This is a genomic window from Streptomyces sp. NPDC090022 (assembly GCF_044748145.1).
Taxonomy (GTDB): Bacteria; Actinomycetota; Actinomycetes; order Streptomycetales; family Streptomycetaceae; genus Streptomyces.
Map to the genome: position 1 here is coordinate 57,672 of NZ_JBIVFN010000010.1, position 110,033 is coordinate 167,704.

Consider the following 110,033-nt stretch of genomic DNA (forward strand, 5'->3'; position numbering starts at 1 on the left):
CAGGGCGTCGACCTTCGCCAGCAGGTCGCAGGTGTGCCACAGGCGGTCGGTGCGCTCGATGCCGTCGGGCATGCGGGGGCGCAGGCCGGTGCCGATGACGAGGTTGCGGGCGCGGTGGAGGCCGAGTCCCTCCCCCGAGCGGACCGTCACGTCCAGGTGCTCCACTGTTCCGTGGCGGACGACGGGCGCGACCCCGACGACCTCGTGGCCGTAGGAGACCGCGTCGTCGACCTGGCCGGCGGCCCACTCGAAGTAGTCGTGGAACTCGACCCGCAGCGGGAAGAAGTTTTTGTGGTTGATGAAGTCGATCAGCCGGCCCCGGCTCTTGAGGTAGCACAGGAAGCTGTACTCGCTGGCCGGGTTCCGCAGCGTCACCAGGTCCTTCAGGAAGGACACCTGCATGGTCGCGTCGTCGATGAGCATGCCCCGGTGCCAGCCGAAGCGCGGCTGCTGTTCGAAGAAGTGGGCGGTGACCGTTTCCGGACGGCCGACGCGCGCGTTGTGCTCGCCGACCGCTATCGCCATGGCCACGTTGGACGGCCCGAAGCCGATGCCAAGGAGGTCGTGAGTCAACGGGGCGTCGCCAGGACGAGCCTGTGCCATGTCACTCCCATCGTGCGAGGGCAGCCGCCACGCCCGGCGGGCAGGCGGCCGTCGATCGGGATCGGGAAGCACGGAAGCCGGGCACACCGGCAGAGCCGCGACCCAAAACTTAGGCAAGGCTAAGCTGATTTCAAGCGGGCTGTCGATAGGCACACCGGTGCGGTCGTACCCGGTGGAGCCGTCAACTGAAGTCCTCACGCGCCCGGTTGTCGGCTTAGGCAAGCCTTGCTTTACTCGACCGTGGTCACTCCCCCCTGCTCCGAGGAGGAACTCCATGCGGGTCGTCATGTTCGGTTACCAGACCTGGGGGCACCGCACCCTGCGAGCCCTGCTGGACTCCGAGCACGACGTGGTGCTGGTCGTGACGCACCCCAGGAGCGACCACGCCTACGAGAAGATCTGGAGCGACTCCGTCGCCGGCCTCGCCGAGGAGCACGGCGTCCCGGTGCTGCTGCGCAGCCGCCCCGACGACGACGAACTGTACGAACGCCTGAAGGCGGCCGACCCGGACATCATCGTGGCCAACAACTGGCGCACCTGGCTCCCCCCGCGCGTCTTCGGCCTCCCCCGCCACGGCACGCTGAACATCCACGACGCGCTGCTGCCGCAGTACGCCGGCTTCTCGCCGCTGATCTGGGCCCTGATCAACGGCGAGACGGAAGTGGGCGTGACCGCGCACATGATGAACGAGGAACTCGACGCCGGCGACATCGTGCGCCAGGAGGCCGTGCCCGTCGGCCCCCGCGACACCGCCACCGACCTCTTCCACCGGACCGTCGACCTCATCGCCCCCGTCGTCGTCGGCGCGCTCGACGCGATCGCCTCCGGGCAGCGGGACTTCGTACCCCAGGACCGGTCGCGGGCGAGCTTCTTCCACAAGCGGTCCGTCGAGGACAGCAGGATCGACTGGAACTGGCCCGCGCAGGACCTGGACCGCCTGGTGCGCGCCCAGTCCGAGCCGTACCCCAGCGCCTTCACCTTCCACCGGGGCAGGCGGCTGGAGGTCCTGTCGGCCTGTGTGTCCCAGGGCCGCTACGGCGGTACGCCCGGCCGGATCTTCTACCGCGAGGGCGACGGCGTGGTGATCGTCGCGGGGGCCGACGCCCGCACGGGCCGCAACCACGGGCTGGCCATCACCCGCGTACGGACCGAGGACGGCCGGGAGCTGCCCGCGGCCGAGTACTTCCCCTCCATGGGCGGCTACCTCACCCACCGGCCCTGAGGAGCCGTCGGCCCCGCGGACGGCGGGCGGCCGGGAGGAACCCCGGAGCCGTTCGGGCGTAGGCTTGGCCCGGCACGGACGGGCGGGGCGGGGGCGGCGCATGACGGCGGGACGAGCAGACGGATGGCGGTCGGACCTCGACGCGGTGGTGGTGTACGCGCAGGGCGCGGTCTGCCGCCGGCTGGCGCGGGGCACGGTGCCGCCGGACGGGCGGGTGCGGGTGACGGGACTGCCGCGCTCGCTGGAGCCGGGCTCCCTGCGGGCCCGGGTCCTGGGTGTGCCCGGGGCGCGCGTCACCGAGGCCCGGGTGGAGATCGAGGCCGAGCCGGTCGCCGGTGAGGCGCCCGACACGCTGCGGCGCGAGGTCGAGCGGCTGCGGGAAGCCTGTGCGGCGGCCCAGGGGCGCCGGGACCGGCAGCGGGCCCTGATCGAGGAGGTCGCGGCGCTGCGTCCGGTGCCGCCGACCCCCGCGGACGGCGATCCGCACCGGCGCACCCCGGTCGACGCCTGGCTGGATCTCGCCGACTTCGTCGACGCACGGCTGACGGCGCTGCACGCCCGGCTCGTCGAGCTGGAGGACGCGACGCGCCGGGCCGAGCACGAACTCGGCGTCGCCGCCGACCGGCTCGCCCGCGCCTCCACCGCCGCGCCGCCGGCGCACGTGGCGACCACGGTCTGCGCGGCCCTGACCCTCGACGGCACGGGCACGGGTGACGCCGAGGTGGAGGTGGAGCTGGAGTACGGGGTGCCGGGGGCCGTCTGGGTGCCGGCGTACCGGCTCGCGCACCGTCAGGGCGAGGACACCGGCACCCTGGTGCTGCGCGCCTCCGTCGCCCAGCGCACCGGCGAGGACTGGACCGGCGTACGCGTCGCGCTGGCCACCGCCGACCTGCGGCGCCGTACCGGCCTGCCCCGGCTCGGGTCGGTCCGGATCGGGCGCCGCCAGCCCGACCTCCCGCCGTCCGGCTGGCGCGAGCCGCCGGCGGGACTCGCCGACCTGTTCACCGGGTACCGGGCGGCCGGCCCGCGGCCGGGCCCGCCCACGCCCGTGGCCGCTCCCCCGCCGCCACCGCCCCCGCCGGTGCCGATGCCGCCGCCGTCGGCCACGCTGGGGTACGGCGCTCCGGCCGGTTCGCTCCCGGTGCCCGGTGGCGGCGCGTACGGCGCCGTGCCGCCCGCGGCCCCGCAGGCGGCCCCCGGCCGGCCGGGCGGCCGGGCCCGGGCCGGCGGCGCCGCCGGAGCCCCCGTCGGAGCCCCCGCCCCCATGGCTCCCCCGGCTCCCGCAGCTCCTGCGGCCGCCATGGCTCCCCCGGCTCAGGCGGCCGGGATGGTTCCGGCGGCCCCCGGCCACACCGTGCCGCCGGCGCCCGCGCTGCCGCCCGCCGGTCCGCCGCGGCCGAGCGGCGCCGAACTCGACTACGCCGGGCTCGTCCTGTCCGGCCCGGACGAGGACGGCGACCGCCGGGGCCGGCTGTTCCCCGGCGCCGGCGCCGACCCGGTGGCGGACGGCCACCGCCGCCGCGCCGAGAGCGTGGCCGCGCTGCCGCTGCCCGGGCACGCCGTACGGCCCCGTGCGTCGGCGGGTTCCTTCGACCACCGCTACGACGCCGCCGCCCGCGCCGACATCCCCTCCGACGGCACCTGGCACACCGTCACCGTCACCGGGATCCCGGTGGGGCTGCGCACCGAGTACCTGTGCGTACCGTCGGTGGAACCGACCGTGTACGCCACGCTGGTGCTCTCCAACGCCACCGACCAGGCCCTGCTGGCCGGGCCGGTGGAGGTCACCGTCGACGACGAGTTCCTGCTGACGGCCGCGCTGCCCACGCTCGCCCCCGGCGGCGTACGCCGGGTCGGGCTCGGGCCGGCCGAGGGCATCCGGGTCACCCGGCGCACCAACCTGCACGAGTCGACCGCGGGCCTGCGCAACCACATCACCGTGCTCGACCACCGCGTGCACGTGGAACTGGCCAACCGCCTCGCGCGGGCCGTGACCGTCGAGGTCCGCGAGCGCGTGCCCGTCACATCCGAACCGGACGTCCGGATCGAGGAACGGGCCGACTGGACGGCCCCCGAAGCCGGCACCGGGCCGGAGCGGCACGCCCCGGGCACCCGGGTGTGGCGTGTGGAGCTGCCCGCCGGCGGCGACGCCGCCCTCGACGGCCGCTACGAGATCCGGATCCCGGCCGGCAAGTCCCTGGTCGACGGCAACCGCAGGAGCTGACGCACACCATGTCCCCGGACCAGAAGCCGTTTCCCCTGCCCGTCACGGCCGTCACCTGCCTGGAGGACCGCGCCCATGTCGAGCGCACCGCCGTGCTCGACCTCGCGGCCGGGGTCCAGCGGCTGCGGCTCGGGCCGGTCAGCGCGCTGGCCGTCGACCGTACGCTCCACGCCGAGCTGACCGGCGACCAGGCGCGCGTGCTCGACGTACGGATCGTCCGCGCGTGGACGCCGCGCGGACCGCTGCCGCCCACCGAGGACGACTCCGCCCTGCGCCACCGCGTCCACCTCCTGGAGGAGGAGCGGCGCGACCTCGAGCAGCGGCGCGACCGGCTGCGGGCCCGCCTCGACCTGCTCGGGCGGCTCGCCGCCGATCTGCTGCGGGAGATCGCCGAGGGCGCCGGCTCCGGGGAGACCGAAGGGCCGCGCTGGGCCCGCGAACTGGACCGGGTGGACGCCGAGCGCGACCGGTACGGCGAGGAACTGCGCGCCTGCGAGGCCCGGTCGGCCGCCGTCGCGGTCGAACTCGGCGAGAACCGGCGGGCCATGGGCCTCGCCGAGCAGGAACCCGCCGAACTGGTCGGCCACATCGAGCTGACCGTGGACAGCGCGGCGGCCGGACCGGCCCGGCTGCGCCTGAGCCACCTCACCGCCTGCGCCCTGTGGCGGCCCGCCTACCGGGCCGTGTTCGACGGGGACCGCCTGACACTGGAGACCGACGCGATGGTCTGGCAGCGCACCGGCGAGGACTGGTCCGGCGTACGGCTGACGCTGTCCACGGCCCGGTCGGCGCTGGCCACCGATCCCCCGCGGCTGCGCGAGGACCGGCTGACCCTGAGGGACCGGTCCGCCGCCGAGCGCCGTACGGTCGACGTCGAGCTGCGCGAGGAGGAGATCGGGGACCTCGGGCCGGCGGCGGCCGTGGTGCCGGGCCTGCCGGGGGTCGACGACGGGGGCGAGGCGCGGGTGCTCGAAGCCCCGGCGCCGGTGTCCGTCCCCGGGGACGGCCGCGCCCACCGGGTGCCGCTCTCGGCGTTCACGACGTCCGCGCGCAGCGAGTACGCCTGCTCCCCCGAGTTGTCCCCGCTGGTCACCGAGGTGGTGCGGGGCGACAACCGGTCCGGGCACGCGCTGCTCGCCGGCCCCGTCGACCTGGTCCGCGGCAGCGGGTTCGTCGGTCGCGGCACGCTGGACTTCACCGCGCCCGGCGCTCCGTTCGAGCTGGCGTTCGGCAGCCGTGACGACCACCGGGTGGTCCGTGACACCGAGGAGTCCCGCGAGAGTGCCGCGCTCACCCAGCGGACGGTGGTCACCCGCACGGTCCGGCTGCACCTGTCGCGGTTCTCCGCCCCCGGGGAGCGGGGCGAACGGGTGGTCGTCGTCCGGGAGCGGATCCCGGTCTCCGAGGTGTCTGCGGTGACGGTACGGGTGCGCGAGGACGCCTGCTCCCCGGCGCCCGGCGGGGTCGACGCCGACGGGATCGTCCGCTGGGAGGTCACGCTCCCGCCGGGCGGCCGCCGTACGGTCACGCTGGTCTACGAGCTGTCGGCGAGCGCCAGGGTCGTCGGGCTCTGAGCCGTACGGCACCGCATTTCGGCGCATTCCTCGGATCATCATGGCACTCCGGGGAATTCGCCTTTCCTTCCCTGTCGCGAGCCCTGCGTGTTCTCTTAGCGGTGCGGTCCGTGGTGCGCGACCATACGGACGCCAGCACAAGGAACGACCCAGACAGGAAGTAGGGCGGACGTGTCCGGAAGCGAAAGCGAGAACCCCGCAATCCCCTCCCCGGTCCCCACCGCGACTCGCCCCAGGACGAATCGGGACTGGTGGCCCAATCAGCTGGACCTTCAGGTCCTCCACCAGCAGTCGCCCCTGGCCGATCCGATGGGCGAGGATTTCGACTACGCGGCGGAATTCGCGGCCCTCGACGTCGACGCGCTGAAGCGGGACGTGTTCGAGGTGATGACGGCTTCGCAGGACTGGTGGCCCGCGGACTACGGTCACTACGGACCGCTGTTCATCCGGATGAGCTGGCACGCGGCGGGCACGTACCGCATCGCGGACGGCCGGGGCGGCGGCGGCAGCGGCGCGCAGCGCTTCGCCCCGCTCAACAGCTGGCCGGACAACGCGAGCCTGGACAAGGCGCGCCGTCTGCTGTGGCCGGTCAAGCAGAAGTACGGACGGCGGATCTCCTGGGCCGATCTGCTGGTCTTCGCCGGCAACTGCGCGATGGAATCGATGGGGTTCAAGACATTCGGTTTCGGATTCGGGCGGGAGGACATCTGGGAGCCCGACGAGGTCTACTGGGGACCGGAGGACACCTGGCTCGGGGATGAGCGCTACCAGGGCGACAGAGAACTCACCGGTCCTTTCGGTGCCGTCCAGATGGGACTGATCTACGTCAATCCGGAGGGGCCGAACGGAAATCCGGACCCGGTCGCCGCCGCCAAGGACATTCGCGAGACGTTCGGGCGCATGGCGATGAACGACGAGGAGACGGTCGCGCTCATCGTCGGCGGCCACACCTTCGGCAAGTGCCACGGCGCGGTGGACCCCTCGTACATCGGCCCGGAACCGGAGGCGGCCCCCCTGGAGCAGCAGGGCATCGGCTGGCACAACACGCACGGCAGTGGCGTGGGCGCCGACGCGCTCACCAGTGGGCTCGAGGGCGCGTGGACGACCGCGCCGACGACGTGGGACAACGGGTACCTGGACAACCTGCTGGGGTACGAGTGGGAGCTGACGACCAGCCCCGCCGGCGCCCGGCAGTGGACCCCCACGGATCCGTCGGCCCGGGACACCGTGCCCGACGCGCACGATCCGGCGAAGCGGCACGCGCCGATGATGCTGACGACGGACCTCTCCCTGAAGGTGGATCCGGTCTACGCGCCGATCGTCAAGCGCTTCCACGAGAACCCGGACGAGCTCGCGATGGCGTTCGCCAAGGCCTGGTACAAGCTGCTGCACCGTGACATGGGTCCGCTCTCGCGCTACCTCGGTCCGTGGATCCCCGAGCCCCAGCTGTGGCAGGACCCGGTCCCCGCGGTGGACCACGCGCTGGTCGGGGACGCGGATGTCGCGGCCCTCAAGAGCCGGATCCTCGCCTCGGGACTGTCCGTCCCCCAGCTGGTCACCACCGCGTGGGCGGCGGCCGCGAGCTTCCGCGGCACCGACAAGCGGGGCGGGGCCAACGGGGCGCGGCTGCGGCTGGCACCGCAGCGGGACTGGGAGGTCAACGACCTGCCCGAGGTGGCCGAGGCGCTGCGGACCCTGGAGGAGATCCAGCAGGAGTTCAACGGCTCGGACGGTGCGGTGAAGGTGTCGCTCGCCGACCTGATCGTGCTGGGCGGGTGCGCGGCCGTCGAACGGGCGGCGAAGAACGCCGGGTACGAGATCACGGTCCCGTTCGCGCCGGGGCGTACGGACGCCTCGCAGGAGCAGACCGACGTGGAGGCGTTCGCCGTACTCGAACCGCGGGCGGACGGGTTCCGCAACTACCTCCAGGCCGGCGAGAAGCTGTCGCCGGAGACCCTCCTGCTGGACCGCGCCAACCTGCTGACGCTGACCGCCCCGGAGATGACGGTCCTGGTCGGCGGCATGCGGGCGCTGAACACCGGCTTCAAGGGCGCCCGGCACGGGGTGTTCACGGAGCGGCCGGAGGCGCTGACCACCGACTTCTTCGTGAACCTGCTCGACATGGGTACGGAGTGGAAGGCGTCGGCCACGGCCGAGAACGTGTTCGAGGGCAGGGACCGGGTCACGGGCGAGGCGAAGTGGACCGCCACGGCCGTGGACCTCGTCTTCGGCTCGCACTCCCAGCTGCGCGCGCTGTCGGAGGTCTACGCGTCGAAGGACGCGGGCGAGAAGTTCGTCCGTGACTTCGTGGCGGCGTGGGACAAGGTGATGAACCTGGACCGGTTCGACCTGCGCTGAACCCGCCCTCCGGCCCGGTCCGCCGGACGGCGGACCGGGCCGGGTCGGCCGCGGGCGAGGGGAGGCTCCGGCGCGCAATCCGCTGGCCCCGGGCGGCGGGGGCCGCGCAGGATGGGGGCATGACCCCGCCGAACAGCCCGTACCCGTACGACACCGTCCTCCACCCCGGCCCGCACCAGGTGGAGTTCCTCCGCCACCCGGGCCCCGAGGGGACCGGACCGCCCGTGTGGGGGATCCGGGTCGACGGCACCGATCTGCGCGTCCTCGTCGCCCGGGCGACGCGCGAGCTGTGGGCGCTCGAGCTCGACCCGGACGACGACACCGCGCGGGAGCGCGAGGAGTTCCTCCTGCGCCAGCACGCGCCGCTGGACCTGGACGAGGACCGGGCCCGGGCGCATTTCCTGGGGGACGCGGAACCGGAGCTGCGGCACGCGCCGAGCGGCGCGGTCGCGCTCCTGGGCTGCACGTGCGGGATCGCGGCCTGCTGGCCGCTGCTCGCCACCGTCACCGCCACGGCCCGGACGGTGACCTGGTCGGGGTTCCATCAGCCGCACCGGCCCGAGTGGGGCGAACTGCCCCTCGGGACCCTCGTCTTCGACCGCGGAGGCTACGAGGCGGCCCTGGCGGCGCCGCTGCCGCTCGCCGAGGACCCCCTCGCCCCGTTCCTGGGGACGGACTGACCCGCCACCGTCCAGCCGGCCGGGCGGCGCAGGTCCTCGACGGTCCGGCCGTCCCCCAGCTCGCGGCGCAGGACGTCGAGCGCGGCGTCCGCCTGCCGCTCGAACCGTGCCCTGTGGTCCCGCCGGGCCGGGCCACGAGGGAGTCGCTGACGCCGGCTTCGAAGAAGCGCCGCGGACGCCGTAGGCTCGGCGGAGATCGTCGGCCGCGCGGGTGTTCCCGCCGGCCCGTCCACGCATGTCTACGGGGGACGCATCATGCGCGCAGGGGTCTATCTCGCACATCCGCGGCGGGGCAGTTTCAACCACGCCGTGTTCGACGCGGTGGTGGCCGAACTGCGCGACCGCGGCTGCCACGTACTCGCCCACGACCTGTACGCCGAGGGCTTCGACCCCGCGCTGGCCGCCGGGGAGACGGGGACGGTCGAGGGGGCGGAGCGGGCATCCGACGCGCAGGTGGCCCTGCACCGGGCGGAAGTGGCGACGCTCGACGCCCTGGTGTTCGTCCACCCCAACTGGTGGGGCATGCCGCCCGCGGTACTCACCGGCTGGGTGCAGCGGGTCCTGGCGCCCGGCGTGGCGTACAAGCTCGGCAGCGCGGCGGGCGAGCCCGCCGGGCTGTTGCGGGCCGGCCGGGCACTGGTCCTGAACACCTCGGACACGCCGGCGGAGCGCGAGGAGAGCGAGTTCGGGGATCCGCTGGAGCGGATCTGGTCGGCGTGCGTGCTGCCGTACGTGGGAGTGGACGACGTACGGCGGGTCGTGTTCCGTACGGTCGGCGACTCCACCGACGAAACGCGTGCGTCATGGCTGCGGCAGGCCCGTGACCAGGCCGCGGACCTGCTGGCCCCCGTCGGCGCAGCCCCGGCCTGACGGTTCTCCCGCATGGCCCGGGCCGGCCCCGCCCGCCACGCCGGTGGGCCGCCGGGGTGGCGGAAGTTGTCGGCGTGTCGGGGGCGGGTCGGCGTCCGGGGCGGTGCGGGGGGTCATGATGAGGCTGCTGACGTCCCGTCCGCGGGCGGCGGGCGCGCGTTTCGGGCGCGTGCCGGTCGCCCGGAACCCGTGGAGGCCCTGGATGATCCGTGTGCGCAGGCCCGGCCTGCCCGTCGTCGCCCTGGTGGCGGTCCTCGCCCTCGGCGCCGCGGGCTGTTCGGGCGAATCCACGCCGGGGGGCGTCGCCTCGAAGGCGGCGTCCGCCGTGGCGTCGGTGGGTGCCGAGCTGGACGCCGCGGCGGCCGACGCGAAGAAGAAGCTCGCCAGCGTCAAGGACGGCGTGAACGCGCAGTCCGACGTGAAGCTCGGGGCCGTGGCGCAGGACGCCGACGGGCGCACCACCGTGCCGGTCACGGTGTCCAACACCGCCCCGGACCAGAAGTCGTTCGCGGTCCAGGTCAACTTCCGCGACACCGCCGGGAACCTCCTCGACACGGTGGTGCTGACCGTGGCGGACGTCGCCGCCGGTGCCACCGGGCAGGGCACGGCGCGCAGCACCCGCAGCCTGTCGGGGGAGGTCAAGGCCGAGACGGGCACCGCCCTGCGCTACTGAGCGGCGGCCGGGGCAGGCCGGGTGGCGTTGTCAGTGGCACCGTCTAGCCTGCTCCACATGATCGAGGGGGAATTCGCCGCACCGTCACCCGGTGCGCTCGCCGACGAGGTCGCGGCCGTGCTGATCGGCCGCCGGGACCCCGGCGTGGAGACGTTCGAGCGCCTGCTGGGCGCCCTGGTCGTGCACGGCCACCGGGACAGGGCGGCGCTCATGGCCGCGCTGGAGTCCGTACCGCGTGCGTTCGCGGCACGGCCGGACCTGCCGGTACGGCGCCTCGCGGGCGTCGTCGCCGCCGCGCGGGAGCCGATACCGGCCGGGGAGCCCCGGGAGAAGCCCGGGGTGGGCTGGCTGGAAGTGTGCCAGCACATGGCCCTGGACTACGTCGCGGGCACGCGCACGGCCGAGGTCGCCGCACGGCTGCGGTCGGGCGATCCGGTCCCGTTCCTGCTGTCCGTGCCGAGCGGGCCGGGCGGTCTGGTGGAGCCGCAGGCTCTGGTCGAGCGGCTCGCGGCGTACGGGCGGCTGGGCGTCCGGCCCGGTCCGGCCGACCTGGGGCAGGCGCTGCTGCGCTGCGGCGGGCCGGTCGATCCGGATGTGCTGCGCGCGGCGGAGCGGCTGGACCTGCCCGAGGGGCAGCGGGTGGCCGACTGGCTGCGGCAGGGCGGCCTGCCCGCGCCGCAGGGGTGGCGGGAGCGGGAGCGCGGCGTGCCCGAGCGTCCGAGCAGGCGCCGGGGCGCGCGGATCGGCCGCCGGATCCTGGTCGGGCACGAGGCGATCGAGGGGCGCGGCGCGTTCCCGCGGCCGTTCTGGTCGCTGTTCCGGAAGTTCGAGCCGGGCATCCCCTGTCCGCACTACAGCCTGGTGGACGGCCGGGACGCGCACATGGTCGCCGTCCTGCCCCGGCACCCGGAGGTCGCCGCGGCCCGGATGCTGACGGGTGTCGCGTCGGCGGCGGACCAGAACGGCCCGGGCGCCCCCGCCTTCCTGGATGCGCTGGCCGCGGCCGACGGCCCGGCGGGGCCCGCCGTGCATCTGGCCGTCGCGTACGGGCTCGCCGCGATACCGCAGGGCGAGCGGGAGGCCGCCGTACGGGCCCTGGTCCTGCTGACGGCGCGCGGCCGGCTCGACGGGGAACTGCTGGGCCGGGAGCTCACCGAACTCGTGGGGCTGGGCACGCTGAAGGTGCCGCTGCTGACGGAATCGCTGCGGGCGGCGGCCGCCGCGCCGCAGGGCGCCGCGGGGGTCTGGGCGGTCCTGGCCGACGCGCTCCCGGGACTGCTGGCGCACACCCGGCCGCAGGCGCACGGTGCGCTGCTGGCGGTCGCGGCGGACGCCGCGCGGTGCTCGGGTGCCCGCGGCGAGCTGCCGGAGGTGACCGCGCTCGCCGGCCGGGCGGGGTCGTCGATGCTGCTCAAGGAGGCCCGGCGGCTGCGCGACGTCCTGGCCGGGCACTGACCGGCGGCGGGTGCGGCGGGCGGCGGCGGTCAGCCGTGCGTGGCGCCGTGCTGGTGCTGTTCGGGCAGGTGGCTGTCCGGGTGCACCCACAGCAGGACGTTGGCGGGCCGTTCGCGCGCGTCGCCGAAGAAGGCGAGGACGTCGGTGTCGGAGTGGCGCAGGCTGAAATGGGTGAGGACGAAGAGGGTGTCGGGGTGTGCCTCGACGACGGGCTTCAGCCGGCTCCAGACGGTGTGGCCGACCCGGTCGGCCCGCTCCAGCTCGGCGTCGTCCAGGTAGGTGCACTCCGTGATGATCACCGGGTACTCGAAGAGCCAGGGGTGGTCCTCGAAGACGCTCACGTGGGTGTCGCCGAGGAAGGCGAACAGCGGCCGGCGCACCTCTTCCTCGACCTCGGCGCCCTCGGCGCGGCGCTGCGCCACGATCCGGCCGAATGCGGCGCCGCGGCCCTCGGCGGCCAGGGTGCGCCGCAGTTCCTCGTACACGGGCAGCAGTGCCTTGCGGCGTTCCGAGAAGGCGTAGCCCACGCACGGCACCTTGTGCGCGCAGTCCACCACGCGCACGTGGTGCCCGCGCCGGCCGAAGGTGAACTCGTCGCCGCCGCGCACCCCGTGCAGCCGGCAGCCCGCGGCGAGGTCGGGGTCGTAGGCGGAGCCGTGGTTCAGTTCGGTGGAGGCCCGCAGGAAGGTCTCCACGTACGGCAGGGCGGCGGCGGGGAGGTGGATGTCGACACCGCCGGGGCGCGCGGCGAGGTAGTCGAGGTCCTTGGAGTGGTCGTGGTGGGTGTGGGTGAGGAAGACGGTCTCCGGCTGCCGGCCTTCCGCCAGTCCGGCGTCGAGGGCGCAGCGCAGTTCGGGGATGTGGAAGAAGGTCTTGTCGTTGGCGCGCGAGTAGCCGGTGAGCGTGAACTCGGTGCCGGGTATGCGCCAGGTCTTCCACTGGCGGAACGGGTGGCCCCGCTCCAGCCGTTCCGGGTGGGCGGGGGTCGGCGCGGGGGCCGGGAGAGCCTGGGAGGGCTGGACGGCCTGGGAGGGCTGGACGGCCTGGGTCATCGGTGCCTCCGTCGGACCGCCGGGATCGGGTGAGGGCCCGATCGTAGCGGGCGGTGTCGCGGGCGGGCCCCGGGTTTTCCGCGCCGGAAGGGGGCGTGAGCTGCGCCGTCCGGTGCGGCATCCGGTGCGGTGGCGTCAGTCGTCGAGCAGCCGCCAGGCGGTCAGGGCGAGCCGGGCCCGGGTCAGGCCGGTGGGTCCGGCGGGTCCGGTGAGGTCGATGTCCAGGACCTTCGCGATCTGTTCGATGCGGCGGGAGATGCTGCTGTGGTGCAGGTGGAGCAGGTCGGCGGCCCGGCGCAGGGAGCCCGTGGCGCAGTAGGCGTCCAGCGTCCGCAGGTCCTCCGGGTCGGCTGCCAGCCGGGCGACGGCGGCCACGTCGGCGTTGTCGCGGGCGGCGTCCTGGGGGATCTCCGCCAGGAGGGCGAGTGCTCCCAGGTCGGCGTGGCGGACGACGGGTTCGCGCGGGGTGGTGAAGCGCAGGGCGGTACGGGCCTGCCGCCACGACCGGTCGGCGCTGCCGGCGGCGCCGATGCCCGCGCGGACGTCCGCCGGGAACCGGGCCGGGTCCACGGCGCCGGCCAGGAGGACGCCGATGCCGGCCAGGGGCGCCGCCTTCACGGGGCGCGCGGGACAGACCAGGGCGCCGATCCGGTCGAGCGGGAGCCGCGTGCGGACGGCGACGACGTGGACCGGCTGGGCGGCGGCGAACCCCAGCAGCCGCAACGCCCGGGCGCGGGCGGCCTCGTCGCCGTCGGAGCTGATCGCCAGCTCGACGAGGGCGGGGTCGGCCATGGTGGTGCGGGCCGGGCCGTACCGCTCGACGGCCGCCGCGACGGCGAGGGCGAGCCGTTCGAGGAGGACGTCGTCGAGCGGGTGGGGCGGGCCGGGACGTTCGAGCCACACGGTGCCGATCTCCTCCTCGTCGAGGGTGATCGGCGCGGTGGTGGACGCCGTGTTGGACGCCGTGGTGGACGCGCTCGCGGACGCCGTGGCGGACGCGGGCTCCGGGGCCGGGCGGCCGTCCGGGGCGACGCGGGTGGCCCGGCCCGTGCCGTGGAGCCGGATCCCGGCGGCGCACTCCGCCAGGCCCGCCGACGCCCGGGCGAGCGCCGGAAGGTCCACCCGGCGTCGCATGAGGGTGTCGTAGAAGGTGACGATGCGGAGCGCGCCGTCCACGTGCGGATCCAGTCCTGACAGCCGAACGGCCAGTGCCTCCATGGCAGAAGGATAGGAGGTACCGAGCGCGCCGAGCGGTGCGCGATCAACCCGGGACGCGCGACGGACGGCGGGTGACCGCCCGGTGCGGTGGCCGTGAGGATGTTGGCCATGGATCCCGAACTCGAAGCATTCATCCCCCTGTTGCCCCGGGCCGACCTGAACGATCCGGCCGCCGCCCGCAAGGACCTGGCCGCGCTGGCCGCCGCGTCGCCGCCGCCCGACACCGCGCACCTGACGGTCGAGGACCGTACGGTGCCCGGTTCCCCGGACGTGGCGCTGCGGATCTACCGCCCGCGAGCGGCCCACCCGGCGCAGGGCGCCGTCGTCTGGCTGCACGGCGGCGGGTTCGTCATGGGCGACCTGGACACCGAGCACCCGTGGGCCACCCGGGTCGCGGAGGGCTCCGGCGCCGTCGTGGTCTCGGTGGGCTACCGGCTGGCTCCCGAACACCCCTTCCCCGCCGCCCTGGACGACGCGTACACCGCCTTGACGTGGGCTGCCGAGAACGCGGCCGGCCTCGGCATCGACCCGGCGCGGATCGCGGTCGGCGGGCACAGCGCCGGCGCGGCGCTCGCGGCGGCCGTGTCGCTGCGGGCGCGTGACGAGCGGGGGCCGGCGATCCGCTTCCAGCTGCTCAACCAGCCGGGAGTGGACGACCGGCAGGAGACGTGGTCGGCGCGGAACTTCACCGACACGCCCTGGTTCACCCGCGACAAGGTGACCGCGTCCTGGCGGCACTACCTGGGCGGCGCCGCGGCCACCGCGTACGCCGCGCCGGCGCGCGCCGCCGACCTGTCCGGCCTGCCCCCGGCGTACGTCGCCACCGCCGAGTTCGACCCGAACCGCGACGAGGGCATCGGGTACGCGCTGCGCCTGCTCCAGGCGGGCGTGCCGGTCGAACTGCACCAGTGGCCGGGCACCTTCCACGGCTCGCAGGCGATCCTGTCCGCCGCCGTGTCGCAGCGGCAGATCGCCGAGCTCGGGGACGCGCTGCGCCGGGGGCTGGCCGAGTGAACGCGCCTGCCCTCCCCTCGTACCCATGGACCGGGAAAGGACGGACGTCATGAAGATCCGCATGGTGGTGTGCGCGTGCGTGGCCGCGCTGAGCGTGGGTGCGGGCACCGCGGCCGCGGTGCCCGCACCCGGCGCGGCCCGGGACGCCGTGGCCGCGGGCGGCACGGGACCGGCGACGCCGGACGGCGACGGCGGCGCTCCGGGCTCCGCCGTCGCCGGGGCCGCGTTGCGCTCCGCGATGGACGAGGTCCACCGCGCCGGAATGCCGGGGGTGTTCGGGGAGGTGCGCGATTCCGGGTGGACCTGGCGCGGCGCCTCGGGCGTCGCCGACCTGCGGACCGGCCGGCCCGTCACCCCGGGCATGCGCCAGCGCGTCGGCAGCGTCACCAAGACGTTCACGGCCGCGGCCGTGATGCAGCAGGTGGAGCGGGGCCGGATCCGGCTCGACGGGCCGATCGGTGACTATCTGCCGGAGCTGGTGCCGGGCGAGCGCGGCCGGAAGATCACGGTCCGGATGCTGCTCAACCACACCAGCGGGCTCCCGGACTACCTCCTGTACGCCTTCCCCTCCCTCCAGGGGTTCCCCTCGCTGCCGGACATGTCGGCCGACAGCCTGGACGACAACCGGTTCCGGGAGTTCCGCCCGGAGGAGCTGATCGGGATGGGGCTCGCGGCGCCCGCCGCCGGCGAGCCCGGCGACCCCACGGGGGTGTACTCCAACACCAACTACCTGCTCCTGGGGCAGCTCCTGGAGCGGGTGACGGGCCGCACGGCCGAGGAGTACATCACCCGCGAGGTCATCCGGCGCGCGGGGCTGCGGCACACCGCCTTCCCGACCGGGCCGCGCATCGAGGGCCCGCATCCGCGCATGTACGAGGCGTTCTTCGGCCTGCTGGACCCGCCGCGCGACTACAGCGTCTACAGCACGTCCTGGACGGGGACGGGGGCCGCGCTGGTGTCGACCATGGAGGATCTCAACCGCTTCTACGCCCGGCTGCTGGACGGGACGATCGTCAGCCGGGCGTCGCTGGCGCAGATGCAGCGGACGATCCCGGTGCGCGCCCTGGACGGCACGATGGTCCAGTACGGGCTCGGTCTGCACCGGGTCGACGTGCCGGGGTGCGGCACGTTCTGGGGCCACGACGGGACGGTCTGGGGCGCCGGGACGCTGTCCCTGACCCGGGCGGACGGCCGGCGCCAGATGTCCTTCGCGGTGAACCTGACGCGGTGGAACACCCTCGACGCGTCGGGGCGGCCCCGGCCCCACCCCCTGGACGGCGCGCTGGCGGAGCTGCACCGGCAGGCGATGTGCGGCGCCGGTGCCGCCCCGGTTCCGGCCGCCTCCGTCGGCCCCGCCCGCGGATCACTTCCGTAGGGCGGCGACGATGTCCTCCACCGCGGGGCGGGCCCGCTCGGCGTCCTCGGGGACGAAGCCGATGCGGGTGCGCCGGTGGAGGACGTCGTCGGCATCGAGGGCGCCCTCGTGCGTGATCGCGTACTCGATCTCGGCCCGCGTGATGTTGATGGTCTCGGCGACGCGCCCCGTCGCACCGGGCAGGGTGGCGGACGCGAGGACGGCGTGGGCCTCGCCGCCGTAGCGGGCGATGAGCGGGGCCGGGGCCGTGGCCCGGGTGGCGGGCCGGCTCGCGGGGTGGCCGGGGGCGCCCACGAGCGGCAGGTCCGCGGTGCGGCAGGGGGCGGTGGTCAGGCCGCGGGCGCGGCAGGCCAGGTCGACGGTGTCCTGCGCCATCCTGCGGTACGTGGTCAGCTTGCCGCCGACCACGGTGATCACGCCGGTCGGGGATTCCCGTACGGCGTGGCGGCGCGAGAGGTCGGCGGTCTGGCCGCCGCCGGCGTCGATGAGCGGCCGCAGCCCGGCGAACGAGCCGCGGATGTCGGCGCGGGTCAGGTCGCGGGCGAGCGCGGTGTTCACGGTCTCCAGCAGGAAGTCGATCTCCGCCTCGGTGGGCCGGGGTTCGTCGGGGATCGGACCGGGCGCGTCCTCGTCGGTCAGGCCCACCATGACGCGCCCCAGCTGCTGCGGCAGCGCGAACACGAACCGGCTGGTCGAACCGGGCACGGGCACGGTGAGGGCGGCCTGCGGCCGGCCGAACAGCGCGGAGTCGAAGACCAGGTGCGTACCCCGGCTGGGCCGCAGCCGGATCGACGCGTCGACCTCCCCGGCCCAGACCCCGGTGGCGTTCACGACCGCGCGGGCGCGCACCGTGCAGGCGCTGCCGGTGAGCGCGTCGGTCAGCAGGGCCGACTCTCCCGTGACCTCGCTCGCGCGGACCCGGGTGAGGATCCGGGCCCCGTGTCCGGCGGCGGTGCGCGCGAGGGCCACGACCAGGCGCGCGTCGTCGACGAGTTGCCCGTCGTGCGCGACCAGGGCACCGCGCAGGCCCTCGGTGCGTACGGCGGGCACGAGGCCGACGGTGGTCCGCGGGCCGACCCGGCGGGCCCGGGGCAGGACGGCCGCGGGCGTGCGGGCTCCCACGCGCAGGGCGTCGCCGGCGAGGAACCCGGTGCGCACCAGGGCCGCGGTGCTCCGGGAGACCGACGGCAGCAGCGGCACCGCCTGGGGCAGGGCGCGGATCAGGTGCGGGGCGGTACGGGTCATCAGCACGCCCCGCTCGACGGCGCTCTCGTGGGCGACGCCGACGCGGCCGGAGGCCAGGTACCGCAGGCCGCCGTGGACGAGCTTGGAACTCCAGCGGCTGGTGCCGAAGGCGAGGTCGCGCGCCTCGACGAGGACCGTGCTCAGTCCGCGGGAGGCGGCGTCGAGCGCGATCCCGGCGCCGGTCACCCCGCCGCCGATGACAAGGAGGTCGACGGGGGCGCCGGCGGCGAGCGTGTCGAGGTCGTCGGCACGGCGCGCCGCGTCGAGGGCGGTCGGGGCGGTTCGGTTCATGGCCTCAGGTATCCGTTCAGTGCGATCGCCAGCTCTCGGCGCCACGCGGCCTCGGGCAACAGCTCGGCGACCATGCGGTGCGATTGAACTGTGGACTGGGTGATCAGCAACACCATGGCGGCGATCTCGGTCGGTTCCCCGGCGCGGATCGTCCCGCCCCGCTGACCCGCCACGAGGGCCTCGCGCAGCCGGTCGAGCAGGCCCCGCTGACTCGTACCCAGCCGCTGGGTGACGTACTCGACGAGGAGGTCCGCCTCGCTGTGCAGCAGGCCGCCGAGGACCGGGTGGTCCCTGATCAGTACGGCGATCTCGACGATCCACTCCACCAGGGCCGCCCGGTCGTCGCCGCGGCGCGGGTTGGTCTCGACCGTGGTGAGGATCTCCCTGGTCAGGAGCGCTCCGACCAGGGCCCGGACGTCGGGCCAGCGGCGGTACACGGTGGGGCGGCTGACGCCGGCGCGGCGCGCGATCTCGGCCAGCTGGACGCGCTTGCCGAGCACGGCCACCAGTTCGGCCGCCGCGTCGAGGATCTGGTCGTCGATGCTGCGGGACTCTTCGCCGGCGGGGGCGGCGGCCGGACCGCCGTCCGGATCATCCGTCGAGGGAGTGTTACTGATTGACATGATGTGGAAAACTGTAACGCATGTCTACCGAACCGCACCTCTCGGCGGACCGCGCCGCGGCCCTGCCCCTGCCCCCCATGGCCTGGAACGCGTGGGGCGACCCGGCCCTGGCCGTCTCGCTCTCCGACGACGTCTCGTCCCTGCTGCGCACCCTCCTGGAGATCACCCCCGGCGAGACCGGTGAACCCGGTGAGCCGCGGGTGGGCGGCGCCCCGGCGCGCGCCGAGGACGCCGTGCTGGTCCCCTCCCGGCTCAGCGGGGTGCACCTCAAGGCCCTCTCCGCGATCGTCGGCGAGGAGTACGTCAGCGTGCGCGACGGCGACCGGCTGCCGCGGGCCGGCGGCAAGTCCACGCTGGACCTGCTGCGGCGGCGCAGCGCCGAACCGCAGGACGCGCCCGACGGCGTCGTCGTACCGGGCACCGAGGAGGAGATCGCGGCCGTCCTCGAGCTCTGCGCGCAGCAGCGGATAGCCGTGGTCCCGTTCGGCGGCGGGACCAGCGTGGTCGGTGGACTGGACCCGGTGCGCGGCGCGTTCGCCGCCGTCCTCAGCCTGGACCTGCGCCGCTTCGACGCGCTGCTCTCGCTCGACGAGGTCTCCGGCGAGGCCGTGCTCGGTGCGGGGCTGACCGGTCCGCGCGCCGAGGAACTGCTCGCGGAGCGCGGTTTCGAACTGGGCCACTACCCGCAGAGCTTCCGCTTCGCCACCATCGGCGGGTTCGCCGCCACCCGTTCCTCGGGGCAGGACTCGGCCGGCTTCGGGCGGTTCGACGACATGGTCCGCGGGCTGCGCGTGATCACCCCGGCCGGTGTGCTCGACCTCGGCCGCGGCCCGGCCTCGGCGGCCGGCCCGGACCTGCGCCAGCTGTTCCTCGGCTCCGAGGGCGTCCTCGGCATCATCACCGCCGTCCGGCTGCGCGTGCACCCGGTGCCCGCGGTCAAGCGGTACGAGGCCTGGACCTTCCCCGACTTCGAGACCGGGGCCGCCGCGCTGCGGGCCGCGGAGCAGCAGGGGACGGGCCCGACGGTCCTGCGGCTGTCGGACGAGACCGAGACGGCCGTCAACCTTGCGATGACGGCGAAGATCGGCGCCCCGCAGGAGGTCAGCGGCTGCCTGGCCGTGACCGTGTTCGAGGGCGCCGAGGAGACGACCACCGCGCGGCACGAGCTGACGCGCGCGGTGCTCCTGGCGCACGGCGGCACCTCGCTCGGCGAGGACCCCGCCCGCGGCTGGGAGCACGGCCGGTTCGGCGCTCCGTACCTGAGGGACGCGCTGCTGGACCACGGCGCGCTGTGCGAGACCCTGGAGACCGCCACCGGCTGGTCGAACCTGGCGCGGCTGAAGTCCGCGGTGACCACGGCCCTCCAGGGCGCCCTGCAGGCCACGGGCAGCACCTCGCTGGTGATGTGTCACATCTCGCACGTGTACGAGACGGGCGCCTCCCTGTACTTCACCGTGGTGGCCGCGCAGCGTGGCGACGCGATCGAGCAGTGGCAGGCCGCGAAGCGAGCGGCGAGCGACGCCATCATGGCCAACGGCGGCACCATCACCCACCATCACGCGGTCGGCACCGACCACCGCCCGTGGATGGAGCAGGAGATCGGCGAGCTGGGCGCGGCGGTCCTGCGGGCCGTCAAGGGCGCGGTGGACCCGGTGGGCATCCTCAACCCCGGAAAGCTCATCCCGTGAGACCGGGTCCGGGGCCGGAGCCGGAGCCGCGGGAGCCGGAGCGAGAGCCGGAGCGGGAGCGAGAGCGGGAGCGAGAGCGGCGGACGCTGGGCACGGTGCTGCTGCTGACGAACCCGCAGGCCGGCGCCGGCAAGGCCGCGCAGGCGGCCGGCGTGGCGGCGGGCCGACTGCGGGAGCGCGGCATCGAGGTCCGCACCGCGGCCGGGACGGACCCCGCCGACGCGGTGCGCATCGCCCGGGAGGCCGTCGCCGAAGGCGTCGACGCCGTGGTGGTCGCGGGCGGGGACGGCATGATCGCGCTGGCGGTCCAGGCCCTGGCGCGCACCGGCGTACCGCTGGGCGTGGTGCCCAGCGGTACGGGCAACGACCTGGCTCGGGCGTTCGGGCTCCCGCTGGGCGACCCACGGGCGGCCGCCGACGTGATCGCCGCCGGGCTGGTGCGCCAGGTCGACACCGGACGGATCGTCACCGCCGACGGCGCGGGACGGTACTTCGCCTCCGTCCTCGCGATCGGCTTCGACTCCCTGGTCAGCGACCGGGCGAACCGGATGTCCTGGCCGCGCGGGCGGATGAAGTACAACCTGGCGATGCTGCGCGAGCTGGCCGGCCTGCGGCCGCTGCCGTTCCGCCTGGTGCTCGACGGCCGGGAGACGGTGGAGCGGCGGCTGACCCTGGCCTCGGTGGGCAACACCCGCAGCTACGGCGGCGGGATGCTGATCTGCCCGGACGCCGACCCCGGCGACGGCCGGCTCGACGTGACCCTGGTGGACGCGATGCCGCGGGCGAAGCTGGTGCGGTTCTTCCCGACCGTCTTCAAGGGCACGCACGTCCGCCACAGCGCGGTGGCCACGCACCGGGTGACCGCGCTGCGCATCGAGTCGCCGGGCATCAACGCGTACGCGGACGGGGACCTGGCGGGCCCCCTGCCCGCCGACATCGCGGTGGTCCCCCGTTCCCTGTCGCTGCTGGTCCCGTCATAGGACCGGCCGCGCCCATGGGCGGCGCTCCGCCCCGGGCGGGGGTCGGGACCGGGCTCCAGTCCCCGGTCCCGGCAGCTGACCCCGGCCGGGGACCCCGGCCCCGGCCGTGGCTCCGGACCCCTGTCCCGGCAGCGGCCGCGACCCCAGCCGCGGCCGGGTACTGACCGCGGCCGGGCCGGGACCGCCGGGCCAGGGCCTGCCGGGAGCCAGGGCCTGCCGGGAGCCAGGGCCTGCCGGGGGTCGCGGCTTTTGTCACGGCCGGGACCGCTGGGCGAGGGCCTCGCCCGGCGCCCGCACCTGGCCCGGAGCGAGGGCCTCGCCCGGAGCCAGGACCCTGTCCGGGGCCAGGGCCTTGCCCGGGGCACGGCTTCCGTCATGGCCGGGGCGCGGGCTCGGGGACGGTTGCCGTCATCGACGCGCCGCGTCCACGAGCACTCCGGGGTTGAGGATGCCGGCCGGGTCGAGCGCGTCCTTCGCGGCGCGCAGCGCCAGGGCGAACGGTTCCGGGCGCTGCGCGTCGTAGCCGGGGCGGTGGTCGCGGCCGACGGCGTGGTGGTGGGTGACGGTCCCCCCGTGTTCGCCGAGTATCCGCATCGCCTCGGCCTTGATCTCGTCCCACATCGCGACCTCCGAGCCGCGCCGCGCCGGGGCGATGACGGTGAAGTAGGGGGCCGGGCCGTCGGGGTAGACGTGGGTGAAGCGGCAGTTGATCATCCCCGGGGCGCCCGTGACCCGGCGCACCACCGCGCCCAGGTCGCGGTGCACGGCCTCGTACAGGGCGGGGAAGCGGTCCCAGGTGCAGGCCGTCTCGAAGGTCTCGCTGATCACGCTCATCCGCGCGAGCCCGTCCCGCAGATAGGGCATGCGCAGGAACGCCGAACGCCAGGCAGCGGCGGCGGCATCGCTGGACGCGCTATCGGCGGACGCGGCCGCGGCCGGGCGGTCCTCGCCCTGCGGCCCCTCGGCCGGGCGGCCGCCGTGGTCGCGCGCCAGCCCGGCCAGTTCGGCGAGCCGCGCGGCGACGGGCAGGTGGGCCGACTCCACGCCGAGCACGAGCACGCTCCGCCCGCCGCCGGCCACCCCCGCCAGCGCCGCCTCGCCCGGGTCGAGCAGCCGGCAGTTGGCCGGGTGCAGGCCCGACTGCGCGATGACGCGCACGGCCTCGGCCGCCACCGTGAAGTCCTCGAAGACGACCGAGGCGGAGGCCCGGTGGCGGGGCCGGTCCTGGAGCCGCATCCAGGCCTCGGTGATCACTCCGAGCGTGCCCTCCGACCCCAGGAACAGCCGGTCGGGCGACGGCCCCGCGCCCGAGCCGGGCACGCGCAGCGACTCGTCGACCCCGGCCGGGGTGACCACGCGCAGGGACTGGGTCAGGTCGTCGATGTGCGTCAGCAGCGTGGCGTAGTGGCCGCCGGCCCGGGTGGCCAGCCAGCCGCCGAGGGTGGAGAACTCGAAGCTCTGCGGGAAGTGCCGCAAGGTCAGCCCGTGCGGCCGCAACTGGGCCTCGAGGTCCGGTCCGAGGGCGCCCGCCTGGATCCGGGCCGCCCGGCTCGTGGTGTCGATGTCGAGCACCCGGTCGAGGGCGGAGAGGTCCAGGGACACCACCCCGCCCCGCCGGTCCCCCCGGTACTCGACGCCGCCGACCACCGAACTGCCCGCGCCGTAGGGGACGACGGCGACGTCCGCGCCCGCGGCCCAGTCCAGGACGTCCACCACGTCCTGTTCGGTGCGGGGGAAGGCGACCTGGTCCGGAGCGGCCGCGAGGTCGCCGTGCAGGGCGCGTACGACGTCGCGGTAGGCCTTTCCGTACGTGTGGGAGGCCCGGTCCCGTGGGGCGTCGGACATCAGCGGGGCGAGCGAGGCGGGCGGGGCGACCCGGGCCCCGGGCAGGTCCAGTGCGCCGATGCCGGGCACCGGCAGCGGGGTGCCGGCCGCCCCGGGGACCAGCGCCCCGAGGGCGGCGCACTCGCCGTCGGACAGGGCCCGGTCCTCGGTGCCCCAGCCCCACCAGGAGCGGCGCGGTGCGGAGGAGCGGGGCGTGCGATCGGTCATGACGATATAACCTCTCGGTAATTTACCGCCTGGTAATTTACTCCACCGTATAGTTCTCGCCATGGACCCCACAAGCGCCGAGCACGCACCAGCCGCCACCACCCCCACCACCCCGGGGAGGCGGCGGGGCAGGCCGGCGGGGACGAAGGGCGTGCCGCGCGCCGTACGCGAGGAACAGATCCTCGCCGCCGCGATGGAGGAGTTCGGCCGGCACGGCCACGCCGCCGCGTCGATGGCCTCCATCGCCCGGCGGGTGGGTGTGACGAAGCCGATGCTCTACGCCTACTTCGACTCCAAGGACGGCCTCTACCTGGCCTGCCTCGAGGACGTCGCGGCCCGGGTCCGCACGGCGGTCGAGGCGGCCATGTCCGCAGGCCCGCCGGACTCCCCCGGCGCACGGCTGCCCCACGCCGTGCTCACGGGCCTCTTCACCGCGCTCGAGGAACAGCGGTACGCCTGGTTCGTCCTGTACGACCGGTCCCTGCCGCCCGGCTCCGCCGTGCGCGCCGCCGCCCAGCGGCACCGCGAGGCCGTCGACACACTCGCCGCGTCGGGCACCGCGGCGCTGCTCCACGACCGCGGCAACGCGGACCCGCTCGACGCCGACGCCCTCAAACACGTGTGGACGGGCACCGTCAGCGCCCTGATGGGCTGGTGGATCGCCCACCCCGACCAGTCGGCCCGGGACATGAGCGCCCGCTGCGCCCGCCTCCTGACGGCGATCCGGACCACGCCGTCCTAGACCCCGTCGCCGAAGTCCCGCCGGAACCGCCGCCCGGAGACGGTCGGCCCCCGCACGGGTTCGCCCGGTGATCCACATCACACCCGGGAAGTGTCACGGTACGGCGGGCCGGCGTGTCTCGATGGGCGTCCCAGGGAGAGGAGACCGGGCCGTGGCCGAGGACGCGTTCACCGAACACCGTGCGCTGCTGTTCACCATCGCCTACGAGATGCTGGGCAGCGCCACCGACGCCGAGGACGTGCTGCAGGAGAGCTACCTGCGATGGCGCGCGGTCGACCCGGCCACGGTCGCGCATCCGCGCGCCTATCTGGTCCGCACGGTCACCCGGCAGGCCCTCAACCACCTGCGGGCCGCGAAGGCCCGGCGCGAGGAGTACGTGGGCGCCTGGCTGCCGGAGCCGATCCGCACGGCGCCGGAGGTGAGCGACGACGTGATCCTCGCCGAGTCGGTGTCGATGGCCATGCTCCTCGTCCTGGAGACGCTGAGCCCGACCGAGCGCGCGGTGTTCGTGCTGCACGACGTGTTCGGCTACACGCACCCCGAGATCGCCGCCTCGGTCGGCAAGACCGAGGGCACGGTCCGGCAGATCGCCCACCGCGCCCGCCGGCACGTGCACGCGCGCCGGCGCCGCTTCGACGCGGACAGCGACGCGGCGCGCGAGATCGTCCGGCGCTTCCTGGCCGCGGCGGCGACGGGCGAGGTGCAGACGCTGATGGACCTGCTGGCGCCCGACGTCGTGCAGGTCTCCGACGGCGGCGGAAAGGTCGTCGCCGCCCGCCGCCCCCTCACCGGCCGCGCCGAGGTCGCCCGCTTCGTGGCCGGCGTGCTGCGCACCGCCGGCCCGGCGACCCGCTTCGAGGCCGCCACGTACAACGGCATGCCGGCGGCGCGGTTCGTCACCGACGGCGCACTGGACTGGCTGGTCGCGTTCGAGATCCGCGACGGACGCGTCAGCACCCTGTACGGCATCCGCAACCCGGACAAACTGCACCGCGCCGAGGCGGTGCTCCCGCTCGACCGAGGAGGTCACCAGCCGTGGAAACCATGACCGTCGAACGTGTCGTCGCCGCGCCCGTCGAGGAGGTGTTCGCCTGGCTCACCACGACCACGAACTACACCGCCTCCCCCCTGATCCTGCGCTGCCGCCTGACCCGGCGGGGCCAGGGCGCGCCGTACGGGGTCGGGGCCGTCCGCAGCCACCTCTGGCTGATCGGATGGTTCCGCGAACGCATCACCCACTACGACGCGCCGCACGCCACCGAGTACGTCGTCGAGCGCAGCCTGCCGCCGGCGCGGCACGAACTCGGCCGCATGACGTTCACGGAGGTCGACGGCGGTACGCACGTGCGCTGGACCACCCGGGCCCAGATCAGCGTCCCGCTGGTCGGCGCCTTCCTCACCCGGCACCTGGCCCGGCCGCTCATCACCCGGACGTTCCGCGGGATCCTCGACGCGGCCGACACCGAGCTGGCCCGGCGCCCCGGTCACGGCCGGGGCTGACGGCAGGGGGCCGGGGCGGCGCCGTCCGCCACGGAGGCGGCGCCTAGCATGGGGGGATGAGCAATCAGCGCGCGGAGAGCCTCAGTCGTACGGCCCTGATCGAGGACCTGATGGGACGTTTCCCCCAGGTGCCCCGGGAAGCCGTCATCAAGGAGGACCTCCTGCGGGGCGGCATGGCCTTCCACGAGTCCGCGCTCAGCGGCGGTGCCGACGGGGCGTCGGGCGACGTGAAGCCGAAGTCGTACTTCATCTTCTCCTTCGACCACCGCACGCTGCCGGAGCTCGGCGCCGCCGCGCTCAACCGGCCCCCGGAGGAGATCGTGCTCACCGGCGGCCCGTACGACCTGCGCCGGACCGTCGTGTCCGTACGGGTCAACCCGGACTCCCCCTACGTGGTGCGCGGCGACGAGGACGGTGTGCTCGGCCTGTACCTGGACGGTGCGCGGATCGCGGACGTCGGCCTGCCGCCGATGCCGGAGTACTACCGGCACACGCTCGCGAACGGCAAGTCGGTGATGGAGGTCGCGCCGACCATCCAGTGGGGCTACCTCGTCTACCTGACGGTCTTCCGGGTGTGCCAGTACTTCGGGGCCAAGGAGGAGTGCCAGTTCTGCGACATCAACCACAACTGGCGCCAGCACAAGGCCGCGGGCCGGCCCTACACCGGGGTGAAGCCGGTCGAGGAGGTACTGGAGGCGCTGGAGATCATCGACCGGTACGACACCGCCGGGACCTCCCGGGCCTACACCCTCACGGGCGGCTCGATCACCTCGCAGGTCGGCGGCCGTGACGAGGCCGATTTCTACGGGCACTACGCCAAGGCCATCGAGGAGCGCTTCCCCGGCCGCTGGATCGGCAAGGTCGTCGCCCAGGCGCTGCCGCGCGACGCCGTGCAGCGGTTCCACGACTACGGCATCCGCATCTACCACCCCAACTTCGAGGTGTGGGACCGGCGGCTGTTCCAGCTCCACTGCCCGGGCAAGGAGCGGTACGTGGGCCGCGACGAGTGGCACCGCCGGATCCTGGACTCCACCGAGGTGTTCGGCCCGCGCAATGTGATCCCCAACTTCGTGGCGGGCATCGAGATGGCCGAGCCCTTCGGCTTCACGAAGGTCGGCGAGGCGATCGAATCGACCGCCGAGGGGCTGCGGTTCTTCATGTCGAACGGGGTCGTGCCGCGCTTCACCACCTGGTGCCCGGAGCCGACGACGCCGCTGGGCAAGGCCAACCCGCTCGGGGCTCCGCTGGAGTACCACATCCGGCTGCTGGAGACGTACCGGGCGACGCTGGAGGAGTTCGGCCTGAAGTCCCCGCCCGGCTACGGCCCGGCCGGTCCGGGCCGCGCGGTGTTCTCCGTCAGCTCGTTCATGGACAGCCTGGAGGGGCTGGACGGGCAGGAGGAGCCCGAGGGCGCGGCTTCCTGAGGCACACGCATACCGGTCCCGACGCGCACGGCGCCCGGCACGGTGCCAGGCTGGAAGGGCAGGTACGTCTCCCCGTGGGAGCAGACCATGACCCCAGCACATCAGCGTGGCCCGGCGCGGTGCCGTGCGCTCGTGGCGGCGGCAGCCCTGGCCGGCGGTCTGCTGGCCGGGGCCGGGGCGGGACAGGCCGGCGCCTCCCCCGCCTCCGCCACTGCGACAGCGACAGCGACTGCCGGCTCCGGCGCCCTCGACCGGGCGCCCGCGCCCCCGTGCCGCAGCAGCCGGCTCGTGGCGAACAGCGCCGAGCGGCTGGGCCCGGCCGGGATACGGATCACCGTCCTCAACGAGGGGCCCCGGCCCTGCGTCCTGAAGGGCCACCCGACGATCGCCCTCGCGGGCCAGGGCTCGCCCGACCGGAACAAACCCCTGCGCGTCAACCGTCAGGGCACCGCGCGTGCGGTGCAGCTGCCCGTCGGCGGCGCCGCGCAGACCGTCGTCACGTTCGCCCCGGTCCTCGGTGAGGCCGACGGCTACTGCGCCGCCGGGGGCGACCCGTTCGTCGCTCCCTCGATGGTGGTGGGCGTCGCCGGCGGCATGCTCCAGCTGGCGCCCGACGACGGCGGCGAGTTCGCGCTGTGCGGCGACAGCGTGCGCGCCACCGCGTTCCGCGCGGTCTCCTGAACCGGTCGCGGGCACGAGCCCGACCGCGAGCCCGACCGCGAGCCCGACCGCCCGTACCCGGCTCAGTGCCAGGTGAACTTGTCGCCGCCCTCCCAGCGGATGACGGCCGGGTCGTCGAGGTCGGGGTGGTCGATGCCGGCGGCCCTGACGAGGCGGTACACGTCGATCAGGTCGTGCGCGCGCCCCACCATCTCCCCGCCGATCAGGACGATCCGGAAGGGCGGGCTGCCCCGGTGCACCGGTGACACCACCACGTGCGACATGGTTCCTCCGGCGTTGGCTTCGGTCATAGTGCAGCAGCTTCGCCACTGGGCCCACGTCTCGTCCACCCACCGCGCCGTGCGCGCGTGACGGTGTCCGCCGGTCGTGTCGGGTCAGCCCTGCCCGGCTCGGCGCTCCCCGGCGGGCTGCCCGGGGTCCGGCAGGGGCTCGCCGGTCTGTCGAAGGTGACCGTCGAGCGGCGTTCGGCCGCGAGCCGCGCCCGCACGTCCTCGTCGACGCCGACCGCCCCGGCCCATTCCTCGGTGAAGGTGTGCCAGGTGTACGAGAGCCGGCGGTACGGGTCGCAGACGAGGACGACCTGCTCGGGGTGGGCGATGGTGACTCCGCCCTGCTTCCAGACGAGCGGGGAGCCCTTCGCCCAGTCGTTCTCGAAGGTGACGCCCCAGTAGCGGTCGGTGAAGGCCGGGTCGGTCAGGGCCTGCCAGAGCCGCTCGGGGGTGGTGCGGATGTACGTCGTGGAGAGAAACGTGGTGCTGTCCATGGGGGTTGCTCCAGAGCTCGCTCGAGGTCCGCGAGGGCGTTCACGCGGCCACGGTCGAACCGGCTGATCCATCGTTCGGCGATGGCGTTGATCGGGGCGGCGTCGAGGTGGTGCAGCTCCTCCCGCCCCTGCCGGACCGTGGTGACCAGCCCGGCCGGGACCGGGCGCCGGCCGGACATGCCTCAGGCCGCCGGGAGCCGGACCTCGGCTGCGGCTCAGCGGTGGCTCGGGGCGCCGTTCAGGGCCTCCAGGCGCTGCTGGGTCAGACGGAGCAGCCGGGGCTCGAGGGAGGGCAGGGCGCGCAGCAGCCGGACGAGCTCGGGGCCGGCCTCACGGGCGGCGGCCGCGTCCTTGAGCTGGGTCCAGCAGTACAGGGCGCCGGCCGCGGCGGCCAGCACCTCCGGCGCGTCCGGGTGCTGGAGCGTCAGACGGGTCCGTCCGGCGCCGATCCACAGCTGGGTCGCGAGCACGTAGTTGCCGGCCATCCGGGCCAGATCGGCGCGGATCTCGGCCCAGTGGGTGGCCTCCGGCGAGGTGGCGCCGTGCGTCTGCAGGACGTGCTGCTCCCAGGCCTGCGCGAGCGTGGCCGCCTCCAGGTGCCGGCCGCGGGAGGCCAGGGCGTGGATGTACGGCCGCGGGTCCTCCCCCGGCCTGCCCGGCGGCACGGGCGGTCCCGCGGGCGGCGCGGCGGGCTCGGCCGGGGAGGCGGTGGGGTGCGCGGCGCGTACCGGTTGCTCGGCCGCCTGGGCGGGCTGGTGCGCGTACGGGTGGGGGTGCTGCGGGGCGTGTCGACGGGCGTCGGCAGCGGCCGGGGCGCTCAGTTCGCGGGTGGCGGGGAGGGTCAGGGTGCCCGGCGGCAGCGCGGCCGCCGCGGCCGAGAAGGCGTGCAGCTGCACGTTGGTGGGACGGCTGGGGCTGCGGTGCAGCTGGTCGATCCAGTGCCGGGTGTACGAGCTGACCAGCTCCGCACCGCCGGTGAACGCCGGCGGCACGACGACCCCGTACACGTCGGCGGGCGGCAACGGCGGCAGGCCGCCGCGTTCCTGGAGCACCGGCCACGCCGCCTTGTCGGCGACGAGGTCGAGGACCACCGTCGTCAGCCCGGCGGGGCGGTGGCGCAGTTCGGTCTCCAGCCACTCCCAGGGCAGCGCCGTGTAGCGGACCGTGGACGCCGTCGTGCCCGTGAGCGCCAGGTGGAGGTCGCGCCCGCGCCGGTCGAGGGTGAGCCGGCCCGTCAGGTACACCAGCAGCGGGCCGGACGTCGCGGCGGCGGCACGCAGCCGCATCAGCACCGTGTTCGGGTCGCGCGCCCCGTCGAGGTAGGTGGTGTCGCTCGGGACCTGGCTGCCCAGGAGCACCCACGCCGGTACGACGCCGATCGCGGCCAGGTTCGCGCTCGGCGCGACCTGAACGGCGCGGCGCCGTACGGCGGCATCACCCGCTATGAGAAGAACGTGCCCCCGCTGCTCCGGGCCGGTCCAGTTGATGTGCATGTGCAGAAGGTACTCACCCGATGGACGGGTTGCCGCCTCGCGGCGGTCACTCCCCCTTCCCGGCCGCGGTGATGGGGGTGCGCAGGGGCCGGATCACCACGCCCACGAGCCGGTCGCGGGGGACGAATCCGAAGTGGCGTGAGTCCAGACTGCGGGCCGGGTTGTCGCCCAGGACCAGGAACCGGCCCGCCGGCACGGTGGGCCCCAGGCGGGCGGCCAGCGGCGCCGGAACGGGGTCGCCGGGGGCGGCCGCGATCCGCTTGACGACCAGCCCCCCGGGCCCGGGCGGCGGCTGACGCAGCACCAGTACCCCGCCGTCCCGGTACGGCCGCACCGGCGGCGGGCCGGGCGAGCGGCCGGCCGCGACGGCGGCGGCCGGGGGCGGCGGCCGCAGGACGACGACCTGCCCCCGCGTCAGGCGCCGGAACCGGCGGCGCACGACGAGGACGCGGTCGCCGTCGTGCAGGGCCGGCTCCATGCTGGCGCCGGTCACGGTGACGGCGAGCACGCGGTCGCGCAGCAGACGGCGTACGAAGGCGGCGCTCATATGGCCCTCCCCCGGACCGCGTCCGGCCCGGCGGCGGCGTCGCCCGTACCGGCCCGCCCGGCGGCGGCGTCGCCCGCACCGGCCCCGTCGGACGTCTCGTAGCCGCGCGCCTGGAGGCGGAAGAGACGGGCGTAGGCCCCGTCGTGGGCCAGGAGGTCCTGGTGGCGGCCCGTCTCGGTGATCCGGCCGCCCTCCAGCACGGCGACCGTGTCCGCGTCGCGCAGGGCGCCGAGGCGGTGCGAGATGAGCAGCCCGGTGCGTCCGGCGCGGTGCCCGCGCAGCCGTTGGTGCACGGCGTGCTCCGCCTCCGGGTCCAGGCCGGAGCTGGGTTCGTCGAGGACGAGCAGGTCGGCGTCGTCGCGTACGAGCGAACGGGCCAGCGCCAGGCGCTGCCACTGGCCGCCCGACAGCACCAGGCCGGTGGTCGCGTCCTCCTTGTCCCGCTCGCTGAAGAAGATCCGGCTGAGCAGCGTGTCGTACCCGTGCGGCAGCGCGGTGAGCGCGCCGTGCGCCCCGGCGAGGCGCGCCGCGCGTTCGACGCGGGGGCCGTCGTCGAGCGCGGACAGATCGCCCAGCGCGATGTTCTCGCGGGCCGTGAGGTCGTACTCCATGTAGTCCTGGAAGGTCGCGCCGATCCGCCGGCGCAGCTCCTGCGGCGACAGCTCGCGCAGGTCCACGCCGTCCCAGAGGATCCGGCCGCGGGTCGGGTCGTAGAACCGGCAGAGCAGTTTCACCAGGGTGGACTTCCCGGCCCCGTTGAGGCCGACCAGGCCGACGGCCCGGCCCGCCGGGATGACCAGGTCGACGCCGCGCAGCACCCAGGGGTGGCCGGCGCCGTAGCGGAACCACACGTCGCGGAACTCCACGGCGTGCCGCAGCGGCGGTACGAGGCGGGGCCGCGCCGGCACGGGCAGGTCGGGCGGTGCCTGGGTGACGGCGGTGAAGTGGCGGAACATCAAGGTGGCCTGGTGGGCGCGGGCCAGTTCGAGGGCGAGGTTGGCGAGGGCGGCCTGTACGGCGGGCAGGGCGGCGACGAGGATGGTGACGTCGCCGACGGTGACACGGCCGGAACGGGCGGACGCCACGGCCCACAGCAGGCCCGCTCCGGCCACCAGGGCGGAGAGCAGGGCCAGGCCGGCCTGGACGAGGAGTTCCTGCCGGTCGAGGCGCTGCTTGGCGGTGTCGGACGTACGGCGCTCCGCGATCATCCGCTCGCGCAGGAAGCTGCCCACGCCGAAGAGCCGTATCTCCTTGGCGGCCCGGAGGTTGGTGAGCAGGGCGCTGTAGAAGAGCTCGCGGCGCTCCGCGGGACCGACGTCCCAGGTCATGGCGGCCCGGCGGCGGCTGAGCACAAGTTCGGCGCACAGCACCGGAACGCCGGAGGCCAGGACGGCCGCCGCCATCCAGGGCCCGAGGAGGGCCAGCGCGCCCAGGAACCCGGTGAGGGTCACCAGGGCGCCGGTGATCCCTATGGCGCTGTCGGCCGCGTCGAGGGGGGCGGTGCCGCCGGACTGCTGGGCGAGGCGCAGCCGGTCCAGGAAGCGGGGGTCCTCGAAGCGGGGCAGGCCGACGAACCGGTCGACGGCGGTGTGCAGTTCACGCTGGGACGTCAGGCCCACCGCGCGGCGCAGCTGCGCCCGCACGTACTGCAGGAGCTGCGGGACGACCGCGACCGAGACGACGCAGACGACCAGCAGCAGGGCCAGGGGGGCGAGGTCGGCGAGATCGGAGGGGGCGGCCGGGGCGGAGACCGGGCCGTGGCCGGGTCCGGTACCGGTGGCCGTCTCCGCGCCTGCGCCGGCACCGGCACCTGCGCCCGCGCCCTCTACGAGGCGGTCGAGGACCGTCTTGAGCAGCCAGGCGGCGGCCACGGGGGCCGCGGCGCCGGCGACCGTGAGCAGGGCGCAGACGGCGAGTCCGGCGGGGGCGGCCCGGTGCACCAGGCGGATCGCGGCGGCCAGGACGCGTGCGGAGCCGGCCGTACCGCTCGCGTCGTGAGCGGGAGGCCGCGCATCCGGTCCGCGGTCCGCGCCGTCCACGGGGGCCCCGCCGGATACGGGGGCCCTGCCGGATACGCCGGCTTCCCCGGCGCCGCCCGTGTCGCGCCGCCCGTCCGGCATCGTCGGACTCATGCCGCGGCGGGGAGGGCGGAACGCGGCCAGGTGTCGGCCTCCGTCACCACCAGCCTGCCGTCGGCCCCCCGGCCGACGCGCGCGCACGTGGGGAAGGCGCGGACGGCGAAGGCGGTGGCCACGGGGCCGTCCTCGTCCTCGCGGACGGCCGGCACCACGCTCGCCAGCGAGGCGAGCATCGGCGCACAGGCGCGGGCCTCGCCCACGACGACGGCCAGGACCCGGCCCCGCTCCGCCCGCGGGCGGTCGGCGAGTCCCGCCACGAATCCGGGGAGCTTCTCCTGACAGGGCTTGCAGGTGGGCGAGAAGAACGCGACGAGGGTGTCGTCGGCCAGGTCCTCCTCGGTGAGCGGACCGCGGCCCGTCGCCTCCGTACGGAACGACCCGACCATCGCACCGGCCGGGAGGACGGCGTGGTCCGGTGAACCGGACCCGGTCCGGTCCAGCCGTGCGAGCCGTGCGAGCTGTTCGGAGTGTTCGCGCAGCCGCCGGATGACACCCAGCGCGAAGACCAGGTTGAGCAGGCACAGGACGCCGACTGCGGCGACGCCCGCGGCGAGGTAGCTCACGGTGGGAATTCCCTTCAGGACAGCGGCCGGAAAAGGCCGACGAGATCGTCGAGTACGGCGGCCGGCAGGCCCAGGACCGCGCCCGCGCCCAGGGCCGGCACGACGGCGGCGGCCGGGGCCCCGGTCCCCGGCCCGGCGAGGACCGTGGCGGCGAGGCCGTATCCGGCGACGGCGAACAGGACAGCGTTGCGCACGAGGTGGACGCGGCTCAGCGGCGTCGAGGACCGGCCGAAACAGCGGCAGGCCGCGCCGGTTCCGGCCCGCAGCGCGGCGGCGACGACCACGGTGAACGCGGCGAGGAGTACGGCACCGAGGGCGAGCCCGAGGGCACCGGACCCGGGTACCGCGAGTGCGGTCGCGGCCACCGCCTCGGCGGCGACGACGAGGGCGGCGGCCGGCCGGGCACGGCCGGCGAAGGCCGGGGCGAGGGTGCGCACCGAGTCGGTGAACTCCTCGAACGCCCGGCGGCTGCGCACCTTTCCGTGGACGGACAGCGCGAACACGAGCAGCAGGCAGCCGCGGCTGCCCCACGCGGTGGTCTCCCAGGCGGTCGCGGCATCCATGGTGTGCGCTCTCCTCGGGTGTTGCGGGTGGCGGCGTGCGGCGGGAACAGCGGGGCGGCGGAGATCGCGGGACAGCGGGAACGGGGCGCCGGGGGGGGAGGGGTGAGCGGAGGGAGCGGCGTACGGCGCCTGCGGCGCGTACGGGACGGCACGGGGCACGGCAGCGGGGTGCGGTGGCCCGCACCCCGCCGGATTCCCCCGTGCTCCCCCGATGTCCCCCGTGTTCCCCGTGTCCCCCGTACGTCCGGAGTCCGGCCCGTGGTTCCCGTGCTCAGCCCGCCGGTTCAGTGCTTCCGGTCAGCGGCAGTCGGCACAGCTGTGGAAGCGGTAGGCGGTGCAGCTGCCGTCGGAGCAGCACGTGCGTACCTGCCACCACTCGTAACCGGTGGAGGCGCAGCCGCCGCCGGCGCTGCCGCGCACGCAGCGGTATTCCGGCCAGCAGGAGGCCGCGGCGGCCTCCGCCCTCGGGACCAGGCGGTCGACCAGGGTGTCGGACATGTTCTGGAGCCACTGTCGCATGAGGTGTCCTTCCGTTCGCCGTGACAAGTGCCGTGAGGCATCGCCATCGTGGGCGGCCGGGTATGGACGAACCTTGGCCGGATCTTGAATTGGCTGGTGGTGGCGTATGCGCCAAGACTGGGACCCGGCGGACGAAAGGGGTGCGGTGGCGATCGGGTTCGGTGTCCTCGGCGAGGTCCGGGCGGACAGGGACGGCGCTGCCGTGGACCTGGGCCCGGCCCGGCAGCGCTCCGTGCTCGCGGCGCTGCTCGTGGACCTGGGCCACCCGGTGGCGGTGGACGCGCTCATCGACCGGGTGTGGGGCGCGCGGACGCCGCAGCGCGTGCGGCCGACGCTGTACAGCTACGTGTCGCGGCTGAGGCAGGTCCTGGCCGTGGACACGGCGCCCCCGCCCGCCGGGACCGGCCCGGACACCGACGCCGACTCCGACTCCGACTCCGACGGTGCCCCTGCGGTGCTGGAGCGCCGCCCCGGCGGATACGTCCTGCTCGCGGGCCCCGACGCGGTGGACGTCCACCGGTTCCGCCGGCTGGTCGCACGGGCGCGCGACGCGGACGACGACCGGGCCGCCGGGCTGTACGGGAGTGCCCTCGGCCTGTGGCGCGGCGAGCCGTTCGCGGGCGCGGACACCCCGTGGTTCAACTCGCTGCGCGAGTCGCTCCTCGGGGAGCTGCACGCCTGCCGGCTCGAGCGCGCCGATGTGGAGCTGCGCCTCGGGCACCATGCCGCGCTCGTGACCGAGCTGGCCGCCGGGCACGAGGCGCATCCGCTGGACGAGCGCCTGGCCGCCCAGTACGTACTGGCGCTGTACCGCAGCGGGCGGGCCGCCGACGCGCTGCGCTGTTTCGAGCGGGTACGGCGGGCGCTGGCCGAGGAGTTGGGCAGCGACCCGGGACCCGCGCTGCGCCGCCTGCACCGGCAGGTCCTCGCCAACGACCCGGCGATCGGCGCGCCGGGCGAATCGACCACGCTGCCCGGCACCGGCACGCCTGACACAGGCACCGGCGCGCCCGACGCCGCCGACCCGGGAGCGGCGGGGGCCGTGCTCCCCGCCCCCCGCTCCCCCGCGTCCCCGGAGCACACCGTGCCGCGGCAACTTCCCGCCGCACCACGGTGGTTCACCGGACGTGAGCGCGCCCTGGCCGAGCTCGACAAGACCGTGGCCGGAGCCGCGCGGCCCGGCGCGGCGGTACCGGTGTGCGTCGTCAGCGGCAGCGGCGGCATCGGGAAGACCTCGCTCGCCGTGCACTGGGCGCACCGGAACACGGACCGGTTCCCCGACGGGCAGCTCTACGTCGACCTGCGCGGCTTCTCACCGTCGGAGGAACCGCTGGCGCCCGCCGCGGCCGTCCGGGTCCTCCTCGACGCGCTCGGCCTGGACCCGGGTTCGGTGCCGGCGGACCAGCAGGCGCTGGCCGGCCTGTACCGCAGTCTGGTCGCCGGCCGGCGGATGCTGATCGTGCTGGACAACGCCGCGGACGCCGAGCAGGTGACCCCGCTGCTGCCCGGCAGCGCCGACTGCGCGGTCCTGGTCACCAGCCGGCACCGGCTGACCGGGCTCGCCGCCACCCAGGGGGCGCACCTGATTCCGCTGGATGTGCTGACCTCGTCCGAGGCGCGGGACCTGCTGGGCCGGCACCTGGGCGACGAGCGGCTGGCCGCCGAGCCCGAGGCCGTCGCCACCGTGCTGGAGCACTGCGCGGGGCTGCCGCTGGCCATCAGCGTCGTGGGGGCCCGTGCGGCTGCCGGGGACGGCTTCCCGCTCGCGGCGCTCGCCGAGGAACTCCAGGACCGGTCGGCCCGGTTGGACGCGCTCGACGCCGGTGACCTGTCGGCGAACGTACGGGCGATCTGCCGGGTGTCGTACCGCGCGCTGTCCGCCGTGGCCGCGGAGGTCTTCCGGCTCCTCGGGGCGGCGGTGCCCGGCCCGGAGATCGGGCTGGCGGCCGCCGGGAGCCTGCTGGGGCGTACGCCGGCCGCGACCCGGGCGGCGCTGCGCGAGCTGGAGATGGTGCACCTGGTGCAGCAGCCCGTGCCGGGCCGGTACCGGATGCACGACCTGATCCGGCTGTACGCCGCCGAGCGCGCCGACGAGGACCAGGCCCGGGTGTCGCGCGAGCGGGCGCTGCGCCGCGTCCTGGACTTCTACCTGCACACCGCCTACGCCGGTGACCTGATCCTCGGTCCGTTCCAGCACCACAGGCTGGAGCTGCCGGCGCCCGCGGAGGGGGCCGAGCCCCAGCCGGTGGGCGACCAGGACGCCGTCATGGCCTGGTTCCGCGCCGAGCACGCGTGCGTGCACGGGGCGCAGCGGCTGGCCGAGCGGCAGGGGTGGGACACCCTGGTGTGGCAGCTGGCCCGGGTCCTGGACGGGTTCCTGTGGCGGCAGGGGCGGCTCCACGACCACATGGCCCTGTGGCGCACGGGGCTGGCGGCGGCCGAGCGGCTCGGCGACGCCTTCGTACGCGCCTGGGCGCACCGGCGGCTGGCGCACGCCTGTGCCCGCTCCGGCGACCACGACGGCGCCGTCGACCACGCCGGGCTGGCCCTGGCGGCCGCGGAGGAGGCCGGCGACACCGGCGAGCAGGCACGCATCCACGACGTGATCGCCTGGTCGTGGGGCCGCCGGGGCGACGACCGGCAGGCCCTGACGCACGTCCGGCACGTCCTGCGGCTCCAGCGCCTGGGCGACGATCCGCTGGCGCTGGCGAACGCGCTCAACGCCGTGGGCTGGTACGAGGCCCGGCTCGGCGACCACGAGGAGGCGCTGGCCCGCTGCGAGGAAGGCCTGGAGATCCACCGGCGGCAGGGCTTCCGCGACGGGGAGGCCTGCACGCTCGACAGCCTGGGGTTCATCGCGCACGCGGCGGGGCGGGACGACGAGGCTCTGGCGTACTACGGGCGGGCCCTGGCCCTCTTCCACGACCTCGGCAACCTCTACGAGGAGGCCAACACCCTCGACAACCTCGGCGACGTCCACTTGGCCCTGGACCGGCCCGAGGAGGCCCGTCGCAACTGGCGCCGGGCCGCCGACCTGTACCGGGCGCAGCACCGCGCCGAGGATGCCCGCCGCCTCCAGGACAAGGCGACCCGCACGTCCTCCTGACCCCGCGTCCTCCTGACCCCGCGCCAGGAGGCTTCGGGAGATCCCCCGTCAGAGGATCTCCCGTCAGAGGATCTCCCGTCAGAGGATCTCCCGTCAGAACAGCCCCGTCAGGACAGCCCCGTCAGACGGACGGACGCGATACGCCCCAGGGAGTCGAAGTCGACCTCGGCCGCGTTGCCGTCGGGGAGGGCGGCCGTGACGCGGTGCTCGTCCTCGCGCTGCGGGAGGCCGTGGTGGTCGAAGTAGCCCGTCACGACGCGCCGGGGCGAGCGGCCGATCAGGCCGGCGGCGGTGATGAGGGTGCGCGGGAGCGCGACCGGGTCGAGGGCGGCGCGGGGCACCTGCGGATCGTCGGGCAGGAAGTAGACCTGGGTGGCCGGGCCCGCCGGAACGCCGATGTAGCCCGGGGCGCCGGTCACGCCCATCCCCGTGAAGGCCAGCGTCTCCGCCGCCCGGCGCGGGTCGTCGAAGCCGGACAGGTCGAGCACCTCCTCGGTGAGCTCGACGATCCCGTGCGCCCGTCCGTACCGCTCGGCCCGCTCCGCCAGGGCGACGACCTCGGTGCCGCGCAGGCCGGGATTGGCCCAGCCCCACATCCAGGACCGCTCGTCCATGTCGTACGTGCCCAGGACGGCGACCCGCAGTTCCAGGTCCCCCTGCCGGTAGACGCAGGACGGCAGGTCCGCGGTCCAGGGGCCCTCGGGGAGGAAGCCGGTCAGGGTCTCGAGCTGCGCGGCGCCCCACGCCGCATGCCGCTCCGCCTCGAGCAGGAACGATTCACTGAAGTGCGTCACCATGGTCCCCGACTCTACGCCGCGACCGGCCGGCCGTGATCATGGGGCCCCTCCGGCCGTACGGGCACCGGTCGTTCGTGCGTATGCTGGCGGCCATGGTGGAGCTGGAGCGGCTGCGGGCCGACCACGCGCAGGCGCTGCTGGCGTTCGAGCGGGAGAACCGGGCGTACTTCGCACGGTCCGTACCGGACCGCGGGGACGCGTACTTCGCCGACTTCGCCGCCCGCCACCGGGCTCTGCTCGACGAACAGGACGCCGGGCTCTGCCACTTCCATCTCGTCCTGGACGCCGACGGGGACGTGATCGGCCGGATCAACCTCGTCGACGTCGACCCGGAGGAGGGCGTCGCCGAACTCGGGTACCGGGTCGGCGAGCGCGCCGCGGGCCGGGGCGTGGCGAGGTCGGCCGTCGCGCAGGTGTGCCGGCTGGCGGCCGACGACTACGGGCTCGTACGGCTCGCCGCGATGACCACCCTCGACAACCACGCGTCCATGGCGGTGCTGCGCCGCTCCGGGTTCACGGTGGTGGGCGAGACCGTCGTCGACGGCCGCCCCGGCGTGCGGTACGCGCGCCCGCTCGCCGGGACGGCGCAGGCGGGCGGGGTCAGCGCACCGGGCAGGCCTTCCACGAGAAGTGGTACTTCGTGCTGATGCTGCCGTCGGTCGAGTCCATCGCCATGAAGCTGTTGGTGGTGGCGGGGTCCGAGGTTCCGGCGCTCGTGAGCAGCTCGGTGTTGATGTTGAAGTTCCGCTGCTCGCCGCAGGGCGCGTAGACGAGGGCCTCGAGGCCCGCCGTGTCGGACACCTGCCAGTTGCCCTGCTGCGGCCCCTGGAAGCTGTGACTGCGGTACTGCGTCTGGGACATGCCCTGGAAGTAGTAGCTGGCCTTCTGCCGGCCGCTGGCGCCCTGCGCCAGGCTCAGGAAGCCGCGGTAGTCGGCCTGGGCGATGGCGTAGGTGAAGCCCTGCGGGATGTTCACGCGGAGGCCGAGCTGGCAGTTCTTGCGGAAGTCGATCGGCTGGGCGCCCACACCGACCTGGGCCAGGTACTCGCTGTACGTCACGGTGAAGGCCGTGTTGTCCGGCGAGACGGCGACGGAGGCGGTCCCCGGCCGGCAGCCCGAGCCGTTGACCTGGACGAGGTCGATGGTGACCGGCTCGGCCGGTCCGGGGAGGGGAGCCCGGGGCGGCGCCGCGGCGGCGGACGGTACGAGGGCGGCGGCCGCGAGTACCGCGGCCGTGGCGGCGGTGAACACGGTTCTGAGCATGAGAGGTCCTTTCCGAACCTGGTCCGGGTGAAGTCTCGGAGGTCACCGCGGCTGCCATGGCCGCCACAGCCTGCGCAGTCGCCACAGCCGCCGCGGCCACCTCGTTCACACGCCACACACCATCGGGCACCTCGGGCCGAGAGAGGCGGAATCACACGTTCCACGGCGCGCCGTACGACCATTCGACATCCGTACGCATTTTCGACACGGGGGCGTGCCGGCCCACCCGTTCCCGGCCGCTCACTTGCCCGGACCGATGACAAGGGCGTGCGGGGCCCGGCCGGGGTGCGGTGGCAGCCGGAGGGGGCGGCGGCCCGGGGTGAGGGAACCGAGGATGCGCGCTCCCCGGGCCCCGGTGCACTCGGGTGCCGTACCGGGCAGGCCGTGCAGGCTCAGGTGGCCGAGGACGGCGAAGGCGTACGCCTCCTTCGCGGCCCCGGGCAGCCCGAGCGCGTCGGAGGTGAGCAGCGCGGTGGTACCGGGCAGCTCCGCGCGGAGCATGGCCATCAGGACCGGGTTGCGGGTGCCGCCGCCGGAGGCGATGACCTCGGTGGGGCCGAGCGGCCGCAGGGCGTCGGCGACGGTCCGGGCCGTCAGCCGGGTGAGCGTGGCGACGAGGTCCGACGGCGCGAGTCCGGGGAAGTCCGTGAGCGCCGTGTGCAGATAGCCGCGGTGGAAGAGTTCCTTGCCGGTGGTCCTCGGCACGGGCAGGCCGTAGTACGGCTCCGCCAGCAGCCGCTCCAGCAGCGGTTCGTGGACCCGGCCGGCCCCGGCGAGGACCCCGTCGGCGTCGTGGTCGAGCCGCCCGCCCGTCAGCTCGTGGACGGCCGCGTCCATGAGGGCGTTGCCCGGCCCGGTGTCGAAGGCCACGGCCGCGCCCGTGGGCCGCAGGACGGTGACGTTGGCGATCCCGCCGATGTTCAGCGCGGCCGGGACGCCGGGGCGCCCGCGCAGCCACATCAGGTCGAACAGGCCGACCAGCGGGGCGCCCTGGCCGCCGGCCGCGATGTCGCGGGCGCGGAAGTCGGAGACGACCGGACAGCCGCTGGCCTCGGCGATCCAGGCGGGCTGGCCGAGCTGGAGGCTGCCGTGCACCCGGCCGTCGGCCGCCCAGTGGTAGACGGTCTGCCCGTGCGAGGCGATCAGTTCGGCCCGGCCCTCGCACAGTTCGCGGTCCGCGCGCACGGCGAGGTCCGCGAACGCCTGTCCGATCCGGACGTGGAGGCGGCACACGTCGGCCAGGGTGGTGGTCCCCGGGGGCAGGGCCGCCGCCAGGGCGGCGCGCAGCTCGTCGTCGTACGGCGCGCTGACCATGCCGAGCGGGGTCAGCCGCACCGTGTCGGCGGGGGATCCGGCCTCGTCGACGAGGTCGAGATCGGCGGCCGCGGCGTCGATCGCGTCGCAGGAGGTGCCCGACATCAGTCCGACGACTCTCATCGCAGGGGCCTTCGGTGGTCGTCGCCGCGCAGCGTGGACAGGGCCAGGGCGCTGAGGGCGCAGGCTCCGGCGGCGTAGTGGGCGGGGATGTCGGCGTTGCCCGTGCGAGCGGTCACGGCGGTGATGACCAGGCCGGCGCAGCCGGAGAAGACGGCGTTGGCGAGGGCATAGGCGACACCGAGTCCGGTGCAGCGCACCCGGGCGGGGAACATCTCGGCGAGCATGGCGGGGCCCGCTCCCGCCATCAGGCCGACCACGGCGCCGGCGGCGAGCAGGGCGGCCGCCCGGGCCGGCACGGAGGAGCCGGGGTCCTGGAGCAGCCCCAGCAGCGGGAAGGAGAGGACGACGACGAGGAGGGCGCCCGCGAGCATGACCGGGCGCCGGCCGACGCGGTCGCTGAGGTGTCCGGCGGGCAGCACGGCGGCGGCGAAGCCGAGGTTGGTGAGGACCCCTGCGATCAGGGCCGCCCGGAAGGAGGTGTGGAGGGTTGACTGCAGGTACGCGGGCAGGACGACGAGGAAGGTGTAGCCGGCCGCCGACCAGCCCATGATCCGGCCGGCGCCCAGCACGACGGCGCGCGGCAGTTCCCCGCGGCGCGCCGGCGCGGCCGCCGCCCCGGCCGGTTCCGTGCCGCCGTCCCGCGCGTCGGGCGGGGGCGGTTCCACCAGCCCGGCCCGCAGCCGGAGCCCGGCCAGGCCGAGCGGCAGGGCCAGCAGGAACGGGACGCGCCAGCCCCAGTCGGCCAGGTCCTCACCGGACAGGAAGGTCGCGGTGAGGGCGGCCGCGCCGACGCCGCCGAGCAGGCCGAGCGCGACGGTGAAGGACTGCAGCGCGCCGTACAGACCGCGGCGGCCCGGGGGTGCGAGTTCCGTCATCAGGGCCACGGCCCCGCCGAACTCTCCCCCGGCGCAGAGGCCTTGCAGCACGCGCAGCAGGGTGAGCAGCACGGGGGCGGCCGGTCCGGCGGCGGCGTACGTGGGCAGGAGCCCGATGAGGGTGGTGGCGAGCGTCATGAGGCCGATGACCAGGAGCAGCGTGGGGCGGCGGCCGATCCGGTCGCCGATCCTGCCGAACAGCAGGGCGCCCAGGGGACGGAAGAAGAAGGCGAGCGCGAACGAGGCGTACGTCGCGACCAGCGCGCCGGAACCGCCGCCCGGCCAGAAGGTGGCCGCGATGACGGTGGCGAAGCAGCCGTACACACTGAACTCGTACCACTCGACGAAGTTGCCGGCCGCGCCGGCGAGCAGGGCGCGGCGCGAGCGGACGGCGGCGGGCGGGGGCGCGGGACGCAGGCCGGAAGGGGTCACGCGACCTGCGTGCCCGCCGGGCGGCTCCGGGATACGTCACGGCAGGGCGTTTCAGCAGAACGGCCCCCGCCCCCGCCCGTCCACGGCGCTCGTCATCATGATCGGATGAATGCGATACCGCCGATACCGCCCGTGGTCCCGGCCGGCAGCATGGCCGGGACCGAACAGCCGACGTTCCGCCTCGGCAGCGGCTTCCAGCTGCGGCCCTGGCGGCCCCAGGACGCCGAGGTGCTGGTGGCCGCCTGCCACGACCCGGAGATCCAGCAGTGGAACCGGCCCGGCCACCTCTCGCCGGACGGGGCCCGCGAGAAGATCGCCCGGTGGGCGCGGCGCTGGGACGACGAAGAGGCGGCGGTCTGGGCCATCGCCCCGTCCGCCGGTGCCGGCTCCCGGCCCGTGGGGCTGATCGGGCTCGCCGACATCGACCTCCACGGGGGCAGCGCGGAGTTCCTGTACTGGCTCCTGCCCGCGGGGCGCGGCCACGGGGCCGTGGTCGACTCGACGGTCCGCGTCAGCCGGTGGGCCCTGGACGAACTCGGCCTGCACCGGCTCCGGATCACGCACTCGGTCGGGAACCCGGCGTCCTGCCGGGTCGCGCGGCAGGCCGGCTTCCCCCTCGAGGGCACGATGCGCAGCGCCCTGCTGCACGCCGACGGCTGGCACGACGAACACCTGCACGCCCGTGTCCAGGGCGACCCGTGGCCCGGGCCGGCGCGGGACGGTGCCCCGGTCGACAGGTGATGCGGGACAGGGGAGGATGAAACGGACGATCGTCCGGACATGCCGTTGCCTTCCTGCACTCCGGAAGGAAGAACCATGAAGCGACGTACCCGTCTGTCCGTGTTCGCCCCGCTGCTGGCCGGGTCCCTTGCCCTGGGGCCCGCCGCCATCGCCCGGGGCGCCGCACCCGAGGTCGTCCCGTCGGCCACCTGCACCCTGTCGGACGTGCAGTCCGACGGAACGGTGACCATCACCGGCACGGGCTTCACGCCGGGACAGGCCTTCTTGTCCTCGCCGACCGCGGCGGGCGGTTCGTTCACCGTCGGCGAGGGCGGCAGCTTCACGATCCCCAAGCGCGAGAAGGCCCAGTACACCATCTCGCAGGGCAACGACCGCACCCCGTGCGGTGGTGGCGGCGCCGCCGTCGGTACGACGCTCAAGGCTGGCATCGTGGCGGGCTGGGAGGCCGTGGAGGACGACTGCGACGCGACCAAGCCGGCCTCGGCGAACGAGCAGTTCTCGAAGGGCTGGGACAAGGGCGCGGCAGTGGCCCGCGAAGCGTTCTGCTGAGCGGACCGGACCGTCTGGGGCGCGCGGGCGCGTGAAGGCCTTCCAGTACGCCCCGCTCGGGGGTTCGGGGCGTCCCGGAAGGCTTCCTTCTCAGGGTGCCCTGCCGGCGCGGTGGGCGCTGGCCGGGCGGTGCAGTTGGCCGAATAGCAGAGGTCCCTGTCGCACAAGTGCCCTCTGCGGCGGACGGCGTGCCGGCCGGGTCAGGTGTTCAGACGGCTGTTGGCACCCTCGTGGCCGTCGGCGGCCTCCTCGTTGAACCAGTAGTCACCCGCCGCCAGGTAGCGGAAGTAGTGGACCTGGCCGGCGGGGAACCTGACCGACACCGCCCTGCGGCCGTCCGGGCGCGGGGCCAGGGTGTGGGTTCCGGGTCGCCAGTCGTTGAAGTCGCCCACGACGCTGACCTCGCCGGGCGGCTGGTCGGCGGGCAGGACGAAGGTGACATCCGTGCGGTCCTTGCGGGTCTTACGTTCCAGCATCAACGATCCCTTTCTGACGGGACACCGGGCCGGGGGCCAGCCTGCCCCCTCACGGTGACGCGCGGGGACCGCGACCCGCCCGACGGCACCCGCCTGGCCGCCCCCTGCCACACCCGCGCCACGCCGGACGCCACGCCGGACGCGGCGACCGGCGGTCGGATCAGGGGTGCGACCAGCCGCTGGTCACCCGGCTCCACGGGGTCCGGGTGGCGCCGAAGGCGCTCTCGTGCGCCCACACGTGGGTGCACGAGGGGCACTGCAGGTGGAGCAGGCTGCCGGAGTGGGAGAGCAGGTAGCGCCAGTGGTCGGAGCAGGTACGGCGCTGCTCGCACGGCGCGCATCCCTGGGCGTCGTCGCACCGCGGGCAGGCCACCCAGGCGCGGCGGCCGATGTCCGCCTGCGGGTCAAGCGGCAGCACGGCCGCCCCCGCGCCGGGGCAGTACGCCGGCCGCGACCAGGTCGTCGTACAGGCGCTGCTGGTCCGCGTCGAGGCCGGAGTACAGCAGGTCGTACGCCGCCTCCTCGCCGCGCAGCACTTCGATGGGGTCCCAGGCGGGGCCCAGGGCGTCCAGGACGTGGGCCTGGCGGAGCGTTTCCTGCGCGGTGAGGTCGACGGCGAAGTCGACCAGCGCGGGGGTGCCGTCCGGGCCGGTGGGGGATGTGGGGTGCGATGGCGCCATGAAACGAACTTAGGTAACCCTTCTTTCCGCTGGCAAGAGGGGGTGGGGGGTGCGTGGGCGATGTCACAGCGGGGCGGGGAGAGGGGGCGGGAGCAGGGCCGCGCCTCCGGCGGCGGGCGCCGCCGCAGGGCCGGTTGTTGTTGGTGCTGCACGCGAAGGCGTACGTACCGGACGCCACCGACGAGACGTAGACCCGCTCGATGTCCGAGCCGCTGGACACCACGCCCTGCAGGCGTCCGTCGGCCAGCTCGACGAACGGGACCTTGGTGAGCTTGCGCGGCCGTGCGGGTGGGACCACCCGTGCCGTGCTCGACCTCTCCCGATCTGACAACGCGCCATCTCCTCTGCGCCCCGGGAACGTTCACGCCGGTGCGGCGGAACACGGATCAACCTGGGGGCGGCCACTGACAACGCCGATCATGAGCCGGGGGCCGGGGCCTCCCGGGAGCGGAGCAGGAGGAGGGCGATGTCGTCGGTGCGGGGCGCGCCGTGGCGGGCGTCCCGGACCAGGTCGTCCGCGAGGTCGCCCAGGCTCTGGAGCCGCGGGGCGCGGCCGATGCGGGCCGCGACCGTGCCGATGGCGTCCTCGATGTCCTCGCCGGGGGTTTCGACGAGGCCGTCGGTGTAGAGGGCGAGGAGGGTGTCGGGGGCGAAGGGGATCTCGACGGCGCTGTACGAGGCGTCGGGGTCGATGCCCAGCAGGAGCCCGGAGGGCAGGTGCAGGACCTCGGTGGGGCCGTGGGCGTGGCGCAGCACGGGGGGCGGGTGTCCGGCGCCCGCCAGGTGGGCGGTGCCGCGGGCGAGGTCGAGGTGGGCGTACAGGCAGCTGGTGAACAGGCCCGGTTCGAGGTCGGTCAGGAGCCGGTTGGTGCGGGCGAGGACCTCGGCCGGCGGTGCGCCGGCGGTGGCGTGGACGGCGGTGCGGACCTGGCCCATGAGGGCGGCGGCGTTGACGTTGTGGCCCTGGACGTCGCCGATGGCGGCGGCGACGGTGGTGTCGTCGATGCGGATGACGTCGTAGAAGTCGCCGCCGATGTCCAGGCCGTGGGCGGCCGGCTGGTAGCGGGCGGCCAGGTCCAGGTGGGGGATGACCGGCAGGGCGTGGGGCAGGAGGCCGGTCTGCAGGCTGCGGGCGAGCTGGTGCGTGGAGTCGTAGAGGCGGGCGCGGTCCAGGGCCTGGGCGATGAGTCCGGCGATGGAGGTCAGGACGGCGCGTTCGCCGGGGGCGAAGGGGTGCGGGCGGGTGTAGGCGAGGACGAGGGAGCCGATGGGGCGCCGGGAGGCGATCAGGGGCAGGAAGGCCCAGGCCGCCATGACCGGCTCGTACCCGGTGTCGTGGAAGTCGTCGAAGAGCTCCTCCGCGCTGCTGTAGAACAGCGCGGTGCCGGTGCGCAGGACGCGGTTGGTGGGGAGGTCCTCGGTGACGGGGAGGCCGTCGAAGCGGGCGACGACCGCGGCCGGGTAGCCGCGGTGGCCCACGATGCGCTGCCGCTGGCCCTCCTCGACGAGCAGGGCCAGCGCCTGCGCTCCGAGGGCGGGAACCAGCTGGTCCGCGGCCTTCTCCACGACGTCCTGGGCGTGGGCGGCCTCGGTGAGGGTGGCCGCCAGGTGCATGAGCTGGTAGAGGGCGGTGGCGCGGCTGGGCGACGGCTCCCTGGCGGGGGCGGCGGGCCGGGCCCGGGGCGGCGGGGCCGGCTGCTCGGCCGCCGGCGTGATGCGGACGCTGATGCCGGTGTCGTCGGGGTACAGGTCGAAGCGCAGGTGGCGGCCGCTGGGGTGCATGGTGGTGAAGGTCTGCGGCACCCGGCTGATCACGGCGGCGCGGTAGTGGTCCTCGACGGCGGGGGTGTCCATCCAGGGCAGCGCCTCCCACGGCAGGGCGCCCAGCAGTGCGGCGCGGTCCACACCCAGGAGGGCGGCCGCCTCCGGGGTGAGGAAGACGATCTGCCCGTTCATGTCGAGGGCGCAGCTGCCGCCGGGCAGCCGGCGGGCGAAGGCCAGGGCGGCCCCGGCCTCGACCGGTCCGGGCGTGGGGGGCAGCGCCGGCTGGAGGATGACGGGATGGTCGGCGGGCGGGACGGGGTGCCCCTCGTCGGCCGCTCCCCGCAGGACGCGGGCGAGCCGGTGGCAGCCCGCTTCCACGGCCCGGCGCTCCCGGTCGCTGAGGCGGGACGCGTGGGAGCCGGGCCAGAGCAGGACCGCACCGGCTCCGGCCGCGGGGTCGCGGGAGGCGTCGGCGTCCGCGGTGGCCCCGCCGCCGTGCGCGGCGGCCCGGTCCGTGCCGTCGGGGGCCTCGGCGCCCCTGCCGCCGGTGTCCCCGCCACCGCTGTCCCGGCCGCCGGCGTCCCGGTCCCCCGTGTCCTGGTCCCCCGTGGCCGTGGTCAGCGGGGCGGCGGCGAGGGCGAAGTCGTACGGCAGGACCAGGCCCAGCCGGGGGTAGCGGCGGGCCGTCTCCTGCTGGTCGCCCAGCCAGACGAACCGTCTCTCGCGGACGGCGTCGGCCACCGGGATGGGGTCGTCCAGGCCGATCCGGGACCAGGGGGCCGCGAACTCCCGCGCCACCCCGGTGACCATCGCCAGATGCAGGACGCGGCGGGTGGCACCGGGCAGGTAGAGCATGCCGATGGAGGCCCCGGCGTCCATGCAGGTCTGGACCAATTCATCGCCCAGCGCGCGCTGACCGGCCCCCTGGCCGCGCCGCACTGCCTCGTCCACCCGACCATCGTCTCTCCGCCGCCCGGTGCCCGCGCTCGGGGATCGGCGGCCTCGCGCGGGTGCGGATGACGCACAGCTCGCCCGGCTCACGCCGGGTGACCGGCTCGGGCCGGCCTCAGCTGCGCCTGAGTAGCGCGGCCGCGACCGCCACGCCCTCGCGCGTGCCGATGACGACGAGCGTGTCCCCGCCCGCGAGCCGGAAGTCCGGCGAAGGCGACGGCCAGGCGACCGCCCGCCGCAGGACGGCCACGATCGACACTCCGGTCTCGGTGCGCATCCGGGTGTCCCCCACCACCCGGCCGTCCCAGAACGAGCCCGCGGGCAGCTCGACCCGTTCGGCGACCAGGCCCGGATCGGTGGTGTGCAGCACGCCCTGGGTGTGGCGGGCATCACGCCCGGTCTGCCCCCGCTCGACGCGGCCACCGAACTCGTCCTGTACCGGGTCGCCCAGGAGGGGCTGACCGACGCCGCCCGGCACGCCGGGCGGCCCTGCGGGACGAACCGTTCATCCACCCCGGTGCCGAGACCACCCTCGTACGCACCTATCTGGACCGCGCCCGCCAGGGCAACCCGCTGCCGGACCGCCCCATAACGGAGCGCGAGGAGGAGATCCTCAAGCTGGTCGCCGAGGGGCACACGTCCAAGGAGATCCGCGACATCCTCGTGATCAGCGCGAAGACCGTCGAACGGCACCGCGCCAACCTGCTGCAGAAACTGGGCCTGCGCGACCGCCGCGAACTGACCCGCTACGCCATCCGCGTCGGCCTGATCGAGCCCTGACACCCGCCGGACACCCCCTCGGGAACGCCTCGCTGGAACGACCCGGGGGAACGACCGGCGGGAACTGAGCGTCCTTCAAGAAGCAGACGCTAGGCGTCGGGCCGTTCGGCGGGGGTGCGGCCCGGGTGGGGGCGGCTCGCGGCGATCAGCGTGCTGAGGGCCAGGGCGAGCGCGCCCCACAGGGCGGGGGTCCAGGGGGAGGTCTCCTCCCCCGCCACCGCCGGGGCCGTGCGGCGCAGCGGGTCGTACGCGACACGCACCTGCCCGCCCACCGGGGCGAGCGACCGGTCGTCCTTGAGCTCGGCGGGGTGGCCACCGGGGCAGTCCAGCGCGAAGCGGTACACCGTCTTCGGTGGCGGTCCGCCCTCCCCGAAGGAGCCCTCGGACCGGGTGTGGACCTCGCGTACGACACAGGTGGCGACCTCCTCGCGCGCCGCCGTCCGGTCCGCGGCCGCCACGGTCAGCAGCAGGCCCACGGCGAGCAGGAGCGTACCGAAGACGGCCCCGTTGCCGCCGACGAGCAGGAAGTACGCGACCAGGGCGCCGGCCCCCAGGATCCCGGCGCCCGCCACCGCGACCGCGGCCGGTGGCGGGGACGCGGCGCCGAAGTACCACGCGGCCCAGCCGTGGAGCAGCACCGCGGCGACCGCGGGCAGCGCCGCGGAGAGCCACCGTGCCCCCTGCGGCGGTATCACCGGCATGCACATCACCCCCCGTCACAGGGACGCCCGTCCTGCCGCCCGCGGTTTCCGCCTTCCGTGCCCCGTCGCGTCAAGTGCGCAGGACGGCGCAGGTGGTCGTGCCGTGGGCGTAGAGCTTGCCGTCGTGCGTGCCGATGATCCTCGCCTCGGCGGTGGCGGTGGTGCGGCCCACGTGCAGGGCCGTGCCCTCGCACCGCAGCGCCGGGGTGTCGGAGAGGACCGGGCGGATCATGTGGACGCCCAGCTGGACGGTGGTGTACATGGCGCCGGCCGGGAGGCGCGTCATCACGGCCGAGCCGAGGGCCGAGTCCAGGAGGGTGGCGAGGAACCCGCCGTGCACCGTGCCCATCGGGTTGAGCAGGTGGTCGCCCGGGTCCCCCTCGAAGACGGTGAAACCCTCGCCGACCTCGGTGAGCCGGAAGCCGAGCGTGCTCATCATCGAGGCGGCGGGGAGGGCGCCCTCGAGGGCGGCCCGGAGGATCTCCAGCCCGCTCATGCCGAGGAGCTCGGGGGTCATGTCGGGGCGCGGCTGCCAGGTGTGGGTACGGGAGCGGGCCGCGGCGGGAAGGTGGTCCGGCACCTGGTGCGTGGTGGTCTCGTGCGTGGTGGTCTCGTGCGTGGTCATGGCTCGACCCTAGGAGGGCCGGGGCCCGGCCCGGGAGTGTCGGATCCGGCAGCTTGTGCAGCGAATCCGACACCGGCCAGGTGCGCCGGCCGGGCTAGGGTGAACGGGTGAAAGCAGCCGTGCTCGTCCTCGACGGGGTGTTCGACTCGGGGGTCTCCGCCACTCTCGACGTGCTCCACACCGCCAACGCCCTGCGCGGGCAGCTCACCGGAGCGCCGCCGCCGGCGTTCGACATCCGTACGGTCGGAGTGCGGCGGCGGGTGCGGACCGGGCTCGGGCACCGGATCGACACCGAGAGCGTGACGGTGGCCGAGGACGCCGACCTGCTGGTGCTGCCCGCGCTGATGGAGCGCCGGCCCGAGCGCCTGGTCGAGACCGTGGCCGGGGCGGCGCACCGCGACGCCCGCCGGGTGCTCACCGAGGCCCGGGAGCGGCGTACTCCGCTCGCCTCGTCCTGTACGGGGACGTTTCTGCTCGCCGAGTCCGGAGTCCTCGACGGACTGCGCGCGACGACCAGCTGGTGGCTGGCCCCGGTCTTCCGCGAGCGCTACCGCCATGTCGCCGTCGACGAGAGCAGGATGGTGACGACCTGCGACGGGATCACCACGGCCGGCGCCGCGTTCGGCCACCTGGACCTGGCGCTGGCGATCGTACGGATGCGCAGTCCCGCCCTCGCCGACCTGGTACGGCGCTATCTCGTGGTCGACGACCGCGCCTCCCAGGCGGCGTACACGATCCCCAGCGCGCTGGCCCGGCACGAGCCGCTGGTCTCGGCGTTCGAGGCCTGGGTGCGGGCCCGGATGGACGGGCCGCTCTCGATCGCGGAGGCGGCGCGCGACCTCGGGGTCAGCGAGCGCACCCTGCAGCGCACGGTGACCCGCACCCTGGGCTGCTCACCCATCCGCCTGGTGCAGAACCTCCGGGTCGAGCAGGCCGAACACCTGCTGCGCACCACGGCGCTCCCGCTGGCGGCGGTGGCCCGCCGGGTCGGCTACGAGGGCCCGGGTCCCCTGCGGACCCTGCTGCGCGACCGCCTCGGCCAGAGCGCGCGCAGCCTGCGCGGCTAGGCCGGGCCTGTCCGGCGGATCAGCGTCGGATGGGCCGGACAGGCCCTCGGGCCCAGCAGTCCCCCACGGCGAGGGCTTCGCGCATCGCCTCCCGGATGCCGTCGACCGGTTCGCGGGCGGCGGCGCGCGCCAGGGTGTCGCGCAGCTCCGGCGGGACCGTGCCGGGCGGCCAGGCTCTCAGGGCGTACGCCGCCATCCGGCGGTTGCGGGAGCAGCGCGTGGACAGCGCCGTCCGCAACAGCCGGACCCCGTGGCCGGGATGGCCCCCAGCCGGCAGACGATCGTGTCCAGGATCCGGTCGGCCTCGTACTCCTCGCCGTAGGCGATGCCCGGTTCGGGATCCGCGAGGAGTCCGTCGAGCGGGAGCAGGCGCTCGGCGGCGGCGACTGCGCGGCCGATCTCGTCGGCCGGGCAGTCCGCGAACAGCAGGTACCAGGCGGTGGAGTCCAGCGGTGTCCGCGCGACCCGGCGCAGCACGGCGTCCCGGTAGGGCAGGCCGAGGCCGCGGGCGGCCCAGACCGCGCTGAGCGGACCGTCGTCGTCGGCCAGGGCCTCCCCGTACCCCGCGGGCCGGCCCCGCTCACCGCGGGTCGGCCGTCCCGCTCACCGCGGGTCGACCGGGGTCAGGACGCCCAGCCGGTCCTCCACGGTCTGGGCCGCGGCCAGGCAGAGGTCCTCCCGGAAGGCGCGCCCCACGATCTGCACCCCGACCGGGAGACCGTCGGCCACCCCGGTCGGCACGGCCACACCGGGTACGCCCACGAAGCTGGTCGCGGTGCACAGCCGCATGCCCGATCCGACCCGGTCCCGGCCCTCCCGGTCGCGCGACTCCAGTCCCGGCTCGACCGGCGGCTCGGTGAACACCGGGCCGAGCAGCAGCGGGTGGTCGTCGAGGAACTCGGCCCAGGAGCGGCGGATGTTCAGCCAGGTGCCCATCAGCTGCATGAGCTCCGCCGCGCTCACGGGCGGGGTCCGCTCCATCGCCATCGCGATGTAGCGGTCGCCGCCGTCGCCGAGCAGCGTGCGCACCGCCGGCCAGGCCGGGGCGAATTCCGTCATGGTGATCCGGTGGTAGGCGTCCAGGGCCTCGTCCAGCCGCGGTACGTCGGCCACTTCGCGTACGTCGTACCCCGCGTCGCGCAGTGCCGCGGCCGCCGTCGCCACGGCCGCGGCGACCGTGGGGTGCACGCCGTGCCCGCCGGGGTCCGTCACGACCGCGACCTTCACGGGTCCGGGCAGAGGCGGCCCGTAGGCGGGCACGGGTACGGCGCGCGGATCGCGCGGGTCGGTGCCGGCCAGCACCTCGTACGCCAGCCTCAGGTCGCCCACGGTCCGCGCCAGGGGGCCGTCGGTGACGAGCATCTGGGAGGCCGGGCCGGGGTCGTCGGGGCCGAGGACACGGTGGTCGGCGGGGAACCGGCCGGCGGACGGCTTCAGTCCGGCCACCCCGCAGAACTGGGCCGGGATGCGCACGGATCCGCCGGAGTCGTTGCCCAGGCCGAGCGCCGCCATGCCCGTGGCGACGGCCACCGCGTCGCCGCCGCTGCTGCCGCCCGGGGTGCGGCCCCGGTCCCAGGGGTTGGCCGTGTCGCCGTACAGCTCGCTGCGCGTGTGCATCCCGGCCAGGATCAGCGTGGGCAGGTTGCTGTGCCCGATCGGGATGGCGCCGGCCGCGCGCAGCCGGGCCACCGGGGGCGCGTCGGCCGGCGCCACGAGGTCGCGGAAGCGCGGCACGCCGTAGGTGGTGGGCACCCCCTCGACGGGCGTGCTCTCCTTCACCGTGAACGGCACGCCCGCGAGCGGCCCCAGCTCCTCCCCCGCCGCGCGCCGCCGGTCCGTGCGCGCCGCGGCCTCGCGGGCGCGTTCCGCGAGGAGCTGCGTGACCGCGTTCACCCGCGGGTTGACCTCCGCGATGCGCTCCAGGTGACTGTCGACCAGTTCGGCGGCGGAGACGTCCGCCCGGCGCACCGCCTCCGCCTGCGCGGCGGCCGGCATCCTCCACAGGGCTTCCCGCATGACTGACTGCACCTCTCCTCGTTCCCCGTACCAATGCGCTTGCATCGGAACACTAACCCGGTATCGATGCGAGCGCATCGAATAAACTGCGGGGGACGGACACCGGGAGGAGACGGGGCATGCCCAGGCAGGTGGATCACGAGGGCCGGCGGGAGATGATCGCGGAGGCCGTCTGCGCACTCGTCGACGAGCACGGGCTGGAGGGCGTGACCCTGCGGGACGTGGCCGCCCGGGCGCAGGTGTCGATGGGCGCCGTGCAGCGGTGCTTCCGCACGAAGGAGGAGATGCTCCTCTTCGCGCTCGGCCACATCGGCGAGCGGATCGGGGCGCGCGTACGGGCCCGCCTGGTCAGCAGCCCGGCCCAGTCGGCCGGCACCGCGCTGAGCCACGCGGCCACCGAGGTCGCGCTGTTGCGCGAGGAGCACCGGGCCGAGGCCAGGATCTGGCTCGCCTTCGTCGCGCAGGCGGCGGTGAGCCCGGCGCTGGCCGGGACGCTACGGACGAACTACGCGGACCTGGAGGCGAGGTTCACCCGGCTCATCGCGGAGGCGGCCGAGGGGGCCGAGGGGGCCGAGGGGGCCGAGGGGGCGGCGCGGCTCGATCCGCGGCGCGAGGCGCGGGCCCTGCTGGCCCTCGCGGACGGGCTCACCGTGCAGCGGCTCATCGGCCACCTGTCCGCGCAGGAGGCGCAGGACGTCCTGCACGCGCATCTGGCCGCCCTGTGGGAGGGCCGTTCCGGGCTCCTGGCGTCCGGCTGACCGGATCCACGGACGGCGAACCGGTCACGCGGGTCCGCTCACGCCGGTCGGGTCCGGGTCAGGCGCGGGCCAGGCCGGGGTCAGGCCCGGCCGAAGCGGTCCTCGTCCACCCGTTCCCAGCCGGACGGCACCGTGGGCCGCGGCACCGTACGGCCCTGGCGCCGCCATTCGAGTTCGAGCCGGTCGTAGATCGGTGAGTCCGACACCGGCCGGGGCGCCGGGCGCACGTCCCACGGCACGGGCATCGCCGCCAATGCGGCAGTTGTGCTCTGCATGCCGGGCCAACGACGTGACGGATCCCGCGTGGCGGGACGTGACCGTTTCGTCATCAATGCGCCCGCTCCCGTGTGCCGATGGAGTGACGTTCCCTCTGTGTTCGGCCGGGGACCACAGATCGCGCGCCCGGCCGGCCCGGGGAACGGGCCCGCCTGTGATGATCACCGCATGGTGACGGGAACGGAGCGGCTCCACGTGTTCGGGGCGGCGGCCGGAGAGTTCAGTGGTTCGACGGCGCCGGGGCCGACGACGGACGGGTCGGCGGCGGAACTCGTCGTGGCCGACTCCTGGCTCGTCGAGTACGGGTGCGTACGGGACGTCGACGGGCACCGGCGCCGGTTCGCGGCAGCGGGTGCGCGAGGCGGGCGGGCCCGGCGTCGAGGCCTTCTGGGAGGCCGTCGTACGGCGGCTGCCGGCGGACGGGAGCTGGTTCCCGCGCGCGGAGTACGACGGGGACCGGCTGTGGCTGCGGCTGCGGACCGCGCCGCCGCGCACCCGGCCCGCTCTTGCCGCGGCCGACCGAACCCCAGAGGTAGACGCCGCGCGGCGGGGCGGGGCGGGAGAAGAGGCCGCGGCGGCGCGAGACGTCGGCGCCGAGCCGGGCCAGGAGCGTGCCGCCGCAGGGCGTGGGTGCTGCGGAGGGTGAAGCTCGGGATCAGCAGCCGGCGCTGCCGGTTGTGCTCGGGGTCGTCGACGCCGAGCAGCGGCGTCCGGCGGCGCAGCAGTCCCACGTAGCGTTCGGAGGGGACCGGGAAGGCCTCGTTCTGGCTGTCGGAGGACAGCCGCGCGTCGGCGAGCAGGGTCCGGGCGGCCGCGTGGCCGGTGACCGCCCACACGGAGCGGCCGTCGAAGAAGGTGACGCGCTTGAGCGGCGCGCCGCCGCGCAGCGGATCGTAGGCGGCGGGCGGCCGGTAGGGGCAGGTGCGGTCCTGGGGGAAGGCAACGGACTCGGTCATCGCGACGGCCTCGCAGGTGCGGTTACGGGGCTTCCTGCCGGGCGTACGGAGGTCGCGGACCCTCCCCGTACGGTGCCGTGGAGCCCGTGACGTCCCCGGCCATCGCCGGGGGCGGCGGCCGGCGCCGCCGCGCTCCAGGGTCGGCCCCGGCCGTTGCGCCCCGCTGAAGGACCCCTTGCGTCCACTTGGTCCCCACGGTCCGCCGGTCCGGCCGGCCTCGCCGTGCGCGGGGTCAGGGCTGGGCGGGGCCGCTCGCCGTGACCAGCCGCCACCACTGGTCGGCGAAGTGCTCACCGCAGGAGATCTGCACCGCGGGCCCGGCCACTGCCCCGCGCTGCGCCACCAGGCACTTGGCGTTGCCGGTGCTGCGCAGCATGAACTGCCCGGCCCGGTCGCCGTCCCCCCGCAGCAGCTCCCAGCGCTGCCCCGGCTGTCCGGCGGCGCAGGCGAGCTGGCGCGCGGGGGCGAGGCTCTCCGTGCCCGCCAGGGCCAGGCAGTGGCCGCTGTGCGCGTTGCGGAGCGTTCGGGTGGCGCCGCCGTCCCGCGATTCCAGCGCCCAGGTCCGCTCGGCGCCGTCGGTGCAGGTGTCCTGCACCGGGACCAGGCCCTCCTCCGTCCCGGGCGCCCGCAGGCACAGTCCGCCGTCGCCGTTGACCAGCCGCCCGGTGAGCACAGGGGGATCCGCGCCGGGCGTGCCCGGTGGTGTGGGGGCGGGCGTGCGCGTAGCGGGCGGGATGCCGGGGGACGCGGCCCCGGCACCGGCGCCCGGGTCGTCACCGCCCACCCGGACGGCGATCACGGTGGCCACGCACACCAGGGCGACCGCGCAGGCCGAGAGGAGGCCGGTGCGGTGTTCGTGCAGGTTGATCTGGAGGTTCCCGCTCCCGCGCTGCACCCCGGCCGGCCCCCGGAAGGCGTCCCCGCCCCTGCCGTCCCCTCCCCGGCCCTCATCGCCCCCGTGGGGCCCGGTCCCGCTCACGGGCGGGCGTCGAACCGGTTCACCTGGACGTTGCCGTCCCCGGACTGGACCGCCGCCGGGCCGTGGAACACGTTCCCCACGACTCCCCCGGCGGCCGGCCGGGCCGCCCGCGCCGTCTCGTCGAGCAGCGCCCGCAGCTCCGCCACGACCTCGGCCCGCTGGTGCGGTTCCAGCGCCTCCAGCAGGTCCTCGGTACGGGTCCGCCAGGCCGCGCCGTGCCGGGTCCGCACCTCGTCACGGTCATCGCCGTCGGGCCCGATGTCCGCCGGCCCGCCGCCCTCCTGTCCCGCCGTCAGTTCGGCAGCCGTCCGGTCCAGCCGTTCCAGCTGGACGCTCTCCTGGCGCCGGTCGCCCCGGCCCAGCACCCGCGCCAGCCGGCCGCGCAGCGCCTGCCAGGCGTCCGTACCGGCCGCCTGTACGACGCCCGAGCCCACCGCGGCCGCCAGCGCGACCAGTGCCTCGTCCAGCATGGCGCTCCCCCTTCACCGTCCCCGCCCGCGCGGTCCCGCAACGGTAGCCCCGCCCGCCACCGCCGCGACAGCCGTACGGCCGTACGGCCGCCGGATCAGGCCGGGTTGACCGTGCCGGCGGGCGGGAGCCGCTCAGCGGGCGGTGGTGCGCACGGTGGCGAAGAGCCCCCGGGCGCGGCTGCCGTCCGGCTGCCGCCAGGCGCCGGCGACATGGCCGGCCGTCCCCGGCGCGGACATCGCCGCGCCGTCCGGGACGGGGCGCAGCACCCGGTGCAGACGGAGGGTCAGACCGGCGGGCGCGGGGAGCTCGGTGCCCTCGTCGTCGTCACCGCCGGTGCCGGAGAAATCGGTGGGGACCGCATCGGTGGCGATGGAGTCCTCGACCGCGCAGGAACGGGTGACCTCCCGGTCCACGGCGTCGCTGGTGTTCTGGTCCTGGGCCTGCACCCGCCCCGCGATCAGGGCACGCAACTGGGCGGCCGCCACCGGGTCCTGGCAGCCGTCGTAGGCCCAGCGCCGCCCCAGCACCTCGTGCTCCATGGTGCCGACGAGCGCGTGCTCGGCCCCGGCGAGCGGGGCGCCGCGATAGGTGAGCGGCACCAGGTAGGCGACCGGGAGCGGGCCGGAGGCATCGGTGACCACCATGAACTCGATCCCGACCTCGCCCCGCGGGTCGTCCAGCCGGAAGCCACCGGCCTTGGCCGGCCGCGGCGCGCCCGCCCCGCCGCGGTACCACGGCCGGGTGGGCAGCCAGTCGGTGAGCAGTTCCAGCTTGGTCGGCCGGAGCTCGACGTTGTGGATGACGGCCATACCGGGGGCTCTCCTCCGTCGGACGGGTACGTACGAACCCCCTCACCCTCTCATCCGCGCGACAGCGGAGGACCGCGGAGGACCGCTTGTCCAACGGTCAGGGATCCGAACGGAGTTCCCGGCCCTGGACCGCCGCTCCGTCACCGCCACCGCCACCATCCCCGTCCCCGTCCCCGGGCGAACCGGGTGCCGTGAGCAGGTCCGCGAGGACCGCGAGCCACACGGCGGCGCCGTATCCGTCCGGCGGCTCCGTCTCCATGCCGAGGTCCGCCGGCACCGCGTCGTAGCGGGATCCGCAGAGGTTCGCTGTCCATGCGCTCAGCTTGTCGATCAGGGGCCGTCGGGCCGAATCAAGAGTTCGGCACGGCGAAGGCCCGCGCTCCTACGACTGGACGCCTGCCCGGACGGGCCTGCCCGGCCAGACCTACGCCGACGGCGGAGTGGCGGCCGGGGCGGCGGGGGCCGCCGGGGCCGGGGCCGCCGTCCCGCCGGCCGGCGGGATCTCCGGGCCGGCCGGCAGGAGCTCGGTGGTGGCGAAGGCGACGACCGCCGCGAGGATCGCCACCGCGACCATGTCCGCGTTGCCGAGGATCAGGACGACGAGCACCACGCTGCTGACCGGCAGCCGCAGCGCGGCCGTCGCGGCGGCGGCCATGCCGGCCGCGAGTCCCGCGCCGACGCCCATTCCGGGCAGCGGCGCGACCAGGACCCCCGCGGCGGCGCCGAGGAAGAGCGCCGGGAAGATCGGGCCGCCGCGCAGGCTGCCCAGGCACACGGCGTACGCGGCGCCCTTGAAGAGGAGGACGGCGATCAGCGCGCCCACCCCCCAGGCATGCGGATCGGCGGCGAGTTCACCCAGCGTGGACTGCCCGGACGAGGCCACATCCACCGGGTTGCGGCCGGTGACCAGCGCGTAGCAGGCCGCCAGAACACCGGCCAGGAGCCCGCACACGGCGGTGACGGGCACCGTGCGTCCGGCGACCCGGACGGCGACCAGCCGGCCGACGTACTGGATGTAGTGCACGAAGGCGCCGAGTGCGGCGGCCAGCAGGATGGACCAGAGCACGTCCCCGGTGTCCAGCCGGTACGACGGCGCGGCGTGCACCGGTTCCAGGGCGCCGGTCCCCAGACCGGTCCAGCGGCCGAAGCCGGTGAAGACGAGGGACCCTATCCCGCTCGACAGCAGGGCGGGCAGCATGATGGCGAACAGCTGCGGTCCGCCCACCCCGACGACCTCCATCAGCAGCACGGCGGCGATCAGCGGATTGCCGAAGATCGCGGCGATGCCCGCGGCGGCTCCGGCGGCGCCCAGCAGAGCGGTGCCCTGGGGTGTCGCGGGGGCGCGGGAGAGGTTGCGGAAGGCGAGGGCGAGTCCGCCGCCCAGCGCGATGAGCGGGGACTCGGGGCCGAGGACGGCGCCCAGCGGGAGGCTGAACAGCGCGGCGAGGACCACGCCCGGCACGGCCGCCGCGCCGGCGCCGGTCGCCTGGAGCCCGGCGGCCGGGATGTGCCCTCCGGCGCCGGGGAAGTGGGTGACGATCAGTCCCACGCAGACGCCCGACAGGAGCAGCAGCGGAAGCGGCCACCACCAGGGCGGGCCGTCCCAGCCCAGGGCCTTCGGGGCGTCCGTCCACACCAGGCGCTGCAGTCCGTGCAGGGCGGCGAGGAACCAGAACGCCGCGAGCGAGACGGGTACGCCGATGAGCGCACTGAACACCAGCGTCTTGCGGTATCCCGGCGTACGCAGCAGCCGGCGCAGTGCCTCGGTCTCCCCCGACCCCCCGCCCGCCTGCCCCGGCTGCGGCTGCGGCCGGGGTTGCGGCTGCGGTTGCGGCTGCGATCGCGGCTGCGTCATGGAGCCGTCCTTTCGCATCCCCGCCGGTAGGTCCGTACCGCCCGGTCAGCCGAGGAGCCGGCGCTTCTGCTCGGCGAACTCCTCGTCGGTCAGCACGCCCTGCTCGTGGAGGGCGCCGAGTTCCTTGAGCTGGTCGATCTTGCTCGTCATGTCGTCGGCCGGAGCGGCCGGGGCGGCCGGCGCGGCGGGCGCGGCGGGCGGCGGAGCGGCCGGGGCCGGCGCCTCCTGCTGCGCCCAGCGGCCGGCCTGCCGGCGGGAGACCCGGTTGGACACCGCGGTGGCGGTTCCGGCGACAACGGCGGTGCGGGCGACGCCGCGAAGGAGTCCGGGCACGGCACTCACCTCCAGGCTGGGGGATCTGATCGGTTCGGTGAAACGAACGACGCATGAGGAACGACGAAGGGGACCCGGGTGGCGGGCCGGCGGAACGTGCGGGCGGTACGCACGCCGCCGGCGCTCACTCACCCTCGCCCGGGTCCTCCATGGCTTCCAGCGACGCCAGCAGCGCCTGGACGGGGATCCGGCCCGAGGCCACGAGCTGGGCTCCGGCGCGCCGCAGGGCGCGGGCGAACGGCGCCGCCCACGTGTTCTCGTACACGAGGACCCCGGCGGAGTTCCCGGGTTCCAGGGCGGTGGCGGCGTCGTCGATGTCGCTCTGGTCCAGCAGGCCCGAGGAAGCGCCCTCGAAGACGGTGAGGTCGACCTCGCCGTCGAGGTCGCGCAGCTCCAGCGCCGTGACCGTACCGTCCTCGTCCTTGCGGATGAAGGAGAGGTCGAGGATGCGGATGATGCCGCGGTCGACGAGATCGACCAGCAGGGTAAGGCCCTCGCCTGTCATACGGTTGCCCGGGAACTCGACCACCAGGTAGTCGACGGGCCCCATGTCCTCGACGCCCCCGGGGTCACTGCGGTACTCGGCCTCGCTGCTCATCGCGGCTCCTGTCGGACGTCGGACGGTGGGCGGAAGCGGACGCCCCTCGCGTCCATTCCAGCACCGGGTCCGCCGCTCCGCATGTGCGGACGCCGGACGGCGGACGGCCCCGCGCGCCGTTCGAGATGCCGCGCCCACCCCGGTCCGCCAACCTGGACGCACACGAAGGAGGCCGCCATGACCCGGACCTCGACCGCGTGGTGGCGGGCCCGTTCGCGGCGGATGGCGGCGGCCGGGCTGCGGGTGCGTCGCGAGGCCGAGGCCCGGTTTCCGGTGATCACCCACTTGGCCGAGCGCATGGTCACGGTGAACATCTTCGACTCCGCGACGCGCGTGGCCGCACAGGTCTTCCTCACGGCGGTGCCGCTGCTCTTCCTCCTCGCCTCCTTCGCCCCGACGGCGGTACGGGAGCAGTTGTCCTCCTCCATCCAGGCGGTGTTCGGGCTCAGTGGCGAAGCCGAGAAACAGCTGAACGACCTGTTCGGCACGTCCGACGAGGACCTCCAGGAGGCGGTGGGGCTGGTGGGGGGCCTGATGGTGCTGCTGTCGGCGACGGCGGTGAGCCGTGCCGTGCAGCGGCTGTGCAAGCGGGCGTGGGAGCTGCCGCGGAACGTGGCCCGGGTCGCGGCCTGGCGGTGGGTGGTGTGGGTCGCCGTCTGGACCTCCCTGCTGGCCGTCCAGGGCCCGGTGCGCGACGGGTTCGGCGTGGGGATGTGGCTGGGGGTCCCGCTCACGTTCCTCTTCCAGACGGGGATCTGGTGGTGGACCCAGCACCTGCTGCTGGGCGGTGCGGTCGGCTGGCTCGCCCTGCTGCCCGGCGCCCTGCTCACCGGCGGCGCGGTCACCGCGCTGTCGGTCACCGCGCGCTACTACATGCCGGTCGCCCTCGACCGGGCGCTCGGCGAGTACGGCGCGGCCGGCACGGTCTTCGTCCTGCTGTCGTGGCTGATCGTGCTGTGCGTGGCCGTCGCGATCGGCATCAGCGCGGGGGCCGTACTGGCGCAGGAGCCGTTCCTGGCCCGCCGGCTGGGCAGCCCGGCCCCGCGCTGGGGCGCACCGGACGGCGCCGGCGGGGACCGGCAGCCCCGTCCCCCGGGGGCCGGGCGGGTGTCGTAGCAGCGTCGGCGCCCGGGTGCCATCCTGGAAGGCGCAGAACCGGCGGTCAGGAGGCTCCCGATGACGGCGATCTACGCGGCGACCGCGGCGGGCGGCGGACCATGGCTCTCCCCCGCGGACCGGGCGGCGCGCGGCCGGGCCGCGCGCAAGCGGGCGCCCCGGTCCGGTCACGGTGACTTCGAGCCGGCCGCGAACCGGCCGGATCCGGTGGACGTGATCGAGGGGCAGTCGGCCACCCGGCTGCCGGACCTCGTGCCGATCCGGTACGGGCGGATGACGCAGTCACCGTTCCGCTTCTACCGGGGCGCCGCCGCGATCATGGCCGGCGACCTGGCCGGCACCCAGGACTCCGACCTGCGGGTCCAGTTGTGCGGCGATGCGCACATGCTGAACTTCCGGCTGCTGGGATCCCCGGAACGCAACCTGCTATTCGACATCAACGACTTCGACGAGACGCTGCCCGGCCCGTGGGAGTGGGACGTCAAACGGCTGGCGACGAGCCTGGTCATCGCCGGGCGGGAGAACGGCTACAGCGACGCCGAGCGGGCGACGGTCGTCCGCCGCGCGGTGCGGTCCTACCGCGAGCAGATCCGCCGCTTCGCGGCCATGCGCAACCTCGACGTCTGGTACGCGCGCCTCGACGCCGACCGGCTCCAGGAGCTGGCGGCCGAGTCGCTGCGCACGCGCGGGCGCAGGATCCTGTCCGAGACCCTGTCGAAGGCCCGCGGCCGCGACAGCCTGCAGGCGTTCGAGAAGCTCACCGAGGAGGTGGGCGGCGAGCGCCGGTTCGTGACCGTGCCGCACCTGATCACGCCGCTCGCGGAGCTGATGCCGGACAAGGAGCGTGCGGTGCTGGAGGAGCAGATCCGCGACCTGATCGAACGGTACGGGCACACCCTCCCGCCGGACCGGCAGCACCTGCTGCGGCAGTACACCGTGGTCGACATGGCGCGCAAAGTGGTGGGCGTCGGCAGTGTCGGCACCCGCTGCTGGGTCGTGCTGCTGCTGGGCCGGGACGGGGCGGACCCGCTGATCCTCCAGGCGAAGGAGGCCGGCGAGTCGGTGCTCGCCGCGCACGCCGGCGCGAGCGAGTACGCCTCGCAGGGCGAGCGGGTGGTGGCCGGGCAGCGGCTCATGCAGGCGGCCAGTGACATCTTCCTCGGCTGGAACCGGGTGCACGGCATCGACGGCCGCGAACGGGATTTCTACCTGCGGCAGCTGCGCGACTGGAAGGCGATCGCCGAACCCTCCCGGATGGAGCCGCGCGGGATGGGGCTCTTCGCCGAGGTGTGCGGGTACACCCTGGCCCGGGGGCACGCCCGGTCCGGGGACCGGATCGCCATCGCCGCGTACCTGGGCCGCCGGGACGTCTTCGACCACGCGCTGGTGGAGTTCGCGGAGGGGTACGCCGACCTGAACGAACGCGACCACCGGGCCCTGGTGGACGCGGTGGCCGCGGGCCGGGTGGCCGCCGTCGCGGCCTGAACCCCGCCTATCCGGTGGGCGGTGTCCCCGCCGTGCCCGCCCCGCCCCCCGCGTCCGTCGGAGCCGGCGTCGGCTCCGGCTCCGGCTCCGGCTCCGGCTCTGCGGCGAGGAAGTCCACGATGGCCAGCGCGAACAGCAGCCCGAGCGCGAGACCCACGACCACCCAGCCGGTGGGGTCGGGCCACAGGATGTACGTGAGGGCGGCCGCCGCCACCAGGATCCAGATGATCCAGCCCCGCCGCCGCTGGACGAACGGGCCGACGGGGCCGGTGCGCATCCCCAGCCGGTCGGCCGTGGCACGGGTGGCGCGGATGCCGGAGTACCACACCTCGCGCACCGCACGGGCGTACCGGCCGGGCCCGGAGAGCCAGGCGGCGAGGGCGAGGACCACGCCGAGCAGGACGACCGAACGGGCGCTGAGCCGCAGGAGGCTGACCATGGCGTCGTAGACGGAGCCGGCGGCCGCCTGCGAGACGGTGTCGGGCAGGGCGTTCAGATAGACCGTGCGGAAGACCGCCAGGGCGATGCCGAGGACCAGGGCCGCGGCGGCGAAGCCGAGCGCCGCGGCGACGAAGGTCCGGCGCCGGTGGGTGGAGAGGAGGACGCCGGCGGCGGCGAGGAGCACGGCGAGGACGGGCAGCCACAGACCCAGGATCTCCAGGAGCCGGAAGCCGGTCTTGACCCTCCCGATGTCCTGCGACTGCACGACGGTGAAGTCGGTGTGGATCTCCGGGATCTTGTTCGCGACACCCAGCCCGGCCTTCACGAGCCGCTGTTTGACCTCTTCGATCACGGGCGCGAGGTCGATGGTCACGGAATCGTTCTTGATCTGTACGGCGCCGTCGCCGCCGCCGGTCAGGGCGCGGACGAACGCGGTGTGGATCGTCCGGTTGGCGTTGGTCCAGATCTTCGCGAAGGCGTCCGAGGAGACGACCTCCTGCGTCTTGTCCCGTACGAAACTGCTCAGCGCGCTCTCCAGCCCGCTGCCCACCTTGCCCAGCGCCTTCTGCAGCAGGGGCCCTTGGTCGGGGGCCACGTCCTCCAGCAGCGCGGGGAGGTCGACGTGTTCCATGACCACACCCGTGACCCGGTTCGCGACGGCCTCCTGCACGTCGGGGTCCGAGGCGAGCGGGGCAACGGTGGTGACGTACCGGTCGGTGTCGCCGACGATGTCGGAGGTCCAGGCCGCCACGATGCCCAGGGGTGCCAGGAGGCAGCCGAGGACGATCAGGACGGCGGCCAGGAACGAGCGCATGCGGTGCCCCCGCGGCGGCCGCGCGGCGGCCTCCGACTCCAGTGCGGCGACCCGCGCCCGCAGCGCTGCCAGTTCGCCCTGTGTGTTCTCCTGCGCCATCGCCGGCCTCCTCCGGGTCGGCCTCCATCGCAACCCGCCCGGGGCGGACGCGCGCGGCGGGGCGGACCGACCGGGTGAAGGGGGCCGTCCCCGGGCGGACCCTCCGGGATGCGGATGACGCGGAGCGGACGAATACTGCCGATCAGGGGCACTCGGCCCCTGCAACGGAGGCTTCGATGGACGACTACCCCGCGATGAGCGTCTTCTGGACCATGCTGTGGTTCTTCCTGTGGATCATGTGGCTGTTCCTGCTCTTCAAGGTCGTCATGGACATCTTCCGCGACCACGAGATGAGCGGCTGGGGCAAGGCGGGCTGGCTGATCTTCTGCATCGTGCTGCCCTTCCTCGGCGTCCTGGTCTACGTCATCGTCCGCGGCAGGGGCATGACCCAGCGGGACATGAGGCAGGCCAAGGAGTCCGAGGCGGCCTTCCAGGACTACATCCGCAAGGCCGCCGGGAGCTCGTCCGGCGGATCCAGCGTGGACGAACTGGCCCGGCTCGCCGAGCTGAAGGACAAGGGCGCGCTCAGCGAGGCCGAGTTCCAGCAGGCCAAGGCGAAGCTCCTGTCCTGACGAGCGCCGCCCGTGCCCCCTGCCTAGCGCCCCGCCGGCCCATGGCGCCACGGGGCGAAGGCGTTCGTCACCCCGGCGAGGGCGGGCGCGAGTTCGGGATGGTGCCGCAGCAGGACGCTGACCATGCCGTTGCGGTCCACCCACTCCAGGCCCTCGGCGGTGTAGACCTCCGGCCGGTAGTCGCGGGTGAAGAACCGGTCGCTCTTCAGCCGCCGGCTGGCCATCAGGATGAAGATGCGGAACAGCGAGTCGCTGAACCCGAAGCCGGCCGGGCGGGGTTCGGCGAGGTTGCCGACGAGCGTGTCCACGCGGTCGAGCCGGCCCTCGTACAGGTCCTCCAGCAGCCGGCTGTCGGCGCGGTGGCCGCCGGTGAGCTCGTCGAAGGAGGTGACGGGCCGCTTGCGCAGCATCGCCCGGTAGGCGTTGTAACGGGGGACGCCGCGCTCGCGGTCGCGCAGGATGTCGACGGTGCCGAGGTCGACGTGTTCCCCGTTGATGCGCAGGAAGTCGCGCAGGGCGTCGGGGTGGTTGTGCAGGACCAGGGCGCCGGGGTGTGCGGTGCCCAGGGAGTACAGGAGGTCGCTCATCCCGTACTCGTCGACGGCCGTGCGGGTGGTGCGGCCCTGCATGTCGTCGAAGCCGATGGTGGCGCGCAGGGATCCGCCGCAGTGGTCGCGCACGGCGAGCTCGTCCGGGATCAGCGGGTGCATCCGGTACGCCGAGACGAACTCCTCCGTCATGGAGTACGGCGCCGCGTGGTGGTCGGTCGGGGAGCCGAGGATGCCGCTGAGCAGCTCGCCGTCGCCGAACCGCCCGAACCGCCGGCCGACCCAGCGGGGCAGCATGCCGTACCAGTTGGCGTTCATCGCGATGCGCAGCACCGGGGTGTCGAGGATGCCCGGGGTCCACTCCACGGTGTGGATCTTCGCCAGGAGGGCGGTGTTGACGAGCCGGGCGGTGTGGAACAGGCGCTCGTCGTCCCAGGTCGGGCGGTGGGAGCGCAGGTAGTCGCAGATCGCGTTGTGTTCCTTGGCGAACAGCGTGTGCAGCAGGGACAGGCCCGCCCAGTAGTCGCTGTTCATGCCCGTCGCGTCCAGGCACTCCAGGCCCGGGCGCGGGTCCGCGGGCAGCCGCCCGTCGGGGGTGAGACGGAGTTTGCCGTGCTCGCCGGTGCGCAGGGAGCGGCAGCGTTCCTCGGTCGACCCGTACAGCTGCGAGCCGTCCCACCAGTGCGTGACGGTGTTCTCGTAGGTGGGCGGGGCGTCGGGGGTGGTGTGGGCGACCGGGTCGGGGCGGGTGCGGTTGATGCGCATCGGGCAGCTGCCGCCGTGCGACTCCTCCCACTCGTCGTCGGGTGCGAGCGGGACGGTGAACGGTTCGGCGGTCTCGTTGTCGCCGTGGTTGGCCCAGCCGTGCATCTGGAACTGGATCCAGGCGGCGGCCAGCAGGTTCAGCGAGGTCGCGGGGACGAAGGAGCGCCGGGCGAGCAGCTGCCGGCTGACCTCGCGGGGGCTCGGGGAGAGCCGGTCCTCGTCGGATTCGGGGAAGGTGAGGTCCAGCGGGGCGTTGCGGTCCAGGCGGGTGCCGACCCGGCCCATGTCGGCGTCGTAGGGGTCGTAGCCGGAGCCGTCGTACGAGCGGTACGGCAGCAGTTCCCCGGTGGCGCGGCGGGGCCGTTCCCCGCCGGCCCGGTAGGTGTCGTACAGGTTCTTGCGGCGCAGGTCGTCGCGGAGCACGTGCAGGTTGAGCAGGGCGAGCGGCAGCGGGAGCTCGTGCCATTCGCGGCGGGTGTTGATCTGCGCGAAGAGGGCCGATCCGGCCCGTTCGAGCAGTCCGGGCGGCCCGTACGGGGCGGTGATGTGGGTACGGGGCCGCTGGCCGTGAGCGGGGCCCGCGGTCGGTCGGTCGGTGGGGGCGGTGCCGGTCATCGGGGCCTCGCTGTCGGGTGCGGTGTGCATGCCGCTCGGCGGTGCGGCAGGGGCGTGGCGTGGGTGCGGGCGGGGTGGGGAGGGGGTCAGCGCGGGACGACGCCGATGCGGATCCCGGCGGTGTCCACGGTGCCGGGCAGGGGCCGCTCGGCCGGCAGCGCGGGCAGGGCCCGGGCGAGGCGGTGGGTGCGCAGGATCTCGGCGCAGAAGGCGGTGGTGACGAGCAGTCCGAGGTTCTCGCCCGGGCAGCGGCCGCCGCCGTGGCTGAACGGTGCCAGCCGGTTGTTCCCGGTGGCGTCCCCCGTGAGCCAGCGGCCGGGTACGAACCGGTCGGCGGCGGTGACGTGTTCGGGGTCGCGCTGGTGGAACTGGGCGGGCACCAGGACGGCCGTTCCGGGCGGGAAGGTCACGCCGCGCCAGGTGGTCTCGGCGCGGGTGACGCGCAGCAGGTCCGGTACGAGCGGGTACAGCCGCAGCGATTCCCGTACGCAGGCCCGCAGCTGGGGCAGTGCGGTGCCGCCCGCGGCGGCGTCGGCGGCGGCCCGGTCCTGCTCGGCGGGGTGGGAGGCGAGCAGCAGCAGGGTGCGGGCGGCGACGCCGGAGAGCCCGTCGAGGGCGAGCAGCCAGTGGTGGGCCTGGCCGACCGGGTCGAGGTCGCCGGCCGGGTCGGGGTGGGTCCGGGCGCGGGCGGCCAGGGTGTGGGCGGGGGCGGTCGCGGCGTAGTGCTCGATCCGGGCGGTGGCCTTGTCGTAGACGGCGCGGGCGGCCACGGTCCGCTTCTTGCGCCGGCCCATCCAGTTGGCCTCGTCGCGCAGCACGTAGAGCCAGTCGGTGAGCTGTTCGTCGTCGGCGGCCGCGTCGCCGAGGACGACGCGGCGGCTGATGCGGTGCAGGGCGCCGCGGAGCGCGGGGGTGTCGAGGACGGCGCGGGAGGTGCGCGGCCGGATCCGCTCGGCCTCCTCGGCGACGACGGCGAGGTAGGGCTCGCAGGAGGGGTGCACCGGACGTTCGGCCGCGAGGCTGGCGTCGTTGATCCGGCGGCGGTCCTCGCGCAGTTCGCCGTGGGAGCAGATGACCCCGGTGGGTTCCAGGATCGACAGGCCGTTGTTCTTGTCGGGCGGGTCCATGGCCAGGGCCCGGACCGGCTCGCGGTAGAACTGCCGCAGGTCCTGGACGTCGAGCAGCACCAGCATGGGTCCTGAGATGCCGCGCAGCAGGACGGGCGCCCCGCCGTGCCGGGCGCGCAGTGCGCGCAGGGTGGCCGCCGACCAGGCGGGCTGGTCCAGGGCGGCGTACGCCTTGACCACGGCGGGCCGGGGGTTGACGAACCCGCGGACGAAGGCGGGCAGCGTGTGGGTGAGGAGGAAGCGCAGGTTCTCGGCGGTGCCGGCGGGGGCCGGGGCCGGGCCGGCGTCGAGGACCTCGGTGTGCTGCGGCGCGAGGTGCATGGCGGCCTTCCAGGGGCGTGACGGAGAACTGACGGAAGGTTGCTGTCGGTGACGGAATCACGACGCTACGCCATCCCGGCGAGCGGGCCCCCGGAGCGCCACGCACGGAATCGATTCTTCCGGGGGCGTCCGGCCGGACGTGCGCGGCGCGTCGTCACCCGCTCGGCCCGCCGCGGAGTTGACCCGGCGCCGACAGGGCCCGAAGGCGGCGTCGCCGCGCATGCCAAGAGCCTCCGGTGCCGGGCGGCACCGGAGGCGTGGGGCGGGCGGTTCTCAGTGGAAGAGCATGGAGGCGTCACCGGCGGGGGTGGTGACCGAGCCGGGGCACAGGAAGCTGCCGGAGGTCCTGGTCGCCGTGAAGGCCTGGTTGACGTACTTGCGGGTCGATCCGTCGCGGTTCCAGACGATGCCGGTCGCCTTGTAGCGGCAGGTGATGAAGCTCATCCTGCCGCTGATGTCGATGACGTCGGTACGGGCGAGCCCGGCGGCGTCGTCGAAGGTGAACGCGGGGTTGTTGTTGAGCGTGGCGGTGATGCCGCCGCCGCAGGCGAGGTTGCCGCCCGGGGTGTTGACCGAGCCGCGGTCGACGGTGAGGGCGGCGGGCGGGTTCGCGCTGGTCTTCGCGTTGGTCCAGGAACAGCTGTTGCCCGCGACCAGCATCACGCCGTCGAGCCGCTGGTCGGCGGCGGGGGCGGCGGCCGTCGCCGCGGCGGCCGTACCGACGGTGAGCGCGGCGGCCAGGATGCCCGCGCCGGTCAGGTGCGCCAACTTTCGCATGTCGCTTCTCCTGCCACTTCCGTGTGGGGGTGGGGCGGGGCCGGCGGGCCCCGCCCGGAGTGCGCCGGACGCCGCGCGGGCAGGGGTGTCCCGCGCGGGTCCGGGAGAGAGCTTGGTGCGCGACCGGAGATTCCCACACCCGCGTCGAGATGTCATGTACAGAACATGCATTGGCCGAAAGGAGCCGCCGCCCGGCGCGGCGCACGTCAGGTCGGCGTCTTGCGCAGGAAGCGGCGCAGCCGCGCCAGGGGCCAGGTGTTGATGACGTCGTCCGCCGTCAGCCAGCCGCGCTGGGCGGTACCGACGCCGTAGCGCATGTACGGCAGGTGGGTCGTGGAGTGGGCGTCGGAGTCGATCGCGAACTTCACGCCGTACCGCTTCGCCCGCAGGATGTCCTCGTCGCGCAGGTCGAGCCGTTCCGGGTGGGCGTTGATCTCCAGTGCGGTGCCGGTACGGGCGCAGGCCTCGAAGACGGCGTCGAAGTCGGCGTCGATGCCCGGGCGTTTGCCGATGCGCCGGGTGGTGGGGTGGCCGATGATGTTGACGTGCGGGTTCTCGCAGGCGCGCAGCAGTCGCCGGGTCAGCGCCGGGCGGCTCTGGTCGAACTGCGAGTGCACCGACGCCACGCACAGGTCGAAGCCGGCCAGGAAGTCGTCGGGCCAGTCGAGGTCGCCCTCGGGTCCGATGTTCAGCTCGGTGCCGTGCAGCAGCCGCATCCTCCGGTGGGTGCGGTCCAGGGCCCGCACCCGTTCGCGCTGCGCGAGGGCCTTCTCGTCGGTCATGCGCTGCATGAACAGGTTCGGGGCGTGGTCGGTGACGGCGTAGTAGGCGTACCCGCGGGCGGCCGCGGCGGCGACCATGTCCTCCAGCGAGGCGAGGCCGTCGGTGAGGTCGGTGTGGGTGTGCAGGTCACCGCGGATGTCCTGGTCGGTGAGCAGATCGGGGAGTTCGCCGCGCAGCGCCGCCGCGATCTCGCCCCGGTCCTCGCGCAGGGGCGGCGGAATCCAGGGCAGGCCGAGCCGTTCGTAGACGGCCTCCTCGGTCTCGGAGGCGATCACCTCGCCGGTCTCGGCGTCGAACAGGCCGTACTCGGAGAGCTTGAGGCCGTGGCGGACGGCGAGTTCGCGGGTGCGGATGTTGTGCGCCTTGGACCCGGTGAAGTACTGCTGTCCCGCGCCCCAGGAGGCGGCGGGCAGCACGCGCAGGTCGACCTGGAGGCCGGTGGTGGTGCGGATGGAGGTCTTCTTCCGGCCCCCGACGATGACCTCGGAGGTCAGCGGCAGGTCGGTCAGGGCTTGCATGAACGGCTCCGGCCGGTCCGCCGCGACGAGGATGTCGAGGTCGCCGATGGTCTCGCGCATCCGGCGCAGCGAGCCGGCGTGGGCGCAGCGCACGCATCCGGGGACGGCGGCCAGCTCGGCGACGATCTGTTCGGCGAGGTCCATGGCCGCGCCGAGCAGCATCCGGCCCTCGCCGGCCTGCTGCAGCAGCGCGATGCCGTGCAGGATGTTCTCCTCGGTCCGCTCGCCGAACCCCTTCAGGTCGCGCAGGCGCTCCTGGTGGACGGCGTCGAGGAGCTGGTCCACCGAGGTGATGCCGAGCTCCTGGTAGAGGACCATGGCCTTGCGGGGGCCCAGCCCGGGGATCGCGATCAGCTCGCGTACGCCCGCGGGCACCGACGCCCGCGCCTCGTCCACGACGGACATGTGGCCCGTGCGGACGTACTCGACGATCTTGCCGGCCAGGGACGCGCCGATGTTCGGTATCTCCCGCAGGCCCTTGGCGTCCAGGGTGGAGACGTCGCCGGGATGGCCGCCGACCGCCCGGGCCGCCTTCTCGTAGGCCCGCACCTTGAAGGCGTCCCCGCCCCTGATCGCGATCAGGTCGGCGTACTCCTGGAGCAGGGCCTCGACCTCGTCATTGGCTCGGGGCATACCTCCAGGGTGCCCCGGCCGGGCCGCGGCGGCACGCCCGGGGAACGGGGCCCGGGACTAGGGTCGGGGCCCGGGCCGGTCCGGGGCCGGGGCCGGGGCCGGGGCCGGGGGCCCGGGGGCCGGTCAGGCGCGGTCGGTCAGGCGCAGGCGTGCCTCCAGCTCGTGCTCGCCGGACACGGTGCCCCGGTCCTCCACGTCGAAGGCCGTCGCGAGTACCTCGCGGACCCGGCGCACCGGGTCCGCCGCCCCGTACAGGTCGGCGGTGGCCGGCGCGCCCAGCGCGCCGGCCGCGGCGGCACCACGCGCGGTGCGGTCCTTGACGTCGACGGCCATCGACCACACGGTGGCGGTGTCCGCGAGCGTCACCGGCCCGCCGGGCGTCACGGCCTCGGGGTCCGGGAACGCGGCCTCCAGGACGCCGAACACCGCGGTCGCAGCCTCCCGGGTGCAGTCGGACAGGTGCACGCTGACCTGGTCAGCGCTCTCAACAGCGGTCATCGCGCGCCGTTCCTTCCCCTTCGTACGGACAGCCGGTGTCAGGTGGTCTGGGGCTTGGGGCGGGTGGTGCCGGGGAGGCAGGCGACCGCCGGGTTGTAGGTCTCGTACGTGCCCTTGGGGTTCTTCTTCCACAGCCACATGTGCAGGGCGTAGTGGACCGGCTGGCCGGGGAAGTTGCCGCGGCTGGGCCCCTTGAAGGCCTTGCCGAACAGCGACGGCCGGTCGTCGTCGGTCGCCAGGTTCTGGTCACGGTCGTAGACCAGCCACTGCACGCCGACCAGCCGCTTGCCGCCGCGTCCGTCGTCCTCGTAGAACAGCGCCGCCGGCTTCGCCGGGTCCACGGAGTTGTCGTACGCGTGGTTGAAGTGCGGGTAGCCGAGGGCGCCGCCGGAACCCGCCCGGTCCACGACGCAGTAGGTGTCCGGCTTGTAGCCGGCCTTCACACCGTTGGCGTGCAGCAGGTACGGGGCGGTCACCCGGTACACGGTCGCACGGTCGGCGGCGGCCTTGGCCGCGTCGGCGCCGGACACGGCGCTCGCCGCGGACGCGGCGCCGGGTACGGCGGCGGCCGCCAGGGCGAGCGCGGCGGCCGTCGAGACGATCAGGGCGGAACTGCGGCGGGCCATGCGCGGACTCCTGTCGTGGCGGACTGGTCGTACGAGGTCGTGGCGGACCGGTTGCACGAGCAGCCTTTCCCCCGGTCCCGCCGCCCCGCCACACGGCCGCGGCGGACGGCCGACGGCCGGACGGCCGACCCCCGGTCGGCTGACGACCGCCCGCCGGCCGCCCGGGACCGGTGCCGCACGGCCCGGCCCGCCCGGTACCGGTCGTACTCGAACGAGCCACGGGCCGTTTGGTGATCGCCCGCTCCCGGGAACCGGTGTGTCCGAATCAGGCGAACGTCACGGAGGGTGCGGAAGATGACGCAGGAGAAGGCGGCACCGGGCGGCGGAGCGCCGCATGACGTCGTGTCGGCCGTGTCCCGGGGCGCGCCGGAGTACCGCGTCTGCCCCCACCCGATGTACGCCGCGCTGCGCGAGCGGGACCCGGTGTGCCTGCTGACCCCGCCGCACGGCGTCGCCACGTACCTCATCACCCGCTACGACGACGCCCGCGACGCGCTGTCGGACCCGCGCTTCAGCAAGGACATGCGCGGGGCCCTGGACACCTATCACGCCGTGTACGGCAGCTTCTTCGACGCCCTCGACGACAACGTGCTCTTCTCCGACCCGCCCCGCCACACCCGGCTGCGCCGCGTCCTGCGGGGCGGTTTCACGCCCCGGCGCGTGGAGGAGATGCGCCCACGCGTCACCGAGATCACCGAGCGGCTGCTGCGGGAGTGCCGGACGGACGAGCCGGTGGACCTGATGTCCGCGTTCGCGTTCCCGCTGCCCATCGCCGTCCTGTGCGACCTGATGGGCATCGCGGAGGCCGACCGCCCCGAGATCCTGGAACAGTTCGCGGTCGTCACGCGCGCCCGCTTCAACCCCGGGATGAAGGCGGAGCTGAAGGCGGCCGAGGAGTGGCTGCAGAACCGGCTGGCACAGCTGATCGCGCACACGCGCGCCCACCCCTCGGACTGCTTCCTCGGCGACCTCGTCACGGCGGAGGACGGCCTGGACGACGCGGAACTCGTGGCGTCGCTGTGGGTCCTGTTCTTCGCCGGCCACAAGACCACCGCGTACCAGATCGGGAACTGCGTCCTCGACCTGCTCCTGCGCCCCGACCAGCTGGAGCTGCTCCGGCGGGACCCGGCCCTGATCCCGCGGGCCGTCGAGGAGATGGTCCGCTTCGAGGGGTCGGTGGAGACCTCGACGTTCCGGTACGCCGCCGAGGACGCCGAGATCCGCGGGACGCTCGTCCCCAAGGGCTCGCTCGTCCAGATCGCCATCTCCTCGGCGAACCGGGACCCGGAGAAGTTCGACTCCCCCGACGTCCTGGACGTGACGCGCGAGGGAATCCAGGGGACGCACCTGGGCTTCGGCCACGGCACCCACTACTGCCTGGGGGCCCCGCTGGCGCGGCTCGAACTCGAGATCGCGCTGGCCTGCCTGCTGCGGGAGTTCCCGCGGATGCGGCTCGCGGACGAGGAGGAGAGCACGGGGGCGTGGCTCAAGGGGCCGGTGGCGGCGTTCCGGGGCCTGGAACGGCTCCTGCTCGTCCTGGATCCGGCGGGCGTCCCCGGGAAGGCGGGCCCCGCGTCCCCCCTCGCGTCCGTGGCCGCCTCCGTGGCCTCCGGAAAGTGACCGAGAACGAAGGCGGGCGGTCGATCGGCATGCAGAACTCCCTGAGCAGCTCGGGCATGGACCTCGCGGGAGCTCCCCCGGCGGCCGCCGCCGTCGCGGGCGTGAGCACCGGTCCGGGCAGGGGCGCGCAGGCGCCCGTCCACGCCCCGCTGGGCGACGCCGCGCGCCCGTCGGCCGAGGCGCACGGCGGCCATCCCAAAATCGACATGCACCAGCACTACTGCGCGCCGGAATGGCGCGAGTGGGCCGAGCACCACGACCTGATCACACCGCAGCAACTGCCTCCGTGGGCGCGGCTCGGGCCTGAGGACGCGATCGCCTTCATGGACCGCGCGGGGGTCGCCACCGCCGTCCTCAAGCCCATGCTGCCGGCGCGCTACCGTTCGTCGGCGCAGCTGCGCGAGGCCGTCGCCATCACGCTGCGCTCGATGATCGACGTGGTGAACGCGTACCCGGGCCGGTTCTCGTTCTACGCGCCGCTGTTCCTGGACGACCTCGACGCGTCCTCGTGGGCCGTACGCCGGGGACTGGGGCAGCTCGGTGCCGTGGGCGTGAACGTGACGGCCAACTACGGCGGCGTGTACCTCGGCGACCCGTCCTACGACCGGGTGTTCGCCGAGCTGAACGATTTCTCCGCCGTGGTGGACACCCATCCGCACCACCTTCCGGGCGGCGGCGGCCCGCCCGGGGCGCCGACGGTTCCGGGGATCCCGAACTTCATGTGCGACTTCCTGCTGGACACCACGCGGGCGGCCGTGAACATGATCAGCAAGCGGACCCTGGACCGCTTCCCCGACATCTCGGTGATCCTGCCGCACGCGGGCGGCTTCCTGCCGTACATCGCGACGCGCATGCAGGCCCTGGGGCGGTTCTGCGACCCGCCCGTGGACCCGGCGGCGGTCCGCGACCACCTGCGCCGCTTCTACTACGACACGGCGGGCCCCATGGCTCCGGCGGCCACGCTGCTCGCCCAGGTGCCCGCCGACCACATCCTCTTCGGTACGGACTGGCCCGCCGCGCCCGCCGACACGGTGACGGACCTGGCCCTCCCGGCCCTCGACGCGGACCCGTCCTTCACGCCGGAGCAGCTCCAGGGCGTCCTCCACGACAACGCCCTGCGCCTGATCCCGCAACTGGCCACCGTCTGAGGCAACAGGCTGAAGCCACCGTCCAAGGCCGCCCTCCGGCGGCGTACGCCGGAACCCAGTGGGGCCCCGCCATCGGCGGGGCCCCACTCGTCGTGGCCGGTGAGGGCGTGCCGGCGGAACCGGGCCGATCACGGTTTTGCCATGGCCTCATCACAACTCCGCATCTCATCTCCGCATCCGCCCCACAGTCCGGTTTGCCACTTACGTGCTCTGTAGCGTTCGGGCGTTCGATGACCCTCCCCCGGAAGGACCCCTTGATGTCGACCCCGCCCTCGCCGCAGGACGAGAACGCCACGCCGCAGGCTCCCGTCACGCCCGCCCCCGAGGCCCCGAAGCCCAAGGGCGGCAAGGCGCGGAAGGCCCTCAGCGTCCTCGCGCTCATCGTGGCCGCCGTCGTCGTGAAGGTGGGCGTCTCGTACTTCTTCAACGCCCCGGTGCGCGCCGAGGCCGGCGACTGCGTCAAGGTGACCGGCAGCGACACCAACCCGGACGTCGAGACGAAGGGCTGCGACGACAAGGACGCCAACTACAAGGTCCTCAAGGTCGTCGAGAACACCTTCGACACCAACGCCTGCACCGTGGGCGAGGCCGCGCTGGCGCAGCAGTGGGAGCAGGAGAAGTTCGTCCTGTGCCTGGAGCCCGTCAAGAAGTAGTACGGCGCGCAGTGATCGCCCCGCCGCCCTCCGCGCGGCAGCCGCCCCCCGCGGCGGTCGTCCACCGACGCCGCCGCGGGGGGCAGGGGCTGTCCGGCGGATCATGGCCGTACCCCGGCGCCGGCCCGCCCCGGCGCCGGCCCGCCCCGGCCCCGCTGCACCTCATGAACTCCGGTCGCACTCGAGCCCGTTGACCGCTCGCACCCTTGACGCCCCCAGGGGCCGGGAGGACAGTGTCAGCGGCGCGTGTTGAGAGCGCTCTCAATACGTGCCGCCCCCCACTCCCCCCACCGCGCCGTCCGGCGCCTGAGAGAGGGCACCATGCGTGAGACTTCCGGCAGCAGACGACGACCGGCCGCCGCCGTCCGGCGCGCCGCCATCGCCGCGTTCGGCGCCCTGGCCGTGGCCGCGGCGGCCGCCGTGGTCGCCGTCATGCCCGCGAACGCCGCCGCTCCCCCGGTCCCGCCGGGCTGGACGCAGGTGTTCCTGGACGATTTCGACGGACCCGCCGGCTCCGGCGTGAACCCCACGAACTGGCAGTACACCACCGGTACGAGCTATCCCGGAGGCCCCGCCAACTTCGGCACCGGCGAGATCGAGACCATGACCTCCGACCCCGCGAACGTCTCGCTCGACGGCGCCGGGAACCTGCGCATCACGCCCCGCCGCGACACCGCCGGCAACTGGACCTCCGGCCGCATCGAGACCCGGCGCACCGACTTCGAACCCCCGGCGGGCGGCACGCTGCGCGCCGAGGCCCGCATCCAGATGCCGAACGTCACCGGCCCGGCGGCCAAGGGCTACTGGCCGGCCTTCTGGATGCTCGGCGCCCCGTACCGGGGCAACTGGTGGAACTGGCCCGGCATCGGCGAGATCGACATCATGGAGAACGTGCAGGGCCTCAACAACGTCTGGTCGACCCTGCACTGCGGCACCAGCCCCGGCGGCCCCTGCAACGAGACGTCCGGCATCGGCGGCCAGCGCCCCTGCCCGGGCGCGAGCTGCCAGGCCGGCTTCCACACGTACGCGGCGGAGTGGGACCGGTCCACCGCCGTCGAGGAGATACGTTTCTCCGTCGACGGGATCACGTACCACACCGTGCGGGCCGACCAGGTCGACCCGGTCACCTGGGCCAACGCCACGAACCACGGGTACTTCATCATCCTGAACGTCGCCATGGGCGGCGGCTTCCCCGACGCCTTCGGCGGCGGACCCGACGCCGGCACCCAGCCCGGCCACCCGATGACCGTCGACTACGTGTCCGTCCTGCGCACGGCGGGCACCACCACGCCGCCCACCACCCCGCCCACCACACCCCCGACGACCCCACCCACCACGCCGCCCGCCGGCAACCGCGACGCGTACGCCGCCATCCAGGCCGAGTCCTACGACGGCCAGGCGGGGACCGGCCGCGAGACCACCACCGACAGCGGCGGCGGCCAGAACCTCAGCATGCTGGGACACGGCGACTGGGCCCTCTACCGGGGCGTCGACTTCGGGTCCGCCGCGGCGCGGCAGTTCTACGGGCGCGTCGCCAGCGGCGCCGCCGGCGGTGTCAGCGGCCTCGTCGAGGTCCGGCTGGACAGCCCCGGCAACCCTCCCGTCGGCAGCTTCTCCCTCGCGAACACCGGCGGCTGGCAGAACTGGCGGACGGTCCCGGCCAATATCACCGGCGTCACGGGCAGGCACGACGTGTACCTGACCTTCACCAGCGGCCAGGGCGCCGACTTCGTGAACGTCAACTGGTTCCACTTCGGGCGCTGACCGGGCCGGACCCGCCGGACGCGCCGGCCGCCGCTCGGCCGGATCCATGCCCCCGGTGGCCGGCCCGCCGGGAAACGGGAGCGCTCCCGGCGGTACGCCGATAACCTGCTGACCGGCCAGGCAACCCCCGCCGGACACGCATGAGGAGCCTTCCGTGCCCGAACCGCTTCCCGCGCCGCCCCGGCACCGCCGCCCCACCCTCGAAGCGGTGGCCGCGCGCGCCGGGGTGTCCCGGGCCACCGCCTCGCGCGTCGTCAACGGCGGGGCGGGGGTCCGCGCCCACGTCGTGGACAGGGTACGGGAGGCCATCCGGGAGCTCGGTTACGTGCCCAACCAGGCCGCCCGGACCCTGGTGACCCGGCGCAGCGGCGCGGTGGCGGTCATCATCGCCGAGCCGGAGGCCCGGATCTTCTCCGATCCCTTCTTCTCCCGGCAGGTGCGCGGCATCAGCAAGGAGCTGACCGCGCACGACACCCAGCTCGTCCTGCTGCTGGTCGAGGACCCCGGCGACTACGACCGCATCGAGCGCTACCTGGTCGGCGGTCACGTGGACGGCACGCTGGCCTTCTCCCTCCACACCGACGACCCGCTGCCCGCCCTCACCCGCCGCATCGGCATGCCCACGGTCTACGGCGGCCGCCCGGGCTGGACCGCCGGGCCCGGCGCGGCGGGCGGGGTCACCTACGTCGACGCGGACAACCGGGGCGGCGCGCGGGAGGCCGTACGGTACCTGAAGTCCCTGGGCAGGCGGCGCATCGCGCACATCGCCGGCCCGCTCGACCAGACCTCGGCGACCGACCGGCTGGACGGGTACCGGGACGTGCTGCCCGGCGGCGATCCGGCGCTGGTCGCCGAGGGCGACTTCACCGCGGCGGGCGGGGCCCGCGCGATGGCGGAGCTGCTGGAGCGGCAGCCGCCGGACGCGGTGTTCGCCGGGAACGACCTGATGGCGACGGGCGCGCTGCGGGTGCTGCGCGAGCGGGGGCTGAGTGTTCCCGGTGACGTGGCGCTGGTCGGATTCGACGACGCCGAACTGGTGGCGGAATCGACCGATCCGCCGTTGACGACCGTACGTCAGGACATCGAGGGCATGGGCCGCCTGATGGCGCGCCTGCTGCTGCACACCCTGGACGGGCCCGACGCGGGCGGCCCGCCGGCTCCCGTGATCACCGCCACCACGCTCGTACGCCGCGCCTCGGCCTGAGCCCGCCGAACCGGCGGGCGCGCCGCACGTCGTCGAGGATCCGGGCCAGGACCGCGAGACAGCCGACCCGTACGCCCCGCTCCCGCAAGGTGTACTCCTCCACCGCCTCGTAGACGAGCGGAAGGGACACCAGGGAGAGCCCTGCCGCGAGGAAGGCGAGGAGGGAGTACCGCCCGCGCAGACCGAGGGCCAGTACGCCGAACGCGCCGACGAAGCCGAGCGTTCCCCACAGGGCGCCCCAGCGCACGTTCGCCCCGAGCCACGCGCCCGCCAGGGCGAGGCCCGCCGACAGTACGGGGGCGCCGGCCGCCCCGATCACGGCGGCCGCCACCGCGCCACGCCCGTGTCCCGCCCGCTCCCCGTCCGCCCCCATACCTCCAGGAATACCCGGCGGGGCCGGGCCGTGAAGACCGCCCGCGGCCTACGGCATCGCGGGGATCAGCGGGGATCAGTGACGCGGGTCCTGCGCCGCCGTGGCCGGGCACATGGCCTGGCCGCCGATGCCGGGGGCGCCGCCGAGCTGGTCCTGCCACCAGGCGTGCGCGTCGCCGGGCCGCATCGTGGACCAGGGCGGGGTCCGTTCCACCTGGGCGCGGCCGAGGCGGCGGGCCAGGGCGACCAGTTCGCGGCCCGCCGCGCCCCGGGCCGACCGGTACCCGTGCAGCACCTCGTCCCAGGTGGCGGCGGAGCGCCAGGCGGCCTCGAAGGCGGTGGCGTCCTGCAGGGCCTTGGCCGCGCCGCTGGTGTTGTGGGGGCGTACGACGGTCGCGGCGTCGCCCGCGAGCAGCAGGCGCCCCGCGGTGATGGGGGCGGTCTCCAGGTCGTAGATGGGCTGGACGAAGGTGTCCTCGGGGTCCGTCAGCGCCAGGACGCGGGCCCAGTACGGCGGGAACGCGTGGTCCAGCAACGCGGTGAGGCCGACGGCGAGTTCGGCGGTCACCCGGCCCGGCGGGAAGCTGGTCGGGTCGTCGAGGCGCAGCCCCGCGGCGGGCGGGGGCACGGCGTACAGGACCCAGTTCACGCGCAGGCCGTCCGGGCCCGGGATGCGGTAGACGACGCAGCTGCCGCCCTCGAAGCAGACGGTCGTGACCGCCTCGGAGGGCCAGTGCTCCTCGCCGACGGCCGCCAGCCGCCGGGCGTCGAAGTTGCCGCGCCAGCAGATGTAGCCGGCGTAGTCCGGCCGGGAGTCGGGGCTGACGGCCCGCCGTACGACCGAGCGGTAGCCGTCCGCACCGACGACCAGGTCGCCCGCCTCGACGCCCCCGTCCGCCAGGTGCACCTCGGCACGGTCGCCGCCGTCGGCGGCGGCCACGCCGGTGACCGTCACGCCGTGCCGGTAGTCGACCGAGGCCGGGGTCGCCTCGCGCATGCCCTGCCACAACAGGCCCCAGTGGTAGGAGTGGAAGGGGAACGGCTGGTCCCAGAAGACCCGCCCGGCCGGGCCGGCCGGGTCCCGCACGACCCAGCGCCGGCGGGCCAGCCGGTGCGCGGCGATCCCCGGGGGCAGCGTGCCGGCGGCCGTGAGCTCGGCGGCCCGGTCGTCGTGGACGCACAGCCCCAGGCCCCGGTCCGCCAGCCGCCCCTCGGAGCGCTCCAGCACCGTGACCGCGTCCGCGCCGGCGCGCGCGGCCGCCGAGGCGAACGCGCAGCCCGCGATGGATCCGCCGACCACCGTGACCGTACCGCCGCGCATATCCGCTCCCTGTCTGCCGCCGTCTGCGACTGTCTCCCACCGTCTGCCGCTGTCCACCGTTGTCTGCTGTTGTCGGCCGTTGCCCCGCTCTGCCCGACGCCACGCGCCATGGTCCCGCACACGGCTGCGGTCCCGGCCGCCGAACGGCGCGAACCGGCCGGCCGGGTCGGGCTAATGGCGGAGGCGGGCGCCGATCAGGTACTCGGCCTCCTCGGCCAGCCGGGCGCGCCGCTCGGAGCCCTCGGCGCACTGGAGTTCGCCGCGCAGCGCCCGTTCGGTCCGCAGCACCGTCGCCCGGGGAACCGGGACCCGCTGGCCCGGCCGTTCCGTGAACGGCCGCAGCTCCGCCGCCAGGGCCTGCGCGTCGTCCGAGGAACCGCGCCGGAGCGAAAGGAACACCCGGGCCAGCCAGTCGGCCGGGATCTTCACCATGAGATCGGTCATGCAGGGGCAACGAGACTCCGCCCGTGCCGTAACACCGCCCCCGTCCCCGTCAGCCATGTGGCCCATCGCACGGCTCGGTACGATCGGCGCGAAAGATCGCGTCACCGGGCACGAAGGAGCCAACGCACCATGACGATTCACCGGCCGGGACGGCCCGGGGACCTGCCGGCGGCCGAGGTGCTGTGGGCGCGCTGGGCGCTCGTCGCCGTCTGGGAGGCGACCGCCGAGGCGGAGGGCCAGGGCGTCCACCGCACCGGGCACTGGATCGACGACGAGGGTCTCCACCTCGACGACTGCGGCTGTACCTGGTGGACGATGTCCGCGATGGGCGAGGGCCGGTACGTGCTCTACGGCGAGGACGAGTCGAGCGGCGTCAAGTGGCACGAGCCCGCCGTCGACATGCTGGCGCAGGGCCCGGACTGGCTCCCGTACGAGGAGCTGCGCCACCGGCTCGACGGCGGGGAGCTGGGCTGCGTCTACTGGTACGAGAACGGCGCCTGGGCGCGTGCGCCGTACCCCGAGGACCTCGGCGACGACGGGCTGGACTGCGGCATGCGCCGCTTCGTGGACCGCCCGGAGGTGCTCGCCGTGCTGACCAGCACCGACCAGGAACGCGGACGGCTGGACGCCGACGCGGCGGCGGAGCTCCTGGAAGCCGCCGAGGCCGGCCGGCTGGACCCGCGGGTCCTGGAGTCGCTGTTCACGGCCGCCGGTGCAGCGGGCGGTTCCGAGCCCGCGGACCCGGACCCGGACCTGCCCGCGATGCGCCGCGCGCTGGACCGGGCCGGTCTCACGTCCGGGGCCGCGCACGCCCCGTAGCGGGACGGGCGCTCAGGGCACGGCGGCGCGGCGGGAGGTGTTCTTCGGCGTTCCCGGGGAAGGGGGGCGCATATGCCGAACGCCGTGATCCCCGATTCCGTCCGTGATCTCGGGCGCCTGGTGCGTCACCGCCGGGAGCCCCTGGTGGTGCAGGCGGTGCGCTCGACCGCCGCCGCCGTCGTCAGTTACGTCGTCGCGCTGGCGCTCAGCAGCGAGCCGGTGCCCCTGACCGCGCCGCTCACCGCGCTCCTCGTGGTCCAGGTGACCCTTTACACGACGCTGACCACGGGCATCCGGCGGGTGAACTCGGTGGTCGCCGGGGTCCTGGTCGCCGTGCTGTTCAGTACGCTGGTCGGGCTGACCTGGTGGAGCCTCGGGCTGGTCATCCTCGCCTCGCTGGCGGTCGGGCACCTCGTGCGCGTCGACGAGTTCGTGCCCGAGGTCGCCATCAGCGCCATGCTGGTGCTCGGCGTGGCGCAGGTGGGCGCGACGGCCTGGGACCGGGTCCTGGAGACCCTGATCGGGGCGGCCGTCGGACTGCTGTTCAACCTGCTCCTGGCCCCGCCCGTGTGGACCGAGCCGGCGGGGGCCGCCATCACCGGGCTCGCCGCCCGGATGGGCGAGCTGCTGGGGCACATGCGGGACGGGCTCACCGGCCGCCCGGGGAGCGCCGCGTTCCGGGAGGCCGCCGAACGGCTCCACGAGGCACGCCGTCTCGACCACGACATCGTGCGCGTGGACGCGGCGCTGCGGCAGGCCGAGGACAGCCTGCGGATGAACCCCCGGGTGAAGGAGAGCCTCATGCAGCGGGTGGTGCTGCGCACCGGCCTGGACACGCTGGAGATCTGCGCGGTGGTGCTCCGGGTGTCCTGCCGCACCCTGACCGACCTGGCGAAGGCGCGCCCCGACGGGGCCCTGTACCCGGAGCACATCGGTGTCGCGCTGCGTGAGCTGTTCGGGTACCTGGCGGCGGCCGTGGCGAGCTTCGCCTCGCTGGTCACCGCGCAGATCAGCGCCAACGCCGAACAGGCCGAGAAGGACCTCGACCGCGCGCTGACGGCGGCCCGCGGCGCCCGCGACCGCCTGGCGCGGCTGCTGCTCGACGAGGTGGCGGCCGACCCGGCGCAGTGGCAGCTGCACGGGGCGCTGCTCGCCGAGGTGGACCGGGTCCTGGACGAGCTGGGGGTCCGCAAGCGGACCGAACGCCTGGTGGAGGAGCTGGACCGGGCCGGACCCCGGCCCGCCACGGGCCTGGCCCGGCTGTACCGGCGTCATGCCTGACGGGCATCCGGCGCCGGGCGCGGCACGGCGGGCGGGGCGGGGGGCGGCGGCCGCGCCCCGCGCGCATGATGGTGGTGGGGGCCGGTGTCGCCGGGCAGAGGAGGGCGTGCATGAGTACCCAGCGGTACGAGCTGGTGTTTTCCGAGGACCCCGAAGCGGGCGAGGACGTCGTGGTGGTGGCGGCCGCCGGTGGGACGGGGCCGGGCGGGCACCCGGTCTACGAGGACGCGTCCGGCATCGTCCGGGCGGAGATCAGCGACCAGGGCGAGGTGCGGATACTCCCCTCGGGCGGCGGCCAGGCCCCGGCCCGCGTGGTCCGCGTCCGCCCTGTGCCGTAACGGCAGGGCGGGACGAAACCGGCCGGCACGGGACAGCCGGAGGCAGCACGGGCGGCACGGGCAGCACGGGCAGCACGGCGGCCGCTCGCCGATCGGCGGTGGGAGTCATCCCGGTGCGGTACCGGCCGGACAGGATGGTGGGCAGCTGTGGGGAACGGGTCGGAGCGACGGGAGACCGCCTGGTCCGGGCAGGCCGGGGCGCGGGCCTTCGCGGCGGTGGAGGCGGCCACGGACTGGCTGCTCGGCTACCCGTTCGTGTTCGAGGCCCTGTCCCGCCGGATGGCCGGCGGCCCGGTGGCGGACGCGGTGCTCGTGGACTACGGCTGCGGGCCGGGGCAGGTGGCCGGCCAGGCCGCCCGCCGGCTCGGCGTACGGGTCCTGGGCGTGGACTCCTCCCCCGAGATGCTGGCGCTGGCCCGGCGCACGGGGACGGCCGTGGCGGAGTACCACCTGGTCGAGCGCGGACGCGTCGGCTGCCTGCCGGACGGCTGTGCCGACGCCGCGATGTGCAATCACGTCCTCGCCTCGCTGCCCACCGAGGAGGCGGTGGGAGCCGTGCTCGCCGAGATCCGCCGACTGCTGCGCCCCGCGGCGCCGCTCGTGCTGCTGACCACCGATCCCGCCTGCGGCGGCGTGGAGTACGCCTCCTTGCGGGTCGCCGGGGCGCAGGCGCCGTACCGCCCCGGGGAGGAGATGACCGTACGGCTGCGCCGCACCGACGGTTCCTGGCAGGAGGTGCGCAACCACGCCTGGCCCGTCGACGTGCTGCCGGCCCTGCTGGAGCGGGCCGGTTTCCGGGACGTCGTCCTGCACCGCCCGACCGTGACCGAGGCGCTCGACGTCGCCGACGCGGAGCTCGTGCGGAGCCGGCTCTGGACCGGGGAACGGGCGCGCCCGCCGCTGGTGGTCACCTCCGCCGTGGCGGCGTGAGCCGGGCGCCGTGCCGGGAACGAGGGGGGCGGGACGTTGCTACGCTGCGCCCACCGCATCTTCATGATCACAACCAGGGGGGCCTGTGCGACAGCGGAAGAAGCACGAGACGGAGCACGCAACCGGTCACGCGACGGACGGCGCGACGACGCACGGGGCGACGCACGGGGCGGTCCACGGACAGGGCGGCGCGGAGGTCCCGGGCGTCCGGACCGGCCGCCGGACCCTGCTGACCGGGCTGGTCGCCGCCGCCGCGGGCGCGCCGCTGCTGTCGGCGCTGTCCGCCGGGACGGCGCGGGCCTCGTCCGCGGACGAACTGTACACCTCCAACACCGAGCTCTACCGGCACTTCGCCGCGTCGGCCGACCCCGCCGACGGCGAGGGCAAGGACTTCGCACGGCGCTTCAAGCGCCACGAGGTGAGGGATTTCGACAAGGCCGGGCAGTCCGCGTACGCGCTGACGACGGTCCTGGCCATCCACGGCGGCGGGATCGAGGTCGGCACGAGCGAACTGTGCCTGGGCATCGCCGGATACGACCCGGAGCCGTACCCCGAGCCGGAGCGGGCCGGAGCGGTCTACCCCGGGCTGGCGGAGGGCGAACCGCTCTACGACTTCTGGATGTTCGAGGGGATGCGCAGCGGCACCGCCAAGGACGCGGACGGCAACCTGCTGACCAACAAGCAGTTGCACGTCACCGCGGTCCACTGCGACGACCACGTGGCCGTGTCGATGACGGCCGGCAGCCTCAACACCCTGAGCGTGCACGGCCTGCGGTGGGAGCAGGCGCACCCGCGGTACAAGGACCACCCGGAGCAGCTCCCGGACAAGAAGGGCGTGGTCGTGGGCGGGCTCGACGACGTCTTCCGCGCGATCCTGACCAAGCACCTGAGGAACGCCGGTTTCCAGATCTTCCCCGGCAGCGGGGCGGTCAACGGGGACGAGGAGCGCAACATCTGCAACCGCACCATGACCGGCAAGGGCGCACAGCTGGAGCTCACGCGTGAACTGCGCGACAGCTTCTTCTCCGCGACCGCCGACTCGCCGGGAGAGCGCGGGAAGTCGTGCAAGTCCAACGCCCAGTACCGGAAGTTCGTGCAGGCGTGCCGTGCGGCCATCGTCGAGCGCGAGGCACCGCAGCGGGCGCAGGCCGGCCTCGGCGGCTGAACGGCCCGGTGGACGGGGCCGATCCGGCGCATGCCACCTGAGGGATCCCGCCCGCCCGCGCGCCTCTAGCATGGCGCCATGAGCGGCATCGGGGAGTGCTTCCGCCCGCCGGCGGGGCAGCTGGGGAAGGCCGGGCGGGACCCGGGGTGGGCATCGGACCTCGACCGGTTCCGGCGGGTCCGCCCGGTCCGTTTCGCGGCCGCGGCACCGGGCCCGGGGAGGCGCACGTGACGCTGGCGGAGAGCGATCCGCGTACCGTCGGCGGGTACCGGCTGGAGGGCAGGCTCGGCGCCGGCGGGATGGGCGTGGTCTACCGCGCCCGGTCGGTGTCCGGGCGGCAGGTCGCCATCAAGGTCATCCGGCCCGACCTGGCGGGGGACGGCGCCTTCCGTGCCCGCTTCCGCCAGGAGGTCGCCGCCGCGCGCCTGGTCAGCGGCGCGTTCACCGCGCCCGTGGTGGACGCCGACCCCGACGCCGACGAGCCCTGGCTGGCCACGCTGTTCGTCCCGGGCCCCTCGCTGGCCGACGCCGTCGCGACGTACGGTCCACTGGACGCGCCGGGGGTGCGGCGGCTGGCGGCGGGGCTGGTGGAGGCGCTGCGCGACATCCACCGGGCGGGGCTGATCCACCGCGATCTGAAGCCCGGCAACGTGCTGCTCGCCGAGGACGGGCCGCGCGTCATCGACTTCGGCATCGCCCGCGTCTCCGACGCCGCGCCGTTGACCAGCACCGGACTGGTCGTGGGCACACCGCCGTTCATGGCCCCCGAGCAGTTCCGCAACGAGCCCCTCACCCCGGCCGCGGACGTCTTCGCGCTGGGGTCGGTCCTGGTGTACGCCGCCACCGGGCACGGGCCGTTCGACGCCGAGAGCACGCACGCCGTGGGGTTCCGGGTGGTCTACGAGGAGCCGGACCTGGCCGGGGTCGCGCCGGAGCTGCGGCCGTTGGTCGACTCCTGCCTGGTCAAGGACCCGGCCGGCCGGGCGACGGTGGACCGGTTGCTGTCCACGCTCGCCGGACCGGCCGTACCACCCCCGCCCGCCGCGACGCCCACGCCACCGCCGGCGACCGTGGTGGACCCGCCCGCCCCGGGCGTCGCGGACCGCTTCCCCGTGACCGGGGCACGACCGGCCGGCGCCCCGGATCCCCGCGTCGCGCGGGTGCCCGCAGCGGACACGCCGCCGGAATCACCCGCGCCGCCGCAGTCGCCCACGCGGCCCGCGTCGCCGCCCGGCGACCCACGACCGTCGCCGGTCGGCCACCGGGGCCGCCGGCGCGCGCTGTTCGCGGCGGCAGCGGTCGCCCTCGCCGCGGCGGCGACGGCGGTGGCCGTACCGCTGCTGGCCAACGGCGACGGGAAGGCGGGCGACGGCAAGGGCGCGGACCGGGCCGCGAGCCCGGCCGCGGACCTCGCCCCGGCGCCCTGCGGGCCCGCCGGAGCACTGAGGGGCGCCGGTTCCTCCGTACAGAAGCCCGCCCTGGACCGCTGGGCCGCCGACCACGCGCGGCGGTGCCAGGGCAGCGAGGTGTCCTACCAGCCCATCGGATCGGGCGCGGGCCTGACGCAGTTCCTGTCGGGGCAGACGGACTTCGCGGTCGTCGACACGCCCCTGACGGCCGCTCACTCCACCGAGTCCGCCGCGCGCTGCGGCGGCAGGCCCGCGCTCCAGCTGCCGCTGGACGCCGTGCCGATCGCCGTGGTGTACCGGCTGGAGGGGGTGGACTCCCTGACGCTGGACGCGCAGACGCTCGCCGGGATCTTCGACCGCAAGATCCTGCGGTGGAACGATTCGGCGATCGCCCGCCTCAACCCGGGCGTGATGCTGCCGGACACGGAGCTGACGACGGTGGTCCCGGCGGCCGCGAGCTCGATCACGCTCGGTTTCACGCAGTACCTCGCCGGGGCCGCGCCCGCGGCCTGGCCCCACCAGCCGGCCACGACCCTGCTCACGGGGTCGGTGACGGCGGCGAAGGACCAGGTCGCGGAGGTCGCCCAGACCCAGGGGTCGATCTCCTTCACGGCGCTGAGCGGCACGCAGGGCCGCCGTACGGCCGCGCTCATGACCGCGGCGGGCGCTCCGGTGCCCGTGGGGCCGGACTCCGCCGCCCTGGCGCTGGCGGCGGCCGCGCCGGTGGCGAAGACGGGCGGGGCCCCGCTCAGCCTCGACCCGGCGACGAGGACACCCGGCGCCTACCCGGTGGTGCAGGTGGCGTACACGGTGGTGTGCGAGGAGGGGAACCGGGCCGAGTCACTGCCGCGGCTGCGGGCCTTCCTGGACGACACGGTGAACGTGGCGGGCCGGAAGGCGGTGATCGAGACGGGCTACGCCGCCCTCCCGGAACCACTGGCCCTCCAGGTCCGCCGCACGGCCCAGGGCCTGCGCCCCTAGTACCGTGGTCCGCCGGTCGGGCCGTCGGGCCGTCGGGCCGTCGGGCCGTCGGGCCGTCGGGCCGTCGGGCGTGGGAAGCGGCGGGGCGCGGGGGCGGGCGCTAGCCTCGGTGCCATGAGCCAGCCCCCTGAGCGCTACACCGTGGTACTGAAGCCCCAGCTCTCGGACACCGACGGGCACACCGACCACGGGGCCGCGATGCGTTCCGCGACGGTCGTGGCCACGGGTGCCACCGGTGCGAGCGGCTCCCCCCGCTACGAGGGCGACGGCGTGCAGGTGGACATCGACCCGCGGACCGACACGGTGGAGGCGGCCACCGTCGACGGCCGCGAACTCCCGTACGGCTGGGTGGCGGAAGCCATCCGCCCCTGACCCGGGCCGCCCGCCGGGGGAAATACGGTGCCGCGGGCGCAGGCCGGCGGTTAGCATCGCGCGGTGTCCGCAGAGTCCCGCTCCTGGTCCCCGTATCCGAAGATTCCCGCCGGCCGCCGGCTGGGCGAGGCCGGCGGGCGGGACTGGGTCGCCCAGGAGAAGGTGCACGGCGCCAACTTCGCCGTCGTGTGCGACGCGAGCGGGCTGCGTCCCGCCAAGCGGCGTGAACTCCTCGGGGACGGCGGCCTGGACGACTTCTTCGGTGTCGGCCGGATCTGGCCGGCGCTGGCGGTCGCCGCGAGCCGCTGCGCCGCGCTGCTGCGGGACCGGTACGGGGCCGCCGGGTCGGCGACCGTGACGCTCTACGGCGAACTGGCGGGTGGCCGTTACCCGCACCCCGACGTCGCGCCGGTCGCGGCCGCCGAACCCGTACAGACCGGTGTCTGGTACGCCCCGGACCTGCTCTGGCTGCCCTTCGACGCGACCGTCGCCCCCGTGGACGGCGGTCCGGTCTGGGTCGCCGACCGGGCGCTGCGCACCGCGGCGCGGGCCGCCGGGCTGATGTGCGCGCCGTTGCTGGCGCAGGGCACCCTGGCCCGGGTCGGGCAGCTGCCCGTGGTCTTCCCGACCCGGCTGCCCGCGCTGCTCGGTCTGCCCGCACTGCCCGGCAACCTCGCCGAGGGCATCGTGGTCAAGCCCGCCGGGGAGTCCCGGACGCAGACCCCGCCGATGGCCAAGCTCAAGCAGCCGGCCTTCGCCGAGGACGAACGGTTCGCGGGCGCCCGCCCCTACCGGGTCCCCGCCGAAGGCGCGGCGGGCGTGCCCGGCTGGCTGCTGGCGCACGCCGCCGGACTGCTCACCCCGGCGCGGGCCGCCGCGGCGGTGGGCAAGCTGGGGCCCCATACCCCGGCGCGCGAGGTGGCCGCCGAGATCGCCCGGGACGCGGCGGACGAGACCGAGGAGGGGCTGGGCGGCCTGAACCGGGCCACCCGCCACGCCCTGGAGGAGGCCCTGAGCCCCGGCGCCCTGGCCCTGGCCCGGTTCGACGCCGCCGACCGGCGCGGCTGACCGGCGGGGCCGAGCCGAGGGGCTGGCTCACGGGGCTGACCGGCGGGGCCTTCTGGCTGGGCTGACCGGCGGGCCGACCCGCGGGGCCGACCCGCGGAGCTGGCCCGCCGGGCCGAACCGCGCGGCCCGGCCGCCCTCGCGACCGCCGTGGAGCCGGAAACTCGTTCGCCGAAGCCCCGGCGCGGACGTCATGATGACCGGCATGATCCATTCGTGCGCAGGGAGGCGGACGGCGTGACCGACTGGCTCACCACCCCCGTCGGGCCCCACCTCCTGCGCGGCGCGCTCGACGTGGAGCGCACCGCGCACGGCATCCTGCCGCACCGGCTGCCCGCCCGGGCCCGCGAGCAGTTCCCCGACCCCTACCTGGCCCAGGTCGAGGCCCAGCCCTCCGGGGTGCGGCTGGTCTTCCGTACGGCCGCCACGGCGATCGAGCTGGACGCGCTGGCCACGAAGACCGTCCATCGCGGCGGTCCGGCGCGCCCGAACGGCGTGTACGAACTCCTCGTCGACGGCCGTCCGACCGCGCGGGCCGCTGTGGCGGGCGGAAACCTCCACACCATCGACATGGCCACCGGCGCCGTGGTCGCCACGCCCGGCGCGCCCGGCACCGTCCGGTTCACGGGGCTGCCCGCCGGGGTGAAGGACGTCGAGATCTGGCTCCCGTACAACGAGATCACGGAGCTGATCGCCCTGCGGACGGACGCGCCGGTCGAGGCCGCGCCGGACCGTGGCCGCAGGGTGTGGCTGCACCACGGCAGTTCGATCAGCCACGGCTCCAGCACGGACGGACCGGCCTCGACCTGGCCGGCGCTGGCCGCCGCCCGGGGCGGCGTGGAACTGATCAACCTCGGTTTCGGCGGGAACGCCCTGCTCGACCCGTTCACCGCGCGCGCCCTGCGCGACACGCCCGCGGACCTGATCAGCGTCAAGATCGGCATCAATCTGGTCAACACCGACCTGATGCGGCTGCGCGCCTTCGTCCCCGCGGTCCACGGGTTCCTGGACACGATCCGGGAGGGGCACCCGGACACGCCGCTGCTGGTCGTCTCCCCCGTCCTGTGTCCCATTCACGAGGACACGCCGGGTCCCCTCGCGGCGGAGTTCGACGGGACGGCCCTGCGGTTCCGGGCCCTCGGCGACCCGGCCGAGCGGGCCGCCGGGCGGCTGACGCTGGGCGTCGTCCGCGAGGAGCTCGCCCATCTCACCGCGCGGCGGGCCGCGCGGGACCCGCACCTGCACTACCTCGACGGGCGCTCGCTGTACGGCGCGGAGGACTACGCCGAGCTGCCGCTGCCCGACGAGGTCCACCCGGACACCGCCGGCCACCGCCGGATCGGGGAGAACTTCGCCGAGCTCGTCTTCGGCGCGGGCGGCCCTTTCGCCGCCCCGCGCGGCTGACCGCCGCCGGCCCCGCCGCGCGCCCGGCGCACCCCGGGGCCGGCGACCGGCGGCCGGCGGCGACGGCCGGAGGGCCGGTCGCGCGTGGCGACCGGCCCTCCGGGTGCGGTGTGTTGCCTACGGCGCGGTGTGCCGCCGCGCGGCTCAGACGGGCGTGCCCGCCACCTGCGTGAAGCCGGACCCGCAGGCCGACGGGATGTTCGCGTGCGAGAAGGGGTAGTTGGTGACGGCGCACTGCGCCTCGTACTGCCTGCCGTTGGCGGCCAGCAGGGTGATGTTCAGGTACCCGAAGACCTCGACCACTGTGGCGTTGAGGGTGCTGTCGACCGCCGCGACGGCGACGTCGGCGACACAGTCCGGCGTTCCCGGCACCAGGCCGAGGTTGACCCAGACGCCCGGGTTGCGGGGGTCACTGAGGAAGGCGTGCCCCTTCCGGTCGTTCGCGACGCGGAACACGCTCCCGTTCAGCTGGCCGAATTCGAAGGCGGTCGAGGCGACGTGCCGCGGCACCAGGCACTTCTTTTCCTTCTTCGGGTCCATCCGGGTCGTGCTCTTGGGGTCGGTGGCCGCGTCCGTCGTGCTGTACGCGGCCGCGGACGGGACCATGAGCGCCCCGAGGAGCAGGGCTCCGGACACGGCCGAAACACCCCGCCCGACCCAAGCGAGCTTCCTCATCTGGTTTCCTCTCGGTGAGTGCGAGGCCCACGAAGTCCACCGTCCGGCGGACGCGTCATCGCGTCACCGCGTCCACGGCATCTGAGACGGCCTCATCTTCGGGATCGAACCTCCCACGCTCACCGCGGCCGCATGCGCACGCTCCGGTGGCGTCACTCAGGGAGAGCACCGCCGGGCCCCGAATGGTGGTGCGGGGACCCGACGGCCGTCGGCCGGCGGCCGCCGGCCGACGAGGCACCGTGCGAGGCGCCGTGCGGGGCTCGGCTCACAGGCCGCCGGTGTGGAGGAGCCGGTCGGGGGTCTGCGGCGGCACTCCGGACAGGACCCCGGGTACCGCCTGCTGCGTCAGCCAGGTACGCACCTGCGCGGGCGTCGCCGAGGGGTTCCTCGCGAGGTAGAGGGCGGCCACGCCGGTGGCGTGCGGGGTGGCCCATGAGGTGGCGGCGCCCTCGAGTTCCGTGGTGCCGCCGCCCGCGAGTGCGGAGGTGATCTTCTCGCCGGGCGCGTAGAGGTCCACGCACCGGCCGTACCCGGAGCCGAACGCCGCCGAGTCGCTCCAGTGCCGGTCGGCGGTGGTGGCGGCCGCGACCACGATCGCGCCGCGGACGCCGACCGGGGAGTGCCCGCAGGCGTCGTCGTTGAAATTCCCGGCCGCGACGACCGTGGGGATCCCCGCGTCGGTCATGCGCTGGACGGCGGCGTCGACGGCGGCGGAGCGGTACGCCAGGTTGAGGGACATGTTCACCACGGCCGGGCGGCGCGCGTGGGCGGTCACCCAGTCCGCGGCCTTGACGAGGGCGGCCTCGGCAGCGGGGTCGGGTGCCCCGGGGCCCGGAGGGACGTCCTTGGCGCGGGAGAGCGGGGGGACACCCTTGGTGCCGGGGCCGCGGAGGGACGCGGGACCGTTCGCGATGCCGCGGGCGGGGCCGGTCGCGGAGCCGCGGGCGGCGCCGCTCACGGTCCCGGTCGCGGTCCCGGTCCCGGTCGCGGTCCCGGTCGCGGTCCCGGTCGCGGTCCCGGTCGCGGTCGCGGGCCCGCTCGCGCCGCCTTCCTCGCACGCAATGGCCTGGACCCGCACGATCGTGGCCTTCGGAGCGACGCCGGTGGTCCGGCCCGCGATGATGCCGGCGACGAACGTGCCGTGGCCCACGCCGAGGCCGTCGAGGCAGTCCCCGGCGTCGGGTGCCCCGATGAAGTCGGCGCCCTGCTTCGCACGGCCGCCGAACTCGGCGTGGCCGAGGTCCACTCCGCTGTCGATCACGTACACGTTCACCCCCGCGCCGTCGGACCGCGCGGTGAACTTCCCGTCGAGCGGCCGGTTCCGCTGGTCGAGGCGGTCGAGGTGCCACGGCACTCCGGTCCGCACGACGGGCGCCGGCGCTCCGGGCCCCGAGGGCAGGGGGCTCCCGGGGCCGGTCGTGGGGGCCGCCGTACCGGACGGCCCGCCGGGTCCGGGACTTGCCGGGGTTCCGCCCGGCGCGGCGGTCGCGGACGGGGGCGCGGTGCCGGCGCCGCCCGCGGCCGGGTCCTCCACCGGGCCACAGGCCGAGAGGCCCAGCGCCACCACCCCGATCGTTACCGCCCACCGTGTTCCGCTGCCGCGCCCGTGTCCCATGTCCGGCTCTCCATCAGTCCGTGCGGTCCCGCTGCCGTGACGTGCACCCGTCGACCGCTCAGACGAGCCCCGGGCGCCGCCGGTTGCGGCGTACGGGCATCGGCGCAGGGCGGAGCCCGTGACGAGGCGGGGTGTCACCGGACACGTCCGCTCCCGTACAGTCCGTGCCGCCGACGCTCTCTCAGCAACCCCGCCCAGCGGTCGAACAGGAGATGCCCGTGGTGGCAAGGCAAGCCGGCCAAGCCGGCCAAGCCGCACCACACCGGGCGCCCGGCCCGCCCACCCGGGCGGCTACCTGCCGTTCGGCATCGGCCCCCGGGCGTGCGTGGGGCTGCGGTTCGCGCTGCGCGAGTCGACGGTGCTGCTGGAACACCTGCTGCCCGCCCACGCCCCGGTCTTCCGCTCGACGCCCACCCGGGCGGCGTACAGCATCACGGTCCGCCCGGCCGGCTCCACGCCCGCGACCCTGGCTTCCGACGCCCTCTGACCATGCGTCACCGGCAGCCTGCCGGGCGTCCCGGCGGCGGCTTCCATGCCCCGGACCCGGCCGCTGTCCCGGTTCCGGACCGGCTGTCGGCGGCGGGCCCGGGGGCGGGTCCCGGGGCGGGGGTCCGGCGGCGTGGCCGGCCGGCGAGGACGCCGAGCAGGACCATCGCCAGGCCTGCGACCTGACGGGAGGTGAGCGTGTCCCCCGCGACCAGGACGCCCAGCAGCACACCCGTGACGGGATTGAGGAGCCCGACGAGGCCGACCGTCGCGGCGGGCAGGTGGGCGAGACCGGCGAACCAGGCGGTGAAGGCGCCCGCCGTACCGACGACCGTGACGTACGTGAACGCGATCAGCGCGTCGGCGTCGAGGTGCGGCGGCGCTCCCTCCACCGCGACGGCCAGCGGCAGCAGGAGCAGGCCACCGGCGATGAGCTGCCAGGAGGTCTGTGCCAGGACGTCGACCTCGGCGCTCCACCGCTTGGCGAGGACGTAGCCGACTGACGCCATCAGCAGGGCGGCGGCCGAGGCCAGTACGCCGAGGGGGTCGACGGCCGTGACGCCCGTCAGGAGGAGCAGCCCCACACCGGCGACTCCGATCACCGCCCCCGCCACCGCGCGTACGCCGGGACGCTCGCCGGCCATCGCCCAGGCGAGCAGCATCAGGGCCAGGGGCGAGGTGGCCATGACCGCCGAGGCGATGCTGGTGGGCAGCAGCTGCGCCGACACGTACACGAGGGCGAAGAAGGCGCCCATGTTGAGGGTGCCGAGCACGAGGGACTTCCACCACCAGGATCCGTGCGGCCGCTTCCGGCTCAGCGCGAGCAGCAGCAGACCGGCGGGAAGGGCGCGGATCGCGGCGCCGTAGAGCGGGGCGTCGGCGGGCAGGTGTGCCTGGGTGACGTAGTAGGTGGTCCCCCAGGCGACCGGCGCGATGGCCGTGACCAGCATCCAGCGTAGAATACCTTCCATGGAAGACAATGTACCTTCCCGGGAAGACAGTGGCGACCCGGGTGTCTCGGGAGCCGCGGGAGCCGCGGGAGCCGCCCGCGGCGGCTCCGCGCCCGACCATGTCGCCCGCATCCAGGCCGAATGGGCCCGCGAGCGCCCCGACGTCGACGTGACCCCGCAGGGCGTCTTCGGGCGGCTGCACCGGCTGGCGGCGCTGCTCACGGAGCAGCTCTGCGTGGTCTACCGGCGCTACGGCCTCTCCGAGGGCGAGTTCGACGTACTGGCCGCGCTGCGCCGCGCCGGCGACCCCTTCGAGCGCGCGCCCGGCGAGCTCGCCGCCTTCACGATGGTGACCACCGGGGCCATGACCAAGCGCGTCGACCGCCTCGAGCGCGAGGGCCTGGTCACCCGGCGCCGCGCGGCCGACGACGGCCGCGGCCGGGTCGTCGCCCTCACCCCGGCCGGGCGGGACCTCATCGACCAGGCGTTCACGGAGCACATGCGCAACGAGCGGCGCCTGCTGGACGACCTCGGCCCGCACGAGGCCGCGCAGCTCCAGGCGCTGCTGACCACCTGGCTCGGCCGCGTGGAATCCCCGCACGACGCACCGTCGCCCTGAGCCGCCGGGGTGGCGGGCGCCGGGCGGCGGCGACCCGTACGCGGGCACGGACGCGGACGCCGCCGGCCCCGTGCGCGGCGAACCGCCGTCCGCCGATCCCGTAGGCTCGGCGGATGGCGAAGTACTTTGACGTCCACCCCGAGAACCCCCAGCCGCGCACCATCAGCGGCATCGCTGACAGCATCCGCTCCGGGGCGCTCGTCGCGTATCCCACGGATTCCTGCTACGCGCTGGGATGCCAGATCGGCAACCGCGACGGCCTCGCCCGGATCCGGTCGATCCGGAACCTCGACGACCGCCACCACTTCACCCTGATCTGCCAGAACTTCGCCCAGCTGGGTCAGTTCGTGCACATCGACAACGACGTGTTCCGCGCGGTCAAGGCGGCCACGCCCGGCAGCTACACCTTCATCCTGCCCGCCACGAAGGAGGTGCCGCGCCAGCTGCTGCACCCGAAGAAGAAGACGGTCGGCGTCCGGATCCCCGACCACGGCGTGACGCAGGCCCTGCTCGCCGAGCTCGGCGAGCCGCTGCTCTCCAGCACGCTGCTGCTGCCCGACGAGGCGGAGCCGATGACCCAGGGCTGGGAGATCAAGGAACGGCTCGAACACGTGGTGGACATCGTCGTCGATTCCGGTGACTGCGGGACCGAACCGACCACCGTCATCGACTTCTCCGGCGGCGGGGCCGAGATCGTACGGCGCGGGGCGGGCGACACCACGCGCTTCGAGTGACGCCTGCGTGCGGCCGCCCGTACGTGGCCCCCGGCGCGTGACCGCCCGCCGTCAGCTGCTGTCCTCGGCGAGGATCCGGTCGGCGGCGAGGTGCGGGCAGGCGTCGGTGTGCCAGGTGACGGACAGGACCCCCTCCGCGGCGCACAGGGTGCGCACGGCACCGTCCACCGGGCCTGCCTTGCAGTAGGCGCACGGGACGGTCTGCGGGCGGAGTGGATCGAACATGGCCGTGTCCTTCCTGCGGACGAGCAACACCGGCTGTGTCCACATCTATCAAATCCGGGACGATCCGGCTCCGATACCCGCAGGTACGATCCAAGTCCTGGCGCATCCACACAGCGCCCGGTGTCACTCCGACGTGGTGCACCCGCGCCGGTCAGCCGCCGAAGCCCCCGCATACGGTGCGCTCGCCGCCCTGCTGCACCGTGTAGGGGGCGTACTTCACGTTCATCATCTGGAAGCCGCCGTCAGAACCGATCATGAACGATCCGCCCGGCGCGGTGGGTGAGGACAGGAACGCGAGCCCCGGCTCGAACCCGCTGCCGGAGAGCCGGGCGGTTCCGTCCTCGGACGCGGCGGAGACGGAGCAGGTGGCCGCGGGAAGGGCGGCCGCAGCGCGCGGGGCGAGGGCGACCGGGGCGAACGCGAGCGGGGCGGCGATCAGCGCGCCGGCCGCCACCGGTGCCAGTACCAGCAGACGTGCTTGCCGGTTGAACATGCCTCCAGGCTACGCGCGGCGGGCCGGGCGTGGCGTGTGGTGGGCGACCGGCCGGGGCACCGGCCCGCCCGGCGCGGAAAAGATCCTTCCCGCGGCGCGTGACCTCGCGGGAGGCCCGTCGTTGTACGAGGTGGTCAGCGAAGTGCACACAGAGATCCCGGGACGTGGTGATCCCGGGATCTCGTGCGTTCGGGCGCCGGCGGGCCAGGTCAGCGGCCGACGGCGGCCGGCTCCACGACGACCTTCTCAACGGCGGTCTTCTCAGCGACGGTCTTCTCGGCGACGGCCGGCTCCACGCTTGCGGCCGGCTCCACGGGGTCCGTGCCCGCGGCCGCGGCGGGCGCGGCGGGCGGGCCCGTCCGGCCCCGCAGACCGATTCCGCCGATCACCGCGACCAGGGCGAAGGCGACGGCCCCGATCCAGAAGGTGAGGGTGAACCCGGACTCCGCGGGCAGCGCGGGGACACCCGGCGGCAGGTCCGCGATCGTCATCGAGGCGAGGATCGTGGTGACGACGGCACTGCCGATCGCGCTGCCGGTGGAGCGCGAGATGGAGTTGATGCCGTTGGCGATGCCGCTCTGGTGGTGCGGGACGCTGGCCATGATCACGGCCGGCATGGCGGCGTAGCCGAAGCTGACGGCCGCGCCGACGACCAGCCCGGCGCCGATCACCGAGAGGGTGTGGCCGTGGTCGAGGGCCAGCCAGGCGAAGCCCGCGGCGCCGAGGGCTGCGGCCAGGCCCAGCGCGGCGCGCGGGCCGCGCCGGCGGACGAGCCGGCCGCCGACGGGCGAGGCCAGCAGGGAGACGATCGCGCCGGGCAGCAGGAACTGGACGGAGGCGCGCAGGATGGACGCGTCGAAGCCGTAGCCGGTGAGCTGCGCGGGCATCTGGACGAGGTAGGAGACGCCGAGGAAGTTGGCGAACATGCCGAACCCGACCAGGACGCCGGCCAGGTTGGCCATGAGCACGGGGCGGTGGACGAACATCCGCATGTCGACGAGGGGCTCGCGCACCGTGCGCTCGACGCCGACCCAGACGGCGGTCATCACGGCGGCGCCGGCGAAGCTGCCCAGCGTACGGCCGGAGGTCCAGCCCCAGTCGTGGCCCTGCGAGATCGGCAGCAGGAGCAGCAGGAGCGCGAGGCCGAGGGTCAGCGCGCCGAGGAAGTCGGTGCGGCCGCCGGTCTTGTGGCGGGTGGCGGGGACGAGGACGACGACCGCGATCAGGGCCAGGACGGCGAAGCCGGTCGCCATCCAGAAGGCGCTGCGGTAGTCGGTGCCGGATCCGGAGGTGAGCAGGCCGGTGGCGACGAGCGCGAGGCCGCTGCCGAACGCGAGGGTGCCGCTGACCAGCGCCATGGCACCGGGCAGCCGCTGCGGGCGGAGCTCTTCGCGCAGGACGGACAGGGCCAGCGGGAAGATCGCGGTGGCGGCGCCCTGGAGCACCCGGCCGAGGATCAGCAGCGGCAGCGAGGACGCCACGGCGGCGATGACCGAGCCGGCGACCATGACGCCGAGGACGGCGACCAGGGTCGGCTTCTTGCCGTGCTGGTCGCCGAAGCGGCCCAGGAGCGGGGTGAAGACGGCCGCCGAGAGGAGGGTGGCGGTGGTGACCCAGCTGACGCCGGCGGCGGAGGTGCCGAGGTCGTCGCGGATGAGGCCGAGGATCGGGACGGGCAGCGTCTGCATCATCGACACGACCATGGCCGCGAGGCTCAGGGCGAGGACGATGACCGTCTCGCTCCTGCGTCCGGTCGCCGGGGCGGTGGTGGAGGGGGAGCTCATGGCTGGCGGGACCTTCTTCATGCTTCAGATCGCAGATGTTTGACGTCATCAAGTAACTCGATGACGGTAGACATCGATAGTTCAGGTGTTCAAGTAAACAATTGATAATGTGAAGCATCTCGAGTACGCTCCGGGCATGAGCGACACCGCCCGACAGGCCGCCCCCACCAAGCTGGAGCTGCTGGAACTGCTGGCCGCCATCGGCACCGCCCAGTGGCGGGACTTCGCGGCCGCGGCCGCGCACCACGGCCTCACGTCCACCCAGGCCCGGGTGCTCGCCCAGCTCGACGGCCCGCTGCCCATGCGCGGCCTCGCCGCGCTGCTGGTGTGTGACGCGTCGAACGTCACGGGCATCGTGGACCGGCTGGAGGCCCGCGAGCTGGTGCGCCGGGAGCCGGACCCCTCCGACCGCCGGGTCAAGAACGTGGTGGCCACGGACGCCGGCCGTGAGGTCATCCGCCGGGTCCGGGAGGAGATGCAGGCGACGCACAGCGCGCTCGACACCCTCGCCCCCGACGAGAGCGCGGCCCTGCACGGCCTGCTGGAACGCCTGCGCCCCACGATGGAGAACACGTCCTGAGCGTGCGAGGCCTGCCGCCGACGCCGGGATGCGCCCCCATCGCTCCGGTGGGACTCTGACCGTACGGGGCCGCATCACCTGCCCTCACCGAGCCGCCGTGCCCTGACGGGGCGCGGGATCCGCGAGGTGTGGGATGAAGCCGGGATACGCCTTGGGGGCCGCGGTGCTGCTGACCCCGGACCCGGGGCGTCCTGTCCGTCACGGTGCGGCTGAACTCCTCCGAGACGGTCAGCCCCAGGGCGGTGCTGTACCTGTACGAAGGGTCGACCTGCCGCAGCAACGGCCTCGAGGGATCGGCGCGCACCTCGGACCGGCCGCTCACCCTGGGCACGGTCCGTTCGCACCAGTTGACGGTGGAGAACGGGGAGTTCCTGTCGGACGACTCCGCCCACGCCAAGTTCTCGATCTCGCACGCGGCCGGCGCCGATGTCGGGCGGCCGCGCGAGCCGTCGAGCGTCGTCGCCACGGCCGTCCCCGGCACCGGCGAGAAGAGCGTCCGCGTGCAGAGGGAGGACGACGCCACCGACGAGACGGGGTACGAGATCCGCAACGTCACCCTCGACCAGAACTTCCTCGTCTCGGCCAACAGCAGAAGTTTCACGATCCCCCACCTCGACGAGAACGTCAGGTACTGCGTCCAGGTGCGGGCGGTCGGCGTCAAGGGCGCCTCGGACTGGACACCCGTGGGCGAGGGGGTGGAGTGCGCGTGAGGTCGCGCCGGACGGCGCTGAGGCCCGCGTCACCCTGGCGTGGGCGCGGGCCTCGCGGCGGTCAGGCGGTGAGTTCGGTGGCCCAGGCGCGCAGCGCGGCGCGGGTGGGGAACGCGGCGACGTTGCGGTCGAGGTTGCCGGCGTGGCTGTACTGGTGGAACGTCCAGGGGTGCCGGATGCGCGGGCGCCCGGCGGTGGTGAGGTCGGCGATCCACAGGCCGTCGGCGCAGCCGGACGTGGTGTCGCGGTGGAACCAGAAGTCCCTGTTGCAGTAGAGCACCACGCGGTGCTCCGGCCGCAGCCGCTTGACCTCGGCGAGGAAGGCGTCCTTCTCGGCGCAGGAGGCGGCGGTGCCCTCGAGGTTGTCCTCCCAGTCGCAGGCGAGGACGTCGCCTGGCCGGAGCGGAGCGTGTTCGACGAAGTAGGCGGCCTGTGCGGCGATGTTGCCCGGCCACAGGAAGTGGTAGAAACCGACCACCGCGCCGGCGTCCCTGGCGGCGGTGGCCTGCTTGTGCCGGACGGAGCTCTTCCAGCTCCGCCCCTCGGTCGCCTTGATGAAGACGAAGTCCCAGCCACTCGGATCGAACTCGGGCTGGTAGGCCGAGATGTCCACACCCTTGACCGTCATGTCGGCGTCTCCCTGCTGTCGGTGACCGGTCCGCCGTGAGCGACGCACACGTCCGGATCCGGTTGCACACACCATGGATACCCGGGTTCGTGGGGCGCGGTCACCTCGTACGGTCGGCTCCGGCGTACGCCTGGACGACGGGCGGCCGACCGGCGGATCCCGCGGTGCGCGCCGTCCCCGGCGGCGCCAGGGTGGCGCCATGAACGAGTGGTGGACGCGCAACATCGTCGAACCGGGGAAACTGCCCCTCCTCGTCGCGTTGACCGCCTTCGTGGTGACCTTCGCCGTCACCCGGGTCATCACCCGGATGATCCGGGCCGGGAAGGGGCCGTTCCGCAACGTCACCCCCGGTGGTCTGCACGTCCACCACGCGGTGCCCGGGGTGATGCTGATGACCGTCGGCGGCTTCACGGCGATCGGGGGCGGCCGTGCGGGGTGGGGCGCGGGCTTCGCGGCCCTGCTGTTCGGCATGGGGGCGGGGCTGGTCCTGGACGAGTTCGCGCTGATCCTGCACCTGAGTGACGTGTACTGGACCAAGGAGGGCACGGTCAGCGTGGAGGTCGTGATCATGACGTCCGCGCTGGCCGCCCTGCTGCTGTGCGGTTTCCTGCCCTTCGGGGGCGACGGCCTGACGGATGACGAGCAGCAGAGCCGGCTGACCGCGGTGGGCACGGTCGTCCTCAATCTGCTGCTGGCCGTCGTCGCGCTCTTCAAGGGCAAGCCGCGGCTGGCGGTGCTCGGTGTGATCGTGCCGCTGATTGCGCTGGTGGGCGCGGTGCGGCTGGCGCGGCCCACGTCACCGTGGGGCCGGCGCTTCTACCGCTCCCGGCCCCGGGCGCGGGCCCGCGCGACCATGCGCGCCTTCCACCACGACCGCCGCTGGAGCGGGCTGCGACGCCGGGTGGACTACTTCATCGGCGGCGCGCCGAACCGCTGAACCCGCCCACCGGTCCACGCCCCGTGGGGCATCCCTGTGCGGTATCCCCGTGCGGCATCCAGTACTCCAGTGCGGTTTCGTGATCTATCCGCTGGTTTCGTGAGCTGAGCGTCGTCGGTAGTGGCTGCGCCGGGCTGTTGCCTGGTGGCGTCTGCGCCAGTTCGACCAGTGCAGCAGTCTGGCCATGGACACGACTGGTGGGTTGAGGACGGCGGTGAAGAGGTGGCGGATCTCTGGAACGGTCAGCGAGATCGGGTCGCTGCCCCGGACGTGGTGATGCGGTTCTGCCGGCCGATCGGGGGCTGCATCAGCGGCAACGGCGGCCAGGAACGCCAGCGCGAGCATGGCGAGCGTGACGTGCCGATATGGATCCAGGCCCAGTCGTAATAGCGCAGGCCCTTCGCGCCGATGCCGGCGCTTTGCCGTTACCAGGCAGCCTCGGGCAGGCGGTCGCCGACCGTGTCCGCGCGAATCGGCGTGCGGCCGGAGTTGATCCGGACCCGGACGGAGCAGGCGACCGCCAGAACGTAGCCTGAGGTTCCCCCGCTGTGCGGGAGTGGCTGACTAGCTGGTCAGAGCGGGTCGACGTGGTTTCAGGTTCACTTGTTCAGCCGCTGCCTGGTTGGCGTAGTGCTTCTCCTCGAACTCGATCGGGCTGAGGTTGCCGAGCCGCTTCTGGATGCGGCGGGGGTTGTAGAAGCCGTCGATGTACTCGAAGAGCGCGAGGTTCGCCTCGGCCCTGGTGGCGAAGACCCGGCCGCGGATGCACTCGGTCTTGATGACCATCCACAGGTTCTCCGCCAGGGCATTGTCGAACGAGTCGCCGACCGAGCCCATGGACGCCTGGATACCGGCCCTGACCAGGCGTGTTGTGAGCTTCACGGACGTGTGCTGACAGCCGTGGTCCGCGTGGTGAATGAGTTCACCCGGCGCGACTTCGCGGCTGGCCAGGGCATACTCCAGCGAGGTCAGGACCAGGTCGGCGTCGGCACGGGCGGAGGTCTCCCAGGCCACCACCCGGCGGGAGAACGCGTCGCGGATCGCGGAAAGCCACAACGGCCCCTCCAGCGTCGTGACCATGGTCAGGTCGGTGACCCACAACCGGTTCGGCCCGCTCGCGGTGAAGTCACGTCGCACCAGGTCAGGGGCCGGATCGGCGTCCGGGTCACGCCGGGTGAAGCCCTTGCTCTTCCGGGGGCTGATCCCGGCGAGGCCGGCCTGGCGCATGAGCCGTTCGACGCGCTTGCGGCCGACGTGGACGCCCTCACGCCTGAGGACGGCGTGCACGCGGGGTGAGCCGTAGATCCCGCCGGACTCGTTGTGGACCTGCCGGATCCTGCTGGTCAGCTCGGTGTCCTGGCGGCGCCGTTCGCACGGCTCGGTCACCGCCTGGCGCCACCGGTAGTAGGTGGAGGAGGGGATGGAAAGTTCCCGGAGTACGGGCTCGACCCCCAGATGCGGGTGCTCGTCAACGAGCGCCGTCACCTGGGCCGGGTCGGGTCGAGCTGGGCCGCGAAAAAAGCCGAGGCCGTCCGCAGGACCTCATTCGCCCGCTTGAGCTGGGCATTCTCCTTGCGCAGGGCGGCAAGCTCCTCCCGTTCTGCGGTGGTGAGCATGTCGTCGCGTTCGCCGGCGTCGGCCTCGGCCTGCCGGATCCAGTTGCGCAGGGCCTCGTGGTGCACGCCGAGCTCCTCGGCCATACGGCGGATCACGGGCTTCGGCTCGGCGGTCCGGTACATCCGTACCGCACGCTCACGCAACTCCAGCGGGTACTTCCTCGGTGCAGGCATCGACTGGTCTCCTCTCATGAGACCCATCTGACCCTCTGTCACCCATCCCCGCATCTCGGGGGAACCTCAGCCGGTCCCGCGTGTCTCCAGGGCGACATGCAACTGCGGGTCCTGCCCGTATGCCTCGTCGCCGGTCACCCATGGTGCTTCCACCCCGGCGTCCAGTGCGGCGGCGATCATTTCCCAGGCCAGGCGGGGTTTGGTAGCGAACTGCGCCTCGTCGGGTATCCCGGCGGAACAGCAGCCGACGTGACCGGGTTGCTTTCATTCTTCACAGGTTGGCAATTCGGGCGCCGCGCGCACAGGGACGACTTCGACGCCGACCGCCGTCCCTGACTGCCTGTTTCTGATCCCCGTCCGCGCAGGTCAGCGGCGGAAGCGGAAAATTTCGCAGGGTTATGACAGTGAGCGCTTTCAGCTTCGCCGCTCCAGGGTGACGCCATGGTCCTCGCTTGAGCCCTGGAAGCTCCTCGGCTGGGCCCGCCGGGCACGGTGGGTTGTCTGTGGAAAGTCGCCGGCGGTCACTTCGCTGAGGGGCTGGCTCCGCGCTTCGGGGCGGAAGACGATCACAGGGAGGGATAGAACGCATGCCCGAAGTATCATCCCTGCAAAGTTCTCCGGCCTGTACTTCCCGACCTCCTTAGTGGCGTAGTCGGACGGAGGCATCCCTGTGGAGAGGACAGAGGGCGATGAGTGTGGCCGAGAGTTGGTCGCGTGTGATGAGTCTGCTTCGGGAGCACGCGCCGGCCGATCACGCGGATCTGCCCGGGCCCGCTACGGAGCGGATGCTCGCGGCAGCCGAGGAACGGATGGGGATCTCCCTGCATGGGGACCTGCGGACGTGGCTGTTGCAGAACAATCTGGATCTGTCGGAGGAAGATTTCGACGACGAAGTGCAATGTTGCGGTTTCGATGGGTTCCCCGACGAGGGGAGCTTCTTTCTGGGCATCCGGGCGATGGAGAGGCTCTACGCGAACCGTTCCACGTCCTGCGGATTCGACCCGCCGGACCAGCCGGACTACCCGTTCTGGCGCAACGAGTGGATCCCGTTCCTGTCGGACCAGGACGGCTGGATGGGAAAGTTCATCGACGCGAGGGACGGGCGTATCGGCAGATGGTTCGTGGGTGAGCCCACGGTCACCGGCGAGTACGCGTCACTGGCTCACTACTTCGACTCCGTGGCGGAGATGCTGACAAGGATCGGCGCGGGGGACTATCCGGTCTGTTCCGTTGCCGAAGGGCGACTTGTCTGGTCGTGAGACGGTTCCCCACTGGATGACGGCCATTGCCGATCCGTCCTCCCCCCCCTGGAAGGGCAATGAGATTCATCAGCGTTGACGTTCCAGGGTGAGGATGGCTGCGGCGATGACGGTCATGCGGTTGGGGCTGCAGCGGGCCCGGCGGAAGATCTGCCAGGACTTCAGCCTTGCGATGCTTCGTTCGACCGGTGCCCGTGCTGCTGACAGGGCCCGGTTGATCGTTCGTTGGGTCGTGGTGAGGTCCCGGTTCGGGAGCCGTCTGATCGGTGTGGTCACCCAGGGGCCGGCTCCGATGTAGGCGCGGTCGGCGAGGACGGGGACGCCCTGGCGTTCGCAGATCCGGATGATGCGTGGGTGCGGGCCGCGGTCAGGTCGTGGGTGCGGCCGGGCAGCGCGGGTGAGATCCACAGCAGCTTGCCTGCGGGGTCGGCGATGACCTGCACGTTCACGCCGTGGCGACGGTGCTTCTGCGAGAAGTCACTCCGGCTGTCTCCGACCCGGTCGCACTCGGCGAGCGTCCCGTCGAGCAGGACGTGGTCAGGATCAGTCTCGCGTAGGACACGCAGCAGGCCGGGCGCCCGTCGGGACAGGTGATCGACGACGGCCGTGACGTAGGCGTGGGCGGTGCCGACGGATATGCCGGAAAGGTGGGTGACGGCTTCGACCTGACCCTGCCCTGGCAGCCTCCGGAGAAGGGTGGCACCGGCGACGGCGAGCGGCTTTCGGTCGGTTACGCGAAGAACACCCTCACCATCCGCCACGTCAACGCCTCGGGCAGCATGACCATCCACACCGCCACCCGGGCCTGACTGCCTGTTTTTGATCACCGGGCCGAGGCCCCTCGTTACCCTCGGGGGCAGGGCCCTCCGGGCCGCGTTCGCGGCCGTCAACGCCGCCCCTTGGTCAAGTTCACCGGGGCCGTTCTCCGAACCGGTCGATCTCACCCTGTACTTCCACTTCCGCCGCTGACCTGCGCGGACGGGGATCAGAAACAGGCAGTAAGAAAGGCGGTGGACGGACGGCTCCAAGAATGTCGGTGAGAAGCAGGAACGGGTGTCGCGGCTCCACGGCAGTGCAGCGTCGCACCGCCATACTCGGAGCGGAGCGGACTAGAGAGGCGGTACCGGGTGAGCAGCACGGTGGTGCCGCTGGTGATCGCGTTCCTGGGGATCGTCGGCACCCTCGTATCAGGACTCATGACACAGCAGCTCGCCGAAAGGCCAAGGCCAAGGCCAAGGAACTGGATCAATCAGCACGGCAGCGCGTCCAGGAGCGGCAGCACGAAACCGAACGCGTGATGAAGGAGGCCATTCGGAGCTGCTACGTCATGCTGAACACGGCTTCCCTGGACTTCCACTCCGAGCTGAACCACTTCTGGCATGCCCTCCGGGTCGGCCGCGTCACGGATGACGTGAGGGCTCGTCTGGACGATGCACGGCGCGAGCACCGGGCGCGGTACTCCGAGGCGCAAATGCGGGTACCGGACGACGTACTCACCGTCATCGACGGCGTCCACCGCCAGCTCAACCGCATCTACGGGGTCCTCAAGCGTCTGGACAGCGGGATCCCGTCGCACTTCGAGGACGACGAGTCCCTGGACGGCGCACACCATCAGCCCCTGATCGACAAAATGAGCACATGGACAGCGAACCTCTGCAGATCCCGCTTGATCAGCTGCGGCACGCCTTCGAGCTGGCACTGCAACGCATCGAAGCGTCGGCCGGCAGCGCAGTGGCGCTCGAACACGACTACTTCTGGTCTGTTCCGGGCGACGAACTCTACGACGTCCCCAACGAACCGAGAACGATGACAATCGGGCAGCTCTCCGAGTCGTGGCAGCACCTTGAGGACCTCCTCGCCGACCCGAACCGGGCCGTGGGCCACCACCTGGTCTGGCTCGCCGATGTCCTCCGTGCGATCGGACAGTCCACCGCCCAGTAGCCACCACGCGCGCGACGTGACGTGGAACTACGAAGTCACACTGGAGTACTAGGGGGAGTTCCCCGGGGGTGGATCGGGGGCATCCCGGGGGCGGACCGGGGACCTCCCCGATGGGCCGGCGGGCGGGCGGCCGCCACAGTGGGATGCATGACGAAGTCCCCCTTGAACCGTCCCTCCTGGATCGCCTTGGCCGCAGCGGGCGCCGCTCTGGTCACGGTCACCGCCGCCCTTCCCGCCGGCGCCGCGCAGTCGCCGGGCGGCGGTTCCCCGACCACCGCGGCGGCCACCGTCCGTGACCGGCGGACGGACCCGATAGACGCGGCGGCGCTCCAGGCGTCCCTCGGCACCCCCGCCGACGGGCTGTTCGCCGGCGCGATGGCCCGGGTGGGCGGGCGCGAGGGGCGGTGGACCGGCACCATGGGCGCGGTCTCCGCCGATCCCGACGCGTCCTTCCGGGTGGGCAGCATCAGCAAGTTGTTCACGTCCACGGTGGTGCTCCAGCTCGTCGCCGAGGGCCGGCTCTCCCTCGGCACGCCCGTCCAGCGCCTGCTGCCCGGCACCGTGCCCGCCCACTGGGAGCCCATCACCGTCGAGCAGCTCCTCAGCCACACCAGCGGTCTCCCCCGGGCCGCGTGCTGGGACGCGAACGCCGTCTACACCCCCGCGGAGTTGGTCAGGACGGTCACCGAGTGTCCGCAGGCCGGCGAGCCCGCCACCGGCACGGACATACCGCAGGTCTACAACGGGGTGAACTACTTCCTGCTCGGCATGGCGATCGAGAAGGTCACCGGGCACTCCTTCGCCGACGAGGTCACCCGCCGCATCACCCGCCCGCTCGGCCTGCGCCACACCTATGTCCCCGCGTGGGGCGAGACCGGACTGCGCGCCCCCGCGCTCGCCCCGCACCTCCCGGCGGCCGACCCGTGGCCGTGGGCGGAGGGCGGCATGGTCTCCAACGCGCCGGATCTGGAACGGTTCCTGACGCAGCTGCTGCGCGGTCGGCTGCTGCCGCCCGCGCAGCAGAAGCTGCTCTTCGAGCTGCCGCGGCACGCCGAGCGCGGGTTCACCCGGGGCGGCGTGCAGTACGCCAGGCTCCCGGACGGTACCGAGGTCTACGGCAAGTCCGGTTCGTACGGCGGCTACACCAACGGTGTCTTCGCCACCCGCGACCTGCGCCGCTCCGTGGTGTACTCGCTGGTCCCGCTCACCACGGAGCAGCGGCGGATCGAGGAGCGGTACCTGGGCATAGCGGCCGCCGCGTTCTGAGCGGGCCGAAGCCCGCCGGGCCCCTTGCCGCCTTCCGGATCCCGGGCCGCCGTGTCGCGGGCACCTCAGCCGCCGTACGTCGCCTCGGATTCACCCAGCACCGCCGCGAAGTCCGCGGCGAGCCCGGGTGCGTCGGCCTCGTCCAGGGTGGCGGTCGAGATGCGTACCGCCGCGGGGCTCTCGATCCGGAAGCGGGTCCCGGCCGCCACCCACCAGCCGCGTGTGCGCAGCCCGTTGACCACGGCCGACTCGTCGCGCGTCGGCACCCATACGTTCAGCCCGCTCGCGCCGTACGCGGCGATCCCGTTCGCGCCCAGGGCGTCGACGAGGGCGGTGCGGCGCCGGGCGTAGGCCTCGCTCCCCCGCGCCACCAGCGCGTGCGTGGCGGGGTCGGCCAGCGTCCGGGCCGCGGTCTCCTGGAGGACGTGGCTGACCCAGCCGGACGTCAGCAGCATCCGCCCGTCGTGGCGGGCCAGCGTGGTGGGGTCGCAGGCCAGCGCGGCCCAGCGCAGGTCGATGCCCAGGTGCTTGGAGGCCGTGCGGACCTGGGCCCAGCGCGGCGGGCCGCCGGTGGTCAGGGAGTGCAGCGGTACGCCGGCGATGTCCGCGTTGTGGTCGTCCTCCACGACCAGTACGTCGGGGAACGCCTCCAGCACCGCCAGGAGCTCCGCGCGGCGCGCGGCGGTGAAGCGGGCGCCGCGGGGGCTCTGCCCGCGCGGGCTGCACAGCACCGCCCGCGCCCCGGCGCGCAGCGCCCGTCCGAGCGCGTCGGCGCGCATCCCGTCGTCGTCCACGGCGACCGGCAGCATCCGCAGGCCGAGCGCCGGCACCAGGTCGAGGAGGTGATGGAAGCCCGGGTCCTCGACGGCGACGGCGTCGCCGGGGCGCAGTTCCACCGACAGCAGCCGCGCGATGCAGTCCAGTGCTCCGTGGGCGAAGGTCACGTGCGCGTCGGGCACCCCGTCGCGGGCGAACCAGGCACGGGCGAGCTCCTCCAGGGCGGGCAGCCGCGGATTGCCGCGGCGCGATCCGTAGACCGGGGCGATCCGTCCGGGCGGCGTCAGGACGGGCAGGAAGGCCGGATCGGGATGGCCGCCCGCGAGGTCGCGTATCCCCTCGGGCACCCGCGGCGGCCGCCGCGAGCCCACGGCGGGCGTGGGCGCCACGACCGTCCCGCCCCGGCCCCGGGTGACGACGATGCCGCGCCCGCGCAGCTCCTTGTAGGCCGTGGCGACGGTGCCGGGGCTGACGCCCAGGTCGTCGGCGAGGCGGCGTACCGGCGGCAGCGCGGCACCGGGGCCCAGGCCCCCCTCGGCGACGGCGCGCTCGACGGACGCGGCGATCTCCCTGGCGTTCGCGCCACTGAGCGCATATTGTATTGCCACGTTAGAAAGTATGTATCAATACAAAGGCTCGCGTCAAGGGGGATCCGTGACAGCACGGGGAATGACGGCCGCACTCGACTCCCGGATACCGGGCGGCCCCGACGGCCGCCGCATGCTGTGGATCGCGCTCGTCGACAAGACCGGCACCGGACTGTGGGCGGGCGCGGCCGCCCTGTACTTCACGACCGTCGCCGGACTCGGTATCGCCGAGGTCGGCCTGCTGATCTCCCTGTCCGGCGCCGTCGGCATCGCCGGCTCGCCGATCGCCGGGCGCATCGCCGACCGGATGCCGCTCACCCGGCTGCTCATCGCGCTCCAACTGCTGCGCGCGCTGGCCGCCTTCGCCCTGCTGACCACCGACGCCTACGGGCTGCTGCTGCTCTACACGGCGGTCGGCAGCCTCGGCGACCGGGCCGCCGGAGTCGTCACCAAGCTGTACGCCACCCGGGTCAGCGGCCCCGGCCGCGTCCGCTACCAGGCCGTCAACCGGACCGTCTCCAACGTCGGGTTCGCTCTCGGCGGCCTCGCCGCGGCCGCCGCCCTCGCCATCGGCACCGGTGCCGCCTACCGCTCCCTGCTCATCGGCGACGCCGTGTCCTACCTCGTCGTCGCCCTGCTCACCCTGCGCTGCGGCAATCCCCCGGCGCCGTCCCGCATCGTCACCGCGTCCGGTGCGCCACGGCCGGCCGAACCGACGAGCCCCTGGCGGGACCGTACGTACCTCCTCTACACCGCCACCGACACCGTCCTGTCCCTGCACGACTCGGTGTTCCGCGTCGGCATCCCCCTGTGGATCGTCCACGCCACCGAGGCCCCCGCGGGGCTCGCGCCCGCGCTGATGGTCCTCAACAGCGCCCTCGTCGTCCTCTTCCAGGTGCCGCTCGCCCGGTTCGGCGCCACCACGGCGGCCGCCCGCGGCCTGCTGCGCCCGCTCGCCGCCACGTTCGTCCTCGGCACGCTGGCCCTCGCGGCCTCCACGGCGGGCGGGCCCTGGGCTGCGTCCGTGGCCCTGACCGTCACCGCGGTCACCCTCACCCTCGCCGAGATGCTGCACGCCCTGGTGTCCTGGGAGCTGTCCGTCGCGCTCGCGCCCGCCGGGGCCCAGGGCGAGTACCTGGGTGTCCACGGCCTGGCCCAGTCGGCTCAGCGCAGCGGGGGTCCGCTCGCCACGACCGCGGCCGTCGCCGCCGGGCCCGCGGCCTGGGCGGCCATGGGCGCGGCGCTGGCGGCGACCTGCTGGTGGCAGCACCGGCTGGTCCGCGACCGCCTCGCCGGGCAGCCGACGCCCCCCGAGGCGCCGCCGCCGCGGAAGCCGGACCCGCAGGGCCCCGGGACGCTGGACGCCGGGACGGGGAGTGCCGCCGCCGACTCCAGGGCGTGAATCCCCGCGCCCCCGGGGTCACTCACTCGTCCGGCTGGGACCCGGTGCGATGTACCCGGTGGCCGGGGCGGGCCGGTCCAGCATGGACTTCATGATCGATCCGATGCCCCTGACCCCTCTGACGCCGGACGGCCGGCTCGGTCCCGCCACCGGCCATCCCGGCTTCAGCGACCCGGCCTACCTGCGGCGGCGGGAAGCCGTTGCCGCGCTCGCGCGCGGTCTCGCCGTGGGCGCGCCGTCGCCGCACGTGACGTACACCGACGAGGAACACGCCACCTGGCACACCGCCCACGCGGCCCTCGTCGCGGCGCGGCGGGGCCGGGTGTGCCGACGGGTGGCCGAGGCGCTGGGTCGGGCCCCCGTCCCGTCGGACCGGGTGCCCCAGCACGCCGAGGTCGGCGACCGGCTGCACGAGCTGACCGGGTTCCGGTTCACCCCGACGGGCGGGTTCGTGCCGAACCGGCGGTTCCTGGGCGCGATGGCCGACGGGTTCTTCCACGCGGTGCAGTACGTCCGCCATCCGCGGATGCCGCTGTACACGCCCGAACCGGACGTCCTGCACGACGTGTTCGGGCACGGCGCCCACCTCGCGGACCCGTGGTTCGGCGCCCTGTACCGGACGGTGGGCCGGGCGGCGGCGCGGGTGACGTCCGACGACGCCCTGGACCTGGTCAACCGGGTGTACTGGCACAGCCTCGAGTACGGCGTCGTACGGGAGGCGGGGGAGGTCAAGGCGTACGGGGCGGCCCTGCTGTCGTCCTCCGGCGAGCTCCTGCGCTTCCGGCGGGCGGACATCCGGCCGTGGGACATCGCCGACATGGTCGCGCGCCCGTACCAGGTGGCCGGGTACCAGCCGACCCTGTACGCCGTCGAGAGCATGACCCATCTCGCCGACGCGCTGCACGCGTTCCTGGACACCTTCGACGAGGACACGCGCGAGCGCCACCGGCTGCCGCCGCTGGCCGACCGTGGCTTCCCGGCCCGCCCCATCGCCCGCGAGACACGTCCCGGCGGCGTCCGCGCCTGACCCGGCGGCCCGCGGGATGCGCGGGATGCGGGGCGGCGCGCGCGACCGGGCGCCGCCCCGGATCAGCCGGCGGCCGCGGCCAGGGGGCGGCGCAT

109 protein-coding genes and 5 pseudogenes (2 of these 114 cut by a window edge) are annotated in these 110,033 nt (G+C 74.5%); 53 read left to right on the forward strand and 61 right to left on the reverse strand.

Going from position 1 to position 110,033, the window contains the following annotated elements; genetic code table 11:
* Positions 1-603 carry the 5' end (the start) of a lysine N(6)-hydroxylase/L-ornithine N(5)-oxygenase family protein gene (locus tag ACIPXB_RS19545; RefSeq protein ID WP_401451374.1) on the reverse strand. The gene continues 798 nt to the left of window position 1, outside the view, so only the first 603 of its 1,401 coding nucleotides appear in the window; the start codon lies at positions 601-603; the stop codon falls past the left edge of the window.
* 274 nt (positions 604-877) lie between these two features.
* Here ACIPXB_RS19545 and ACIPXB_RS19550 point away from each other — a divergent pair, with 274 nt between their 5' ends.
* From ACIPXB_RS19550 to ACIPXB_RS19585, 8 genes are all read left to right on the forward strand, one after another.
* Complete coding sequence (locus ACIPXB_RS19550; protein WP_401451376.1) at positions 878-1,825, forward strand: methionyl-tRNA formyltransferase; 948 nt, start codon at positions 878-880, stop codon at positions 1,823-1,825.
* Positions 1,826-1,925: 100 nt separating this feature from the next.
* Complete coding sequence (locus ACIPXB_RS19555) at positions 1,926-4,049, forward strand: DUF4139 domain-containing protein (protein WP_401451379.1); 2,124 nt, start codon at positions 1,926-1,928, stop codon at positions 4,047-4,049.
* A gap of 8 nt (positions 4,050-4,057) precedes the next feature.
* Positions 4,058-5,623, forward strand: a complete 1,566-nt coding sequence (locus ACIPXB_RS19560; RefSeq protein ID WP_401451382.1) for a mucoidy inhibitor MuiA family protein — start codon at positions 4,058-4,060, stop codon at positions 5,621-5,623.
* A 171-nt stretch (positions 5,624-5,794) separates the two neighbouring features.
* The gene (gene katG / locus ACIPXB_RS19565; RefSeq protein ID WP_401451384.1) at positions 5,795-7,981 is read left to right on the forward strand and encodes a catalase/peroxidase HPI; all 2,187 of its coding nucleotides are present in this window, start codon (positions 5,795-5,797) and stop codon (positions 7,979-7,981) included.
* Between the two features lie 119 nt (positions 7,982-8,100).
* Positions 8,101-8,661 (forward strand): hypothetical protein, encoded by a 561-nt coding sequence (locus ACIPXB_RS19570; protein ID WP_401451386.1) that lies wholly within the window; start codon positions 8,101-8,103, stop codon positions 8,659-8,661.
* Positions 8,662-8,916: 255 nt separating this feature from the next.
* Positions 8,917-9,531 (forward strand): NAD(P)H-dependent oxidoreductase, encoded by a 615-nt coding sequence (locus tag ACIPXB_RS19575; RefSeq protein WP_401451389.1) that lies wholly within the window; start codon positions 8,917-8,919, stop codon positions 9,529-9,531.
* Between the two features lie 202 nt (positions 9,532-9,733).
* The gene (locus ACIPXB_RS19580; RefSeq protein ID WP_401451392.1) at positions 9,734-10,204 is read left to right on the forward strand and encodes a hypothetical protein; all 471 of its coding nucleotides are present in this window, start codon (positions 9,734-9,736) and stop codon (positions 10,202-10,204) included.
* Positions 10,205-10,261: 57 nt separating this feature from the next.
* Positions 10,262-11,659 (forward strand): hypothetical protein, encoded by a 1,398-nt coding sequence (locus tag ACIPXB_RS19585; protein ID WP_401451395.1) that lies wholly within the window; start codon positions 10,262-10,264, stop codon positions 11,657-11,659.
* 29 nt (positions 11,660-11,688) lie between these two features.
* Here the strand turns inward: ACIPXB_RS19585 and ACIPXB_RS19590 are convergent, their stop codons facing one another.
* Positions 11,689-12,711, reverse strand: coding sequence for an MBL fold metallo-hydrolase (locus ACIPXB_RS19590; RefSeq protein ID WP_401451397.1), 1,023 nt, complete (start codon positions 12,709-12,711; stop codon positions 11,689-11,691).
* A gap of 135 nt (positions 12,712-12,846) precedes the next feature.
* Entirely contained in the window at positions 12,847-13,929 is a 1,083-nt protein-coding gene (locus tag ACIPXB_RS19595; protein ID WP_401451400.1) for a helix-turn-helix domain-containing protein, read from the reverse strand.
* Positions 13,930-14,037: 108 nt separating this feature from the next.
* Here ACIPXB_RS19595 and ACIPXB_RS19600 point away from each other — a divergent pair, with 108 nt between their 5' ends.
* On the forward strand, positions 14,038-14,943 hold the full coding sequence (locus ACIPXB_RS19600; protein WP_401451402.1) for an alpha/beta hydrolase: 906 nt from the start codon (positions 14,038-14,040) through the stop codon (positions 14,941-14,943).
* A gap of 238 nt (positions 14,944-15,181) precedes the next feature.
* Positions 15,182-16,318: a serine hydrolase domain-containing protein gene (locus ACIPXB_RS19605; RefSeq protein ID WP_401451746.1), complete on the forward strand. Its 1,137-nt coding sequence runs from the start codon at positions 15,182-15,184 to the stop codon at positions 16,316-16,318.
* Here the strand turns inward: ACIPXB_RS19605 and ACIPXB_RS19610 are convergent.
* Both ACIPXB_RS19610 and ACIPXB_RS19615 read right to left on the reverse strand, forming a co-directional pair.
* A complete protein-coding gene (locus ACIPXB_RS19610; protein ID WP_401451405.1) occupies positions 16,307-17,854 on the reverse strand; it encodes an FAD-dependent oxidoreductase in 1,548 nt (515 codons plus the stop codon). The genes ACIPXB_RS19605 and ACIPXB_RS19610 overlap by 12 nt on opposite strands.
* The gene (locus tag ACIPXB_RS19615; RefSeq protein ID WP_401451407.1) at positions 17,851-18,477 is read right to left on the reverse strand and encodes a TetR/AcrR family transcriptional regulator; all 627 of its coding nucleotides are present in this window, start codon (positions 18,475-18,477) and stop codon (positions 17,851-17,853) included. Before ACIPXB_RS19615 ends, ACIPXB_RS19610 begins: the two co-directional genes overlap by 4 nt.
* 20 nt (positions 18,478-18,497) lie before the next feature.
* Between ACIPXB_RS19615 and ACIPXB_RS19620 the strand changes: the two genes are divergently transcribed.
* Positions 18,498-20,165, forward strand: coding sequence for an FAD-binding oxidoreductase (locus ACIPXB_RS19620; protein WP_401451410.1), 1,668 nt, complete (start codon positions 18,498-18,500; stop codon positions 20,163-20,165).
* Complete coding sequence (locus tag ACIPXB_RS19625; protein ID WP_401451412.1) at positions 20,162-21,145, forward strand: diacylglycerol kinase; 984 nt, start codon at positions 20,162-20,164, stop codon at positions 21,143-21,145. The genes ACIPXB_RS19620 and ACIPXB_RS19625 overlap by 4 nt, the downstream gene beginning before the upstream one ends.
* A gap of 408 nt (positions 21,146-21,553) precedes the next feature.
* Here the strand turns inward: ACIPXB_RS19625 and ACIPXB_RS19630 are convergent, their stop codons facing one another.
* A complete protein-coding gene (locus ACIPXB_RS19630; protein ID WP_401451415.1) occupies positions 21,554-23,197 on the reverse strand; it encodes an FAD-binding oxidoreductase in 1,644 nt (547 codons plus the stop codon).
* A gap of 61 nt (positions 23,198-23,258) precedes the next feature.
* On the opposite strand from ACIPXB_RS19630, the gene ACIPXB_RS19635 reads away from it, so the two are divergent.
* The 5 genes from ACIPXB_RS19635 (at position 23,259) to ACIPXB_RS19655 (ending at position 27,544) form a co-directional block, all read left to right on the forward strand.
* Positions 23,259-23,939: a TetR/AcrR family transcriptional regulator gene (locus tag ACIPXB_RS19635; RefSeq protein ID WP_401451417.1), complete on the forward strand. Its 681-nt coding sequence runs from the start codon at positions 23,259-23,261 to the stop codon at positions 23,937-23,939.
* A gap of 151 nt (positions 23,940-24,090) precedes the next feature.
* Positions 24,091-24,987 (forward strand): RNA polymerase sigma-70 factor, encoded by an 897-nt coding sequence (locus tag ACIPXB_RS19640; protein WP_401451419.1) that lies wholly within the window; start codon positions 24,091-24,093, stop codon positions 24,985-24,987.
* Positions 24,975-25,439 carry an SRPBCC family protein gene (locus tag ACIPXB_RS19645; RefSeq protein ID WP_401451421.1) on the forward strand — a complete coding sequence of 155 codons (465 nt, stop codon included), beginning with the start codon at positions 24,975-24,977 and terminating at the stop codon, positions 25,437-25,439. Before ACIPXB_RS19640 ends, ACIPXB_RS19645 begins: the two co-directional genes overlap by 13 nt.
* A 56-nt stretch (positions 25,440-25,495) precedes the next feature.
* Complete coding sequence (locus tag ACIPXB_RS19650) at positions 25,496-26,863, forward strand: radical SAM protein (protein ID WP_401451424.1); 1,368 nt, start codon at positions 25,496-25,498, stop codon at positions 26,861-26,863.
* Between the two features lie 87 nt (positions 26,864-26,950).
* Positions 26,951-27,544, forward strand: coding sequence for a DUF4232 domain-containing protein (locus ACIPXB_RS19655; protein ID WP_401451427.1), 594 nt, complete (start codon positions 26,951-26,953; stop codon positions 27,542-27,544).
* Between the two features lie 62 nt (positions 27,545-27,606).
* Here ACIPXB_RS19655 and ACIPXB_RS19660 read toward each other — a convergent pair whose 3' ends face one another.
* From ACIPXB_RS19660 to ACIPXB_RS19695, 8 genes are all read right to left on the reverse strand, one after another.
* Positions 27,607-27,834, reverse strand: coding sequence for a hypothetical protein (locus tag ACIPXB_RS19660; RefSeq protein WP_401451430.1), 228 nt, complete (start codon positions 27,832-27,834; stop codon positions 27,607-27,609).
* Positions 27,831-28,307, reverse strand: coding sequence for an SRPBCC domain-containing protein (locus tag ACIPXB_RS19665; protein ID WP_401451433.1), 477 nt, complete (start codon positions 28,305-28,307; stop codon positions 27,831-27,833). Before ACIPXB_RS19665 ends, ACIPXB_RS19660 begins: the two co-directional genes overlap by 4 nt.
* Positions 28,308-28,522: 215 nt before the next feature.
* On the reverse strand, positions 28,523-29,800 hold the full coding sequence (locus ACIPXB_RS19670; RefSeq protein WP_401451436.1) for a hypothetical protein: 1,278 nt from the start codon (positions 29,798-29,800) through the stop codon (positions 28,523-28,525).
* 46 nt (positions 29,801-29,846) lie between these two features.
* Positions 29,847-30,347 (reverse strand): S26 family signal peptidase, encoded by a 501-nt coding sequence (locus ACIPXB_RS19675; RefSeq protein WP_401451439.1) that lies wholly within the window; start codon positions 30,345-30,347, stop codon positions 29,847-29,849.
* Positions 30,344-32,479 (reverse strand): ABC transporter ATP-binding protein, encoded by a 2,136-nt coding sequence (locus ACIPXB_RS19680; protein WP_401451442.1) that lies wholly within the window; start codon positions 32,477-32,479, stop codon positions 30,344-30,346. The genes ACIPXB_RS19675 and ACIPXB_RS19680 overlap by 4 nt, the downstream gene beginning before the upstream one ends.
* The gene (locus ACIPXB_RS19685) at positions 32,476-33,048 is read right to left on the reverse strand and encodes a hypothetical protein (protein ID WP_401451444.1); all 573 of its coding nucleotides are present in this window, start codon (positions 33,046-33,048) and stop codon (positions 32,476-32,478) included. Before ACIPXB_RS19685 ends, ACIPXB_RS19680 begins: the two co-directional genes overlap by 4 nt.
* A gap of 14 nt (positions 33,049-33,062) precedes the next feature.
* A complete protein-coding gene (locus ACIPXB_RS19690) occupies positions 33,063-33,611 on the reverse strand; it encodes a MauE/DoxX family redox-associated membrane protein (RefSeq protein ID WP_401451446.1) in 549 nt (182 codons plus the stop codon).
* A 297-nt stretch (positions 33,612-33,908) separates the two neighbouring features.
* Positions 33,909-34,130, reverse strand: coding sequence for a hypothetical protein (locus ACIPXB_RS19695; protein WP_401451448.1), 222 nt, complete (start codon positions 34,128-34,130; stop codon positions 33,909-33,911).
* 106 nt (positions 34,131-34,236) lie between these two features.
* Between ACIPXB_RS19695 and ACIPXB_RS19700 the strand changes: the two genes are divergently transcribed.
* Positions 34,237-37,236, forward strand: a complete 3,000-nt coding sequence (locus ACIPXB_RS19700; protein WP_401451451.1) for an AfsR/SARP family transcriptional regulator — start codon at positions 34,237-34,239, stop codon at positions 37,234-37,236.
* A gap of 107 nt (positions 37,237-37,343) precedes the next feature.
* Here ACIPXB_RS19700 and ACIPXB_RS19705 read toward each other — a convergent pair whose 3' ends face one another.
* On the reverse strand, positions 37,344-38,033 hold the full coding sequence (locus ACIPXB_RS19705) for a DUF6882 domain-containing protein (RefSeq protein ID WP_401451454.1): 690 nt from the start codon (positions 38,031-38,033) through the stop codon (positions 37,344-37,346).
* Between the two features lie 92 nt (positions 38,034-38,125).
* On the opposite strand from ACIPXB_RS19705, the gene ACIPXB_RS19710 reads away from it, so the two are divergent.
* Entirely contained in the window at positions 38,126-38,680 is a 555-nt protein-coding gene (locus ACIPXB_RS19710; RefSeq protein ID WP_401451457.1) for a GNAT family N-acetyltransferase, read from the forward strand.
* On the opposite strand, the gene ACIPXB_RS19715 is transcribed toward ACIPXB_RS19710, so the two are convergent.
* From ACIPXB_RS19715 to ACIPXB_RS19725, 3 genes are all read right to left on the reverse strand, one after another.
* Entirely contained in the window at positions 38,634-39,296 is a 663-nt protein-coding gene (locus tag ACIPXB_RS19715) for a DUF4360 domain-containing protein (protein WP_401451460.1), read from the reverse strand. The genes ACIPXB_RS19710 and ACIPXB_RS19715 overlap by 47 nt on opposite strands.
* A 240-nt stretch (positions 39,297-39,536) precedes the next feature.
* Positions 39,537-40,733, reverse strand: coding sequence for an anhydro-N-acetylmuramic acid kinase (locus tag ACIPXB_RS19720; protein WP_401451463.1), 1,197 nt, complete (start codon positions 40,731-40,733; stop codon positions 39,537-39,539).
* Entirely contained in the window at positions 40,730-42,040 is a 1,311-nt protein-coding gene (locus ACIPXB_RS19725; RefSeq protein WP_401451466.1) for an MFS transporter, read from the reverse strand. Before ACIPXB_RS19725 ends, ACIPXB_RS19720 begins: the two co-directional genes overlap by 4 nt.
* Positions 42,041-42,145: 105 nt before the next feature.
* Here ACIPXB_RS19725 and ACIPXB_RS19730 point away from each other — a divergent pair, with 105 nt between their 5' ends.
* Both ACIPXB_RS19730 and ACIPXB_RS19735 read left to right on the forward strand, forming a co-directional pair.
* Positions 42,146-42,781 carry a GNAT family N-acetyltransferase gene (locus ACIPXB_RS19730; protein ID WP_401451469.1) on the forward strand — a complete coding sequence of 212 codons (636 nt, stop codon included), beginning with the start codon at positions 42,146-42,148 and terminating at the stop codon, positions 42,779-42,781.
* A gap of 75 nt (positions 42,782-42,856) precedes the next feature.
* Positions 42,857-43,330, forward strand: a complete 474-nt coding sequence (locus ACIPXB_RS19735; RefSeq protein ID WP_401451472.1) for a hypothetical protein — start codon at positions 42,857-42,859, stop codon at positions 43,328-43,330.
* Positions 43,331-43,530: 200 nt separating this feature from the next.
* Here ACIPXB_RS19735 and ACIPXB_RS19740 read toward each other — a convergent pair whose 3' ends face one another.
* The 6 genes and pseudogenes from ACIPXB_RS19740 to ACIPXB_RS19765 all read right to left on the reverse strand — a co-directional run bounded on the left by ACIPXB_RS19740 (position 43,531) and on the right by ACIPXB_RS19765 (position 47,679).
* Entirely contained in the window at positions 43,531-43,806 is a 276-nt protein-coding gene (locus tag ACIPXB_RS19740; protein ID WP_401451475.1) for an isoamylase early set domain-containing protein, read from the reverse strand.
* A 160-nt stretch (positions 43,807-43,966) separates the two neighbouring features.
* A complete protein-coding gene (locus ACIPXB_RS19745) occupies positions 43,967-44,224 on the reverse strand; it encodes a hypothetical protein (protein WP_401451478.1) in 258 nt (85 codons plus the stop codon).
* Positions 44,211-44,486 (reverse strand): DUF6400 family protein, encoded by a 276-nt coding sequence (locus ACIPXB_RS19750; RefSeq protein ID WP_401451481.1) that lies wholly within the window; start codon positions 44,484-44,486, stop codon positions 44,211-44,213. Before ACIPXB_RS19750 ends, ACIPXB_RS19745 begins: the two co-directional genes overlap by 14 nt.
* A gap of 112 nt (positions 44,487-44,598) precedes the next feature.
* A pseudogene (locus ACIPXB_RS19755) lies at positions 44,599-44,817 on the reverse strand (hypothetical protein); the annotation flags it as partial.
* 86 nt (positions 44,818-44,903) lie between these two features.
* The gene (locus ACIPXB_RS19760) at positions 44,904-47,201 is read right to left on the reverse strand and encodes a SpoIIE family protein phosphatase (protein WP_401451484.1); all 2,298 of its coding nucleotides are present in this window, start codon (positions 47,199-47,201) and stop codon (positions 44,904-44,906) included.
* Between the two features lie 115 nt (positions 47,202-47,316).
* Complete coding sequence (locus tag ACIPXB_RS19765) at positions 47,317-47,679, reverse strand: cation:proton antiporter regulatory subunit (RefSeq protein ID WP_401451487.1); 363 nt, start codon at positions 47,677-47,679, stop codon at positions 47,317-47,319.
* Here ACIPXB_RS19765 and ACIPXB_RS19770 point away from each other — a divergent pair.
* A pseudogene (locus ACIPXB_RS19770) lies at positions 47,676-47,981 on the forward strand (response regulator transcription factor); the annotation flags it as partial. The gene ACIPXB_RS19765 and the pseudogene ACIPXB_RS19770 sit on opposite strands and share 4 nt — an antisense overlap.
* A gap of 89 nt (positions 47,982-48,070) precedes the next feature.
* On the opposite strand, the gene ACIPXB_RS19775 reads toward ACIPXB_RS19770, so the two are convergent.
* Both ACIPXB_RS19775 and ACIPXB_RS19780 read right to left on the reverse strand, forming a co-directional pair.
* Positions 48,071-48,682: a hypothetical protein gene (locus tag ACIPXB_RS19775; RefSeq protein ID WP_401451490.1), complete on the reverse strand. Its 612-nt coding sequence runs from the start codon at positions 48,680-48,682 to the stop codon at positions 48,071-48,073.
* A gap of 70 nt (positions 48,683-48,752) precedes the next feature.
* A complete protein-coding gene (locus tag ACIPXB_RS19780) occupies positions 48,753-49,307 on the reverse strand; it encodes a PaaI family thioesterase (protein ID WP_401451493.1) in 555 nt (184 codons plus the stop codon).
* A 107-nt stretch (positions 49,308-49,414) separates the two neighbouring features.
* Here ACIPXB_RS19780 and ACIPXB_RS19785 point away from each other — a divergent pair, with 107 nt between their 5' ends.
* A complete protein-coding gene (locus ACIPXB_RS19785; RefSeq protein WP_401451496.1) occupies positions 49,415-50,374 on the forward strand; it encodes a GlxA family transcriptional regulator in 960 nt (319 codons plus the stop codon).
* A gap of 19 nt (positions 50,375-50,393) precedes the next feature.
* Here ACIPXB_RS19785 and ACIPXB_RS19790 read toward each other — a convergent pair whose 3' ends face one another.
* The 3 genes from ACIPXB_RS19790 to ACIPXB_RS19800 all read right to left on the reverse strand — a co-directional run bounded on the left by ACIPXB_RS19790 (position 50,394) and on the right by ACIPXB_RS19800 (position 52,390).
* On the reverse strand, positions 50,394-50,570 hold the full coding sequence (locus ACIPXB_RS19790; RefSeq protein WP_401451499.1) for a hypothetical protein: 177 nt from the start codon (positions 50,568-50,570) through the stop codon (positions 50,394-50,396).
* Positions 50,552-50,851 (reverse strand): hypothetical protein, encoded by a 300-nt coding sequence (locus ACIPXB_RS19795; protein ID WP_401451502.1) that lies wholly within the window; start codon positions 50,849-50,851, stop codon positions 50,552-50,554. Before ACIPXB_RS19795 ends, ACIPXB_RS19790 begins: the two co-directional genes overlap by 19 nt.
* Positions 50,852-50,977: 126 nt before the next feature.
* The gene (locus ACIPXB_RS19800) at positions 50,978-52,390 is read right to left on the reverse strand and encodes an amidase (protein ID WP_401451505.1); all 1,413 of its coding nucleotides are present in this window, start codon (positions 52,388-52,390) and stop codon (positions 50,978-50,980) included.
* Between the two features lie 119 nt (positions 52,391-52,509).
* On the opposite strand from ACIPXB_RS19800, the gene ACIPXB_RS19805 reads away from it, so the two are divergent.
* Positions 52,510-53,148: a TetR/AcrR family transcriptional regulator gene (locus tag ACIPXB_RS19805; protein WP_401451507.1), complete on the forward strand. Its 639-nt coding sequence runs from the start codon at positions 52,510-52,512 to the stop codon at positions 53,146-53,148.
* 80 nt (positions 53,149-53,228) lie between these two features.
* On the opposite strand, the gene ACIPXB_RS19810 is transcribed toward ACIPXB_RS19805, so the two are convergent.
* The 9 genes and pseudogenes from ACIPXB_RS19810 to ACIPXB_RS19850 form a co-directional block, all read right to left on the reverse strand.
* Positions 53,229-53,423: a hypothetical protein gene (locus ACIPXB_RS19810; RefSeq protein ID WP_401451510.1), complete on the reverse strand. Its 195-nt coding sequence runs from the start codon at positions 53,421-53,423 to the stop codon at positions 53,229-53,231.
* 618 nt (positions 53,424-54,041) lie between these two features.
* Positions 54,042-54,380: pseudogene (locus tag ACIPXB_RS19815) on the reverse strand (cytochrome P450); the annotation flags it as partial.
* A 232-nt stretch (positions 54,381-54,612) separates the two neighbouring features.
* The gene (locus tag ACIPXB_RS19820; protein ID WP_401451513.1) at positions 54,613-55,275 is read right to left on the reverse strand and encodes an RICIN domain-containing protein; all 663 of its coding nucleotides are present in this window, start codon (positions 55,273-55,275) and stop codon (positions 54,613-54,615) included.
* 80 nt (positions 55,276-55,355) lie between these two features.
* Positions 55,356-55,829: a hypothetical protein gene (locus ACIPXB_RS19825; RefSeq protein WP_401451516.1), complete on the reverse strand. Its 474-nt coding sequence runs from the start codon at positions 55,827-55,829 to the stop codon at positions 55,356-55,358.
* Positions 55,830-55,961: 132 nt separating this feature from the next.
* Positions 55,962-56,639, reverse strand: a complete 678-nt coding sequence (locus ACIPXB_RS19830; RefSeq protein WP_401451518.1) for a 1,4-alpha-glucan branching protein — start codon at positions 56,637-56,639, stop codon at positions 55,962-55,964.
* 97 nt (positions 56,640-56,736) lie between these two features.
* A complete protein-coding gene (locus ACIPXB_RS19835; protein WP_401451520.1) occupies positions 56,737-56,898 on the reverse strand; it encodes a hypothetical protein in 162 nt (53 codons plus the stop codon).
* Between the two features lie 165 nt (positions 56,899-57,063).
* Complete coding sequence (locus tag ACIPXB_RS19840; RefSeq protein WP_401451522.1) at positions 57,064-58,494, reverse strand: chloride channel protein; 1,431 nt, start codon at positions 58,492-58,494, stop codon at positions 57,064-57,066.
* A 45-nt stretch (positions 58,495-58,539) separates the two neighbouring features.
* Positions 58,540-58,827 carry an SHOCT domain-containing protein gene (locus ACIPXB_RS19845; protein WP_401451523.1) on the reverse strand — a complete coding sequence of 96 codons (288 nt, stop codon included), beginning with the start codon at positions 58,825-58,827 and terminating at the stop codon, positions 58,540-58,542.
* Between the two features lie 124 nt (positions 58,828-58,951).
* Complete coding sequence (locus tag ACIPXB_RS19850; protein WP_401451524.1) at positions 58,952-59,425, reverse strand: DUF6325 family protein; 474 nt, start codon at positions 59,423-59,425, stop codon at positions 58,952-58,954.
* A 177-nt stretch (positions 59,426-59,602) separates the two neighbouring features.
* On the opposite strand from ACIPXB_RS19850, the gene ACIPXB_RS19855 reads away from it, so the two are divergent.
* A complete protein-coding gene (locus ACIPXB_RS19855; RefSeq protein WP_401451526.1) occupies positions 59,603-60,541 on the forward strand; it encodes a hypothetical protein in 939 nt (312 codons plus the stop codon).
* A 60-nt stretch (positions 60,542-60,601) separates the two neighbouring features.
* Positions 60,602-62,026, forward strand: a complete 1,425-nt coding sequence (locus tag ACIPXB_RS19860) for a DUF2252 domain-containing protein (protein ID WP_401451528.1) — start codon at positions 60,602-60,604, stop codon at positions 62,024-62,026.
* A 7-nt stretch (positions 62,027-62,033) separates the two neighbouring features.
* On the opposite strand, the gene ACIPXB_RS19865 is transcribed toward ACIPXB_RS19860, so the two are convergent.
* Positions 62,034-63,380 carry a hypothetical protein gene (locus tag ACIPXB_RS19865; RefSeq protein ID WP_401451530.1) on the reverse strand — a complete coding sequence of 449 codons (1,347 nt, stop codon included), beginning with the start codon at positions 63,378-63,380 and terminating at the stop codon, positions 62,034-62,036.
* Positions 63,381-63,556: 176 nt separating this feature from the next.
* Between ACIPXB_RS19865 and ACIPXB_RS19870 the strand changes: the two genes are divergently transcribed.
* Positions 63,557-63,952: an SHOCT domain-containing protein gene (locus ACIPXB_RS19870; protein ID WP_401451533.1), complete on the forward strand. Its 396-nt coding sequence runs from the start codon at positions 63,557-63,559 to the stop codon at positions 63,950-63,952.
* A 23-nt stretch (positions 63,953-63,975) separates the two neighbouring features.
* Here ACIPXB_RS19870 and ACIPXB_RS19875 read toward each other — a convergent pair whose 3' ends face one another.
* From ACIPXB_RS19875 to ACIPXB_RS19900, 6 genes are all read right to left on the reverse strand, one after another.
* Entirely contained in the window at positions 63,976-65,910 is a 1,935-nt protein-coding gene (locus ACIPXB_RS19875; RefSeq protein WP_401451535.1) for a peroxidase family protein, read from the reverse strand.
* A 56-nt stretch (positions 65,911-65,966) separates the two neighbouring features.
* Positions 65,967-67,328, reverse strand: a complete 1,362-nt coding sequence (locus ACIPXB_RS19880; RefSeq protein WP_401451538.1) for a cytochrome P450 — start codon at positions 67,326-67,328, stop codon at positions 65,967-65,969.
* A 273-nt stretch (positions 67,329-67,601) separates the two neighbouring features.
* Positions 67,602-68,105 (reverse strand): hypothetical protein, encoded by a 504-nt coding sequence (locus ACIPXB_RS19885; RefSeq protein WP_401451540.1) that lies wholly within the window; start codon positions 68,103-68,105, stop codon positions 67,602-67,604.
* Positions 68,106-68,311: 206 nt separating this feature from the next.
* A complete protein-coding gene (polX, locus tag ACIPXB_RS19890) occupies positions 68,312-70,039 on the reverse strand; it encodes a DNA polymerase/3'-5' exonuclease PolX (RefSeq protein ID WP_401451542.1) in 1,728 nt (575 codons plus the stop codon).
* 123 nt (positions 70,040-70,162) lie between these two features.
* Positions 70,163-70,537 carry a hypothetical protein gene (locus tag ACIPXB_RS19895; protein ID WP_401451544.1) on the reverse strand — a complete coding sequence of 125 codons (375 nt, stop codon included), beginning with the start codon at positions 70,535-70,537 and terminating at the stop codon, positions 70,163-70,165.
* Positions 70,538-70,575: 38 nt separating this feature from the next.
* Positions 70,576-71,163: a hypothetical protein gene (locus ACIPXB_RS19900; RefSeq protein ID WP_401451546.1), complete on the reverse strand. Its 588-nt coding sequence runs from the start codon at positions 71,161-71,163 to the stop codon at positions 70,576-70,578.
* Between the two features lie 294 nt (positions 71,164-71,457).
* On the opposite strand from ACIPXB_RS19900, the gene ACIPXB_RS19905 reads away from it, so the two are divergent.
* The 5 genes from ACIPXB_RS19905 (at position 71,458) to ACIPXB_RS19925 (ending at position 77,552) form a co-directional block, all read left to right on the forward strand.
* Positions 71,458-72,783 (forward strand): cytochrome P450, encoded by a 1,326-nt coding sequence (locus tag ACIPXB_RS19905; protein ID WP_401451548.1) that lies wholly within the window; start codon positions 71,458-71,460, stop codon positions 72,781-72,783.
* On the forward strand, positions 72,780-73,931 hold the full coding sequence (locus tag ACIPXB_RS19910) for an amidohydrolase family protein (protein WP_401451550.1): 1,152 nt from the start codon (positions 72,780-72,782) through the stop codon (positions 73,929-73,931). Before ACIPXB_RS19905 ends, ACIPXB_RS19910 begins: the two co-directional genes overlap by 4 nt.
* A 257-nt stretch (positions 73,932-74,188) precedes the next feature.
* On the forward strand, positions 74,189-74,584 hold the full coding sequence (locus tag ACIPXB_RS19915) for a hypothetical protein (RefSeq protein ID WP_401451552.1): 396 nt from the start codon (positions 74,189-74,191) through the stop codon (positions 74,582-74,584).
* 321 nt (positions 74,585-74,905) lie between these two features.
* Entirely contained in the window at positions 74,906-76,348 is a 1,443-nt protein-coding gene (locus ACIPXB_RS19920) for a glycoside hydrolase family 16 protein (protein ID WP_401451555.1), read from the forward strand.
* Positions 76,349-76,502: 154 nt separating this feature from the next.
* Complete coding sequence (locus ACIPXB_RS19925; RefSeq protein ID WP_401451558.1) at positions 76,503-77,552, forward strand: LacI family DNA-binding transcriptional regulator; 1,050 nt, start codon at positions 76,503-76,505, stop codon at positions 77,550-77,552.
* On the opposite strand, the gene ACIPXB_RS19930 is transcribed toward ACIPXB_RS19925, so the two are convergent.
* From ACIPXB_RS19930 to ACIPXB_RS19940, 3 genes are all read right to left on the reverse strand, one after another.
* Positions 77,515-77,925: a hypothetical protein gene (locus tag ACIPXB_RS19930; RefSeq protein ID WP_401451560.1), complete on the reverse strand. Its 411-nt coding sequence runs from the start codon at positions 77,923-77,925 to the stop codon at positions 77,515-77,517. The two genes, ACIPXB_RS19925 and ACIPXB_RS19930, sit on opposite strands and share 38 nt — an antisense overlap.
* Before the next feature lie 75 nt (positions 77,926-78,000).
* Entirely contained in the window at positions 78,001-79,245 is a 1,245-nt protein-coding gene (locus ACIPXB_RS19935) for an FAD-dependent monooxygenase (RefSeq protein WP_401451561.1), read from the reverse strand.
* A gap of 171 nt (positions 79,246-79,416) precedes the next feature.
* Complete coding sequence (locus ACIPXB_RS19940) at positions 79,417-79,689, reverse strand: hypothetical protein (protein WP_401451563.1); 273 nt, start codon at positions 79,687-79,689, stop codon at positions 79,417-79,419.
* A gap of 129 nt (positions 79,690-79,818) precedes the next feature.
* On the opposite strand from ACIPXB_RS19940, the gene ACIPXB_RS19945 reads away from it, so the two are divergent.
* The 9 genes from ACIPXB_RS19945 to ACIPXB_RS19985 all read left to right on the forward strand — a co-directional run bounded on the left by ACIPXB_RS19945 (position 79,819) and on the right by ACIPXB_RS19985 (position 89,453).
* A complete protein-coding gene (locus ACIPXB_RS19945; RefSeq protein ID WP_401451565.1) occupies positions 79,819-80,508 on the forward strand; it encodes a hypothetical protein in 690 nt (229 codons plus the stop codon).
* A 72-nt stretch (positions 80,509-80,580) separates the two neighbouring features.
* Entirely contained in the window at positions 80,581-81,789 is a 1,209-nt protein-coding gene (locus ACIPXB_RS19950; RefSeq protein ID WP_401451567.1) for an aromatic acid exporter family protein, read from the forward strand.
* A gap of 110 nt (positions 81,790-81,899) precedes the next feature.
* Complete coding sequence (locus ACIPXB_RS19955) at positions 81,900-82,127, forward strand: DUF6296 family protein (protein WP_401451569.1); 228 nt, start codon at positions 81,900-81,902, stop codon at positions 82,125-82,127.
* A gap of 147 nt (positions 82,128-82,274) precedes the next feature.
* Positions 82,275-83,057, forward strand: a complete 783-nt coding sequence (locus tag ACIPXB_RS19960) for a class I SAM-dependent methyltransferase (RefSeq protein ID WP_401451571.1) — start codon at positions 82,275-82,277, stop codon at positions 83,055-83,057.
* Between the two features lie 85 nt (positions 83,058-83,142).
* A complete protein-coding gene (locus ACIPXB_RS19965; RefSeq protein ID WP_401451573.1) occupies positions 83,143-84,222 on the forward strand; it encodes a poly-gamma-glutamate hydrolase family protein in 1,080 nt (359 codons plus the stop codon).
* Positions 84,223-84,449: 227 nt separating this feature from the next.
* Positions 84,450-86,612, forward strand: coding sequence for a substrate-binding domain-containing protein (locus tag ACIPXB_RS19970; protein WP_401451575.1), 2,163 nt, complete (start codon positions 84,450-84,452; stop codon positions 86,610-86,612).
* A 114-nt stretch (positions 86,613-86,726) separates the two neighbouring features.
* Positions 86,727-86,984, forward strand: coding sequence for a hypothetical protein (locus ACIPXB_RS19975; RefSeq protein ID WP_401451578.1), 258 nt, complete (start codon positions 86,727-86,729; stop codon positions 86,982-86,984).
* Between the two features lie 63 nt (positions 86,985-87,047).
* The gene (locus ACIPXB_RS19980; RefSeq protein ID WP_401451580.1) at positions 87,048-88,052 is read left to right on the forward strand and encodes an RNA ligase family protein; all 1,005 of its coding nucleotides are present in this window, start codon (positions 87,048-87,050) and stop codon (positions 88,050-88,052) included.
* A gap of 213 nt (positions 88,053-88,265) precedes the next feature.
* Positions 88,266-89,453 carry a GDSL-type esterase/lipase family protein gene (locus ACIPXB_RS19985; protein WP_401451582.1) on the forward strand — a complete coding sequence of 396 codons (1,188 nt, stop codon included), beginning with the start codon at positions 88,266-88,268 and terminating at the stop codon, positions 89,451-89,453.
* 144 nt (positions 89,454-89,597) lie between these two features.
* On the opposite strand, the gene ACIPXB_RS19990 is transcribed toward ACIPXB_RS19985, so the two are convergent.
* Together ACIPXB_RS19990 and ACIPXB_RS19995 are read right to left on the reverse strand one after the other, a co-directional pair.
* Complete coding sequence (locus ACIPXB_RS19990; protein WP_401451585.1) at positions 89,598-90,128, reverse strand: hypothetical protein; 531 nt, start codon at positions 90,126-90,128, stop codon at positions 89,598-89,600.
* Between the two features lie 265 nt (positions 90,129-90,393).
* Complete coding sequence (locus ACIPXB_RS19995; RefSeq protein WP_401451587.1) at positions 90,394-91,743, reverse strand: S8 family serine peptidase; 1,350 nt, start codon at positions 91,741-91,743, stop codon at positions 90,394-90,396.
* Positions 91,744-91,861: 118 nt separating this feature from the next.
* Here ACIPXB_RS19995 and ACIPXB_RS20000 point away from each other — a divergent pair, with 118 nt between their 5' ends.
* Positions 91,862-92,230: a cytochrome P450 gene (locus ACIPXB_RS20000; RefSeq protein ID WP_401451590.1), complete on the forward strand. Its 369-nt coding sequence runs from the start codon at positions 91,862-91,864 to the stop codon at positions 92,228-92,230.
* 7 nt (positions 92,231-92,237) lie between these two features.
* Here the strand turns inward: ACIPXB_RS20000 and ACIPXB_RS20005 are convergent, their stop codons facing one another.
* Positions 92,238-93,200 (reverse strand): DMT family transporter, encoded by a 963-nt coding sequence (locus ACIPXB_RS20005; protein ID WP_401451593.1) that lies wholly within the window; start codon positions 93,198-93,200, stop codon positions 92,238-92,240.
* Between ACIPXB_RS20005 and ACIPXB_RS20010 the strand changes: the two genes are divergently transcribed.
* Both ACIPXB_RS20010 and ACIPXB_RS20015 read left to right on the forward strand, forming a co-directional pair.
* Positions 93,199-93,798, forward strand: a complete 600-nt coding sequence (locus tag ACIPXB_RS20010) for a MarR family winged helix-turn-helix transcriptional regulator (RefSeq protein ID WP_401451595.1) — start codon at positions 93,199-93,201, stop codon at positions 93,796-93,798. The genes ACIPXB_RS20005 and ACIPXB_RS20010 overlap by 2 nt on opposite strands.
* Positions 93,799-93,911: 113 nt before the next feature.
* Positions 93,912-94,532: an L-threonylcarbamoyladenylate synthase gene (locus ACIPXB_RS20015; protein ID WP_401451597.1), complete on the forward strand. Its 621-nt coding sequence runs from the start codon at positions 93,912-93,914 to the stop codon at positions 94,530-94,532.
* Positions 94,533-94,583: 51 nt separating this feature from the next.
* On the opposite strand, the gene ACIPXB_RS20020 is transcribed toward ACIPXB_RS20015, so the two are convergent.
* The 3 genes from ACIPXB_RS20020 to ACIPXB_RS20030 all read right to left on the reverse strand — a co-directional run bounded on the left by ACIPXB_RS20020 (position 94,584) and on the right by ACIPXB_RS20030 (position 97,034).
* Positions 94,584-94,757: a hypothetical protein gene (locus tag ACIPXB_RS20020; RefSeq protein ID WP_401451600.1), complete on the reverse strand. Its 174-nt coding sequence runs from the start codon at positions 94,755-94,757 to the stop codon at positions 94,584-94,586.
* Positions 94,758-94,908: 151 nt separating this feature from the next.
* Positions 94,909-95,250 carry a hypothetical protein gene (locus ACIPXB_RS20025; protein WP_401451602.1) on the reverse strand — a complete coding sequence of 114 codons (342 nt, stop codon included), beginning with the start codon at positions 95,248-95,250 and terminating at the stop codon, positions 94,909-94,911.
* Between the two features lie 209 nt (positions 95,251-95,459).
* Positions 95,460-97,034, reverse strand: a complete 1,575-nt coding sequence (locus ACIPXB_RS20030; RefSeq protein ID WP_401451604.1) for an MFS transporter — start codon at positions 97,032-97,034, stop codon at positions 95,460-95,462.
* A 136-nt stretch (positions 97,035-97,170) separates the two neighbouring features.
* Between ACIPXB_RS20030 and ACIPXB_RS20035 the strand changes: the two genes are divergently transcribed.
* A complete protein-coding gene (locus tag ACIPXB_RS20035) occupies positions 97,171-97,614 on the forward strand; it encodes a MarR family winged helix-turn-helix transcriptional regulator (protein WP_401451606.1) in 444 nt (147 codons plus the stop codon).
* Positions 97,615-97,817: 203 nt separating this feature from the next.
* A complete protein-coding gene (locus ACIPXB_RS20040; RefSeq protein WP_401451610.1) occupies positions 97,818-98,324 on the forward strand; it encodes a fibronectin type III domain-containing protein in 507 nt (168 codons plus the stop codon).
* A 61-nt stretch (positions 98,325-98,385) separates the two neighbouring features.
* On the opposite strand, the gene ACIPXB_RS20045 is transcribed toward ACIPXB_RS20040, so the two are convergent.
* On the reverse strand, positions 98,386-98,952 hold the full coding sequence (locus ACIPXB_RS20045; RefSeq protein ID WP_401451612.1) for a glycoside hydrolase family 25 protein: 567 nt from the start codon (positions 98,950-98,952) through the stop codon (positions 98,386-98,388).
* A gap of 199 nt (positions 98,953-99,151) precedes the next feature.
* On the opposite strand from ACIPXB_RS20045, the gene ACIPXB_RS20050 reads away from it, so the two are divergent.
* Positions 99,152-99,889, forward strand: a complete 738-nt coding sequence (locus ACIPXB_RS20050) for a hypothetical protein (RefSeq protein WP_401451614.1) — start codon at positions 99,152-99,154, stop codon at positions 99,887-99,889.
* 564 nt (positions 99,890-100,453) lie between these two features.
* Here ACIPXB_RS20050 and ACIPXB_RS20055 read toward each other — a convergent pair.
* From ACIPXB_RS20055 to ACIPXB_RS20065, 3 genes and pseudogenes are all read right to left on the reverse strand, one after another.
* Complete coding sequence (locus ACIPXB_RS20055; protein ID WP_401451616.1) at positions 100,454-101,374, reverse strand: IS3 family transposase; 921 nt, start codon at positions 101,372-101,374, stop codon at positions 100,454-100,456.
* A complete protein-coding gene (locus ACIPXB_RS20060; RefSeq protein WP_158104026.1) occupies positions 101,371-101,679 on the reverse strand; it encodes a transposase in 309 nt (102 codons plus the stop codon). Before ACIPXB_RS20060 ends, ACIPXB_RS20055 begins: the two co-directional genes overlap by 4 nt.
* Before the next feature lie 78 nt (positions 101,680-101,757).
* Positions 101,758-101,922 (reverse strand): annotated as a pseudogene (locus ACIPXB_RS20065) (transposase); the annotation flags it as partial.
* Positions 101,923-102,368: 446 nt separating this feature from the next.
* On the opposite strand from ACIPXB_RS20065, the gene ACIPXB_RS20070 reads away from it, so the two are divergent.
* Positions 102,369-102,938, forward strand: a complete 570-nt coding sequence (locus ACIPXB_RS20070) for an SMI1/KNR4 family protein (RefSeq protein WP_401451618.1) — start codon at positions 102,369-102,371, stop codon at positions 102,936-102,938.
* A gap of 69 nt (positions 102,939-103,007) precedes the next feature.
* On the opposite strand, the pseudogene ACIPXB_RS20075 reads toward ACIPXB_RS20070, so the two are convergent.
* Positions 103,008-103,579, reverse strand: a pseudogene (locus ACIPXB_RS20075) (transposase family protein); the annotation flags it as partial.
* Positions 103,580-103,585: 6 nt separating this feature from the next.
* Here ACIPXB_RS20075 and ACIPXB_RS20080 point away from each other — a divergent pair.
* The 3 genes from ACIPXB_RS20080 (at position 103,586) to ACIPXB_RS20090 (ending at position 106,145) form a co-directional block, all read left to right on the forward strand.
* Positions 103,586-103,747 (forward strand): hypothetical protein, encoded by a 162-nt coding sequence (locus ACIPXB_RS20080; protein ID WP_401451755.1) that lies wholly within the window; start codon positions 103,586-103,588, stop codon positions 103,745-103,747.
* Between the two features lie 829 nt (positions 103,748-104,576).
* Entirely contained in the window at positions 104,577-104,879 is a 303-nt protein-coding gene (locus ACIPXB_RS20085) for a hypothetical protein (protein ID WP_401451620.1), read from the forward strand.
* A gap of 147 nt (positions 104,880-105,026) precedes the next feature.
* On the forward strand, positions 105,027-106,145 hold the full coding sequence (locus ACIPXB_RS20090) for a serine hydrolase domain-containing protein (protein ID WP_401451622.1): 1,119 nt from the start codon (positions 105,027-105,029) through the stop codon (positions 106,143-106,145).
* Between the two features lie 65 nt (positions 106,146-106,210).
* Here the strand turns inward: ACIPXB_RS20090 and ACIPXB_RS20095 are convergent, their stop codons facing one another.
* The gene (locus ACIPXB_RS20095; protein WP_401451624.1) at positions 106,211-107,530 is read right to left on the reverse strand and encodes a GntR family transcriptional regulator; all 1,320 of its coding nucleotides are present in this window, start codon (positions 107,528-107,530) and stop codon (positions 106,211-106,213) included.
* 46 nt (positions 107,531-107,576) lie between these two features.
* Here ACIPXB_RS20095 and ACIPXB_RS20100 point away from each other — a divergent pair, with 46 nt between their 5' ends.
* Together ACIPXB_RS20100 and ACIPXB_RS20105 are read left to right on the forward strand one after the other, a co-directional pair.
* Complete coding sequence (locus ACIPXB_RS20100; RefSeq protein WP_401451626.1) at positions 107,577-108,911, forward strand: MFS transporter; 1,335 nt, start codon at positions 107,577-107,579, stop codon at positions 108,909-108,911.
* A 103-nt stretch (positions 108,912-109,014) separates the two neighbouring features.
* A complete protein-coding gene (locus tag ACIPXB_RS20105) occupies positions 109,015-109,938 on the forward strand; it encodes a phenylalanine 4-monooxygenase (RefSeq protein ID WP_401451629.1) in 924 nt (307 codons plus the stop codon).
* A gap of 62 nt (positions 109,939-110,000) precedes the next feature.
* Here ACIPXB_RS20105 and ACIPXB_RS20110 read toward each other — a convergent pair whose 3' ends face one another.
* A protein-coding gene (locus ACIPXB_RS20110; RefSeq protein WP_401451631.1) for a GNAT family N-acetyltransferase crosses the window boundary here: on the reverse strand, positions 110,001-110,033 show its final stretch. Its footprint extends 489 nt past the window's final position; 33 of the gene's 522 nt are visible here — the last part of the coding sequence; the start codon falls outside the window, past its right edge; the stop codon is at positions 110,001-110,003.

Excerpts from the sequence above, each read along its gene's own strand:
- ACIPXB_RS19975 (WP_401451578.1), top strand. The coding sequence starts at position 86,727 with ATGAGCCAGCCCCCTGAGCGCTACACCGTGGTACTGAAGCCCCAGCTC.
- ACIPXB_RS19570 (WP_401451386.1), top strand. The coding sequence starts at position 8,101 with ATGACCCCGCCGAACAGCCCGTACCCGTACGACACCGTCCTCCACCCC.
- ACIPXB_RS19860 (WP_401451528.1), top strand. The coding sequence starts at position 60,602 with ATGACGGCGATCTACGCGGCGACCGCGGCGGGCGGCGGACCATGGCTC.
- ACIPXB_RS20020 (WP_401451600.1), bottom strand. The coding sequence starts at position 94,757 with ATGTTCGATCCACTCCGCCCGCAGACCGTCCCGTGCGCCTACTGCAAG.
- ACIPXB_RS19825 (WP_401451516.1), bottom strand. The coding sequence starts at position 55,829 with ATGCTGGACGAGGCACTGGTCGCGCTGGCGGCCGCGGTGGGCTCGGGC.
- ACIPXB_RS19750 (WP_401451481.1), bottom strand. The coding sequence starts at position 44,486 with ATGGCGCCATCGCACCCCACATCCCCCACCGGCCCGGACGGCACCCCC.
- ACIPXB_RS19610 (WP_401451405.1), bottom strand. The coding sequence starts at position 17,854 with ATGAACCGAACCGCCCCGACCGCCCTCGACGCGGCGCGCCGTGCCGAC.
- ACIPXB_RS19550 (WP_401451376.1), top strand. The coding sequence starts at position 878 with ATGCGGGTCGTCATGTTCGGTTACCAGACCTGGGGGCACCGCACCCTG.
- ACIPXB_RS19605 (WP_401451746.1), top strand. The coding sequence starts at position 15,182 with ATGGACGAGGTCCACCGCGCCGGAATGCCGGGGGTGTTCGGGGAGGTG.
- ACIPXB_RS19920 (WP_401451555.1), top strand. The coding sequence starts at position 74,906 with ATGCGTGAGACTTCCGGCAGCAGACGACGACCGGCCGCCGCCGTCCGG.
- ACIPXB_RS19705 (WP_401451454.1), bottom strand. The coding sequence starts at position 38,033 with ATGGTGACGCACTTCAGTGAATCGTTCCTGCTCGAGGCGGAGCGGCAT.
- ACIPXB_RS19870 (WP_401451533.1), top strand. The coding sequence starts at position 63,557 with ATGGACGACTACCCCGCGATGAGCGTCTTCTGGACCATGCTGTGGTTC.
- ACIPXB_RS20105 (WP_401451629.1), top strand. The coding sequence starts at position 109,015 with ATGCCCCTGACCCCTCTGACGCCGGACGGCCGGCTCGGTCCCGCCACC.
- ACIPXB_RS19810 (WP_401451510.1), bottom strand. The coding sequence starts at position 53,423 with ATGCAGAGCACAACTGCCGCATTGGCGGCGATGCCCGTGCCGTGGGAC.
- ACIPXB_RS19615 (WP_401451407.1), bottom strand. The coding sequence starts at position 18,477 with ATGTCAATCAGTAACACTCCCTCGACGGATGATCCGGACGGCGGTCCG.
- ACIPXB_RS19840 (WP_401451522.1), bottom strand. The coding sequence starts at position 58,494 with ATGACGCAGCCGCGATCGCAGCCGCAACCGCAGCCGCAACCCCGGCCG.
- ACIPXB_RS19675 (WP_401451439.1), bottom strand. The coding sequence starts at position 30,347 with ATGAGCGCCGCCTTCGTACGCCGTCTGCTGCGCGACCGCGTGCTCGCC.
- ACIPXB_RS19695 (WP_401451448.1), bottom strand. The coding sequence starts at position 34,130 with ATGCGACAGTGGCTCCAGAACATGTCCGACACCCTGGTCGACCGCCTG.
- ACIPXB_RS19780 (WP_401451493.1), bottom strand. The coding sequence starts at position 49,307 with ATGACCACGCACGAGACCACCACGCACGAGACCACCACGCACCAGGTG.
- ACIPXB_RS19880 (WP_401451538.1), bottom strand. The coding sequence starts at position 67,328 with ATGCACCTCGCGCCGCAGCACACCGAGGTCCTCGACGCCGGCCCGGCC.
- ACIPXB_RS19680 (WP_401451442.1), bottom strand. The coding sequence starts at position 32,479 with ATGAGTCCGACGATGCCGGACGGGCGGCGCGACACGGGCGGCGCCGGG.
- ACIPXB_RS19700 (WP_401451451.1), top strand. The coding sequence starts at position 34,237 with ATGCGCCAAGACTGGGACCCGGCGGACGAAAGGGGTGCGGTGGCGATC.
- ACIPXB_RS20070 (WP_401451618.1), top strand. The coding sequence starts at position 102,369 with ATGAGTGTGGCCGAGAGTTGGTCGCGTGTGATGAGTCTGCTTCGGGAG.
- ACIPXB_RS19635 (WP_401451417.1), top strand. The coding sequence starts at position 23,259 with ATGGACCCCACAAGCGCCGAGCACGCACCAGCCGCCACCACCCCCACC.
- ACIPXB_RS20060 (WP_158104026.1), bottom strand. The coding sequence starts at position 101,679 with ATGCCTGCACCGAGGAAGTACCCGCTGGAGTTGCGTGAGCGTGCGGTA.
- ACIPXB_RS19885 (WP_401451540.1), bottom strand. The coding sequence starts at position 68,105 with ATGCGAAAGTTGGCGCACCTGACCGGCGCGGGCATCCTGGCCGCCGCG.
- ACIPXB_RS19905 (WP_401451548.1), top strand. The coding sequence starts at position 71,458 with ATGACGCAGGAGAAGGCGGCACCGGGCGGCGGAGCGCCGCATGACGTC.
- ACIPXB_RS19805 (WP_401451507.1), top strand. The coding sequence starts at position 52,510 with ATGCCCAGGCAGGTGGATCACGAGGGCCGGCGGGAGATGATCGCGGAG.
- ACIPXB_RS19850 (WP_401451524.1), bottom strand. The coding sequence starts at position 59,425 with ATGAGCAGCGAGGCCGAGTACCGCAGTGACCCCGGGGGCGTCGAGGAC.
- ACIPXB_RS19655 (WP_401451427.1), top strand. The coding sequence starts at position 26,951 with ATGACCCCAGCACATCAGCGTGGCCCGGCGCGGTGCCGTGCGCTCGTG.
- ACIPXB_RS19900 (WP_401451546.1), bottom strand. The coding sequence starts at position 71,163 with ATGGCCCGCCGCAGTTCCGCCCTGATCGTCTCGACGGCCGCCGCGCTC.
- ACIPXB_RS19580 (WP_401451392.1), top strand. The coding sequence starts at position 9,734 with ATGATCCGTGTGCGCAGGCCCGGCCTGCCCGTCGTCGCCCTGGTGGCG.
- polX (WP_401451542.1), bottom strand. The coding sequence starts at position 70,039 with ATGCCCCGAGCCAATGACGAGGTCGAGGCCCTGCTCCAGGAGTACGCC.
- ACIPXB_RS19930 (WP_401451560.1), bottom strand. The coding sequence starts at position 77,925 with ATGGGGGCGGACGGGGAGCGGGCGGGACACGGGCGTGGCGCGGTGGCG.
- ACIPXB_RS20035 (WP_401451606.1), top strand. The coding sequence starts at position 97,171 with ATGAGCGACACCGCCCGACAGGCCGCCCCCACCAAGCTGGAGCTGCTG.
- ACIPXB_RS19855 (WP_401451526.1), top strand. The coding sequence starts at position 59,603 with ATGACCCGGACCTCGACCGCGTGGTGGCGGGCCCGTTCGCGGCGGATG.
- ACIPXB_RS20010 (WP_401451595.1), top strand. The coding sequence starts at position 93,199 with ATGGAAGACAATGTACCTTCCCGGGAAGACAGTGGCGACCCGGGTGTC.
- ACIPXB_RS19835 (WP_401451520.1), bottom strand. The coding sequence starts at position 56,898 with ATGGAGACGGAGCCGCCGGACGGATACGGCGCCGCCGTGTGGCTCGCG.
- ACIPXB_RS19790 (WP_401451499.1), bottom strand. The coding sequence starts at position 50,570 with ATGGCGGCGTACGCCCTGAGAGCCTGGCCGCCCGGCACGGTCCCGCCG.
- ACIPXB_RS19915 (WP_401451552.1), top strand. The coding sequence starts at position 74,189 with ATGTCGACCCCGCCCTCGCCGCAGGACGAGAACGCCACGCCGCAGGCT.
- ACIPXB_RS19945 (WP_401451565.1), top strand. The coding sequence starts at position 79,819 with ATGACGATTCACCGGCCGGGACGGCCCGGGGACCTGCCGGCGGCCGAG.
- ACIPXB_RS19940 (WP_401451563.1), bottom strand. The coding sequence starts at position 79,689 with ATGACCGATCTCATGGTGAAGATCCCGGCCGACTGGCTGGCCCGGGTG.
- ACIPXB_RS20025 (WP_401451602.1), bottom strand. The coding sequence starts at position 95,250 with ATGTTCAACCGGCAAGCACGTCTGCTGGTACTGGCACCGGTGGCGGCC.
- ACIPXB_RS20090 (WP_401451622.1), top strand. The coding sequence starts at position 105,027 with ATGACGAAGTCCCCCTTGAACCGTCCCTCCTGGATCGCCTTGGCCGCA.
- ACIPXB_RS19560 (WP_401451382.1), top strand. The coding sequence starts at position 4,058 with ATGTCCCCGGACCAGAAGCCGTTTCCCCTGCCCGTCACGGCCGTCACC.
- ACIPXB_RS19630 (WP_401451415.1), bottom strand. The coding sequence starts at position 23,197 with ATGACCGATCGCACGCCCCGCTCCTCCGCACCGCGCCGCTCCTGGTGG.
- ACIPXB_RS19875 (WP_401451535.1), bottom strand. The coding sequence starts at position 65,910 with ATGCACACCGCACCCGACAGCGAGGCCCCGATGACCGGCACCGCCCCC.
- ACIPXB_RS19990 (WP_401451585.1), bottom strand. The coding sequence starts at position 90,128 with ATGAGGAAGCTCGCTTGGGTCGGGCGGGGTGTTTCGGCCGTGTCCGGA.
- ACIPXB_RS19690 (WP_401451446.1), bottom strand. The coding sequence starts at position 33,611 with ATGGATGCCGCGACCGCCTGGGAGACCACCGCGTGGGGCAGCCGCGGC.
- ACIPXB_RS19800 (WP_401451505.1), bottom strand. The coding sequence starts at position 52,390 with ATGCGGGAAGCCCTGTGGAGGATGCCGGCCGCCGCGCAGGCGGAGGCG.
- ACIPXB_RS19600 (WP_401451402.1), top strand. The coding sequence starts at position 14,038 with ATGGATCCCGAACTCGAAGCATTCATCCCCCTGTTGCCCCGGGCCGAC.
- ACIPXB_RS19740 (WP_401451475.1), bottom strand. The coding sequence starts at position 43,806 with ATGCTGGAACGTAAGACCCGCAAGGACCGCACGGATGTCACCTTCGTC.
- ACIPXB_RS19650 (WP_401451424.1), top strand. The coding sequence starts at position 25,496 with ATGAGCAATCAGCGCGCGGAGAGCCTCAGTCGTACGGCCCTGATCGAG.
- ACIPXB_RS19670 (WP_401451436.1), bottom strand. The coding sequence starts at position 29,800 with ATGCACATCAACTGGACCGGCCCGGAGCAGCGGGGGCACGTTCTTCTC.
- ACIPXB_RS20030 (WP_401451604.1), bottom strand. The coding sequence starts at position 97,034 with ATGAGCTCCCCCTCCACCACCGCCCCGGCGACCGGACGCAGGAGCGAG.
- ACIPXB_RS19585 (WP_401451395.1), top strand. The coding sequence starts at position 10,262 with ATGATCGAGGGGGAATTCGCCGCACCGTCACCCGGTGCGCTCGCCGAC.
- ACIPXB_RS19865 (WP_401451530.1), bottom strand. The coding sequence starts at position 63,380 with ATGGCGCAGGAGAACACACAGGGCGAACTGGCAGCGCTGCGGGCGCGG.
- ACIPXB_RS19935 (WP_401451561.1), bottom strand. The coding sequence starts at position 79,245 with ATGCGCGGCGGTACGGTCACGGTGGTCGGCGGATCCATCGCGGGCTGC.
- ACIPXB_RS19830 (WP_401451518.1), bottom strand. The coding sequence starts at position 56,639 with ATGGCCGTCATCCACAACGTCGAGCTCCGGCCGACCAAGCTGGAACTG.
- ACIPXB_RS19730 (WP_401451469.1), top strand. The coding sequence starts at position 42,146 with ATGAATGCGATACCGCCGATACCGCCCGTGGTCCCGGCCGGCAGCATG.
- ACIPXB_RS20005 (WP_401451593.1), bottom strand. The coding sequence starts at position 93,200 with ATGGAAGGTATTCTACGCTGGATGCTGGTCACGGCCATCGCGCCGGTC.
- ACIPXB_RS19620 (WP_401451410.1), top strand. The coding sequence starts at position 18,498 with ATGTCTACCGAACCGCACCTCTCGGCGGACCGCGCCGCGGCCCTGCCC.
- ACIPXB_RS20050 (WP_401451614.1), top strand. The coding sequence starts at position 99,152 with ATGAACGAGTGGTGGACGCGCAACATCGTCGAACCGGGGAAACTGCCC.
- ACIPXB_RS20045 (WP_401451612.1), bottom strand. The coding sequence starts at position 98,952 with ATGACGGTCAAGGGTGTGGACATCTCGGCCTACCAGCCCGAGTTCGAT.
- ACIPXB_RS19595 (WP_401451400.1), bottom strand. The coding sequence starts at position 13,929 with ATGGAGGCACTGGCCGTTCGGCTGTCAGGACTGGATCCGCACGTGGAC.
- ACIPXB_RS19660 (WP_401451430.1), bottom strand. The coding sequence starts at position 27,834 with ATGACCGAAGCCAACGCCGGAGGAACCATGTCGCACGTGGTGGTGTCA.
- ACIPXB_RS20015 (WP_401451597.1), top strand. The coding sequence starts at position 93,912 with ATGGCGAAGTACTTTGACGTCCACCCCGAGAACCCCCAGCCGCGCACC.
- ACIPXB_RS19895 (WP_401451544.1), bottom strand. The coding sequence starts at position 70,537 with ATGACCGCTGTTGAGAGCGCTGACCAGGTCAGCGTGCACCTGTCCGAC.
- ACIPXB_RS19995 (WP_401451587.1), bottom strand. The coding sequence starts at position 91,743 with ATGGGACACGGGCGCGGCAGCGGAACACGGTGGGCGGTAACGATCGGG.
- ACIPXB_RS19555 (WP_401451379.1), top strand. The coding sequence starts at position 1,926 with ATGACGGCGGGACGAGCAGACGGATGGCGGTCGGACCTCGACGCGGTG.
- ACIPXB_RS19575 (WP_401451389.1), top strand. The coding sequence starts at position 8,917 with ATGCGCGCAGGGGTCTATCTCGCACATCCGCGGCGGGGCAGTTTCAAC.
- ACIPXB_RS19950 (WP_401451567.1), top strand. The coding sequence starts at position 80,581 with ATGCCGAACGCCGTGATCCCCGATTCCGTCCGTGATCTCGGGCGCCTG.
- ACIPXB_RS19590 (WP_401451397.1), bottom strand. The coding sequence starts at position 12,711 with ATGACCCAGGCCGTCCAGCCCTCCCAGGCCGTCCAGCCCTCCCAGGCT.
- ACIPXB_RS19955 (WP_401451569.1), top strand. The coding sequence starts at position 81,900 with ATGAGTACCCAGCGGTACGAGCTGGTGTTTTCCGAGGACCCCGAAGCG.
- ACIPXB_RS19720 (WP_401451463.1), bottom strand. The coding sequence starts at position 40,733 with ATGAGAGTCGTCGGACTGATGTCGGGCACCTCCTGCGACGCGATCGAC.
- ACIPXB_RS20085 (WP_401451620.1), top strand. The coding sequence starts at position 104,577 with ATGGACAGCGAACCTCTGCAGATCCCGCTTGATCAGCTGCGGCACGCC.
- ACIPXB_RS19715 (WP_401451460.1), bottom strand. The coding sequence starts at position 39,296 with ATGCTCAGAACCGTGTTCACCGCCGCCACGGCCGCGGTACTCGCGGCC.
- ACIPXB_RS19775 (WP_401451490.1), bottom strand. The coding sequence starts at position 48,682 with ATGCCGGTGATACCGCCGCAGGGGGCACGGTGGCTCTCCGCGGCGCTG.
- ACIPXB_RS19665 (WP_401451433.1), bottom strand. The coding sequence starts at position 28,307 with ATGGACAGCACCACGTTTCTCTCCACGACGTACATCCGCACCACCCCC.
- ACIPXB_RS19710 (WP_401451457.1), top strand. The coding sequence starts at position 38,126 with ATGGTGGAGCTGGAGCGGCTGCGGGCCGACCACGCGCAGGCGCTGCTG.
- ACIPXB_RS19735 (WP_401451472.1), top strand. The coding sequence starts at position 42,857 with ATGAAGCGACGTACCCGTCTGTCCGTGTTCGCCCCGCTGCTGGCCGGG.